General features: G+C 41.7%; 119 protein-coding genes, 1 pseudogene and 4 riboswitches (2 of these 124 cut by a window edge). Of the genes and pseudogenes, 58 read left to right on the top strand and 62 right to left on the bottom strand.

The window, feature by feature from the left end; translation table 11 throughout:
* Positions 1–12, bottom strand: the start of a protein-coding gene (gene hemE / locus J7I90_RS06450; protein WP_214769404.1) for a uroporphyrinogen decarboxylase. Its footprint begins 1,032 nt before the window's first position; the window shows 12 of its 1,044 coding nt (coding positions 1–12); its start codon is at positions 10–12; the stop codon falls past the left edge of the window.
* A 252-nt stretch (positions 13–264) separates the two neighbouring features.
* Here hemE and J7I90_RS06455 point away from each other — a divergent pair, with 252 nt between their 5' ends.
* Positions 265–780: an antibiotic biosynthesis monooxygenase family protein gene (locus J7I90_RS06455; protein ID WP_214769407.1), complete on the top strand. Its 516-nt coding sequence runs from the start codon at positions 265–267 to the stop codon at positions 778–780.
* A 160-nt stretch (positions 781–940) separates the two neighbouring features.
* Here J7I90_RS06455 and J7I90_RS06460 read toward each other — a convergent pair whose 3' ends face one another.
* The gene (locus J7I90_RS06460) at positions 941–1,138 is read right to left on the bottom strand and encodes a phosphatase PAP2 family protein (protein WP_214769424.1); all 198 of its coding nucleotides are present in this window, start codon (positions 1,136–1,138) and stop codon (positions 941–943) included.
* Between the two features lie 512 nt (positions 1,139–1,650).
* On the opposite strand from J7I90_RS06460, the gene J7I90_RS06465 reads away from it, so the two are divergent.
* Positions 1,651–2,862: a M20 family metallopeptidase gene (locus tag J7I90_RS06465; RefSeq protein WP_214769426.1), complete on the top strand. Its 1,212-nt coding sequence runs from the start codon at positions 1,651–1,653 to the stop codon at positions 2,860–2,862.
* Positions 2,863–2,891: 29 nt separating this feature from the next.
* On the opposite strand, the gene J7I90_RS06470 is transcribed toward J7I90_RS06465, so the two are convergent.
* From J7I90_RS06470 to J7I90_RS06480, 3 genes are all read right to left on the bottom strand, one after another.
* Positions 2,892–3,596, bottom strand: a complete 705-nt coding sequence (locus J7I90_RS06470) for an EcsC family protein (RefSeq protein WP_214770143.1) — start codon at positions 3,594–3,596, stop codon at positions 2,892–2,894.
* A gap of 105 nt (positions 3,597–3,701) precedes the next feature.
* On the bottom strand, positions 3,702–4,910 hold the full coding sequence (locus J7I90_RS06475; protein WP_214769428.1) for an ABC transporter permease: 1,209 nt from the start codon (positions 4,908–4,910) through the stop codon (positions 3,702–3,704).
* Positions 4,903–5,646, bottom strand: coding sequence for an ABC transporter ATP-binding protein (locus tag J7I90_RS06480; protein WP_214769430.1), 744 nt, complete (start codon positions 5,644–5,646; stop codon positions 4,903–4,905). The genes J7I90_RS06475 and J7I90_RS06480 overlap by 8 nt, the downstream gene beginning before the upstream one ends.
* A gap of 582 nt (positions 5,647–6,228) precedes the next feature.
* Here J7I90_RS06480 and J7I90_RS06485 point away from each other — a divergent pair.
* The 3 genes from J7I90_RS06485 to J7I90_RS06495 all read left to right on the top strand — a co-directional run bounded on the left by J7I90_RS06485 (position 6,229) and on the right by J7I90_RS06495 (position 8,616).
* Entirely contained in the window at positions 6,229–6,651 is a 423-nt protein-coding gene (locus J7I90_RS06485) for an HIT family protein (RefSeq protein WP_214769432.1), read from the top strand.
* A gap of 216 nt (positions 6,652–6,867) precedes the next feature.
* Entirely contained in the window at positions 6,868–7,971 is a 1,104-nt protein-coding gene (gene serC, locus J7I90_RS06490; RefSeq protein ID WP_214769435.1) for a 3-phosphoserine/phosphohydroxythreonine transaminase, read from the top strand.
* 126 nt (positions 7,972–8,097) lie between these two features.
* On the top strand, positions 8,098–8,616 hold the full coding sequence (locus J7I90_RS06495; RefSeq protein WP_034314684.1) for a tryptophan transporter: 519 nt from the start codon (positions 8,098–8,100) through the stop codon (positions 8,614–8,616).
* A gap of 98 nt (positions 8,617–8,714) precedes the next feature.
* Here the strand turns inward: J7I90_RS06495 and yhzF are convergent, their stop codons facing one another.
* Positions 8,715–8,918 carry a membrane protein YhzF gene (gene yhzF / locus J7I90_RS28245; RefSeq protein ID WP_483861560.1) on the bottom strand — a complete coding sequence of 68 codons (204 nt, stop codon included), beginning with the start codon at positions 8,916–8,918 and terminating at the stop codon, positions 8,715–8,717.
* 286 nt (positions 8,919–9,204) lie between these two features.
* Here yhzF and J7I90_RS06500 point away from each other — a divergent pair, with 286 nt between their 5' ends.
* Positions 9,205–9,567, top strand: a complete 363-nt coding sequence (locus J7I90_RS06500) for a YtxH domain-containing protein (RefSeq protein ID WP_214769438.1) — start codon at positions 9,205–9,207, stop codon at positions 9,565–9,567.
* 191 nt (positions 9,568–9,758) lie between these two features.
* On the top strand, positions 9,759–10,337 hold the full coding sequence (locus tag J7I90_RS06505; RefSeq protein ID WP_034314691.1) for an HTH-type transcriptional regulator Hpr: 579 nt from the start codon (positions 9,759–9,761) through the stop codon (positions 10,335–10,337).
* A 2-nt stretch (positions 10,338–10,339) separates the two neighbouring features.
* Here the strand turns inward: J7I90_RS06505 and J7I90_RS06510 are convergent, their stop codons facing one another.
* Positions 10,340–10,666 (bottom strand): DUF1878 family protein, encoded by a 327-nt coding sequence (locus J7I90_RS06510; RefSeq protein ID WP_214769441.1) that lies wholly within the window; start codon positions 10,664–10,666, stop codon positions 10,340–10,342.
* 384 nt (positions 10,667–11,050) lie between these two features.
* Between J7I90_RS06510 and J7I90_RS28075 the strand changes: the two genes are divergently transcribed.
* Together J7I90_RS28075 and J7I90_RS27250 are read left to right on the top strand one after the other, a co-directional pair.
* Positions 11,051–11,437, top strand: coding sequence for a DUF3267 domain-containing protein (locus J7I90_RS28075; protein ID WP_396020061.1), 387 nt, complete (start codon positions 11,051–11,053; stop codon positions 11,435–11,437).
* A gap of 81 nt (positions 11,438–11,518) precedes the next feature.
* The gene (locus tag J7I90_RS27250; protein WP_311315254.1) at positions 11,519–11,728 is read left to right on the top strand and encodes a hypothetical protein; all 210 of its coding nucleotides are present in this window, start codon (positions 11,519–11,521) and stop codon (positions 11,726–11,728) included.
* 111 nt (positions 11,729–11,839) lie between these two features.
* Here J7I90_RS27250 and J7I90_RS06520 read toward each other — a convergent pair whose 3' ends face one another.
* Positions 11,840–11,923: a YjcZ family sporulation protein gene (locus tag J7I90_RS06520; RefSeq protein ID WP_076367288.1), complete on the bottom strand. Its 84-nt coding sequence runs from the start codon at positions 11,921–11,923 to the stop codon at positions 11,840–11,842.
* Positions 11,924–12,109: 186 nt separating this feature from the next.
* On the bottom strand, positions 12,110–12,193 hold the full coding sequence (locus J7I90_RS06525) for a YjcZ family sporulation protein (protein ID WP_141242671.1): 84 nt from the start codon (positions 12,191–12,193) through the stop codon (positions 12,110–12,112).
* Positions 12,194–12,393: 200 nt separating this feature from the next.
* Between J7I90_RS06525 and J7I90_RS06530 the strand changes: the two genes are divergently transcribed.
* A complete protein-coding gene (locus J7I90_RS06530; RefSeq protein ID WP_214769447.1) occupies positions 12,394–13,260 on the top strand; it encodes a peptidylprolyl isomerase in 867 nt (288 codons plus the stop codon).
* Between the two features lie 53 nt (positions 13,261–13,313).
* Here J7I90_RS06530 and J7I90_RS06535 read toward each other — a convergent pair whose 3' ends face one another.
* From J7I90_RS06535 to cysK, 8 genes are all read right to left on the bottom strand, one after another.
* On the bottom strand, positions 13,314–13,496 hold the full coding sequence (locus tag J7I90_RS06535; protein WP_373567449.1) for a sporulation YhaL family protein: 183 nt from the start codon (positions 13,494–13,496) through the stop codon (positions 13,314–13,316).
* A gap of 99 nt (positions 13,497–13,595) precedes the next feature.
* Positions 13,596–14,534 carry a 3'-5' exoribonuclease YhaM gene (gene yhaM, locus J7I90_RS06540; RefSeq protein ID WP_048677961.1) on the bottom strand — a complete coding sequence of 313 codons (939 nt, stop codon included), beginning with the start codon at positions 14,532–14,534 and terminating at the stop codon, positions 13,596–13,598.
* Positions 14,535–14,712: 178 nt separating this feature from the next.
* Positions 14,713–15,411, bottom strand: a complete 699-nt coding sequence (locus tag J7I90_RS06545; RefSeq protein WP_214769465.1) for a (2Fe-2S)-binding protein — start codon at positions 15,409–15,411, stop codon at positions 14,713–14,715.
* Positions 15,404–16,228: an ABC transporter ATP-binding protein gene (locus J7I90_RS06550; RefSeq protein WP_214769469.1), complete on the bottom strand. Its 825-nt coding sequence runs from the start codon at positions 16,226–16,228 to the stop codon at positions 15,404–15,406. The genes J7I90_RS06545 and J7I90_RS06550 overlap by 8 nt, the downstream gene beginning before the upstream one ends.
* Before the next feature lie 311 nt (positions 16,229–16,539).
* The gene (locus tag J7I90_RS06555; RefSeq protein WP_214769472.1) at positions 16,540–16,953 is read right to left on the bottom strand and encodes a hypothetical protein; all 414 of its coding nucleotides are present in this window, start codon (positions 16,951–16,953) and stop codon (positions 16,540–16,542) included.
* A 35-nt stretch (positions 16,954–16,988) separates the two neighbouring features.
* Positions 16,989–20,009 carry an ATP-binding protein gene (locus tag J7I90_RS06560; protein WP_214769476.1) on the bottom strand — a complete coding sequence of 1,007 codons (3,021 nt, stop codon included), beginning with the start codon at positions 20,007–20,009 and terminating at the stop codon, positions 16,989–16,991.
* Positions 20,010–20,030: 21 nt separating this feature from the next.
* Entirely contained in the window at positions 20,031–21,269 is a 1,239-nt protein-coding gene (locus J7I90_RS06565) for a metallophosphoesterase family protein (RefSeq protein WP_214769478.1), read from the bottom strand.
* A gap of 141 nt (positions 21,270–21,410) precedes the next feature.
* Complete coding sequence (gene cysK / locus J7I90_RS06570; protein WP_214769481.1) at positions 21,411–22,334, bottom strand: cysteine synthase A; 924 nt, start codon at positions 22,332–22,334, stop codon at positions 21,411–21,413.
* 310 nt (positions 22,335–22,644) lie between these two features.
* Between cysK and J7I90_RS06575 the strand changes: the two genes are divergently transcribed.
* The gene (locus J7I90_RS06575; RefSeq protein WP_048677954.1) at positions 22,645–22,833 is read left to right on the top strand and encodes a YhzD family protein; all 189 of its coding nucleotides are present in this window, start codon (positions 22,645–22,647) and stop codon (positions 22,831–22,833) included.
* 351 nt (positions 22,834–23,184) lie between these two features.
* On the opposite strand, the gene J7I90_RS06580 is transcribed toward J7I90_RS06575, so the two are convergent.
* Positions 23,185–23,982, bottom strand: a complete 798-nt coding sequence (locus J7I90_RS06580) for an enoyl-CoA hydratase (protein ID WP_214769485.1) — start codon at positions 23,980–23,982, stop codon at positions 23,185–23,187.
* 94 nt (positions 23,983–24,076) lie between these two features.
* The gene (locus tag J7I90_RS06585) at positions 24,077–25,693 is read right to left on the bottom strand and encodes a long-chain fatty acid--CoA ligase (RefSeq protein WP_214769487.1); all 1,617 of its coding nucleotides are present in this window, start codon (positions 25,691–25,693) and stop codon (positions 24,077–24,079) included.
* A gap of 536 nt (positions 25,694–26,229) precedes the next feature.
* Between J7I90_RS06585 and J7I90_RS06590 the strand changes: the two genes are divergently transcribed.
* Positions 26,230–27,105, top strand: a complete 876-nt coding sequence (locus tag J7I90_RS06590) for a dimethylarginine dimethylaminohydrolase family protein (RefSeq protein WP_214769489.1) — start codon at positions 26,230–26,232, stop codon at positions 27,103–27,105.
* A gap of 297 nt (positions 27,106–27,402) precedes the next feature.
* On the opposite strand, the gene J7I90_RS06595 is transcribed toward J7I90_RS06590, so the two are convergent.
* Entirely contained in the window at positions 27,403–27,798 is a 396-nt protein-coding gene (locus tag J7I90_RS06595) for a hypothetical protein (protein WP_214769491.1), read from the bottom strand.
* Between the two features lie 304 nt (positions 27,799–28,102).
* Here J7I90_RS06595 and J7I90_RS06600 point away from each other — a divergent pair, with 304 nt between their 5' ends.
* The gene (locus J7I90_RS06600) at positions 28,103–28,552 is read left to right on the top strand and encodes a DinB family protein (RefSeq protein ID WP_214769493.1); all 450 of its coding nucleotides are present in this window, start codon (positions 28,103–28,105) and stop codon (positions 28,550–28,552) included.
* A 246-nt stretch (positions 28,553–28,798) separates the two neighbouring features.
* On the opposite strand, the gene J7I90_RS06605 is transcribed toward J7I90_RS06600, so the two are convergent.
* From J7I90_RS06605 to J7I90_RS06630, 6 genes are all read right to left on the bottom strand, one after another.
* A complete protein-coding gene (locus J7I90_RS06605; RefSeq protein WP_048687464.1) occupies positions 28,799–29,047 on the bottom strand; it encodes a transcriptional regulator SplA domain-containing protein in 249 nt (82 codons plus the stop codon).
* 117 nt (positions 29,048–29,164) lie between these two features.
* The gene (locus J7I90_RS06610) at positions 29,165–30,031 is read right to left on the bottom strand and encodes a Cof-type HAD-IIB family hydrolase (RefSeq protein ID WP_214769495.1); all 867 of its coding nucleotides are present in this window, start codon (positions 30,029–30,031) and stop codon (positions 29,165–29,167) included.
* 147 nt (positions 30,032–30,178) lie between these two features.
* On the bottom strand, positions 30,179–30,535 hold the full coding sequence (locus J7I90_RS06615) for a YlbF/YmcA family competence regulator (protein ID WP_034314741.1): 357 nt from the start codon (positions 30,533–30,535) through the stop codon (positions 30,179–30,181).
* A 148-nt stretch (positions 30,536–30,683) separates the two neighbouring features.
* Positions 30,684–31,130 (bottom strand): hypothetical protein, encoded by a 447-nt coding sequence (locus J7I90_RS06620; protein ID WP_214769496.1) that lies wholly within the window; start codon positions 31,128–31,130, stop codon positions 30,684–30,686.
* 287 nt (positions 31,131–31,417) lie between these two features.
* Positions 31,418–31,609, bottom strand: a complete 192-nt coding sequence (locus J7I90_RS06625) for a DUF445 domain-containing protein (protein ID WP_214769499.1) — start codon at positions 31,607–31,609, stop codon at positions 31,418–31,420.
* 373 nt (positions 31,610–31,982) lie between these two features.
* Complete coding sequence (locus tag J7I90_RS06630; RefSeq protein ID WP_214769502.1) at positions 31,983–32,189, bottom strand: hypothetical protein; 207 nt, start codon at positions 32,187–32,189, stop codon at positions 31,983–31,985.
* On the opposite strand from J7I90_RS06630, the gene J7I90_RS06635 reads away from it, so the two are divergent.
* The 6 genes from J7I90_RS06635 (at position 32,188) to J7I90_RS06660 (ending at position 37,427) form a co-directional block, all read left to right on the top strand.
* Positions 32,188–33,240, top strand: coding sequence for a YheC/YheD family endospore coat-associated protein (locus J7I90_RS06635; RefSeq protein WP_214769506.1), 1,053 nt, complete (start codon positions 32,188–32,190; stop codon positions 33,238–33,240). The two genes, J7I90_RS06630 and J7I90_RS06635, sit on opposite strands and share 2 nt — an antisense overlap.
* Before the next feature lie 16 nt (positions 33,241–33,256).
* Positions 33,257–34,324: a YheC/YheD family endospore coat-associated protein gene (locus J7I90_RS06640; protein WP_214769509.1), complete on the top strand. Its 1,068-nt coding sequence runs from the start codon at positions 33,257–33,259 to the stop codon at positions 34,322–34,324.
* A 3-nt stretch (positions 34,325–34,327) separates the two neighbouring features.
* Entirely contained in the window at positions 34,328–35,695 is a 1,368-nt protein-coding gene (locus J7I90_RS27955) for a YheC/YheD family endospore coat-associated protein (protein WP_214769513.1), read from the top strand.
* Positions 35,692–36,888 (top strand): YheC/YheD family endospore coat-associated protein, encoded by a 1,197-nt coding sequence (locus tag J7I90_RS06650; RefSeq protein ID WP_214769516.1) that lies wholly within the window; start codon positions 35,692–35,694, stop codon positions 36,886–36,888. The genes J7I90_RS27955 and J7I90_RS06650 overlap by 4 nt, the downstream gene beginning before the upstream one ends.
* A gap of 62 nt (positions 36,889–36,950) precedes the next feature.
* Positions 36,951–37,154: a YheE family protein gene (locus tag J7I90_RS06655; protein WP_034314751.1), complete on the top strand. Its 204-nt coding sequence runs from the start codon at positions 36,951–36,953 to the stop codon at positions 37,152–37,154.
* An 84-nt stretch (positions 37,155–37,238) separates the two neighbouring features.
* Complete coding sequence (locus J7I90_RS06660) at positions 37,239–37,427, top strand: hypothetical protein (RefSeq protein WP_034314753.1); 189 nt, start codon at positions 37,239–37,241, stop codon at positions 37,425–37,427.
* A 62-nt stretch (positions 37,428–37,489) separates the two neighbouring features.
* Here the strand turns inward: J7I90_RS06660 and J7I90_RS06665 are convergent, their stop codons facing one another.
* Positions 37,490–38,314: an MBL fold metallo-hydrolase gene (locus tag J7I90_RS06665; protein ID WP_214769530.1), complete on the bottom strand. Its 825-nt coding sequence runs from the start codon at positions 38,312–38,314 to the stop codon at positions 37,490–37,492.
* A 282-nt stretch (positions 38,315–38,596) separates the two neighbouring features.
* Positions 38,597–38,701: riboswitch (SAM riboswitch) on the top strand.
* Positions 38,702–38,770: 69 nt separating this feature from the next.
* Between J7I90_RS06665 and J7I90_RS06670 the strand changes: the two genes are divergently transcribed.
* Genes J7I90_RS06670 through J7I90_RS06690 form a run of 5 tightly spaced genes read left to right on the top strand, consistent with a single transcriptional unit; the run spans position 38,771 to position 42,472 of the window.
* Positions 38,771–39,787: a methionine ABC transporter ATP-binding protein gene (locus tag J7I90_RS06670; RefSeq protein ID WP_214769534.1), complete on the top strand. Its 1,017-nt coding sequence runs from the start codon at positions 38,771–38,773 to the stop codon at positions 39,785–39,787.
* The gene (locus J7I90_RS06675; protein ID WP_214769537.1) at positions 39,774–40,442 is read left to right on the top strand and encodes a methionine ABC transporter permease; all 669 of its coding nucleotides are present in this window, start codon (positions 39,774–39,776) and stop codon (positions 40,440–40,442) included. Before J7I90_RS06670 ends, J7I90_RS06675 begins: the two co-directional genes overlap by 14 nt.
* Positions 40,443–40,496: 54 nt before the next feature.
* Complete coding sequence (locus J7I90_RS06680) at positions 40,497–41,315, top strand: MetQ/NlpA family ABC transporter substrate-binding protein (protein ID WP_214769540.1); 819 nt, start codon at positions 40,497–40,499, stop codon at positions 41,313–41,315.
* A 52-nt stretch (positions 41,316–41,367) separates the two neighbouring features.
* Positions 41,368–41,613: a hypothetical protein gene (locus J7I90_RS06685; protein ID WP_214769543.1), complete on the top strand. Its 246-nt coding sequence runs from the start codon at positions 41,368–41,370 to the stop codon at positions 41,611–41,613.
* A 40-nt stretch (positions 41,614–41,653) separates the two neighbouring features.
* Positions 41,654–42,472 (top strand): iron-containing alcohol dehydrogenase family protein, encoded by an 819-nt coding sequence (locus tag J7I90_RS06690; protein ID WP_251025116.1) that lies wholly within the window; start codon positions 41,654–41,656, stop codon positions 42,470–42,472.
* 119 nt (positions 42,473–42,591) lie between these two features.
* On the opposite strand, the gene J7I90_RS06695 is transcribed toward J7I90_RS06690, so the two are convergent.
* Positions 42,592–43,629, bottom strand: coding sequence for an NAD-dependent epimerase/dehydratase family protein (locus tag J7I90_RS06695; protein WP_214769546.1), 1,038 nt, complete (start codon positions 43,627–43,629; stop codon positions 42,592–42,594).
* A gap of 180 nt (positions 43,630–43,809) precedes the next feature.
* Here J7I90_RS06695 and J7I90_RS06700 point away from each other — a divergent pair, with 180 nt between their 5' ends.
* Together J7I90_RS06700 and J7I90_RS06705 are read left to right on the top strand one after the other, a co-directional pair.
* Positions 43,810–44,694: a PucR family transcriptional regulator gene (locus J7I90_RS06700; RefSeq protein WP_214769549.1), complete on the top strand. Its 885-nt coding sequence runs from the start codon at positions 43,810–43,812 to the stop codon at positions 44,692–44,694.
* Positions 44,695–44,807: 113 nt separating this feature from the next.
* Entirely contained in the window at positions 44,808–45,953 is a 1,146-nt protein-coding gene (locus J7I90_RS06705; protein WP_214769552.1) for an ABC transporter ATP-binding protein, read from the top strand.
* A 57-nt stretch (positions 45,954–46,010) separates the two neighbouring features.
* On the opposite strand, the gene J7I90_RS06710 is transcribed toward J7I90_RS06705, so the two are convergent.
* Both J7I90_RS06710 and fumC read right to left on the bottom strand, forming a co-directional pair.
* Positions 46,011–46,253 (bottom strand): hypothetical protein, encoded by a 243-nt coding sequence (locus J7I90_RS06710; protein WP_034314767.1) that lies wholly within the window; start codon positions 46,251–46,253, stop codon positions 46,011–46,013.
* 109 nt (positions 46,254–46,362) lie between these two features.
* Positions 46,363–47,745 (bottom strand): class II fumarate hydratase, encoded by a 1,383-nt coding sequence (gene fumC / locus J7I90_RS06715; protein WP_214769555.1) that lies wholly within the window; start codon positions 47,743–47,745, stop codon positions 46,363–46,365.
* Between the two features lie 327 nt (positions 47,746–48,072).
* Positions 48,073–48,186, top strand: a riboswitch (SAM riboswitch).
* Between the two features lie 86 nt (positions 48,187–48,272).
* On the opposite strand from fumC, the gene J7I90_RS06720 reads away from it, so the two are divergent.
* The gene (locus J7I90_RS06720) at positions 48,273–49,385 is read left to right on the top strand and encodes a methionine biosynthesis PLP-dependent protein (RefSeq protein WP_214769558.1); all 1,113 of its coding nucleotides are present in this window, start codon (positions 48,273–48,275) and stop codon (positions 49,383–49,385) included.
* Positions 49,382–50,563 carry a cystathionine beta-lyase gene (gene metC, locus J7I90_RS06725; protein ID WP_214769573.1) on the top strand — a complete coding sequence of 394 codons (1,182 nt, stop codon included), beginning with the start codon at positions 49,382–49,384 and terminating at the stop codon, positions 50,561–50,563. The genes J7I90_RS06720 and metC overlap by 4 nt, the downstream gene beginning before the upstream one ends.
* Before the next feature lie 97 nt (positions 50,564–50,660).
* Here metC and J7I90_RS06730 read toward each other — a convergent pair whose 3' ends face one another.
* The 3 genes from J7I90_RS06730 to J7I90_RS06740 form a co-directional block, all read right to left on the bottom strand.
* Positions 50,661–50,909: a type B 50S ribosomal protein L31 gene (locus J7I90_RS06730; protein WP_214769586.1), complete on the bottom strand. Its 249-nt coding sequence runs from the start codon at positions 50,907–50,909 to the stop codon at positions 50,661–50,663.
* A 136-nt stretch (positions 50,910–51,045) separates the two neighbouring features.
* Complete coding sequence (locus J7I90_RS06735) at positions 51,046–53,064, bottom strand: ABC transporter ATP-binding protein (protein ID WP_214769588.1); 2,019 nt, start codon at positions 53,062–53,064, stop codon at positions 51,046–51,048.
* Positions 53,061–54,812, bottom strand: a complete 1,752-nt coding sequence (locus J7I90_RS06740) for an ABC transporter ATP-binding protein (RefSeq protein ID WP_214769601.1) — start codon at positions 54,810–54,812, stop codon at positions 53,061–53,063. The genes J7I90_RS06735 and J7I90_RS06740 overlap by 4 nt, the downstream gene beginning before the upstream one ends.
* A gap of 507 nt (positions 54,813–55,319) precedes the next feature.
* Between J7I90_RS06740 and J7I90_RS06745 the strand changes: the two genes are divergently transcribed.
* From J7I90_RS06745 to J7I90_RS06760, 4 genes are all read left to right on the top strand, one after another.
* Positions 55,320–55,487 carry a hypothetical protein gene (locus J7I90_RS06745; RefSeq protein ID WP_214769604.1) on the top strand — a complete coding sequence of 56 codons (168 nt, stop codon included), beginning with the start codon at positions 55,320–55,322 and terminating at the stop codon, positions 55,485–55,487.
* A 21-nt stretch (positions 55,488–55,508) separates the two neighbouring features.
* A complete protein-coding gene (locus J7I90_RS06750; RefSeq protein ID WP_214769607.1) occupies positions 55,509–56,690 on the top strand; it encodes a DUF2515 family protein in 1,182 nt (393 codons plus the stop codon).
* 74 nt (positions 56,691–56,764) lie between these two features.
* The gene (locus J7I90_RS06755; RefSeq protein WP_214769610.1) at positions 56,765–57,118 is read left to right on the top strand and encodes a hypothetical protein; all 354 of its coding nucleotides are present in this window, start codon (positions 56,765–56,767) and stop codon (positions 57,116–57,118) included.
* 372 nt (positions 57,119–57,490) lie between these two features.
* Positions 57,491–59,602, top strand: coding sequence for a peptidoglycan D,D-transpeptidase FtsI family protein (locus J7I90_RS06760; protein ID WP_214770148.1), 2,112 nt, complete (start codon positions 57,491–57,493; stop codon positions 59,600–59,602).
* 53 nt (positions 59,603–59,655) lie between these two features.
* On the opposite strand, the gene J7I90_RS06765 is transcribed toward J7I90_RS06760, so the two are convergent.
* Both J7I90_RS06765 and glpK read right to left on the bottom strand, forming a co-directional pair.
* Positions 59,656–60,123, bottom strand: a complete 468-nt coding sequence (locus tag J7I90_RS06765) for a CBS domain-containing protein (RefSeq protein WP_214769613.1) — start codon at positions 60,121–60,123, stop codon at positions 59,656–59,658.
* A 68-nt stretch (positions 60,124–60,191) separates the two neighbouring features.
* On the bottom strand, positions 60,192–61,682 hold the full coding sequence (glpK, locus tag J7I90_RS06770; RefSeq protein WP_214769626.1) for a glycerol kinase GlpK: 1,491 nt from the start codon (positions 61,680–61,682) through the stop codon (positions 60,192–60,194).
* Between the two features lie 190 nt (positions 61,683–61,872).
* Here glpK and J7I90_RS06775 point away from each other — a divergent pair, with 190 nt between their 5' ends.
* Both J7I90_RS06775 and J7I90_RS06780 read left to right on the top strand, forming a co-directional pair.
* A complete protein-coding gene (locus J7I90_RS06775) occupies positions 61,873–62,664 on the top strand; it encodes a TIGR00266 family protein (RefSeq protein ID WP_214769658.1) in 792 nt (263 codons plus the stop codon).
* Positions 62,665–62,752: 88 nt separating this feature from the next.
* The gene (locus J7I90_RS06780; protein ID WP_222620127.1) at positions 62,753–62,959 is read left to right on the top strand and encodes a hypothetical protein; all 207 of its coding nucleotides are present in this window, start codon (positions 62,753–62,755) and stop codon (positions 62,957–62,959) included.
* Position 62,960: 1 nt separating this feature from the next.
* On the opposite strand, the gene J7I90_RS06785 is transcribed toward J7I90_RS06780, so the two are convergent.
* Positions 62,961–63,710 carry a glucose 1-dehydrogenase gene (locus J7I90_RS06785; protein ID WP_214770151.1) on the bottom strand — a complete coding sequence of 250 codons (750 nt, stop codon included), beginning with the start codon at positions 63,708–63,710 and terminating at the stop codon, positions 62,961–62,963.
* A 243-nt stretch (positions 63,711–63,953) separates the two neighbouring features.
* Between J7I90_RS06785 and J7I90_RS06790 the strand changes: the two genes are divergently transcribed.
* Positions 63,954–64,256 (top strand): phasin family protein, encoded by a 303-nt coding sequence (locus tag J7I90_RS06790; RefSeq protein WP_214769661.1) that lies wholly within the window; start codon positions 63,954–63,956, stop codon positions 64,254–64,256.
* Positions 64,257–64,270: 14 nt separating this feature from the next.
* On the top strand, positions 64,271–65,941 hold the full coding sequence (locus J7I90_RS06795; RefSeq protein WP_214769664.1) for an ABC1 kinase family protein: 1,671 nt from the start codon (positions 64,271–64,273) through the stop codon (positions 65,939–65,941).
* A 54-nt stretch (positions 65,942–65,995) separates the two neighbouring features.
* On the opposite strand, the pseudogene J7I90_RS27260 reads toward J7I90_RS06795, so the two are convergent.
* From J7I90_RS27260 to J7I90_RS06810, 3 genes and pseudogenes are all read right to left on the bottom strand, one after another.
* Positions 65,996–66,085: pseudogene (locus J7I90_RS27260) on the bottom strand (transposase); the annotation flags it as partial.
* 117 nt (positions 66,086–66,202) lie between these two features.
* Positions 66,203–67,135: a catalase family peroxidase gene (locus tag J7I90_RS06805; RefSeq protein WP_214769667.1), complete on the bottom strand. Its 933-nt coding sequence runs from the start codon at positions 67,133–67,135 to the stop codon at positions 66,203–66,205.
* Positions 67,136–67,358: 223 nt separating this feature from the next.
* The gene (locus J7I90_RS06810) at positions 67,359–67,787 is read right to left on the bottom strand and encodes an Lrp/AsnC family transcriptional regulator (RefSeq protein ID WP_214770154.1); all 429 of its coding nucleotides are present in this window, start codon (positions 67,785–67,787) and stop codon (positions 67,359–67,361) included.
* Positions 67,788–67,905: 118 nt separating this feature from the next.
* Here J7I90_RS06810 and J7I90_RS06815 point away from each other — a divergent pair, with 118 nt between their 5' ends.
* Positions 67,906–68,304 carry a carboxymuconolactone decarboxylase family protein gene (locus J7I90_RS06815; protein ID WP_214769670.1) on the top strand — a complete coding sequence of 133 codons (399 nt, stop codon included), beginning with the start codon at positions 67,906–67,908 and terminating at the stop codon, positions 68,302–68,304.
* Positions 68,305–68,419: 115 nt separating this feature from the next.
* Here the strand turns inward: J7I90_RS06815 and J7I90_RS06820 are convergent, their stop codons facing one another.
* On the bottom strand, positions 68,420–68,887 hold the full coding sequence (locus tag J7I90_RS06820) for an Lrp/AsnC family transcriptional regulator (RefSeq protein WP_048687446.1): 468 nt from the start codon (positions 68,885–68,887) through the stop codon (positions 68,420–68,422).
* 173 nt (positions 68,888–69,060) lie between these two features.
* Between J7I90_RS06820 and hisC the strand changes: the two genes are divergently transcribed.
* A complete protein-coding gene (gene hisC / locus J7I90_RS06825; protein ID WP_214769673.1) occupies positions 69,061–70,173 on the top strand; it encodes a histidinol-phosphate transaminase in 1,113 nt (370 codons plus the stop codon).
* A 90-nt stretch (positions 70,174–70,263) separates the two neighbouring features.
* Here the strand turns inward: hisC and J7I90_RS06830 are convergent, their stop codons facing one another.
* From J7I90_RS06830 to iadA, 6 genes are all read right to left on the bottom strand, one after another.
* Positions 70,264–71,643: an amino acid permease gene (locus J7I90_RS06830; RefSeq protein WP_214769676.1), complete on the bottom strand. Its 1,380-nt coding sequence runs from the start codon at positions 71,641–71,643 to the stop codon at positions 70,264–70,266.
* Between the two features lie 350 nt (positions 71,644–71,993).
* On the bottom strand, positions 71,994–73,418 hold the full coding sequence (gene lpdA / locus J7I90_RS06835) for a dihydrolipoyl dehydrogenase (RefSeq protein ID WP_214769679.1): 1,425 nt from the start codon (positions 73,416–73,418) through the stop codon (positions 71,994–71,996).
* Positions 73,419–74,675 (bottom strand): dihydrolipoamide acetyltransferase family protein, encoded by a 1,257-nt coding sequence (locus J7I90_RS06840; RefSeq protein ID WP_214769682.1) that lies wholly within the window; start codon positions 74,673–74,675, stop codon positions 73,419–73,421. It lies immediately after the preceding gene.
* A 26-nt stretch (positions 74,676–74,701) separates the two neighbouring features.
* A complete protein-coding gene (locus tag J7I90_RS06845) occupies positions 74,702–75,685 on the bottom strand; it encodes an alpha-ketoacid dehydrogenase subunit beta (protein WP_214770160.1) in 984 nt (327 codons plus the stop codon).
* Positions 75,685–76,797: a pyruvate dehydrogenase (acetyl-transferring) E1 component subunit alpha gene (gene pdhA, locus J7I90_RS06850; protein ID WP_251025117.1), complete on the bottom strand. Its 1,113-nt coding sequence runs from the start codon at positions 76,795–76,797 to the stop codon at positions 75,685–75,687. Before pdhA ends, J7I90_RS06845 begins: the two co-directional genes overlap by 1 nt.
* A gap of 618 nt (positions 76,798–77,415) precedes the next feature.
* Positions 77,416–78,591: a beta-aspartyl-peptidase gene (gene iadA, locus J7I90_RS06855; RefSeq protein ID WP_063577152.1), complete on the bottom strand. Its 1,176-nt coding sequence runs from the start codon at positions 78,589–78,591 to the stop codon at positions 77,416–77,418.
* A 193-nt stretch (positions 78,592–78,784) separates the two neighbouring features.
* Here iadA and J7I90_RS06860 point away from each other — a divergent pair, with 193 nt between their 5' ends.
* Entirely contained in the window at positions 78,785–79,093 is a 309-nt protein-coding gene (locus tag J7I90_RS06860; protein ID WP_214769685.1) for a hypothetical protein, read from the top strand.
* A gap of 190 nt (positions 79,094–79,283) precedes the next feature.
* Here J7I90_RS06860 and J7I90_RS06865 read toward each other — a convergent pair whose 3' ends face one another.
* Entirely contained in the window at positions 79,284–81,317 is a 2,034-nt protein-coding gene (locus tag J7I90_RS06865) for a transglycosylase domain-containing protein (RefSeq protein ID WP_214769688.1), read from the bottom strand.
* A 283-nt stretch (positions 81,318–81,600) separates the two neighbouring features.
* On the opposite strand from J7I90_RS06865, the gene J7I90_RS06870 reads away from it, so the two are divergent.
* The 4 genes from J7I90_RS06870 (at position 81,601) to J7I90_RS06885 (ending at position 86,462) form a co-directional block, all read left to right on the top strand.
* A complete protein-coding gene (locus J7I90_RS06870; protein WP_214769691.1) occupies positions 81,601–82,125 on the top strand; it encodes a universal stress protein in 525 nt (174 codons plus the stop codon).
* Positions 82,126–82,616: 491 nt separating this feature from the next.
* A complete protein-coding gene (locus J7I90_RS06875) occupies positions 82,617–83,510 on the top strand; it encodes a cation diffusion facilitator family transporter (RefSeq protein WP_396020050.1) in 894 nt (297 codons plus the stop codon).
* 235 nt (positions 83,511–83,745) lie between these two features.
* Positions 83,746–84,855, top strand: coding sequence for a histidine kinase N-terminal domain-containing protein (locus J7I90_RS06880; protein WP_214769697.1), 1,110 nt, complete (start codon positions 83,746–83,748; stop codon positions 84,853–84,855).
* A gap of 275 nt (positions 84,856–85,130) precedes the next feature.
* Complete coding sequence (locus tag J7I90_RS06885) at positions 85,131–86,462, top strand: hemolysin family protein (RefSeq protein ID WP_214769700.1); 1,332 nt, start codon at positions 85,131–85,133, stop codon at positions 86,460–86,462.
* Positions 86,463–86,518: 56 nt separating this feature from the next.
* Here the strand turns inward: J7I90_RS06885 and uptA are convergent, their stop codons facing one another.
* From uptA to J7I90_RS06905, 4 genes are all read right to left on the bottom strand, one after another.
* The gene (uptA, locus tag J7I90_RS06890; RefSeq protein ID WP_214770163.1) at positions 86,519–87,148 is read right to left on the bottom strand and encodes an undecaprenyl phosphate transporter UptA; all 630 of its coding nucleotides are present in this window, start codon (positions 87,146–87,148) and stop codon (positions 86,519–86,521) included.
* Between the two features lie 161 nt (positions 87,149–87,309).
* Positions 87,310–87,474 carry an Lmo0850 family protein gene (locus tag J7I90_RS06895; protein ID WP_214769703.1) on the bottom strand — a complete coding sequence of 55 codons (165 nt, stop codon included), beginning with the start codon at positions 87,472–87,474 and terminating at the stop codon, positions 87,310–87,312.
* Positions 87,475–87,566: 92 nt separating this feature from the next.
* Complete coding sequence (locus J7I90_RS06900; protein WP_214769706.1) at positions 87,567–88,280, bottom strand: FixH family protein; 714 nt, start codon at positions 88,278–88,280, stop codon at positions 87,567–87,569.
* A 94-nt stretch (positions 88,281–88,374) separates the two neighbouring features.
* A complete protein-coding gene (locus tag J7I90_RS06905; protein ID WP_251025119.1) occupies positions 88,375–88,947 on the bottom strand; it encodes a YitT family protein in 573 nt (190 codons plus the stop codon).
* 616 nt (positions 88,948–89,563) lie between these two features.
* Here J7I90_RS06905 and J7I90_RS06910 point away from each other — a divergent pair.
* A complete protein-coding gene (locus J7I90_RS06910) occupies positions 89,564–90,916 on the top strand; it encodes a hemolysin family protein (protein ID WP_214769709.1) in 1,353 nt (450 codons plus the stop codon).
* A gap of 343 nt (positions 90,917–91,259) precedes the next feature.
* Here J7I90_RS06910 and ytvI read toward each other — a convergent pair whose 3' ends face one another.
* Positions 91,260–92,303, bottom strand: coding sequence for a sporulation integral membrane protein YtvI (ytvI, locus tag J7I90_RS06915; RefSeq protein WP_214769712.1), 1,044 nt, complete (start codon positions 92,301–92,303; stop codon positions 91,260–91,262).
* A 127-nt stretch (positions 92,304–92,430) separates the two neighbouring features.
* Here ytvI and J7I90_RS06920 point away from each other — a divergent pair, with 127 nt between their 5' ends.
* Together J7I90_RS06920 and J7I90_RS06925 are read left to right on the top strand one after the other, a co-directional pair.
* A complete protein-coding gene (locus tag J7I90_RS06920; RefSeq protein ID WP_082196735.1) occupies positions 92,431–92,634 on the top strand; it encodes a hypothetical protein in 204 nt (67 codons plus the stop codon).
* A 656-nt stretch (positions 92,635–93,290) separates the two neighbouring features.
* A complete protein-coding gene (locus J7I90_RS06925; RefSeq protein WP_034314851.1) occupies positions 93,291–93,710 on the top strand; it encodes a MarR family winged helix-turn-helix transcriptional regulator in 420 nt (139 codons plus the stop codon).
* A 65-nt stretch (positions 93,711–93,775) separates the two neighbouring features.
* Here J7I90_RS06925 and pdxR read toward each other — a convergent pair whose 3' ends face one another.
* Positions 93,776–95,167 (bottom strand): MocR-like pyridoxine biosynthesis transcription factor PdxR, encoded by a 1,392-nt coding sequence (gene pdxR, locus J7I90_RS06930; protein WP_214769715.1) that lies wholly within the window; start codon positions 95,165–95,167, stop codon positions 93,776–93,778.
* Positions 95,168–95,270: 103 nt separating this feature from the next.
* On the opposite strand from pdxR, the gene J7I90_RS06935 reads away from it, so the two are divergent.
* On the top strand, positions 95,271–95,849 hold the full coding sequence (locus J7I90_RS06935) for a GNAT family N-acetyltransferase (RefSeq protein WP_214769718.1): 579 nt from the start codon (positions 95,271–95,273) through the stop codon (positions 95,847–95,849).
* Positions 95,850–96,105: 256 nt separating this feature from the next.
* Here J7I90_RS06935 and J7I90_RS06940 read toward each other — a convergent pair whose 3' ends face one another.
* Together J7I90_RS06940 and J7I90_RS06945 are read right to left on the bottom strand one after the other, a co-directional pair.
* Positions 96,106–96,561, bottom strand: a complete 456-nt coding sequence (locus J7I90_RS06940) for a GNAT family N-acetyltransferase (RefSeq protein WP_214770172.1) — start codon at positions 96,559–96,561, stop codon at positions 96,106–96,108.
* 17 nt (positions 96,562–96,578) lie between these two features.
* Positions 96,579–97,595 carry a nitronate monooxygenase gene (locus tag J7I90_RS06945; protein ID WP_251025120.1) on the bottom strand — a complete coding sequence of 339 codons (1,017 nt, stop codon included), beginning with the start codon at positions 97,593–97,595 and terminating at the stop codon, positions 96,579–96,581.
* A 141-nt stretch (positions 97,596–97,736) separates the two neighbouring features.
* Here J7I90_RS06945 and trhO point away from each other — a divergent pair, with 141 nt between their 5' ends.
* Entirely contained in the window at positions 97,737–98,702 is a 966-nt protein-coding gene (gene trhO, locus J7I90_RS06950; protein ID WP_048678052.1) for an oxygen-dependent tRNA uridine(34) hydroxylase TrhO, read from the top strand.
* Between the two features lie 303 nt (positions 98,703–99,005).
* On the opposite strand, the gene J7I90_RS06955 is transcribed toward trhO, so the two are convergent.
* Both J7I90_RS06955 and J7I90_RS06960 read right to left on the bottom strand, forming a co-directional pair.
* On the bottom strand, positions 99,006–99,638 hold the full coding sequence (locus J7I90_RS06955) for a superoxide dismutase family protein (protein ID WP_214769722.1): 633 nt from the start codon (positions 99,636–99,638) through the stop codon (positions 99,006–99,008).
* Positions 99,639–99,810: 172 nt separating this feature from the next.
* Positions 99,811–101,118 (bottom strand): CitMHS family transporter, encoded by a 1,308-nt coding sequence (locus J7I90_RS06960; protein ID WP_214769725.1) that lies wholly within the window; start codon positions 101,116–101,118, stop codon positions 99,811–99,813.
* Between the two features lie 200 nt (positions 101,119–101,318).
* On the opposite strand from J7I90_RS06960, the gene J7I90_RS06965 reads away from it, so the two are divergent.
* The 4 genes from J7I90_RS06965 to J7I90_RS06980 all read left to right on the top strand — a co-directional run bounded on the left by J7I90_RS06965 (position 101,319) and on the right by J7I90_RS06980 (position 105,544).
* Entirely contained in the window at positions 101,319–102,530 is a 1,212-nt protein-coding gene (locus J7I90_RS06965) for an MFS transporter (protein WP_214769727.1), read from the top strand.
* 248 nt (positions 102,531–102,778) lie between these two features.
* Positions 102,779–102,869, top strand: a riboswitch (cyclic di-GMP riboswitch).
* A gap of 81 nt (positions 102,870–102,950) precedes the next feature.
* Complete coding sequence (locus tag J7I90_RS06970) at positions 102,951–103,145, top strand: hypothetical protein (RefSeq protein ID WP_053534016.1); 195 nt, start codon at positions 102,951–102,953, stop codon at positions 103,143–103,145.
* A 709-nt stretch (positions 103,146–103,854) separates the two neighbouring features.
* Complete coding sequence (locus J7I90_RS06975; protein WP_214769730.1) at positions 103,855–105,312, top strand: SulP family inorganic anion transporter; 1,458 nt, start codon at positions 103,855–103,857, stop codon at positions 105,310–105,312.
* A gap of 85 nt (positions 105,313–105,397) precedes the next feature.
* A complete protein-coding gene (locus J7I90_RS06980) occupies positions 105,398–105,544 on the top strand; it encodes a hypothetical protein (protein WP_153246080.1) in 147 nt (48 codons plus the stop codon).
* A 99-nt stretch (positions 105,545–105,643) separates the two neighbouring features.
* Here the strand turns inward: J7I90_RS06980 and J7I90_RS06985 are convergent, their stop codons facing one another.
* Positions 105,644–106,573, bottom strand: coding sequence for a manganese-dependent inorganic pyrophosphatase (locus tag J7I90_RS06985; RefSeq protein ID WP_034314865.1), 930 nt, complete (start codon positions 106,571–106,573; stop codon positions 105,644–105,646).
* Positions 106,574–106,865: 292 nt separating this feature from the next.
* Positions 106,866–107,046: riboswitch (cobalamin riboswitch) on the top strand.
* A gap of 138 nt (positions 107,047–107,184) precedes the next feature.
* On the opposite strand from J7I90_RS06985, the gene J7I90_RS06990 reads away from it, so the two are divergent.
* The 4 genes from J7I90_RS06990 to J7I90_RS27700 all read left to right on the top strand — a co-directional run bounded on the left by J7I90_RS06990 (position 107,185) and on the right by J7I90_RS27700 (position 111,279).
* On the top strand, positions 107,185–109,482 hold the full coding sequence (locus J7I90_RS06990) for a ribonucleoside-diphosphate reductase subunit alpha (RefSeq protein ID WP_214769733.1): 2,298 nt from the start codon (positions 107,185–107,187) through the stop codon (positions 109,480–109,482).
* Positions 109,483–109,527: 45 nt separating this feature from the next.
* The gene (locus J7I90_RS06995) at positions 109,528–110,580 is read left to right on the top strand and encodes a ribonucleotide-diphosphate reductase subunit beta (RefSeq protein ID WP_214769737.1); all 1,053 of its coding nucleotides are present in this window, start codon (positions 109,528–109,530) and stop codon (positions 110,578–110,580) included.
* The gene (locus J7I90_RS07000; protein ID WP_251025121.1) at positions 110,552–110,989 is read left to right on the top strand and encodes a flavodoxin domain-containing protein; all 438 of its coding nucleotides are present in this window, start codon (positions 110,552–110,554) and stop codon (positions 110,987–110,989) included. Before J7I90_RS06995 ends, J7I90_RS07000 begins: the two co-directional genes overlap by 29 nt.
* A gap of 161 nt (positions 110,990–111,150) precedes the next feature.
* Positions 111,151–111,279 carry a hypothetical protein gene (locus J7I90_RS27700; protein WP_285289412.1) on the top strand — a complete coding sequence of 43 codons (129 nt, stop codon included), beginning with the start codon at positions 111,151–111,153 and terminating at the stop codon, positions 111,277–111,279.
* Between the two features lie 41 nt (positions 111,280–111,320).
* On the opposite strand, the gene J7I90_RS07005 is transcribed toward J7I90_RS27700, so the two are convergent.
* Positions 111,321–111,518: a cold-shock protein gene (locus J7I90_RS07005; RefSeq protein WP_028393295.1), complete on the bottom strand. Its 198-nt coding sequence runs from the start codon at positions 111,516–111,518 to the stop codon at positions 111,321–111,323.
* Between the two features lie 197 nt (positions 111,519–111,715).
* Entirely contained in the window at positions 111,716–112,207 is a 492-nt protein-coding gene (locus tag J7I90_RS07010) for a hypothetical protein (RefSeq protein WP_214769740.1), read from the bottom strand.
* 116 nt (positions 112,208–112,323) lie between these two features.
* Between J7I90_RS07010 and J7I90_RS07015 the strand changes: the two genes are divergently transcribed.
* On the top strand, positions 112,324–112,803 hold the full coding sequence (locus tag J7I90_RS07015) for a GNAT family N-acetyltransferase (protein WP_214770180.1): 480 nt from the start codon (positions 112,324–112,326) through the stop codon (positions 112,801–112,803).
* Here the strand turns inward: J7I90_RS07015 and modB are convergent.
* Complete coding sequence (gene modB / locus J7I90_RS07020) at positions 112,765–113,418, bottom strand: molybdate ABC transporter permease subunit (protein WP_214769742.1); 654 nt, start codon at positions 113,416–113,418, stop codon at positions 112,765–112,767. The genes J7I90_RS07015 and modB overlap by 39 nt on opposite strands.
* 246 nt (positions 113,419–113,664) lie before the next feature.
* Here modB and spx point away from each other — a divergent pair, with 246 nt between their 5' ends.
* Positions 113,665–114,060, top strand: a complete 396-nt coding sequence (gene spx / locus J7I90_RS07025; protein WP_034314875.1) for a transcriptional regulator Spx — start codon at positions 113,665–113,667, stop codon at positions 114,058–114,060.
* A gap of 54 nt (positions 114,061–114,114) precedes the next feature.
* Here the strand turns inward: spx and J7I90_RS07030 are convergent, their stop codons facing one another.
* Positions 114,115–115,343, bottom strand: partial view of a HAMP domain-containing sensor histidine kinase gene (locus tag J7I90_RS07030; protein WP_251025164.1) — the 3' portion only. 202 nt of this gene lie beyond the right edge of the window; the window shows 1,229 of its 1,431 coding nt (coding positions 203–1,431); the start codon falls outside the window, past its right edge; its stop codon occupies positions 114,115–114,117.

Genomic DNA, 115,343 nt, shown 5'->3' on the forward strand with positions numbered 1-115,343 from the left:
TTCCTTAGACATTAATATCCACCTTTCAAGCAATCACGTTTCTATTTTTATTCATTACCTACATAGAATATCAGAAGGATGTTGAATTTCAAATCGAATCTCCTTAAACTATAGCTTTTTCTATAATATATTTGTCAAAAAATCGACTTTTATATATGTATCTTACCGGTTTACCAGCTTAATGGTTAGTTTGGAAATGGTAAAAGTACTATTCATTGGGTAAAATGGGTATACAGGCACTATATAGAAATTGGAGGGGAATTTATGAATGTATTCATCACATCAGGTACTTATGATTTTTTGAAAATCAAAAAAGATAAACACCCCAATGAAAAAATATTACTTATGCAGAATGCTCAAAACACAGTACTTTTACATGAAACTACAGGTAAAACGCTCTTCAACTCGCCACGAAAATATGAGGTAGTCGATGGGAAGGGAACTCTTCAAGATCATGGATATGTGGTCATGAACAATATCCCTGTCAGTGAGGAAGGACGGCCGGTATTTGAACACCGTTTTAAAAACAGGGCCGGATTCATTGAAAATGAACCAGGCTTCGTTGCCCTTCGTATCCTGCGTCCAATCAACTCTGAAACATATGTAATCTTAACGATTTGGGAAAAACAATCGGACTTTATGAACTGGAAGAAATCCAGTTCATTCCAGCAGGCGCATAACAGTGACTCCAAACCTCCTGTTACGAATTCCAGCCAGAAGATGTTTTCAGGTGAAGCCTTTGTAACGCAGTATACATTGGTGAAAGATTCTGAGGAATAGACTATTTACTGCTTAATAAGGGGCCCATCCTAAAGGATGGGCCCCTTCATAGTAATGCAGAACGTTATTTGGACGCTAAAAGTCATATAAACCTATAACAATCCGACAAATTCCTTCTTTATTTCCGGGGAAATGCAACCGATATTTACATATATTTTATTCAATGTACGCTAGACCCCAGGAATTTATACAATTTAAACAGAGTTAAACTATATGCCGCCCATAATGCAAAACCTCGCAAGATATCAGTTGGAAAGTGAACTTTCATGGCGATCCTGCTGACACCGATCAGCAGGATGAGAAAAACGAAACCGATTCCCACTGCCCATTTCAATGAGTTTCCTTTAATTTCATTCATGATTAAATAAGCAACCATATGAGAAAATAAGGCCCGCCAATTCGTGGGCACTTGGAAAACTGAAGCCGGTGGTCTCCATCAAATGATTTTCAGGGCGCACTCTTTTAACATGATTTTTTATCCACCCGTTTAATACATCCCCCCATCAATCCCGATAGAAGAGACGACCATGGTCTAATAATCCTTCTATATTATTCACAAATATAGAACACATAGTAAGCTACCAAAACCAATAAACATGGATTTTCCAAGATAGGATGGACTTGAAGAAAGTGACGAAAATGTATTTTTACCTACGGAAAAGAATTCCGCAATATATGTATCGAATGCTAAAGATTTCTCACTCTGAATTTCATTCATCAAAAAAAAGAATAGCAACAAGCAAGTGAAACCATAGCAATCCAGGATATTTATTCATTATATATCTCTCTCCTCAAGGTATTTAATTCACTTTGGATCTTCCAGAATATGATATACTATTTACAATTAATCCAATCATTGGGAGGTGCAAAATGATACAGCGATTACACAATCTTCTGGATGGCTCATATGAAGAAATGGTTTCGATCAGGCGTTACCTTCATCAACATCCCGAGCTTTCTTTTCAAGAAGCCCAAACGGCAGCCTTCATCGCTGAATATTATGAAAAACATGGAATCGAACACCGGACGAATGTAGGCGGTAATGGTGTTATTGCCAAGGTCAAAGGCAGTAAGCCTGGTAAAACCGTAGCATTGCGCGCTGACTTCGACGCCTTACCCATTCAAGATGAAAAAGAAGTTCCCTATAAATCTTCCGTACCCGGGGTCATGCATGCGTGTGGACACGATGGCCATACAGCGACACTCCTTGTCCTTGCTAAAAACCTGAATGATCTGAAGGATGAGCTCGAGGGTGAATATATATTTATCCACCAGCATGCTGAAGAATATGCTCCAGGGGGTGCCAAACCAATGATTGAAGCTGGCTGCCTTGATGGGGTGGATGTAATTTTCGGCACCCATTTATGGGCAACTGCCCCAACCGGAACAGTGCAATACACTTATGGACCCCTTATGGCCGCTGCTGACCGTTTTGAAATCACAATTCAAGGGCAGGGCGGACATGGAGCCCAGCCGCATAAAACCCGTGATGCAATCGTAGTCGGCTCTCAGCTCGTCATGGCCCTGCAGCAAATCGTAAGCCGCCGCCTAAACCCAATAGATTCTGCAGTCATTACCGTCGGTTCCTTTGTTGCAGATAATGCCTTTAACGTCATTGCAGATAAGGCTAAAATAATTGGGACCGTCCGTACATTCAAGGAAGATATCCGTTCATTCATTAGCAAAGAAATGGAGCGGATTATTAAAGGCACCTGCCTAGCTGCGAACTGCACCTATGAATATCAATACTTTCAAGGTTATCCAGCTGTTATTCCGCATGTTGAGGAAACTAAGTTCCTCATCGAGAGCACTGAGTCCGTCAAGGAAGTTTTGATTACAGAGGAAATTGACCCGGATATGACAGGTGAAGATTTTTCTTATTATTTACAAAATGTAAAAGGTACATTCTTCTTTACAGGGGCCAAGCCAAAAAATGAACATACATATCCACATCATCATCCTTTGTTTGACATTGATGAAAAAGCGATGCTCATCGCTGCCAAAATATTAGGCACTGCAGCGGTGACCTATCACAATAAGAAACACTCATCCCAAAAGGTGAATGAATCTTTATTGCGGTAATGGTAAAAGGGACGGATTTTCCCCGTCCCTTACTGTTTAAGAAGTCTGATTCGGTAACAATGGACAGCCGTTTCCCCAAGATGTTCCAACAAATGATGGTTGGCATATCCACCGACAGCTGCCCCAATACCTGGAACGAGCTGGAACATTTTAATGACATCGATGTGATCGCGATATTCCTGCTGAAATTCTTGCCAGTCTATTTCCGGCCATTTCCCTGAATCCCATTCCTCTATTACCTGTAATGTTTCCAATTTCTTCTCCTCGCTAGAAAATGCCATCTGGAAGATATGGAGAATGAATAAACGTTCCTCATATTTATTTGGATCGAAACCGTATATACGGGATAGTTCGAATAATAATTTCATCTTGATGCTGAGCAGTAATGGAAAATCAGCCAATCCAATTAAAAGCCCTGCCGCTCCGGTTCCCACACCTTCTATAACGGCCGTTTTCCGATATGCGGTTACAGTTTCCGCAACCCACTCTTCTTTTTGCTGCAAGGATAATAGCACTACATTTTTTTCTTTAGACATATATTTAGAACCTGCTAATACAGCCTCTATCATCCCTTTAATACTATCAGTAATCACTTTGTGCACTCGGTCTGGAATATAACTATTCAATTTGATTTGCGCCTTTTTGGACATCCGCTCAAGCCTGCCGGATTTCTTGGCTACTTTCTTTTTCCATGATATTAGTTCCGATAATGCCTGTTGCTCATATTCATCCATCATTTAACACCTCCGTTAAATATGTATATACCCCCTATGAGGCTTTTAGTTTCAATTTTCATTTCTTAAAAGAAAAAGCTGATTTTATGAAAAATCAGCTTCTGCTTAAAAGTTTTTTATTTTCTTTGTTGCATAAATTTTAAAACCGAATATGAAAACAAGTCCCATTGCCAAGGCGGCTAAAGCGGACATCCATTCCCCTTTCACTAGCAGGACCAAACTGAAGACAAGGTCCTCAAATAATAGGAAATAGGAAATTAGTTTTATGACTGCAGATTCTCTCATTTTTGCTGGCAATGGGTACAATGAGACCCATACTTTCCATTCATGTGCCTTCCAAACCGGCAGCAGTTGCAAAGCTGTCATGAATAAGAACATGAACGCAACAATCAAATGTGCAAATATGTTAGTGAATACACTTAAAATCACCGATCCCATGATCGTTAAACGAAAACAAAGTCCCACATAATCATTGGATCGCAGCAGGGTACGGGCGTAAAGATAGGTATAAGTTGATTTATCACCATAGGGAATGAGTGATAATGGCCAGTCCATCCATTTCCTCCTCGCTACCTTGCCTTTCAAATGAGGTACATCAGTAAACATGTTCGCTATTCGATAGAAAGAATTCATCCGTTTGTTCTCCAGTTCCACCAGCCGTTCCCACTTCAGCACAAAACCTTTAGTTGCGCTTCGGTAATACATGTAAAGTCCTAACAATAATAAGAAGGTTATAAGTGCAAACAGTATATTTGCCCTTGAACAGATGAAATAAAGAATCACTCCATTAAGTAAAAAGCGGATGAGTGAGTCCCAATGGCTCACTGATGTATCCTGATATTTCAATACCAGCCAGCGCATGGTTAAATTCAAAAGCTTCAAAATAAGCAAAACGACCAGGATGATTCCAATGTCCTTACCTCCTGCACCCGTAACCTTCGAATACATCGGTATCGAAGCAATCAGGACAACCAGAAGAATAAAGCCTTGCATGACCCAGCTTAATATCAGTGAATTCTTGAAATAGCTTCTCAACTTCGTTTCAAGGGGAAGCAGGAATACCGTATCTGGTTCTTTCAAGAAAGTGTTTATCGGACTTCTGGTTACAATGATCGATAAAACTAAGGCCATGATCAATTCAGCAGGGAAATCACTGTTTAACGTCTTCACCCAATCACTGTAATAATAAGCCAAACCACCAAGAACCAATACCATGACAAAAACAAGATGGCCATTAAAAATATAACGAAGATATTTTTGCGTTTCATTTATAAAGCCTATATATCTTTCCTTCCAGAGATTTTGACTATTCATGACCGAATTCTTCTTTCGTCAATTGGATATATAAATCGTCCAGAGTTGCCCCTGGCATGGAAAATTGTTCACGAAGCTGCTCAAGATTGCCTTTCGCCCGAATTTCTCCATTATGCAGTATGATGAAAGAATCACAATACCTCTCGGCTGTCGCCAGAATGTGTGTAGACATTAAAATTCCCGCTCCGCTCTCTTTCATCTTCCTCATCAAATCAAGCAGGGATTGAATGCCTAGTGGATCAAGACCTACGAAGGGTTCATCGACGATATATAAAGACGGCTGTACTAAAAAGGCGCACATTATCATGACCTTTTGCTTCATTCCCTTTGAAAAATGGGCCGGGAACCATTTAAGCCTTTTCTCCATATGGAATTCCTTTAACAGAACTTCCATCCTTTCTTTAAATGTGGCTTCGGCCAAACCATGTGCCATGGCTGTAAGCTTTAAATGCTCCTCAAGTGTAAGCTCATCATACAAAATGGGCGTTTCTGGAACATAAGTGAATTGTTTTCGATATGTATCCGGGTCCTGAGCTAGTGTTTTACCATGAATCGACACGCTTCCGCCTTTCGGCTCCATGAGTCCGATGATATGTTTAATCGTCGTACTTTTCCCGGCCCCGTTAAGCCCAATTAACCCAACCAGCTCATTAGGCTGAATGTCAAAACTTATTCCTTTTAAAACGGGCGTTTTCGTGTATCCGCCCACTAACTGCTTTATTTCCAATAAGGACATATAAACGATCCTTTCTATTTAGAGGTTCTTATTTCCATTTTATCAAATTCTCCTGCTTTTATATAGTCGAGTGTTCCGGAGCTCGATTTCCATAAATAACTAATTATATTTTTCCTGCTTGATGGTCATCATAAATAAGGAAGAAGGGGTTAGTCATTACGTGTGATTCACATCATATTGTAAATGAGGTGTCAGTTAAAGACGTATAAACTGAATTAAACCAGAAGCTTCATAACAAAAATCGTTTCGAGCAAGGAGATGGTTCTCTTGCACGTAAAAGCAGAAAAGTCATTCAATAATTATCAATTATGCTTTAAAAGTTGATGAAACTTTAAAGATATAGGAGATGGTTGCTTTGAATGGAAAATCTCTATTTAGATAATAACCATATTTTACTACAATGTAGATGAGGTGTTTGTCGCAGAGAATTTATGCTAATGCGAATTTTGAAGCAAAACCCCCTTTTTCAACAGGCAGGGTGCAACTTAATGTTGCATCCTGTTTTTATATTTTTCCTTTTCTCAAGGATTCAAGCTATGGTACGATTAACCAAATACATTAACTTTTAAAGGAGCGTTATAAATGAGTGATTGCATTTTTTGCAAAATAATCGATGGGGAAATTCCAAGTAGTAAAGTTTTCGAAAATGAACATGTTTTGGCCTTTCTCGATATCAGTCAAGTAACGAAAGGCCATACGCTGGTAATACCTAAAGTACATAAGGAAAATCTTTATGAGTTGACACCTGAGATTGCCAAGAACCTTTTTGAAGTGGTGCCGGAAATTGCCCGCGCCATGAAGCAGGAATTCCAACCTGTAGGCCTGAACCTTTTAAATAATAACGGTGAAGCTGCAGGGCAGTCCGTTTTCCATTTTCATATGCATTTAATTCCTCGGCATGGGGAAGGTGACGGCTTTGGTGCAGTTTGGAAAACAAATACCAGCGACTATACATCGGATGACCTGAAACAAATCGCTGACTCCATTGCACAGCATATACAATGAGACTGCAACCTGAAGAAGGTTTCCTTCTCCTTTCGTCGCTTGAAAAAATGATCCCGAGTTGGTCCTCACTTTAAAGTGCAGGACCTTTTTACTTTGGTCTATCATTAAAAAACGGATTTAAAATTCTAAATTTTCCTCCAATTGAATTTAGTTTTCTGGTAGGATATATGAATAGTCTAAAATACTTTATCACATTGTCGCATAGGAGGAAAAAAATTGAAACGTGCACGTAATTTTAACGCTGGGCCAGCCGCCCTTCCTTTAGAAGTTTTACAAAGAGCCCAAAACGAATGGTTGAATATTGAGGATTCCGGTATGTCTGTCATGGAATTAAGCCATAGAAGTTCCGAATTCGAAAAAATTCATAACCATGCCATTCAATCATTAAAAGATCTTATGGAAATTCCTGAAAATTATGAAGTTCTCCTGCTTCAAGGAGGGGCAAGTCTACAATTTTCCATGATTCCCATGAACATTTTGAAAGATGGAAAAAGGGCAGATTATGTACTCACTGGTTCTTGGTCGGAAAAAGCATTAAAAGAAGCCAAAAAGGTTGGTGAAACGGCCGTAGTCGCTTCATCCAAAGATGAAAAATATACGTTCATCCCTAAAGTGGAAGATATCAAATTGAATGACGATGCTGCCTATCTTCATATCACAAGCAATAATACGATTTACGGAACACAGTGGAAGGATTTCCCGGAAACAGGCAACATTCCTCTAGTAGCCGATATGTCAAGTGATATTCTCAGCAAAAAGATTGATATTAATAAATTCGGCATCATCTATGCTGGTGCACAAAAGAATCTAGGTCCGTCGGGAATCACAGTCGTTATCATCCGTAAAGATTTAATAACGGATAATGACAAGATCCCATCCATGATGAACTATTCGATCCATTCGAAAAATAATTCTTTATACAACACTCCTCCGACATTGGCCATTTACTTATTGTCCCTTGTGTTGGATTGGGCAAAAGATCAGGGCGGAGTGGAAAAGATTGCTGAAATCAACGAAGAAAAAGCAAAAGTCATTTACGATGCCATCGACGGCAGTGATGGTTTTTATAAAGGCCATGCCCTACCGGACAGCCGTTCATTAATGAACGTAACGTTCACGCTTCCGTCTGAAGAAGCTGAAGTGCAATTCCTTAAAGAAGTGAAGGAAGCCGGATTCGTAGGACTGAACGGTCACCGTTCCATCGGCGGCTGCCGGGCATCCATCTATAATGCGGTCCCTCTATCCCATTGCCAGGACCTTGCTGATTTCATGAAGAAGTTCCAGGAATCGTATAACGCGAAGGAAGCTCAAACTCTTTAATTCAAACAAATATAACTTCTAAAAAAATAGGTCTTATGATATACTATTTTAAACTTCTTGCAACAGGCAATAGTGCATTGTTGAAGAAAAGCTGTTAGTTGAGATGAGAATAGGAGAGATGAGTAAATGAAAACGAAAACCCTTGTGTCACTGTCCCTATTAATCGGGATTGGGGCTGCCCTGCATTTTATCGTACCTGGATTCTTCCTTGGAATGAAACCGGATATGATGCTGTTAATGATGTTTTTGGCGATAACCCTTTTTCCCGCTAAGAAGAATGTATTCATTGTCGCCTTGGCAGCAGGAGCCATCTCTGCCATGACAACTACATTTCCTGCAGGACAGATCCCAAATATCATAGACAAATTGGCAACAGCCTTTCTGTTTTACCTTTTATTCATCAGTCTAAAGAAGTTTTCAACATCCGTTGTCACCGTCAGTATCTTGACTGCCGTTGGAACATTGATTTCCGGCGCTGTCTTCCTTGGTTCGGCTTATTATATCGTTTCCCTTCCAGGGCCTTTCGTTGCACTTTTCGGAGCTGTTGTGCTTCCTGCCGTATTGTTAAATACAGTTGCGATGGTCATCATATATCCAATTGTGAACGGCATCGTAAGAAAATCAAATATACCCATTAATGCTTAAGCAGCAGGACCATCATACCTAAAAAAGCACCGGAATGTCCGGTGCTTTTTTTCCAATCATATGAATCTGGAATTCTAGTCAGAATCACCCTCCAATGGTCAATGAATCAACATCCACATAAACCAAATGAAAAGCAGTAAAACCCCGGGGAGACCCATAGCGAAGGCTCTAGCCTGGAGCACCCTCCTAGGCGGATAGATGCCAGGATTTTTTGCTTGCCTTAGAAAATACCCCATCCCGCACAGGCATACCAGGCCTAATAAAAAAATGATTTTCATTATTAACCCACCAGTGCCATCCATGTTCCGACAGCTTGTTTTTATTATCTATATGCCGCTCTTCCCTTTATATGAAGCATTATTATTAAAGCTTCAAGTTATTTTTAAATATTATATATTGACTCTCTAAGTTTAAAAAAATATTTTTGTGATATAAAGATAAAATGGTCGATTCTCTTCCATAAGGATGAAAATTATGGTATTTTGATATCAATAGTATTTCTCTCCCTATTTATCATAATTTCCAATTGATGCAGCAGGGATTCAGACCATGGAAAGCGAAAACATATTATAAAATGAGGTGATCCTAATGAAAGCAAAATCATTACTAATTGGCTTTTTGACCGGAACAGTAGTAGCTGGTGCGGCAACCTTACTTTCGACACCAAGTTCAGGTAAAGACCTACGGACCCGCATCAAGACGAATACCGACGAAATTAAGACTACAATTGATGAATTAAAGGTAAAAATGCAGAATATTAGAGATGATACGATGGAAGCTTCACAAATCAGCAAAGAAACGGTGAAAACATTCATTTCGGATGTTCAGGTCGTCATCGAGAACTGGAAGCGGGAAATCGAACCCAATAAGAATGAATTATTGAAGAACGTTCAGGAAATTGAAAATTCATTGAAAGAATTGGAAGCGGCCGCCCCTACTTCTAAAAATTAATAGCTGACACTAGTCACACAAGCTTGATTCTCCATTTTTCCCAATAAATTACATGGTTTATTGGAGAAGAATGGAGAATTCATTAAAAAAACTAAAATTTTCTAAAAATTTTGCAAATATTTATCTTTATTAATTTTTATTTTATTGTCATAATAAATATATAGAATCTTATAAGTAGGTGAGCCCATAATATGCAGAATAAAAATTATTCTATGAAAGAAGCAATGATTTTTAGTCAACGAATTGCACAATTAAGCAAAGCATTATGGAAATCGATTGAAAAAGATTGGCAGCAATGGATCAAGCCCTATGATTTAAACATCAATGAGCACCATATCCTTTGGATTGCCTACCATCTTAATGGCTCTTCCATTTCGGATGTTGCAAAATTTGGGGTCATGCATGTTTCTACCGCATTTAACTTTTCAAAAAAATTAGAGGAACGCGGATACTTAACATTTTCAAAAAAGGAAAATGACAAAAGGAATACGTATATAGAGATCACAGCGGAAGGTGAAAAAATTCTACTTGATTTAATGGAGACCTACGACCCAAGTAAGAACTCCGCTTTCTCGGGTGCACTTCCATTGCGTGAACTTTATGGCAAGTTTCCGGATATGATTGAAATGATGGCCATCATCCGAAATATATACGGTGAAGACTTCATGCAAATCTTTGAACGATCCTTCGATAACATCGATCAGGAGTTTACGGACGTGGAGGGTAAAATCACAAAAAAAAAGATAGAGAAAGAAACTGAGCCAGTTTAATCTCATACTCTATCCATTTCCTTCATGAATGATACATACAAACCTTGTGAGATGCATGCATCAATGCATTCCTTTGTGGTTATTTTTGGATTAACCTTTCTTTCAAATTGATTAAAAAGCGGTCGAAAGTTCATATACCCTTCCGCTTTTTCTATTTCATAGCGTTTGCTCAAGATATCACATGTTTCTAATAACTCTTCCGCTTCCTTCTTCGTGAAATTTTTTTCCACAAAAAGATAGTCCAACTTGGCCTCCGGATTGCGTATAAGGTTTAATAAAAGCCGTTGATGAAAACGGAGTATTTCTATTTCTTCATTTATATTTTTCATACATCACTAATCCCCATTCAATCATTCAATTTAACATAAAAGACTTATAACCAATTTTTGAATTTCACACTCGGTAATCCGCCTGATCCCCATCTCAAAACCTGCCCATTGCATGCTTACTCACCAAAGTGATTTCATCTTAAACATAATCAAAGAATACCATTGCTTTTTCCACCCATTCATCGTAATGTATGTAAGTATATTCAACAGCTTTGGAGGGCTGATTTCGAAATGAATTCGTGGAAAACAATAGACGTGGCAAAACAATATGGGAATTGCCGTCTGCTCTTTTTTTCAGTTTTTACTATATTGATGTCTTTTGTTCTGATCTATACATTATTAAGTGTCTTTTCAACCCATGTTATTTTGTATGGCGATCAAACAATGGTATTTTTTAGCCTATTGCTCTTATTATATCCTGTTCACAAACTATTACACTATTTACCTTTACGATTATTATGTAAAAAAGTAAAAACTTCATGGTCCTTGAAGTGGAACCTTGTGCTAACATGCAGAGTCAATGTGCATGATCCGATTCGAAAGCATCTTTATCTCTTGACCCTTGCGTTGCCTTTCGTCATAATGTCTGTCATATTGATTGGTTGTGCCCTTAGTTTTCCGCATTACATCCATTATTTCACTATTTTATTATCCATGCACACCGGCTTATGCGTATCGGATTTTATTTATATAAAAAACCTTGTTGGTTCCCCAAGGCATTCTTTTATCGAGGAACATCTCGAAGGATACGATATACTTATTCAAAAGTGATTTCTTATTCATTCATAATGATGGCTGCTAAGATTTTTAGGTATCTTTTTTCATTATAATTTGGTATCGTATTTATACATGATGTTTTGCAAGGAGGGATTTTCGGTTTTGATCTCGTTCTGGTTTATTATTTTTGCTATTTTGATCCTTTATAATATTAATAGAATGACAAACTCTTTATGCATTCAAAAGGAAATTGCTGAAGACCGGCAGCCTAAAGTATTCAGGACCATTAATGTATTAATTACTATTATGTTATTATCCTCCTATATTGAAATTTTGTATACGTAGAGATGAGCAACAAATGATGACCATCATTTGTTACATACATTGGTGATACCCGGAGCATTATCCACATAAAGAAAAAGGGCGAAGCAATAGCTTCGCCTTTTGTTTATGAGCTTAGCACCAAGAAGCTCCAATGATGATTAACAGGATGAAAAGAACGACAATTAGAGCAAAGCCTCCACCTATTCCTCCAGACATTGATCTTCCTCCTTTCCATTCTTAAGTAATTGTAATTTCATGCACACTCTTATATCCGCCTAAAGGAATCCATTCCTTTCATGGCTTGAAAATCACTTAAATCTTTTTTTGTTGAGCGGCTACCCTATCCTATTCAACTCCATGGCAAAAGGAGTGGGCTCTTTCCATTAGTAATTTTGCAGCCGATTAGAAACAGGCTGATCCTACAATTATTAATAAAATGAATAACACCACTAACAAAGCGAAGCCTCCGTTAAATCCATTACCCATTATGCTACCCCCTTTTGTTGTCCTCGATTTATCATATGTAATGGATTAATATCCGGGTAGGCGTACACCCATTTTTAAAAAAAATCTTATTCATGCACCAATATATTATTTTTTGTAAAGTAACCAGAATATGTTATAGTTAATTTTGTGGAAATATGAAAAAGTAGCAAACCAGAAACTTATAACTAGGAGTTGTTTTTATGAAGAAGTGGGCATTATCGATTGCTGTTACTGCAGGGCTGATCGGACTTACAGCATGCAACAGCGACAAGGAAGCAGTCGTGGAAACTAAAGCGGGGGATATAACCAAAGAAGAATTTTACAATGTAATGAAAGACCGTTATGGTGAAACCGTTCTTCAAGAACTTGTTTATGAAAAAGTTCTTTCTGAAAAATATACAGTAACGGATAAAGAAGTTAAAGCTAAAACGGACGAACTTAAAGCGCAAATGGGTGAAAATTTCGAAACGGCCCTGGCTTCTTCCGGATATAAGAGCGAAGCTGATCTTAAACGTGCACTTAGAATCGGCATGCTTCAAGAAAAAGCAGCCGTTGCCGATATAAAAGTTAAAGAAGCTGATGTGAAAAAAGCTTATGAAAACTATAAACCACAAATCAAAGCGAGACATATTCTCGTGAAAGACGAAAAAACGGCAAATGAAGTTAAAGCTAAATTGGACAAAGGTGAAGACTTCGCCAAACTGGCCAAAGAATATTCAACGGACACAGGCACAGCTGAAAAAGGCGGGGAGCTAGGCTGGTTCGGACAAGGTGAAATGGTTCCCGCATTTGAAGAGCAAGCTTACAAAATGAAGAAAGATGAAATCAGCAAGCCGATTAAATCCGATTATGGCTACCACATCATCCAACTTCTTGATACTAAAGAAAAAAAGCCATACAAAGATATGAAAAAAGATCTTGAATATGATTTGAAAGTCGCTCAAATTGACCAAACTAAAGTTCAGGACATTCTGAATTCAGAAGTCAAAAAAGCGGACGTGAAGATTAAAGACAAAGATTTAAAAGATGCCATCACTTCTGGTGACGCAGCCCAAGCTGAAAAATAATTGAAAGTAAAAAGCGACAGGACTTTACCTGTCGCTTTTTTTCATCATTCGGGCTATGCTCCCTGATTTATATCCTTTTTACGCCTCTCACGCTCTTCTTCCATGCGGTCAATGTATTTCTGACCTTCCTTTTCAATCCAAGCATCATCTATGAGGCGTTCCTGCCTGGCTGTCCAAATTGACATGACTGCACTGACAATTATTCCGATAAACACGAACCAGATCCAAATTGGCATGTCCATTCCCTCCCAAAAAATCTACTATTCATTTACTAGAGAATATGCACGAACAAAAAAAATATGCTTCTTTCTCCATCGAGAAAGAAGCATATTTCATTAAAATGTCGGTTTATAGAATGAACGATTATCGAGCGCGAAGACTCTTTCCGTAAATTCACCCGGCTTCACTTTTTCCAAGGCGCGATCCATCATATTTATCTTGGCATCCATATTATCAATATAATGCAGCACTTCCGCTTCCCTAACCATTGGCGGCTTGGGACTGCCCCACTCAGCTTTACCATGGTGGCTTAATATCAAGTGCTTGAGAATCATGATTTCTTCCGCTTCAATGCCCAATTCCTCTGCAGCTTTACCGACTTCATTCACCATGATGGTGATATGTCCCAACAAGTTCCCTTCCACTGTATAAACAGTCGAAACAGGTCCAGATAACTCATGCACCTTTCCAAGGTCATGCAGAATGACCCCTGCATACAAAAGATCCTTATTGAGGGAAGGATATAGGGTTGAAATGGCCTTAGCCAGCCCTAGCATCGATACAACGTGATAGGCCAGTCCCGACATATACTCATGATGGTTCTTGGTGGCAGCCGGGAACGTCAGGAATTCATTCTGATATTTTTTAATGAGATGCCTAGTCACTCTTTGGATATTCGGATTCCTCATTTCAAAAATGTATTGAGTGATGGTTTCCATCATTTCTTCCTGACTTAAAGGCGCCGTTTGAATTAAATCAGCTTTCGTGACCCCGTCAGTATCTGAAGTAATTCTAATATTACGGATTTTCAATTGGCTGCGTCCTCGATAATTCTGGACTTCCCCTTGGACCTTCACTGTTGCTTCCGCACTGTATGTTTTCTCATCAGCCTCGGAAACATCCCATAGCTTTGCCTCTATCTCCCCGGTTTTATCGCACAAAATCAATGTCAAAAACGGCTTTCCATTACTTGCCACCGCTTTTGTACTCGTTTTAATGTACATATATATATCTACTACTTCACCAATTCCGTAGTGTATGATCCCATTTCCCATGCGACTGCCTCCGTTCAATTAAATATCAACATTATAACATACCAATCTCGTTAGTGCGTTTAGTTTTCGTTAATAAGTGATAGACATTGGACATGAAAAGCTAATGCTTTGCATTCTCTTATCACTCCACAAGAAAACCAGGCTTGACCCCAAGCCTGGCTCTCCAATCAAATCTATTTCAACAGTTTATGTTCGGACAATACGCGCACTTCTCCTGGCCATCAATTCGGTAATATAAACAGCATGTCACCCGTTTGTAAGGGTTCATTGACTCCGGAACACTTTTTTCCCCAATGAATCGTTTAAAGGGGGAACGCGTTTCAATATTCAGCCATACTTCATCTTCAAGAAGCATTTCAATGTCCTTTTCAACTCGCGTCTTTATATCAGTTTGCTTCAATAACTCACTATACATCCATACCGTATAGCTCCAAATATTTTCCCAGAGTACTAGTTTCGATATTTTAGCAGTTCCGGAAAAGAAGCGAATGGCATCGGCACCAAAGCTTTTCAATATGGAATGGAGGGCAGAAGGGCTTTCCTTTTCCGTGACATTGCTCCACCTGTTGGTTTTCAGCAAAAAATCCGGGAGCCAATGCTCATCTTCCGGATCATCCAACACACCAAAGTCCTGAAGTGTGCCTTCCCAAATAAGCCGATGTTTGCTTAACATGTACAATTGTGCCGTGACAAAAAAAGCATAGCGTCTGAACCACATTGAAATGGCTATCCTTGACGTTTCCGCCCCAGACCGGGCTTGTGCATACTGAATAAGCTCATCAGCATGATTGAAGGTCTTGGAAACTTTGGCTTCATCTCGAAAGGATATCCGGTATCCCTGAAGTTCTTTTTCAATGGATGGTGTAAGGTTATGCATTGGCCAGCGCTTTTATCTGAGTTTGTGCGTAGCGCCCTTTACCAAACGGGACGCACATGGGACTGCCGAAAATTGGATCAAAGGATATTTGACATTCCATGCTGAATACATGCTGTACCAACTCAGGCGTGATGATATCCTCTGGCCGGCCTTGAGCATGTATCGCCCCATTTTTAAGTGCCACCAGATTATCCGCATAACGGCAAGCTAAATTCAAATCATGAAGCACCATCACGATCGTTCGGTTCTCAAGCTCATTCAAGTCGAACAATAAGTCCAAAATCTCGATTTGATGGGTCATATCAAGATATGTAGTCGGTTCATCCAACAAAATGACATCCGTATCCTGAGCAAGCGTCATGGCTATCCATGCCCGTTGCTTCTGCCCTCCCGATAATTCATCGACTGCCTGATCCTTTAAATCGGTCAGATTCGTTGCTTCAATCGCCTTTTGAACTTTTTCTTCATCCACGGAACTCCACTGTTTCAACCAACTTTGATAAGGATATCTTCCTTGTTTAACAAGTTGATAGACGGTAAGCCCTTCAGGAGCAACCGGGGATTGCGGAAGAATCGCCATCTTTCTCGCTACATCCTTCGATGACATGGTTGAGATCGCTTTGCCTTCGAGCAAGACCGAGCCGGATTGAGGTTTTAACAATCGGGCTACAGACCTTAGAAGTGTTGATTTTCCACATCCATTAGCACCGATGAATACGGTGATCTCCCCTTTGGGTATTTCTATATTCATATCATTTATTATTAATTTATCACCATAACCGAGCGATAAAGACTGAGTGTTAATAGCTGGTCGCATTAAAATACTCCCCTTTTAGTCTAATAATACCATTTTAATGAAAATGATTCTCACTGTCAATCTTAAAAAGGAATATAAACCATAACTCCATGTCCCATTCCTCTTAAATGATTCATTAAAGTGAATGCTCCTTTAAAGATATGAAGCTTCCTTTGGAAACATTAATCTAAAAACACCAGCACATTATACTTTCATTCATCACTGCCTGCAGCTTCCGAACGATAGTCCATTCTCCCATCTCCGAATTACTATCGGAATTACCAAACTCCATTTAGCGGAAAATAAAAAAAGCCCTCCATATGGAGAGCCTTTTAACCCACAAGCAGGCGATTTGTACAATGTTTCAAGGACTCAATCCTAATGAAGGAAAATAAATCGTGATCGATAAAAGGAATTAATCCTTCTGCAATATTCCATGCATTGACCTCTATTTGATAAAGGATTTCTGATTTCCCTGTACGGTGCAGCTCCTCACTAAGCACAGCAAGATCGGGGTCTAATGCGTGCCCCATCTCATGTGTGAGAATCACCCATGTATATTCCTCAAGCCTTGCAAGCGAGCCTAGGGAGCGTTCACACTGAATCTCAATATCTCTCTCATATAAAGTGATGCTATGACCTATGGCAGAATATTTTCCCCCAACACATCGTTTACCAGGAAACTCCTTTTCGATGATTAACTCCAAAGAAGAATCATGGCGGCTTACAAACTCATTCCTATTCAATGACTTCACTCTCTTTATCTATAGTTTAAGACCCATTATATTTCGGGGATGATCAAATCATTCATATTTTGGCGCAATACGGGGCTGGATAGACGAATCACTTGATTTTCACTAAAGTGCTCCACTATATATCGGTGGCATGTGAAAAATAAGATTTGCCGCTTTTCCGAAATCTTTTTCAATAACTCAAGCATCCGTTTTGTCCTTTCCGCATCAAAATTGACAAAACTATCATCAATGATGAGAGGGAATGAATCATTTTCAAAAGTATGATCAGCAAGTGCAAGCCTTAAGGAAACATATATTTGCTCAGCTGTCCCGCGGCTGACCTCTTCAACACTGAAACTCAAACCATCACTTCGCTGTACCAAAATCCCTTCTCCCGACTGATCAAGGATGATTTTACGATAGCCTCCATTCGTTAAAAAGGAAAAATGGCGCTCGGCATCAGCGATCACCTTCGGCAGGCGCTCCCTTTTATATCTGTCCAATGTTTTATTCAATAAGCTTTTGGCTATTGCCAATTTCGCCCATTCCTTCGCCTCTTCGTTAAAAGCAGCTTTTTCTTCATGAAAACGATGAAGAAAATCATCATAAATCCCTGAAACTTCAAGCTGTTTTATTTTATGCTTCGCATCCGCCCGCTTCTCTAATAAAAGGGATTTCACCTTTACAGAATCCTTCCGTTTCTGTTCTAAATTCTCAAATGTATAAGTATTGATCCCCTGTTTTAAATAAGATCGGATTTGATCAGGCAGCATTCTGGATTGCCCAATTTGAATGGTAATCAAATCAAGCTGCTTTTGTAAAGTGATTTTCTTTTCGGACAATGCAGCGACATGCCTGAATTCTTCCTCGTCCTTGACCTTAGCTAACTTAAAAAGCATTTCCATTTCTGCATCAAGATAACCATTTTCCATTGTCAGCTGCTCGATTTCGTTCGTCAAACGGCTTCTTTCCTGCCTCCATTGCGTTAACTGAACGGAGAATTCAACCGCTTTATTCAACTCCCGTTTCAGTTGGCCAATCGCTTCCCGCCATGTGGATGGTTCAAAACCAAGGCTTTGTGCAAAATGAAATAAAACCTTTGATTTACCCTCAAATTCTGCCTGGAGAAAATCATGCCTCTTGATTATTTCATATTTCCTATCAACGGCTTCCTTCCATTTCTCAAGAAGTTCAAATACAGATTCAAGATTGATTTCCATTCCAGGATAAGACAGACCCCAACCGTTTAAGATGTTCCTCAATTCTTTATCCAACCGGTCCCTGCTAGCTTCCCAATCGGCATACTCCTGAATCGTTGATTCAAACGCTTCCTCCCTTTCTTCATATTTGAAACTTTCACTTTCAAAGCGCCTTTGGAGACGTTGGTCCAGTTCAAGCAGCCTCCCCATCGACTCTCCTTCACTCCCTTTATTGGTTTCACTCCCAATTGCAGCCCTTTTCCTTTTCATCTCATCCAATTGCCTGATATACCCGGACGATATATCATCACCTTTAAAGAGATACCTGGAAACCGCAAACAGAACAGCTACGGCTAGAAGTATCACCCCCAACAAAATCTGTTCACTGAAATAACTTCCGATTGCACCTAAACATAGTAGCGCTATTAAACTGCCATTCATGATATGTGAACGTTTGTGATTATCCGCTTCCTTCTTCCTCTGTATTCCCAATTGCTTTTCAAGTTCAAGTATTTGTTCATCAAGAATAAGGGATTGTGCTGCTTCAAATTCGATGTTATTCTGCTTGTTGCATAAGGACTCCAGCTCGATTCTTTTTTCACCTGGCAGTAACTGGGCCTTAATCTCCTTCAAGCGGGCTTCTGTCGTTTCCAGACTTCCCTTTTGCAGCTCATATTTCTCATCGAGCTGTTTTTTATCATTTTGGAGCTGATGCTTTTCCCTTTCGGCCCTTTTCACCTTTTCCTTCATGAATGTACTGATATCCAGTTTTCTTATTTCCTCATCAGAAACATCCAAGAATAATTCCTGCTTCACCTTTTCGATATTCTTTTCTTCCAACAGTCTTTCGTGTTCCGCTTTCCTAATATCCAGCTCGAGCTTCTCCAACAATGTTCCTTGATCGATTGCATGTTCAATTTGCTCTTTATGCTCCTTGATGAATGGATTGATTTCGATTTCCGTGAGTTTCCCCTCAAGTTTGTTCATTTTCTCAGTCAATGCAGCAAGTTGGGCTTTCATGGGGATTCCAACTGCCTGTAGCTGTTCAAGTCTTTTTAAGCCATCAACAGGAAAATTCACATCCGGAATTTTACTTATTTCAGCCTCTAGTTCCCCCTGTTCTTCAACCAAGGGTTTAATCCGCAAAAAGGCACTTACGTTAACAAGATTTTCTTCAATCTCTTGAATATCCACCGTGACTCTGGAGAGCTCCTCCTTAAGTTTTGCTTCTTCCTGAAGTAATGCCGTATATGACTGCTGTTCTTCTTCAGATGCTTTCACCTTTTTCTGCAATTCCATAAGTTCTTTCATTTTCACATTCAGTATGGGTTTTTGGCCTGATGGTTTAAACCTTGAATCGAGCTCTTTTTGCAATTTCGTTTCGGCTTCTAGAAGTTTATCATTCCCGATCAGCCCGGCTGAAAGCAGATATTTACTCATCGTGCCTTCACTTAGTGTATGTAATCCCTGTAGACCTTGAAGGTCGAAAGAAAAAATGGCTTGGTAATAGTTTTTATCAACGCCATGAAGAATCTCATTCAATTCTTCTTCGCCGCCGACCCTTCCATCCTCGAAGGTCAATTTCACATCACCAGTAGCTTTTCCCTTCACACGTTCAATAACGATTTCCCCGTCTTTTTTTGTTATGAGGCTGAGCCTTCCTCCATATTTGGCATGCATTTTGGGCTCGTAACGCGGTTCGATTTGAACCTTTGTCGGAAAACCAAACAGCATACTATGAATGAAAGACATGAGGGTTGACTTACCCGATTCATTTTCCCCAAAGAAAATCTGCAGCTGTCCCAATTCAGGAAAGCGCCGATTTTCCAGTTTGCCGTAACCATAAACATGGAGGTCTTTAATAATCAAATCCGTTGCTCCTCCCTACACTCATTTATTCGCTTCAAAAACGTGCAAAAGCCATCTTTCCGCATCATCCAACAGTTCCCTATGCTCTTCCGGCTCTATTGAATCAAGAAACCTTCTTGCTCCCGGATGAATGTATAGCGGGGCAAGTGCAGCCTCCGTATCATCAAATTCAGAAGCAAGCCTGGATACCTCATCCAGAAATGGCGATATACTTTCATTTGACCTATTCATAGGAATGGACTGGATGAGTTTGATTTTATACACCCAGACAAATGATTCCCCTTGGTCCTCTTCCTGCAAAATCCGGGTCAATTCTTCAAGATATTCCCCGGAAGCTCCTGCTGCATCACCTGCATCCAGCTTCAACTCCAAAAGAAAGCTTCTCCCATCGAAACCCTTCCGTTCAATTACTTCCTTGCATTGCTTGAGCAGGGCATCAAATCCACCTTCTTCGGATCGTTCAATTGTTTCGCTTTCCCATATCACCTCAGAGGTTTCAATAAAAGAATGGCGCTTCATGTCCCCATCGAATTCTATAAGCATGCACCCTTTAACGCCTGACTCTTTTCTGTTCCTGCCTTGAATATTTCCTGGATATATCACAAGCGGGACTTCCGAAACAACCTGATGTTTATGAATATGGCCTAATGCCCAGTAATCGAAATCTTTGGCAGCAAGTTCCTTCAATGAAAAAGGGGCGTACGGGCTATGTTCGGAGTTGCCTTCCAAGTTCCCATGAAGCAAACCTATATGATAATCGGCCCCTTCAGCTTTTATGTAGGTTTCGATCATCCTCTCCCTTACCTGACGGCGCGGATAACTGAATCCATAAAGATGGACAGTCGTCCCATCGATTTTTTCAAACCGTTTCACTTCGGTTTGCCCTGAAAATACGTGGACATTATCCGGCAGCCCCACAGTAATCCATGAGCCGCTTAGGTGATCATGGTTACCATGAATGATATAGGCAGGGATTTGATGCTGCTGGAGCTTTTCCATTTCGGTCCGAAAGCGGACCTGTGTCCGGAGACTCCGATTTTCCCCATCAAATAGATCCCCCGATAACACGATAAAGTCAACCTGACGGGAAATTGCTTCATTAATGATTGTTTGAAAAGCTTTAAACGGACTTTCCCTTAATTCCTTTAATATAGCTGACGGCATGTCCTTCAACCCTGAAAAGGGACTATCCAGATGGAGATCCGCCGCATGAATGAACTTCACACCGCTCAAAAGTGTCACCTCGATTTCTTTCAACATTTCAATTCAATTTTAACATGAACAGAACATACTTTCCCATACATTATTATTTTATTACGTCACCATGCAGTATGGGCAAATTCAACAGGAAAAAGACCGAATGGCGAACATTGTTTCATTCACGGCATTCGGTCTTTTTCATCAATTAAAGATATCCATACTTAAATAGCGTTCACCATTATCCGGTGCAATGCATAATACTCGTTTTCCACTTCCAAGACGCCGGGCTTCCTGCAGGGCAGTCCAGACAGAGGCACCTCCTGAAGGCCCAATCAATATCCCTTCCTTCGAAGCCATATCCTTCATGGTGGAAATCGCATCTTCATCAGCCGCTTGAACGATTTCATCAAATACCTCTGTATTTAAGATGCTAGGGATGAAACCAGGGCTCGTACCCACTAACTTGTGGGGACCAGGCTTTCCGCCGGAAAGGACTGGGGAACCCTTAGGCTCGACAACGACAACCCTTAAATCCGGCAGATGTTCTTTTAAGGCTTCACCTGTACCCGTTATCGTTCCTCCAGTTCCAGCAGTAGCGACAAAAACATCCAGGTCTCCATCCATCTGATCCAGAATCTCGACTGCTGTCGTCACTCTGTGAATATCAGGATTGGCTTGGTTTTCGAATTGCTGCGGAATAAAGCTATTAGGAATCTCTGCTGCGAGCTCCTCGGCTTTACGAATGGCTCCCGGCATCCGCTCTGATGCAGGGGTGAGGACAACTTCCGCTCCGTATGCCTTTAAGATATTGATTCTTTCTTTCGACATATTATCCGGCATGACCATAATCGCCCGATACCCCTTAGCCGCGGCATTCATGGCAAGCCCAATACCTGTATTCCCTGATGTTGGTTCTATGATCGTAGCCCCGGCTTGAATGATACCATCCAATTCTGCCTGCCTAATTAAGTTGAAGGCAGCCCGATCTTTTACACTGCGGCTCGGATTGAAATACTCAAGTTTCACGAATACCTCAGCATCACCCTCCGCTGTTAAATGATTAATCCTAACAACAGGTGTATCTCCTATCAATTCAGTGATATTATTAACGATTTTTACCGTCATTCAAAAAAACCCCCTTCGATCCATACACTTCCAACATGCACTTTTACTCAAGTTTATTATATCATTTATGATTTTTCATTTTAAAGAGAGAATTCCTCTAGTATAAATAGGTTTTGTTTTCATTCTTTCCAATCTTAAAGGAAAAAAACGATGAAGTTAGTTCGATATAGTTACTTTTTCAAGATATTCAGCTATATATCAATATTCCTTGTCTTAATAGATTCACTCACATAACAATAGTCAAAATTGACAGATAATGATAAAATTTTTATAACAGTTGATAACATTTTTGATAAGGGAGTTTTTTAAAATGAGCAGAATATACAAATTAACCGTTTTTGAACCGTCAGGGGAAAAACTATTGGATGAATCATTTACAGCCGAGAACGATGAACAAGCAAAAGAATTGGGACAAAATCTATTGAAGGAAAAAAACTATCAAGATCAAACTCATCGCTGTACATCGCCTTCAGGCGCTTTATTGCTTTTTCATCGCTGATTGAAAATGGAAGCGCAATCACTAAAAAATATGATCAAGTTTCCCGCTTCTAATCTATATAGAAAGGCCGTCACAATGATGTGACGGCCTACAATTTTTAATGTCTTGTACAATTTGGCCGTTGATTTCCGCTACAGGCACTCGCTTTCCGCGGGCGGTCCGGAGAGCCTCCTCGGCTAGCGCCTGCGGGAGTCTCGCACCTTACGCTCCAATCAACTTTGTTATAAACCTTACCTGAGGAATTGAAGGTGTTGCTATGGGTCAGTTGATTCGGGAACGTCATTTGATGACATATACGTTTTCCGAACCCCTACAACTGTGACCGCCACTAAAAAACGATGACCGTTTCATTCATTTTCCAATGAAGTTCGGTTTCCTTTTTTCCACGAACGCTTTTATTCCCTCTTGGTGGTCCGCTGTTTGGCGCATTTTCATCTGAGCAGCTTTTTCAATCTCAAGCATCTTTATTAATAGTGGGCGATTTTTTTCACTAAGGATCTTTTTCGTTTTAATCATGGCCTGCACCGGACTTTGCAGCCAAGATTGCACTTTTTTCTCTACCGCATGTTCCAAGGTTCCGTCTGCCACTTCATGAATGAGGCCCTTTTCTTTTGCTTCCAGCGCTGTAAGCACTTTACCTTCCCAAATCAATTCTTTCGCACCCACTTCACCAAGACGGCGTTCAAGGAAGAAGTGTCCGCCGCCATCAGGGATTAATCCAATCCCGATGAAATTCATCGCAACCTTACTTTCCGAATCGGCAATAAGATGATCCGTTGCAAGAGCTATACTCAACCCTAGCCCTGCAGCTGCACCATGAATGGCACTGATGGTCAATTTTGGCATGAAGTATAGGGTGGTCACCAATTCACTGATTCCATCCATCAGCTCATCGAAAGCGTTTTCTTTTCCAGGCGAGAGCATCATCTTAATGTCACCACCAGCGGAAAACGCTTTCCCATTCCCTTTTAAAATGACGACGTCCACTTCATCCTTCTCGCTTACTTCCTTCAGGGCATTAATGAAATCATGCAGCATTTTCGGATTTAGAGAATTCATTGCCTCTGGACGGTTCATTGCAACAATGGCTGTCCTGTCCGAATATGTGACTAAAACCGTGCCTGCAGGTGATGTCGATTCAATACTCAATTTATTTCCTCCTCTTTCGTTCTATGAATCTATTATATATTCATCAATCGTTTTCAGAATAGGGTGAAAAGTTATAATTAAACAAATAATGCCGTTATTTATTGATATATTTATCCTGAAGCTGATCACGCAATGCCCTTTTCAAAAACTTCCCAACGCCGGTTTTCGGGATTTCATCCAAAAAGACCACTTCATCCGGCAGCCACCATTTTGCAAACTGCGGTTTTAAAAATTCGATGATGTCTTCCTCGGACACTTGCCCCTTGTAAGCCTCCTTCAAGACAACACAAGCGATCGGCCGTTCCTGCCACTTTTCGTGAGGCACCGCAATTACCGCCGCCTCAAAGATTCCTTCATGGGCCATTAAGGCATTCTCTATATCCACGGATGAAATCCATTCACCGCCGCTTTTAATCAAATCTTTTGTCCGGTCGACGATTTTCACGAATCCTTCTTCATCAATCGTGACAACATCCCCCGTATAAAGCCAGCCATCTTTAAACGTATCCCCTGACCGCTCATCCTTAAAATACTCATTGGCAATCCAAGGACCCCTAATCAGCAATTCTCCCATTTCCTTTCCATCAGGCTTCACTTCGCCATCCTTACCGATCACTTTAATTTCTATCATTGGCGAAACAAGGCCCTGCTTGGCCTTCAACTCATAAAGTTCTTCTTCAGGGAGGTCTACCTGATAGCTTTTTGGTTTCGATATAAATACGAGCGGGCTTGTTTCAGTCATTCCATATGCATGCAGGAATGGTATCCCATACTTTTGTTCAAAAGTTTTAATCATGCTTTTCGGAGCAGCCGACCCTCCGCATAAAACAGCACGAATGCTGCTCGTATCATGGCTGCCTTCTTCCAGCTCCTTCAATAAGCCCAGCCATATCGTCGGTACCCCCGCTGCGATAGTAACCTTCTCCGTCTCTATAAGCTCCGCCAAAATCTTTGGGGTGAAATAGGGTCCTGGCAAAACCATCTTCGTTCCAAACCAAACACTGGCAAAAGGCATGCCCCATGCATTCACATGAAACATCGGTACGACAGGAAGGGCCACATCACGTTCGCTTATTGCAGTAGAATCGGCAAGCCCCAGTGCAATCGCATGCAGTAAAATGCCGCGATGCGAATAAACCACACCTTTGGGGTTCCCGGTCGTGGCGGACGTATAACATATGCCGGCAGGTGCATTTTCATCCAAGGTTTGGATGAATGGCTGTTTCGGATTTCCTTCGGCTAATAATTTTTCATAATGATAAATAGGTGAAAGGGTCGTTTCAGGCAGCTCATCTTTATCCGTCATAATGATATACCCTTCCACTGTCGTTAACTCATCTTTAATTGCTTCCAAAAGGGGGATGACATCCGGATCTATCAATAATAATCGATCCTCCGCACTATTGACGATATAAGAAACATGTTGAGGGGACAAACGCATATTGATTGTATGTAAGACAGCACCATGACAAGGAATCGCAAAATAAGCTTCTAAATGCCGGTGATGGTTCCAGGCAAGCGTTCCAATACGGTCACCTGTTTGAATACCGAATTTTTCAAAATTACTGGTCAGCCTTCTTGTACGCTCAGCAATCTCAGCATATGTAAATGTGTGAATGCCACCATCCGTACGCGAAACTACCTCTTTCTTCGGAAAATATTTTTCTGCTCTCTCAATGATTTGAGTCATGATCAATGGAGTATCCATCATTACAAACTCCCCCTTATATTAAAAGCATGCTCATTATATATTCGACCAGAAAAAAAATAATCCTTTTTCCCTAGGTACCTTTTATGATTATTTAGGATCTGACTTTATTTTGATGATATTTTCAAATCAAATTGACTGCAAAAAACGGATTCTGAAAGGGAGCGGATTTCTGAATCAACTGAAATGTAATTCAAGAAAAAACGTAGGCTGGACTCATCACGAAAAAATTTCGGATGAGGTTATTCTCCATGTATTTTCTGTAATCCTTATTGGATGGATTAAATTTTCCACACGCCTGCCGAATAACTAGCTAGCCGAGACCCCACAACGCTTGCCCCGAGGAGGATTGGCAGACAGTCGGCGAAAAGGGAGCGGATTTCTGAAATCAAGCAGAAACATTTATTAAGAGCGGAATCTGAAAAGTTTTTTTAAACCATCTAAATTTAGTGGTGCTGTTCCATGACAATTTTTTATGTTTCTTTCTAGAAAAAAGAGGAAATAGTAAGGATACAATTATATTTAGAGGGAGCTCATTTATGGTAAATAAAATAAACGAAGAACTAGAAGCATATTGTGCGAGTGAATATTCAAAGCTATCACGGGTAATTGTTTGTGAACCTCGTTATATGGAGATCCGGGAGATTATTAACGAAACGCAAAAAGAGTTTCAAGAAGAAAATATCGATCAAGCACTTGCCTTGGAGCAGCACGCACAATTTACAAAGGCTCTAGAACATGAAGGGATTGAAGTCATTAAACTTCCGCCTCAATTTACATATCCGGAACAAGTCTTTACGAGAGATATCGGTTTCACTCTTGGCGAAACCGTTTACGTAGCTGAGTTGGCAACAGGTATCAGGCAGGGTGAAGAACAAATATTGAAATCCTGGCTCGAAACGAATGGTATTTCATATTTCAACCTCCTCAAAAATCATATTGAGGGCGGGGATGTCCTTATTGACGGAAAAACCATCTATATTGGAATCAGTGAAAGAACGGATGAAACATCCGTCAAGCATCTTCAATCCTTATTACCGGAATACGAGGTCATAGCGGTTCCTTTCATTGAAACATTCCTTCATTTAGATTGTGTTTTCAATATCATCTCACCGACAGAGGCGCTTATTTTTCCAGAGTCCTTTACAAAAAAAGAGATGGATTTATTAGCTTCACGTTATGACATGATTGAAGTGACGAAAGAAGAACAATTCACTTTAGGAACCAACGTGCTATCGATTGGGAATAAAAAATTGTTCAGTCTACCATGTAATAAACAGGTAAATAGTCAGCTTCGTGCACGCGGATATGAAGTCATTGAAGTAGATATAAGCGAAATCATCAAGTCCGGTGGCTCTTTCCGTTGTTGCACCATGCCACTATTGAGGACAACGAAGAAGACTGATTCTGCCTGAGCAGAATGAAAGAAACCGGACTTTTATGGAAGCCCGGTTTCTTTCACCTTTTTGTTGTCAATCATCAATTTTTAATGTTACAGTTTTTCATTCGGAATAGTCTCAACAGGAACCACGATTAATACCGGGAAATTCTTCATGTTTTTTTTACCCTTTTATGACTTCTTTCTGGATTTAAGGAATTTGCGACCACCCTTAAAAAGGCTGGCTGCATTATATAACTCTGATAGTCGGGCACATGAGAGTTCAAAAAATGCTTGTATAGATTTTTTTGAAATCAAGGATCTCCTCTATACATCAATTCAGCAATCTTAATATTATTTCAGAATCCTTTCTATTTAGCTGTACATACTGGCTATGTTCATCCTTTGTCAATTCTACAATATTTTCATCAGGATTTACCCAAACATAATATACGGAAATTCCACTTTCGTTTTTCTCATCATTAAAATAAAAGATGAAGTCCGCCTTAGGATGATCCTTCTCCAGCGCGAATTCTTCCCAATCGGCATTCTTTACTATTTCTTTTGTTTTTTCTGTTTTCCCCATTTCTATCTTTTTTTTATATGCTTCGAATTTGTAGTGTTTACCTTCATATTTTTGAACGGAAATATGTTCTTGCTTTGTTGTACAACCTGAAGCCAACGTTATTGATAATAAGCAAAGGCCAACCAGGAGCGGTTTCCTTTTCATTACATGTCATCCCCTTATACCCCAATGGATTAATTATCCAATATTTTTCATTATACTAGTCCACGCAAAAGAGTAATAGGATTGTTTGTCTATTTTTTAACCTTTATCCCTTGGGCATATGTCCTTCAATGCATGTATTCCGATTATTATTCAACAATTACACCCCTTAAAATGAAATAAATTGTAAATTAAAAAGCCTTCCCCTTTTGGAAAGGCTTATCTAAAATTTGATAATATTGAAATATCCTTGCTATAATTTTCATGAGTAGCGATAAGTAATACAAGATTGAAAGGGGAATATAAAATGAATTATGTTAAAAATCAACTGACAGCCATGCGCAGCAATCTTTTGAAAGAAATTGAAGGAATCAATCCAGAGTTCATGGATGTGCAGCCTAAAGGTTTTAATAATACAATCCATTGGCACATTGGACATGTCCTTACTGCAGCGGAAAAGTTTTTATTGAACTCCAATAGTAATTTGCCAGAGAGTTACAGCCAGCTATTCGGATACGGTTCAAAACCAGCCAACTGGACCGGAGATGTACCTTCCGTTGAAGTATTAAAGCAACAGTTGCATGAACAACTTGATCGACTGCTTGAAATTCCGGAAGAACGATTGACAGAAAAAACGGCACAGCCTTTTAACGGAATGGAAACAGTGGGAGAATTCATTAATTTTGTGGTCTTGCACGAAACCAATCATATAGGCCAAATTCACGCAATGAAACTATTCATACAATCCAACAACTGAGATTAAGAAACTGTCACCCTGTTTTTCTTGAAATGGGAGTGGCAGTTTTTTTCATTAGGACGAAAAATTACAGTTTTGGCGTTTGCACGTACGTTTGGAGCAAATACTCGTGAGTTTTAAGCTTTTACTCGTGAGTTTAGTGCAAATACTCGTGAATTTTATGCTTTTACTCGTAAATATAATCAATAAGAGCCCCCGCTCTTTTTAGCGAGGGCCTCCATCAGTTCATTCGAAGTGAACGTCTCTTTACGTCATTTGGTTATCCATATAATCACTGTATGCTTTTTCTGCTGAGGCTTCCGAAGTGAACAAAGCATCATCATCCTCGATCGTATGAAATGTATCGTTCAGGAACAAGGCAACTGCATTGGGATCTTTGGGGTGCGGAACAATTTCCGCTGCCCTGATATTCGAAACGGTAGGGACATGGGGATTATTATAAATCACAAACACCTCGTCACCGACCTGCACTTCTTTTGCATTGATTACACCCATAGAATTCTTCCTTTCCATTACTGATTTTCCTTTAGTTTATGGAAAGAAGCTTATAATTATTTATAAAGAGCGGCATTATCCGAATGGGGCCCCTTCTATATGAAGGAGCCCCGCCATTCACTTAAGCATATTCATTTTTTGTAAAAATTCGATCGGATGCTGTTTCCGGAAAAATTCCCTAAGCATATAGGCAACACCATCTTGATCATTGGAGCGCGTCACCCATTTTGCCACTTTCCGTACTTCCTCATCCGCATTGCCCATGGCAACTCCCAGACCAGAACCGGCAATCATCTCCATATCATCCAATCCATCGCCAATCGAGACGATTTCCGTTCTTTTCACCTCTAAATGGTCAGCTAAATACAATACACCGCTCCATTTAGATACACCCTTCGGAACGATGGTCAGTTTATGTCCTGGGTGTAAGAGTGCATCTACCTCAGGGAACATTTCCTTTATCAATTTCAACATATCATTTCGAGCATTTTTTTCTGGAAATATAATGTCCATCTTTGTCGGGGCCATCGGCTGGTCAATAAGCTCTTCACTGATATCATCCACATAATTTTGAGCATAAATATTTTGGTCATTCAAATACATAACCGATTTACCAAGCAAATTCTCCGGGAGGTTCACCCGATTGCCCAGCGAGTATTTTTCATGAATGAGCAATATTTGGCACGTGGTCTTTTCAAGCATTTGCACAAGCTCTGCAGTCAGTTCTTCTGATATTCTTTTTACCATTATCGGCTTCTCCATGGAAGCTCCGACAAAGGCTCCTTGCTGAGCAACGATCATCGGATTTATTTTTAGGGCTTTGGCCACTTTTTTTGCTGAGTGATAGTTTCTTGACGTCACAAGTGCAACATGGACACCTTTTTGGTGAACATAATCTATTGCTTCTTTAGTCGATTTATTTAAACGGCCATTCGACTGGAGCAATGTCCCGTCGATATTGACCGCAAGTAGTCGATATACCATGCTGATCTCCCCCATCTGTAGTATCCTCTTTCAAAATTTATGACTAAAATTTCGAGAATAGAACAAATAGTGGTTCACACCCCTTGCACTTGTGCTTTCAGGGAACAAAAAAACCCCCAACCATTATAGAAGGGAGTCTCCAACTGCTTATTGCTGTTGTTCAGGCAAGCCATATAAATCTTCAAGCGGCTTCATGATAATTTTATTGAGGTCTGCGATGACCATGCTCATCCGTTGTTCAGCTTCCATCAATTGTGAAATGGTTGGGTTTTGTTGGACAAGCTGTACCGTCTTTTGTGCTTGCTCAACCTCTTCCGGTGCAATCTCCTGTCCCATCATTTGCTTTTGCTGCAATGACATCTGCAGATTACGGAAGTTTTCAAACATTCCTTTTGTTGCTTCATCAGAATTCACAAGATCATATAAGCGTTGCAAATCGGCATATTCATTACTTGCCCTAATCGCCTTTTCCATTTCATACGCTGCATCATATACGTTACTCATTTATTTCCCCTCCCGGTAATCATTGTATTCCTACACCTTTTCCACTATAACAAATCCGATTGAGAATTACACGTCATCCTATTAAAACAGTTACGAAACCTTGAAATAAACCGATGATTCCACCAAGCATGGCCCCAAGGTATGTGATTCATCGACAATTCCTTCTAAGTGATGGAAACGACCATTTCCTCAAGTCAGGACACCGAAAAGGTTGAAACCTGTTCTTCCACGATATCGTCCAAATGCAGTTTTGGAATAGCGGCTGGAAATGATTGTTTACGTACTCGGCACCTTTTTCCACAAAAATCGGAACTCCCTTGTCCACGATGATGTCCGAGAAATTGGCAGTCAATTCTCGAACCGGTTTATTCAGGATCGAAGCGACAGGCAGCATTTCAGCCGTTTTTTCGGTAATCCATTGTTTTATCGTTTCTCTCCCGATCATTCCCTCGATATTCTCTATATCCCATTTCTCGAGACTTCCCCACTCTTTCACCAACATCACTGACAATATATCAATCGTTCTCGATTGTTCAAAAAATTTAATGATTTCCGGCTGAATCTTATCAATTAACTTTTCGTTTCCAATGAACATCTGAATTAAATTGATCAGCTTGCCCCGTTCCTTGAAAAAATCATCCTACATGTCTTAAAGACGAAGTTTTCCTTCCGCTGTCGTAGTATTCTTTTCCCATTTTCACGATGAAACGTGACAAATCAGGAATCGAGTCGAGGGCTTTTTGCTGAAGGTGGCGGAGGGACGATATCTTTCAAGCTCTTGCTCCTGCTCTCTCCCGACCATGTTTCATATTTACCAAGAATGAATGTTTGTAATCGCTGTTCTAGCGTAAATGAAGAATTCTTCATCCCCATTTGATCAAGCTATTGAGCAGTACTTTTTTGTGTGGACAATGCTTTCTTTACTTCTGCCTGGACGAAAATTTTCATATTCTGTATAGAGGCATCATTGATGACTTTACTGTGAATGCTCTCTGGTGTGATATGATCGACCACCAATTTGCCTAATTGTTCGGCTAGCTCATCCTGCCGCTTTGGAATCACCCCTGGTGTCAACGGCAGCTGCTCCCCAAAATATGGATTGGCTTATACGGTCTGAATAGCATTCTGATAGCCAATAAATTAGTGAAGCCGCCTATTACAGCACCAACGACAACCATAAACAGTATTTTTACCAAAACTCACCCATGAAATTTCTCCTTTTATTGCTTGAAATAAAGGCTTGATGACACCTTCTAATTAAAAAATCATAGAATGTGTTATCCACATTTGCCCATCATTTAATTATTAAAGGATATTAAACTTAGTGCAAACGGGGAATTATTATGAACCTTAACCAACAGAAAGTTTACATTACGGTAAATCCCGCAGAGACTAGAAAGAAGGCGCTATTGTTTATCGAAGAAAAGTTATTTGAGGAATGGGACCTTCAATTTGGAGAACCCGTAACGATAATGGCTGGATGCCGTTCCGTCCCGGTACTTGTCCAGCCATTCCCGTCATCCCAGCCTACAATGAAACTTTCATATGATATGAACCAAATTTTATCCTTACCCGCTTTTTCCGATCCAATTTCCGTCTCATACCATGCGGAAGAAAGGTCAATAAAAATAGGCCCATTCTTCGCTTCACTCATGAACCAGACTCCCTTGCAAGACGGGACATTTGGCGAAATGGAAAAATTTTATCAGGAAATGAAATCATATTGTAATCAGCAGGGCATCCCCTTCTATTTAGTAAAACTGCAGTCTCTTCAAAATGGGGTTGTGGAAGGCTACCTGCCAGGGCAAGGTGGCTGGAAAGCCTTGCCTCTCCCCATCCCTGATGTATTTTATAACCGGATACATTCGCGCAAACTTGAGCAATCGCCTTCTTTCAAGGTGTTTAAAACTGAACTGGAGGAACGGTCAATTCCAATGTTCAACGGAAGGTTCCTATCCAAACATGATGTACATGAACTGCTAATCTTAGAAAATGAGCTATTGCCAAATTTGCCAGAGACGATGCTGTTTAACGAAATGGAACCTTTCTTGACATTTATAGAAAAGCATTCGGTAATCTACTTTAAACCCACATCAGGCAGCCAAGGCAGGAATATTTGCAGATTAACGCAAGTAGCTGGAAAATGGAAAATCGAGCAATCCGGACATCTCCAGAATATACAATTTGCTGATACGGATGAAAAATTGTTTGAAACCTTAAAAAGATTTTCCAGAAAACGATCCTTCATTCTTCAAAAAGGGATTTCCCTATTCGAAACCGATCAGAGAAAAGTTGATTTTCGCATACTACTTCACCGGAACGAACAGCTTGAATGGAAAGTTACATCAATGGTTGCCCGGATTGGGGATCCTGGTACTATTGTTTCCAATCTTGCACAAGGCGGATTGATGAAAAATGGGCCGGATTTTCTAAAAGAAGCATTTGAACTTCAGGACGCCAGCCGAATATATCAAAAGCTCGTACGCCTGGCTAAAAACACTGCACAGGCCTTAGTCGAGAACCTTGACGATTCATTCGGTGAGCTAGGGATCGATTTAGCACTGGATACCGATACCCATCCATGGATCATCGAAGTGAATTCAAAACCTTCGAAAAAATTTCAAGGCAACTATGAAACCTTTCGTCCATCAGTAAAATCAATCATAGATTTCATGCTTGCCCTTAACCGCGAAAACCATCCATAAAAGGAGTTGCTAGCACGTGTTAATAGGATTAATGGCCACGTCGGATAATGAAAACAACTACTTCACCGAAATAGCCAAAACCGCTAAATCATTTAATATGAAAGTTTGCAAATTTTCACCGGAAAATATTGATATGGACCTGAAAAAAGTGAGGGGCGAGCGTTTTGATTCCGGGAACGAAACTTGGATCGCCACATCTTTTGATTTACCTGATTTTGTATATGATCGCTGTTTTCACGGTTTAGTTCGTGAGTCAACGGAAACACGACACAAAATCGAGTGGTTAAAAGATAACTCGAATTTCTTAGGACTGGGCCTTCCTGGCAAGTGGGAAGTGTACCAAATCCTAAAAAAACATCCACACCTACAGGCATTTTTTCCAGAAACCGTACAAGTGACGACGCCTGAAGATATTATAGGACATTTGGAACGCCTGGATAAAATCATCATCAAACCTGAATTCGGTGCAGGCGGTACAGGAATCTACCTCCTTTCAAAAACTGAAGACGGGACTTTGGTTTCCATGACGAAAAAGGGCACCAAATATGACCGCCCATTCTCCTCCAAATCTCAGCTTAACAAATGGCTGCAGCATTTATTAAATCGATACCGTTATCTTTGCCAGCCATATTTGGAACTTTGCACCCAAAATAATGAGCCGTTCGATTTACGGATTTTACTTCAAAAAAACGATAAGAATCAATGGATGGAACGGGGCCGCGGAATTCGTACGGGACAAAAAGACGGAATTACTTCAAATCTTGCCACAGGCGGGGAAGCCATTTCATTGGATACCTTCAACAAAAGAAACCCGGAAACGATTTCGATTGCTGTCGAACAAAAGATTCAGCATATCCTTCGCACCTTGCCCGTTGAAACCGAAGCTGTCTTTGAAAGATTATTTGAGTTGGGAATTGATCTAGGCATCGATAAAAAAGGCCAAATATGGATAATGGACATTAACTCGAAGCCAGGTAGGAAAATCATTCAGGCACTACAGCCGGAGACCATGAAAGATATTCATCGTGCACCGTTTAAGTATAGCCAGTATTTAGCAGAACAGCTTCAGAAAGCAGGTGAATAGGAAGTGAGAAAGACTTATCCTGCCGAAATTGCCACTATCCCTGGCAATGTTCTCTACTACCCTTCAGAGCTTGGAGATTTGGCAGAGATTGAATTAATTTATTTCGGACGACATTCATGTCCTGCCATCGTCAAACAAAACCCGGCCGTCAATCAAACAATCGTGCTATCGGAAAGTCTTGCTGAATCTCTATTATTCGATCATGCCGATATCCCCCTTCATTTATTCATATACGGCAAGAACATCCATATCGGACCGCTTGTCGGAATCTTTTCCTCAGGCTTCACGGGTCTTTCAAACAAACCTTTAGGGGAGAGATCTGAATTTTTCGCAAAGCTCCTTTCGCTTAGCAAGACCACAGGCTGTATTCCCTTTGTTTTTGGAGAGAATGTAATCAATTGGGATGAGGAGACAATCAGGGGCTATGTATTTGATAAAGATGACTGGAACATTTATGAATTTCCTTTTCCTAATGTCATCTATGACCGGCTACCAAATCGGTTGACGGAAAACCGTGATGGACCCAAAGAAGTGAAGCAGAAATTCAAAAAAATATATACCATACCATGGTATAACCCCGGATTTTTCAATAAATGGGATGTAAATGAAAGGTTATGCGCAGATGAGCGGGCACTGCCTTATTTGCCGGAAACGTATCCATTTCAATCCATATCCGTTGTGGAAACCCTTCTTTCCCATTACCGGCAAGTTTATATAAAGCCCATTCACGGCAGCCTTGGTCTAGGGATTCACCAAATTCTTTATGATAAGCATGAAAATGTTTACTATTGCCGCTATACAAACGAAGCAAAAGAAAATAAACTGCAACGGTTTTCGACATTGGAATCCATCGTTAAACATATTTTTCACGACCGCCCGCTCGAGAATCTGATCGTGCAGCAGGGCATCCCTTTAATTCGATCTGAAAAACGTCCAGTGGATTTCCGGGTCCATACGAACAAGGACAGTAATGGAAAATGGCAGGTGACCGCGATTGCCGCAAAAATCGCCGGCGCCGGCAGTGTCACGACCCATATTAAAAGCGGGGGTGTCATCAAAACGGTTGCCGAACTGTTTGGAGATGACGATGAGGCGACAGAAGTCGAACGAAAGCTATCGGAAGCCGCACTGATTTTAAGTGACAGTATAGAAAAAAACTTGGACGGCATCATCGCAGAAATAGGATTTGATTTTGGATTGGATAAAAAAGGGCAGGTTTGGATGTTTGAAGCCAATTCCAAGCCTGGACGTTCCATCTTCTCCCATCCAAAACTCAAGGATTTCGAATTGCTGACCCGAAAGCTAAGCCTTGATTATGCCATTTATCTTACGGAACAGACGATCACGAAATCAATCAGAGTGCCGCAATGAACATTTTTTATGATATCCTCACTGAAAATTGGTACCACACTCATGAGAATGCGGAACTTTTCGCCGGCTCTGCCGAAGAAGAAATCAGCTATAAAAAGGACCATTCGAATCAACCTCTAATTCCAATCACAATATTTCCGGGTAACCGGATGCTTACCATCGGAATTTTAACTGTTTCCAATCCCAAAAAGGAATCAGGTTTGGGTGGAAACCTGACCCTTTTTCGGGACTTATCATTATATTTATTGAAACATGGAATATTGGCGTATGTATTCACAGGAAATGCCCTTCATTCCGAGTCGATGAAAGGGTATCTTTTTTCCTCCATTTCAAACAAGTGGATTGAATGTAAAGTGCCCTTCCCTGACATCGTCTATAACCGTATCCCCTGGAGGAGCTATGAGGCGTCAGAGGAATTCCAACATCTTATCAGACATTTTAAAGATTACCGAATGACTCTATTCAACCCCTGTTTTATAGATAAATATGTGATGTTCGAAGCATTAACTGAAGATGGATCCCTCACCAATCACCTTCCGCCCACCATGGTCTTACGAAACAGCGGTTGCCTTGATTCTTTCCTGGAGACATACAGGCATATATACCTTAAGCCATGCAAAGGAAGCCAAGGGAAGGGAATTTATACCATTGCCAAAAATGATGATGATACCCTATTGTTCAATAGCTTAAAGCATAGTGAGTCCTTCCCGGATTTTGCTTCCTTCTGGGAAACCAAAAAAAGGGATTTATTAAAAAGGAGCTATCTTGCTCAACAGGCGATCATACCAAAAAAACTCTTTGGACATCGTTATGATTACCGGATTCTCGTCCATTATGAAAAAGGTTTTTATAAAGTGACCGGCAAAGCGGTAAGGATGTCGCAAACTCAGGAAATCACCACCCACACTCCCCTAGGCGGAAAGCTTTTTCCATATCAGGACCTTAAATCAAAAAAACTGGATCTAAAATTAGCGAATATCGCCCAAAAATGCGGAGAGATACTTTCAAAAAAGATCGGGTTTCTCGGTGAGTTTTCCATTGATATAGGGGAAGACGAATCGGGTTCGCTATTCATATACGAAGTGAACTCAAAGCCGATGCAATTCGATGAAGAAGAAATTGAAAAAAACAGGCTTTTGCATTTAAAAAATCTTTTCATTGAATTAACTTTTCCTAACCTGAAAAGAAAATAACACCTCCAGCTGCCGTTTTCCATTATAATCGAATGAGAAACAGTTATATGGAGGTAATACATATGATCACTCATTTTCAATGGGAACCATTGCATAAGAATCTGCCAGGATGGAAAATTTCCTTTTATTTCAATAAGCAGGCAGTCAAAGCCTTGTATCATAAAGATGGATCCATCGAGTGGACAGCCAATCCGCCTTCCGAAACAGATGAAACCAAACTTAAAAGCATGATACATGATTTAATGATTTTCCATGTATATGAATGACCCCCCTTTCCATTCATGAATCGCTAAACAGAATAAAAAAAACTCCTTTGCCTAAACTAAAGAAAAGGCTAGGAGGGATTTATTTTGGATAAAGAAAAAATGACATTTTTGAAGGATACCGAATATGATGGCAAGGACTCCGTTTACTTGGATATCGACCGTATCATCAATGAAGGAATGGCGGGCGGAAATGTGTACGAAGTCGCAAACCTTCAGAACATCGAAGAAGCACATGATTTTTATGATGAAACAGATCCCAATGTCAATAAATGAATAATGTGGGCTCTCTTATGGAGAGCTCTCTTTTATATTGGTCAGACCGTTAAAACGATAATTCAATCAGTCCCATTCTCCCTCGCACTTAAAATATTTTCGTTTAATATCGATGTAATGATATGTTCTGAATCCCATTCATGCCCAGATATTTCGATAAGGGGATAGCGATTCGGTAAAACGAGCTGCTGAATTTCATGAACGGTCAGTCCTTGAGAATGTAAGCGTAAAACTTCACCTTGGAGGTTTTCCAAATAATCAAGCTTTTTCCGAAACATGTCCTTCCCATCAGGGACATGCCCAGCATGGCAGCAAAACACATCCCCGAAGTCATATTGAAGTAATCTTTTTATGGAATCGATGATGACCGGGACAGACTCTTCCCGTAAAACAAGCTTTGTTTTCGGTGTAACAAAAAGGTCTCCTGAAAAGAGTACGCCATTATTATGGTTCAAATACACCATATGGTCCTTAGCATGGCCGGGGGTGAAAATCGGCTCCCATGTTTGGGTACGAGACTGTATAGCCTTCCCTAGCGGCTCAGCTTTAAAAGCATCTCGCTTTCCCCAGAAAATTTTGCGATATTCAGGATATATAGCATCCTTTGCACAAACCTCCACTGACATCGGGTGGATGAAAAGCGGCACCTTTTTATGTTCCTGTATCCAGGCAGCGCCCCCAGTATGGTCTTCATGATAGTGAGTCAGGGCCACTGAGTCGAAGTCTGCCGATTCATAGAATGGAATAAGCTCTTCCAATAAAATCTGTGCGCCAGTATCTATCAACAGGCCATCCGTTAAAAAGACATACACACTCATCCCCGCCTTGTTTCCGCCAGGAGTCCCATGCACGCAAACCACATCATTTATCGTGTTAATCTCTATCATTCGGTTTCCTCCCATCATTGTACAAAAATAGTTTCATCTTCCTTTTTTTAACTTCACTATAATAAATGTAGTACCACTTTACCTTTTTGACAAGGAAATATAGGAATAAGTTTCCTCGATGAAACGGCTGGATTATTGCATAATAGCCCATTTTCCATGAATCGTTTTAACGGACTGTACCAGATTTAATGACAAAAAAGTCAAAGAAACGATTGACATTGTCGGGTTTTACAAATAATATAGATTATATTATAAAACTTGAAATATTCTAAAATAATAATTTACTTATCAAGAGTGACGGAGGGATCAGGCCCTGCGATGTCCGGCAACCGCCCTTAGGGAACGGTGCTAATTCCTGCAGAATGATTGCATTCTGAAAGATAAGACGAGATATGATTTCGCTGCCTCTTTCTGAATGATGGAGGCAGCTTTTTTAATGTTTAAGGGGGAAAGCTCATGATTGAAATCCGTTCAGTCCGAAAGGAATACGTCTCGAAAAAAAACCGAGTTATCGGAGTGGATAACATATCTATAACCATTCAAACTGGCGAAGTTTATGGAATTGTCGGCTACAGCGGAGCTGGAAAAAGCTCATTACTCCGCTGCTTGAATTTGCTTGAACGTCCGACAGGTGGAAATATCATCATCGACGGCATTGATCTAACCTCTTTATCAAGTAAAGAGCTTCGTAAACAACGCCAAAAAATCGGAATGATATTCCAGCACTTTTCCCTGGTCAGTTCAAAAACCGTTTTTGAAAATGTCGCTTTCGCCTTAAAGGCCGCACATCGATCGAAGGACGCAATCAAGCTACGTGTATTGGAATTGTTGGAAATCGTAGGGCTCAGCGATAAGAAAGATGTCTATCCGGCACAGCTTAGCGGTGGACAGAAGCAACGGGTCGTCATAGCTCGCGCCTTAGCAAATGAACCCACTGTACTATTGTGTGATGAAGCGACTTCAGCCCTTGATCCAACAACTACAAAGGCGATTTTACAGTTATTGAAAAAGATAAGCAGTGAGCTTGGTATCACCATCGTCCTGATTACACATGAAATGGAAGTGGTCAAAGAACTATGCCACCGAGTCGCCGTCATGCAGGATGGCCGGGTAATTGAAGAAGGACCCGTTTATGAAATATTTTCACAGCCTAAACAGGAGTTAACGAAGCAATTCATTAGCAGTGTACTGGATTTCGAACTCCCTTCGCACTTGATTGAAGAAAGTCAAGGTACGATTATTAAGATCCAATTCGAAGGGCAAACCGCCGGTGAGTCGATTCTTTCGGATACTCTCCAATCCCATCCAGTAAAGGGGAATATTTTACACGGTAAAATTGAGTATATCCAGGATGTTCCTTTAGGCATTTTAATCATCGAGTTAATTGGCGATTCCGACCAAATACATTCGGCACTGGAATATATAAAAAATCGTTCCAGTTCTGTGGAGGTGTTAAAACATGTCACTGCTTAATCCCATCGTCAATATTTTACCTGATCTTAATAAAGCCTTTCTTGAAACGATTTATATGGTCGGCGTTTCTCTTGCAGTAGCCCTGCTGATCGGTTTACCGCTTGGAGTATTGCTATTTACAACAACCAGGAATTTATTTTTTGAAAATAGCATCGTGAATCGATCTCTCGGTTTCGCAGTCAATATTGTCCGTTCAATCCCGTTCATCATTCTCTTGGTCGCCCTCCTTCCTTTAACGGACCTACTTACGGGATCGACGATAGGGCCAAGAGCAGCTTCTGTTTCCCTGTCCGTGTCCGCAATACCTTTTTTTGCAAGGATTGTTGAAACGGCATTACGTGAAATAGACAGAGGAGTGATTGAAGCTGCAATTGCCGTAGGTGCCACTCCATGGATGATCATTAAGGATGTACTTCTTCCAGAGGCAAAACCGGGAATCATTCAAGGACTGACATTAACGACCATTTCGCTTATCGGTTACTCAGCAATGGCCGGGACAATCGGCGGTGGCGGAATAGGCGACCTGGCCATCCGGTACGGATATTACCGATATGACAACACAGTCATGATCACGACGATCGTCGTGCTGATCTGCCTTGTGCAACTCATTCAAATGGTTGGTGATAAAGTCTCATACATGGTTAACAAGCGATAGGATCAGTCATTTTTTCATGATTCAATACATTTCATTACTCAGGAGGAATTTCAAATGAAGAAAATAGCTTCGTTATTATCAGTCTGTGCACTTGCACTCGGCTTGGCAGCTTGCGGGAGCGATGCATCCCCAAATACTGAAGACAAAAAAGAATTGAAGATCGGGGCGACTACCGGGCCGTACGCCGATATGGTTAAGGAGGCCATCAAACCAGGTCTGGAAGATCTCGGATACAAAATAGAGATCGTCGAATTCACCGACTATATCCAGCCGAATAAATCACTTGGCAACAACTCGATCGACGCCAACCTGTTCCAGCATAAAGTGTACATGGATAACTTCGCTAAAGAAAATGATTTAAAGCTTTCCGACCTTATCATAGTTCCAACAGCACCAATGGGCATATATTCTAATAAGTATAATTCATTGAAAGAAGTGAAGGACGGTACATCCCTTGCAGTGCCCAATGATCCGGTTAACCTGGCCCGTGCACTAAAAGTGCTGGTGGATGAAGGGTTGATTGAAGTCGATCCAAATGTCGACCCTCTAAAAGTATCTGAAAAGGATGTAACGAAAAATCCAAAAAACATCCAGCTAAAACCATTGGAATCCGCTCAGTTGCCCCGCGCAACAGACAGCGTTGACCTATCGGCGGTCCCTGGCAACTTTGCTCTTGCAGCGAAAATGGACCTCAAGGATGCCCTAGTTTTAGAAAAAATGCCGGATATGTATCGAAACGTGGTTGCAGTGAATACAAAAGATGTAGACGCTCAATTTGCCAAGGATATTAAATCAGTAGTGGAATCCGACCAGTTTGAAAAAGTGATCGATGACAAATTTGCCGGATTCGGAAAACCAGACTGGATGAATTGATCAAATAACCAAGGCCTGCTTCCCTTTACCGGAAACAGGCCTTTCATTTAGGATGAATACCTTACTGGAGGTCCGCAGCGGTCCCGCTTATTACGCTTGTAAAGCAAATGTCCTTGAAAACCTGGAAGGGAAACTGAATAAAGGGAACATCCGTAAAGTGCTCGTTATTCATGGACGAAAATCCTGGGAAGTTACTGAACCCTTTTTTCCTTCCTTAGAAAATATTGAGACGATTTTTTTCACATACGGCGGGGAATGCAGTGACCCGGAAATTGAACGCGTAGAAGGCAGCTCTTGAACATGGTGCAGATGCATTAATTGGCATTGGCGGCGGTAAGTTGCTCGACCTGGCCAAATCGGCCGGAAACTCGCTTCAAAAGGAAATCATCCTCATTCCAACCTTGGCTTCCACCTGCGCTGCCTGGACACCGTTGAGTGTCATTTATGATGATAATGGCTCATATGCCCGTTATGATATTCATGAAAAAAGCACTTGGATGTTATTGATTGAACCAAGAATTCTTCTTAATTCGCCAATTAACTATTTACGTGCTGGAATCGGCGATACATTGGCGAAATGGTACGAGGGCAATGCACTGGCCGAAAAGCTTGCCACCAAGTCCGTTTGTATTGAATTGGCCCATTTGGCTGCGAGGCAATGCCAGGAAGTTTTATTGACATATGCCGAGGAAGCCTTAGCTGATTTAGAAAAAGGGAAATGGACAGATGCGCTGCAGCGTGTAATTGAAACGAACATCATCATCAGTGGTCTTGGCGACGGGTTTGGCGGCCAGTATTTGCGCGTTGCCGGTGCCCACTCCATTCATAATGGCATGACTTCCATCACCCAAGCGAATCATTTACTTCACGGGGAAAAAGTGGCATATGGCATTTTAGTCCAGCTTGTGCTAGAAGGGAAATTCTCGGAAATCAAACAATTGCTGCCCATCTACCAGGTACTTAAATTGCCGATGACATTGCTTGATATTGGCCTAACTGTTGAACATAAAGCGGAACTTCAACAGATTGCTACCCACTCTGTCAAAAAAGGGGAAGACATCCATCTTCTCTTCCCTGATATCAACAAGGAAAAAGTGGCAGCCGCCATGGAAAACCTTGAAATCCTTACAAACCATGCAAATCCATCCATGGACTAAAAAAGCGATTGGGGTTTTTTACCCATCGCTTTTTATTTGATTCCTCATTGTTTAAAATCATCCTTTTCACCAAGCATACATAATGTTCCATTAATACTTCAGTATAATAAAAGAAGATCTCAACCTACTGTCTGTTTCCATAATCCAAGAAGATCACTTTCATGTTGTCTGTGCATGCCTGCTTTTCTCTCGGCAGATTCCGGACGGCCCTTTTCCCAATTCCATATATCTTCGAGAGTTTCTGATAGGGGACGGAATGTTAGTCCATTATTGATGGCTTTATCGTTGTCGACAGCCAAAAACCCATTCAAAGGTTCCTTACCTCCTGGTAAAGGGAATTCTTCCGGTATCCATAAGGGCATTTCTCCCCACGGCTCTACTCTATTGTCATTTAAAAATTTTTCAGAGACCCATGTAAAGGCAGCATTACTTCTTGTAACCTTTTTGCAGCCTTCAAGTATTTGCCCCATAGTCAGTGTGTATTCTGGTCCAACAGCATTAAACGTTCCTGTCACGCCTTTTTCCATCATTCGGATGATCCATTGAGCCAAGTCCCTTGCATCGATAATTTGGATTGGACGTCCAGGACGTCCAGGCGCTAAAACTTCTCCCCCTTCCGCTATTCTTTTAAGCCAGTACGGCAATCGGTCAGTGTAATCAAATGGACCTACTATTTGCCCAGCACGAATTGACAAGACTTTCCCCGGCAGTTCGTTTTCAGCTGCTTTTTCGCTTAATGATTTTAACGGTCCATAATATTCACCGTATATCGGTCCAGCCGTTCCGCGGGTTATTTCTTCTGCTTTATCTTCATTTAGTGCATGAACCTCTCCATTTTCATCAATACCTGGTTCGGTAGGATCACTATAAACCGAGATGCTTGAAATATATGTATAATGTTTAACTTGATTAAGCAATCTGCAAGATTTCGATACAGTTCGAGGGACAAAGCCTGATGTATCAATGACCGCATCCCACTGTCTTCCTTTCAGCTTTTCAAGATCCCCGTCGCGGTCCCCTTTTAACTGTTCTATTTCGGCGAAAACATAAGGATCATTTCCACGATTAAAAAGTGTGACATCATGCCCCTTCTCTATTGCAGCTTTTGCTAAATATCGGCCTAAAAACCGTGTACCACCCAGTATTAAAATGTTCATAAGATCCCCCCTCTTTAACGATATTCCATAAAGCATACGCAATACCCTTTCCTGAAATTAATAATACTTGCAACTTCTCTTTGGTTTTCCCTTCTCGGAAAAACTAAAGATATCCTAATCTTTTGAACTTTATTCTTTTTCGCTATAATGATATGGAAAGGGAGAAAGAAGGTGGAAACGATGCTTGAAAATCTTAAACAAAAATTCCCGAACGCCCTTACCAATAAAAAGGATACTGATGATATTTCTAATTATGTTTGGTTCGAAGACTTCAGAAGTATAATTGGTATTCCCCGTTCAGAAATCACAGCCGAAGAAATCCGTTTATTGGAACTGCTTTTTGTTCCTTCCATAAACCCAAATAACCTCAATGCACATCCAGGCTCATCATGGAAAAACTTTTTATCAGAACCGAATGCACCATTGCCTTTAACGAACTGGGAGAATGTTCGATTCCTTCATTTCAAGTTGACTCATGCTGATTTTTCCAACACCGATTTTGAAGGGGCCTTCCTCGCTTTCGTTCCATCTGACTCTGCTATTATCTGGGAAAATGAAACGGCAGGCGTCTTAATTGAAACGGACAAGGATGAACCATTATCAAATAAAGAATTGATCGCCATTACTTCCACGCTTGAAAGTGACTTTTATGTAAAGACCCGTATGTTCACCGGGCGCTTTCACCCTGTAGATCAAGACCTTCGCCATCACTGGACTCAGGAGAAAAAGTGTTTTGAAGTGGCACAGGTGCATATGCCGGATATAAAGGTGGCTGATCTGGCAGACATCATCCCGTACTCATTAATAAATGATCCATCGTTTAAGAATGCAAATTGGTTTATCAATGAAATTCTTGGCAAGACCAAGCAGGATACTGAGCTTATCAAAACGGTAAAAACGTATATCGAATGTAATTCCAATGCCACATATGCCGCCAAACAGCTTTATATACATCGGAACAGCTTACAGTACCGAATCGATAAATTTTCTGAAAGAACTGGTCTCGATATTAGAAACTTCCGTCATGCCCTTACTGCATACTTGATACTTATACTGAATGATTAATTTCCAATGTAAGCACTTTTTTGTGCAATATGCCCATACTTTTTTCAAAACCCATAGCTTAGACTATAGCTAATTGGTACAAGTAATTTAAGAGTTTAAAAGGGGGATTTTTCATGGCAGAGTTAGTGTTAGATCATATATTCAAGATTTATGATAAAAAGGTGACGGCTGTTAAAGATTTCAACCTTCGTGTTGCCGATAAGGAATTCATCGTTTTTGTGGGACCTTCCGGTTGCGGTAAATCTACGACATTAAGGATGATTGCCGGACTGGAAGACATTTCCCAAGGGGATTTATACATAGACGGCAAACGAGTCAACGACGTCCCCCCTAAAGATCGCGATATTGCGATGGTTTTCCAGAACTATGCCTTATATCCTCATATGTCCGTATTTGACAATATGGCATTCGGATTGAAGCTCAGGAAAACGCCAAAAGCTGAAATCAAGCAAAGAGTCAATGAAGCGGCAAGGATTCTTGGACTTGAAGAGCTGCTAAACAGGAAACCTAAAGCGCTTTCAGGTGGTCAGCGCCAGCGTGTTGCACTTGGCCGTGCAATTGTAAGGGACGCAAAAGTTTTCTTGATGGATGAGCCATTATCCAATCTCGACGCAAAGCTGCGGGTTCAAATGCGTGCGGAAATAGCTAAACTTCATAAACGGCTCGACACCACAACGATATATGTCACACATGACCAAACAGAGGCAATGACCATGGCGACACGTCTTGTTGTAATGAAAGATGGTATCATCCAACAGGTCGGTGCCCCAAAGGATGTTTATGAGAAACCAATAAACGTGTTCGTCGGCGGCTTTATCGGATCGCCTGCCATGAACTTCTTTACCGGAACATTAAAAGAAGGCACAATCAAAATAGGCGAACAAGCGCTTGAAATACCTGAATTTAAGATGAAAATGCTACGTGATCAAGGATATGTCGGAAAAGAAGTAATCCTTGGCATCCGTCCGGAAGATTTCCATAATGAAGGAGCTTATTTCACGGAGTCCCCTAGCACTACATTCACGACCCAAATTGATGTAGCCGAACTCATGGGCGCGGAGATCATGCTCTACTCGACATTAGAGGGGCAGGACTTCGTTGCAAGGGTCGATGCCAATAACATTATCCAGGCAGGCGAAAAGATCGAACTTGCCTTAGACATGAATAAAGCACACTTTTTTGATAAAGGGACCGAACATCGCATTTTAGTTGAAGAAGATGAACAGATGCAGGAAAGCATGAAGTTATCTGCCAATTAAACATGAAAAGACCCATTCATTATGGGTCTTTTTACGTTTATTCAAATAAAGGGAGATTCATTCCTGGACCAATACCACTTCATCATGTCCGCATTCAGGGCATTTCATGAGATGAGGGCATTGCCCTTTTTGAAGGGATTGAGGGTATCCGTCGTTTTCTTTAAGTATGTCGATATCCATATAAGCACTGTAATCATCAGCATAATCCATGAATTTCCCTTTATCCTCAAGTTCACTGCCGCATTCCGGGCAATCCACATGAATTTTTCTTAGGCCGTTGCAAAGCGGGCATATAGACATTGTTTTACCTCCTGTTCCCGATACTTATGATTTCAGTATTTGTCGATTCCATTATTTTAACACATGGAAACACCCTCCCTAATGCTAGAGGGAGGGTGTTTCCATCCAATTATTTATTAACCATGTTAGCAGGATCGACCCATGCTTTAAATTCATCCTCCGTCAGGAACCCCAGTTTCAACGCCGCTTCTTTTAACGTGGAGTTGTCCTTGAAGGCAGTTTTGGCGATCTTGGCTGCCTTTTCATAACCGATATGCGGGTTCAACGCTGTTACCAGCATAAGGGAACGCTCTACATTTTCTTTGATCTTATCTTCATTTGCAGTGATGCCAACCGCACAATTATCGTTGAAGGAATGAATGCCTTCCGTCAATAATTTGACCGTTTGCAGGAAGTTATAGATGATGACTGGTTTGAATACATTCAATTCAAAGTTACCTTGGCTTGCTGCAAAGCCAATTGTAGCATCGTTACCCACGATTTGTGTTGCAATCATGGTAAGCGCTTCACTTTGGGTCGGATTGACTTTACCTGGCATGATGGAGCTGCCGGGCTCGTTTTCCGGAATGGCTATTTCGCCGATTCCGCTTCTAGGTCCACTTGCCAGCCATCTGACATCGTTGGCAATTTTCATTAAATCCGCCGCCAATGCTTTCAAAGCACCGTGTGCGTAGACGATTTCGTTATGGCTAGTCAATGCATGGAACTTATTATCAGATGTGACAAAAGGATATCCTGTATCCGCTGCAATTTGTTTGGCAGAAAGTCCCGGGAATTCTTTCTTTGTATTGATTCCGGTTCCTACAGCCGTTCCGCCTAGGGCAAGGTTCAATAGTTTTTGGCTGCTTTCCTCAATCATCGCCAAATCTTTATCGAGCATCGCTTTCCAACCGGAAATTTCTTGTCCTAATGTTAATGGTGTAGCATCTTGAAGATGGGTCCGGCCGATTTTCACGACATCCCAAAATTCTTTTTCTTTCGTATCGAATGTATCACGAAGTGCTTTGATGGCAGGAACCAATTTTTCAGCGACTTCCATAAAGGCTGCAATATGCATGGCGGTCGGGAAAGTATCATTTGAGCTTTGAGCCTTGTTAACGTCATCATTCGGGTGAAGGGTTTCCGATTCACCATTTTCTTTTAACCATTCATTCCCTTTGTTAGCGACCACTTCATTCACATTCATATTACTTTGCGTACCGCTTCCCGTTTGCCAAACTACAAGCGGGAAATGTTCATCAAGCGTACCTTCAAGGATTTCGCCGCAAATCTTGACGATGGCGTTCTTTTTAACTTCGGAAAGATCACCAAGATCATAGTTCACCTTTGCGGCAGCTTGTTTAACGTATGCAAATGCACGAACTAATTCAATCGGCATTTTTTCGTTACCGATTTTGAAATTGTTACGACTTCTCTCAGTTTGTGCTCCCCAATATTTATCAGCAGGAACTTTCACTTCACCCATCGTATCTCGTTCGATTCTGTATTCCATGTGTTCTCCTCCTATGTTTGTACTATTCATTGAAGAATTTTTGCATATGAAATGAATAATGTCGGATTATTCTTTCTCTCCATACATTGTACAAACTTTATTATTTTAAAGCAAAAATATCCCGCTGACCCTTTCCATATTTCTGAAAACATCCTAGGCCATTCATATTTAGATGAAAATTCGGATATTCTTTTTTGACACATTAAGTGTAGGCACCGCTAGGCTTCAATTGACCTGGCCATGAACACAAACACAACATCACTCCCAAAATGTCCTTGACAGTATTTTGTATATATAGTAAATTCAAAAGAAATTGAATAATCTAAACTCTTATCGAGAGAGGTAGAGGGAATGGCCCGATGACACCTCAGCAACCTTCATTTGTTTCAAACCAATGAAAAGGTGCTAATTCCACAAGTTTATGTACTTGGAAGATAAGAAGAATGACTCGTCCCTACTTAATCAAAGTCTTCTTCTTAAAGAAGACTTTTTTTTATTTTATTTAACTCAAAGGAGCAGTGAAAACCATGTATAAACCTGAAACATATCTTGCTCAATTAGGAAATCGCAGTGAAACGGCGACAGGAACAGTCAATCCGCCGGTATACTTTTCAACAGCTTTTCGACACGAAGGAATCGGTCAATCGACGGGATTCGACTACACAAGGACAGGTAACCCTACCCGCCAGCTATTGGAGCGATCGATCGCCGATCTGGAAAAAGGAGACCAAGGCTATGCCTGCAGTTCAGGAATGGCCGCCATCTCCACTATACTCGCCCTTTTTAAATCCGGGGATGCGTGGATTGTCAGTGAAGATCTTTATGGCGGTACATATCGGCTGTTAGAACAAGGTTTTAAAAAATGGGGATTGCAGTGTGACTATGTAAACACTTGTTGTTTGGAGGATATCGAAAAGGCCATCACTCCTCACACGAAAGCCATCTTCATCGAAACTCCCACTAACCCTCTTATGCAGCAAACGGATATTAGCGCGGTTGCCGCATTGGCTAAACGATATGATTTATTGCTAATCGTTGATAACACTTTTTACACGCCTCTTATTCAACAACCCATCTTGCTTGGAGCGGATATTGTGATTCACAGTGCAACCAAGTATCTCGGTGGTCATAATGATGTGCTCGCCGGACTGATCGTTGCTAGCGGCGCTGAATTATGTGATGCACTTGCCTTCCATCATAATGGCACTGGAGCTGTCTTGAGCCCATTTGATTCTTGGCTGTTGATGCGCGGAATGAAAACCCTGGCATTGCGGATGGAGCGTCATGAAAAGAATGCCAAGATACTTGTAGATTACTTATCGGAGCATGATTGTGTTACGGACGTATTGTATCCAGGCCGAGGCGGCATGATTTCTTTCCGTATCATTGATGAAGCGGCAGTCAACCCATTTTTACAATCGCTCTCATTAATTTCCTTTGCAGAAAGCCTGGGAGGGGTTGAAAGCTTCATCACCTATCCTGCCACACAAACACATGCCGATATACCGCTTGAGGTCAGAACGGCAAACGGGGTTTGTAATCGACTGCTCCGCTTCTCCGTTGGCATCGAGGATAGCGACGATTTGATTGGTGACTTGCAGCAAGCATTCGCACATGTAAAAAGGGAGGCACTACGATGACAGATCATGAATTTAGCTTTGAAACGAAATTGCTTCATAATCAACATAAATTCGATCCGGCAACGGGCGGTGTGAGCGTCCCCATCCAGCATGCATCGACTTTCCATCAATCCGATATCGATCAATTCGGCAAATATGACTACAGCAGAAGCGGGAACCCAACCCGCGAGGCACTTGAAGACATCATTGCCGAACTTGAGGAAGGCACTCACGGTTTTGCCTTTTCATCAGGTATGGCTGCCATTTCAACAGCCTTCCTGCTATTGTCTGCCGGGGATCATATCGTCATTTCCGAAGATGTGTATGGCGGAACGTTCAGGATGGTCACAAGCGTATTGAACCGTTTCAATATTGAGCATACCTTCGTTGACATGACGGACCTTGAAAGTGTCAAAGCGGCCGTTCAGCCAAATACCAGGGCCATATACATCGAAACGCCTTCAAATCCGTTACTTAAAGTGACCGATATTCAAGCTGTATGTGATATTGCAAAAAAAGCCGGCGCCTTAAGTTTTGTTGATAATACATTCTTGACGCCCGCATTGCAAAAACCGCTGAATCTGGGCGCTGATGTAGTCCTTCATAGCGCGACGAAGTTTTTATCCGGACATAGTGATGTGGTAGCTGGGCTTGCGGTCGTGAAAGACCCGGAATTGGCGGCAAGACTCGGTTCGCTCCAAAACTCCTTTGGAGCGGTCCTTGGTGTCCAGGATGCCTGGCTCGTAATGAGAGGCTTGAAAACCTTGTCAGTTAGAATGGAACATTCACAAAAAGGGGCAGAAAAGATTGCAGCCTACTTAAAGGAGCAGCCCTTGGTGAAAAACGTGTATTATCCCGGCCTAGCCGATCATCCACAGCACGCCATCCAGAAAGGCCAGTCACTCGGAGCGGGGGCGGTCCTTTCATTTGAATTGGAAAGTGAGGAAATCTTCCGTTCCTTCGTGAACACTGTTGAGCTCCCTGTTTTTGCCGTAAGCCTGGGAGCGGTAGAATCCATATTATCCTACCCGGCCAAAATGTCCCATGCGGCCATGCCTGCTGATGAAAGGGAAAAGCGAGGCATCACGAATAGCTTGCTCCGCCTCTCTGTCGGACTGGAAAATCCGGACGATTTAATTAAGGACTTCGATGCGGCCCTCGTAAATATTGCCAAAGGGGAAGCAATTGCTGCAAAATGAATAAGGATGGGTGCCTCATATATTATGGGCACCCTTTTCCCTTGCATCATTATTAACTCTCATAAAAAAAGGCCATCGATTTCCGATGGCCTGACTCTCATTTCTTCATATTATATTTATCCAGGAAGCGATCCACCCGTCCGCCTTTTTCAGCAAACTTCTGCTTTCCTGTATAGTAAGGGTGCGTATCCGAGCTGATTTCCACTTTTAATAATGGATATGTTTGACCGTCTTCCCAAACGATCGTTTCATTGGACGTCTTCGTGGAGCCTGTCAAAAATTTATACCCACTATTGGTATCCATGAATACCACTTGTTTATAATCAGGATGAATTTCTTGTTTCACTATTATCACCTCATCGTCAGTATAGGTATATGTTAAACGTAATGATTACTATTATCAATCATTATGCTTGAAGGTACCAAAAGTCGGTACCCTCATTATAGTTTAATCTAGACGATTCACCCTTATTCCATTGTGTTCAGCCAGCCATGCCTTTATGCGGACCAGCCTGCAGTTCATACATTTGGTAGTACTTCCCTTTCAGTTCCATTAATTCCTCATGTGTACCTTGCTCAGCAATCCGCCCTTTTTCCAGTACAAGAATTTGGTCGGCATTTTTTATCGTGGAAAGCCTATGTGCAATGATGAAGGTCGTTCTCCCTTTTTTCAGCACCTCCATACCCTCCTGGATAATTGCCTCGGTTTCGGTGTCGATGCTTGCTGTCGCTTCATCCAAGATCAATATGGCCGGATTGAATGCAAGGGCACGGGCAAAAGAGATTAGCTGCCGCTGTCCGGAAGACAGCGTTCCGCCTTTTTCGATCACGGGTTCGTCAAGCCCTAAAGGAAGATGCTTCAGCACTTTGTCCCCCCCGACATCTCTTAATGCTTTTTCAACCATTTCCCTTGTGATGCCTTTATGATTCAGACTGATATTGGAGGCGATGGTACCAGTAAATAAATAGGGATCCTGAAGGACGATCCCCATATGCTCCCTAAGCGTCTGATGTGGGATATCCAATATATTTCTGCCATCGATTTTGATCTGGCCTTCACTGCTGTCATAAAAGCGGAACAATAAATTCATTATGGAACTTTTTCCTGAACCGGTGTGGCCAACTAAAGCGACCGTTTCCCCTTGTTTAGCGGAAAAGGAAATGTCTCTTAACACATATTCTTTAGCCTTATAACCAAAAGAAACATTTTCGAATTGTACGTTTCCTTTGTATCTGGATATGTTTTCATCACTGACTGCCAATCCCTTCTCATCCAATAAGCTGAACGTCCTCTCCCCTGCAACAAGCGCCTGTTCAAGATTAGCGAACTGATTGACGATTCCATGAAGCGGATGTAGCAGGCGGCTGATTAAATCAACAATGGCATACATCATCCCTAAGGAAATGGCCGAACTCGCTGTAAGGGAAATCCCGCCGAAATACCAGACGAAGGCCATCAGCGCCAAAACCTTAATGACGCCAATCAAGTTTCCACCCGTCAACGAGTTCAAATGGAGCATTTTATTTTGATAGGAAAAATGCTCCCGGTTCAGATTTTCAAAAGATTGCTTCGTCTCCTTTTCACGTCCAAATGCCTGAATGATGTTCATACCAGAAATGGATTCATTGATCATCCCATTAATATCGCTGACCCGTTCCCGAATGATGTGATTATATTTCGAGGCGAATTTACGGTATACCATCGTCCAGATAACGATGATCGGAATGAGTAGGAGGCCAATGGTACCGACTCGTGGATCCAGAATAAACAATGCAATTAGAACGCCGAAAATATTAATGGTACTCGAGAAGAAGTTGGCGAGCACGGTTACATATAATTCCCGGATCGCTTCCGTATCATTAGTGACCCTTGCTACAATTTTACCCGCTGGCATATTATCAAAATAACGTATCGGAAGACGGGAAATATGCCTAAAAATATCATTTCGCATCTTCTGTATGATTCGGTTTGCCGCTTTCTGCAAATAAAAACTCTGGCCATATTGAAAAATGGAGGAAAGAATGACAAGGCTAAAATAAAAAGCCACAAGCTTAATGATCCGCGGGATTTCCGGTTGATAAAATCCCATCACTTCCTGACTCGTCAATTTCACTGCTTGCGCACGTTGCTCTTTCCCGTCTTTCTTGATGATCAATGATTGGTTCTCCAAGGTTCTGCGCCCATCGATAGGGACAGCTTCATCTACGAAGGCAAATTGATTGCCAACCTGCAGAACATGGACTTCCCTGCCTTTCTTCTCACCTTTTGCAAAGTAATCAGCCCGTTTATACCATTTACCATCATATTTAACTGCATCTTTTCCTTTACCTGCTTCATGCCAGGAAGATTCGATGCCAAGTATATGTGAATCGATGATTTTCTTGGCAACGAAAGGACCCGTTAAATCAGCCGCTACCGAAAGTGCAAGCATGATCAGGGCGCCAATGATCAATTTTTTATAAAGGGCAGCATAATTAAAAAGTTTCTTTACGACCTTCATGCCTTCACCTCCGTTCCTTCGTCAACCTGCTGTCGTTCATATTGCTCGCTATACCAGCCATCATTCAGCAGTAAATCCGCATGAGTCCCCTCTTCGATGATCTTTCCGCTGTCCAATACGATAATCCTGTCCGCGTGCTGAACGGCTGATAAGCGGTGGGTTGTTATGATGGTCGTTTTCCCTGCCCGTTCATTTTGGATATTTTCGATGATCGTCGTTTCCGTTTTTGCATCGACAGCGGATAAGGAATCATCCAATATAAGGATTTCCGGATTTTTGATCAATGCCCTGGCAATCGAGATCCTCTGCTTTTGCCCACCGGATAGAGCGACACCCTTCTCACCGACGAGTGTCTCCAGACGGTTTGGCAGCATCATTAAATCCTTCTCAAAATCCGCAAGCCGGATAGCTTCAGCCAGTTCATCTTCCGTTGCATCCATTTTACCGAATAAGATATTTTCCCTAACAGTCTTCGAGAATAAAAAATGGTCCTGTGGAACATATCCGATCCATTTACGGATATCTTCAAGGTGCAGTTGCTCCAGCGGCTTGCCTGCAAAAGCGATTTCACCCGTTCCTAAAGGATATTCCCGCAGCAATTGCTTTACGAATGTCGTTTTTCCACTACCTGTTTTCCCCACTATCCCCAATGTTTGACCGCGCTCAAGCTGAACGGAAATATCGGATAGATTCACAACCGTTGAGGAAGGGTATGTAAAATGCACTGAATTGAATTGGATATTCCCCGGGTTCGTAATACTCTCCAGCCCCATTGAATTCTTCACATCCGCTTCATACGAAAGGGTATCCTGAACACGGTCTAGCGAAGCATTTCCCCTTTGCATGACATTGATCAGTTCACCCACCGCGATCATCGGCCAGATTAACATGCCTAGGTATACATTGAACGAAACAAGTCCGCCAAGCGTTATGGCTTGTTGAAACACAAGATAAGCCCCATAGCCCAACCCGATTAAATAACTGATGCCTATGATAATGCTGATTGTCGGATCAAAGAGGGCGTCGATCCTTGCCACGGCTAGGTTTTTGCGATATACATCCTCGGTCATTTCCTCAAATCGCTTTTCGTCTTCCCGTTCCTGGACATAGGCCCGGATAACACGGACACCAGAAATGGATTCCAGGACCTTGTCATTTAAAGTGCCAAAAGCTGCTTGTGCCTCCGTAAAACGCTTGTAAATTTTCTTCACGTAAATTTGCATCAGCACTGCCATGATCGGAAGCGGCAGTACCGCCGCAATCGTTAACTGCCAGCTGATCGTGGCTCCCATCATGACCACTACCGTGATGGTGAACAGCACCGCGTCTACGAGGGTCAATATCCCGAAACCAGCTGTGAGGGATATTGCCTTTAAATCATTCGTTGCCCTTGCCATTAAGTCTCCTGTACGGTTTTTTTCATAAAAACTCGGCGTCATTTTCAGCAAATGGCCCATAAACCCTGACCTTAGTTTCCGTTCGACCAAGTTTCCGCCGCCGAATAACAGATAGCTCCATAAGTAACCAAATAGGTAACTGCCGATCAGTAACATGAGCAAATAAATAACGTATTTCATGACCCCTTCCTGCGTCATGCTGCCATTGTTCATATCATCGATGGCATTCCCGACAAGTTTTGGCGGGATAACCTCCAAGATATTCACTAGACATAGAAATAAAATCGCCCAGGTGTAACGCTGCCACTGTTCTTTAAAGAACCAGGACAGTTTTTTAAAGATTGCAAACATGAATTCCCCTCCCTTTTGGTCAAACCTTTCACTCGCTAACCGCTTTCTGGATCTCCCGGCTGCAATAAAATTTCCAATGTCTTTTGTCTCATTTATAGTTCCTCCTATCCTTTATATGGAAAGGGTGCTAATGCACCTGGATCCAAAATGCCAAAAAGCCCCCGCCAATTAGCGGAAGCTTTTTTAGATGCGTAATAACACATATAAAAGCGCAGGCCGCGAAAAATCCACAACCTGCGCTTTAAAATCGAATGGAAACGAGGAATCCTATGTCTGGAAAGACAAGGTCTCAGGGCAGGCGGACGTATGATATTCAATTGTGACATCACTGTGCTTAGCTGATTTAGTCATGACGTTCGCCTCCTTTCCCATTGATTAATGGTAATTTTTAACTTATTTTTAAAGATTACTACGTTTGCATATTTTTGTCAATTGTGACTTTTCTAGATTATTGATGGATAATCCTTTATTCTAATAAGAATGACGCAACCTAAGGAGGTTCAGCATATGCAATGGAGAAAATATATACTCCTGGCGGTTCCCTTTTTATTATCAGCGATTTTCATCTTATTTGCCGTACCGCTCCAATATAGATTTTTATCCTTCATTCCTGTGTTTCTTTTCTGGATAGTTTATTATATTTTATTGTACCGGGAAAAGAAGAAAAAAAGATGACATCACCTGGGGGCGTTGCAAATGCAACGCCCCTTTCTTGACGGTTCTGCATATAATGATCGAAAAACATCCGTGGTGAAATGTATGCTTCCCCAATATTTGCAAAAGCTGTTGGGTAAACACCCCGCCAAAACAAAACCGATCATCGATGCTGAAAGATTTGACGCGCTAAAATCCCGTTTACAAAAAGAGCTCTTTCAGCCTGTTGATGAGTCAAAAGCTTTTTTCCCCGAGGAAGCCGCTCTGATAAAAAGCATTCGAACCGAAACGGCTGCCTTGAACCGGAACAATATCACAAGAACACAAGCCTATCTTGCCTTTTACAATCGCAACCCAGAAGTCCACTGGTCCTTTTTAGCACATATGGTTTCGCGGAATGGAGGATACCATATGACTGACTTGAAAAGTTCAAACATGACCCACCTCCTTGACAGAGAGGAACGGCAGAAATTTTTCCTTTTCCTTGAGCGTGCCAATTCAGCCATATTTGCAGATGCCTTCCCCCAGCTTCTTTTATATGAACATTCTAAACGAAAAGAAATTCCGCTAAGAAGGTATTTACCAGTATTCCGCATTTCAAGATTCATGGCCCCGATTTGGGAATCTTTCATCGAAGAGCCCCATTCCCCCCTTTTGACAACGGCCCTTATCATTAATGAACAAAGAACGCTTCAGGAAAGGATATTAAAACGCACCCGTCATGGTGAAATCCTCCGCAGGCTTGATTTTCAACTTCAGGAATACTTAGGCTTCATGAAAGTGATCTTTCCTTATGCAAACAAGCAAAAAGGACTTCATTCCTTGACAGGACTAACCGTCGAACGATTTGCCGACCCGAAAAAGCGTATTGAAACGGGGAAATTATTATATGGGCTTCTTTTTCAGCATCCGGTGGTTTTTCGCGGTGTTGGCCAGTTTACAAAGGAGATTCCCCACACGGGTTCCAGAGAGGATTACTGGGCAAGCATATATACATCTGATGGATCCACGTCAAAAGATGATAAAATCTACAGCCCCACTCTTCATGATGCATGGAAAGATCAACTATTCTTTCCTCCCCATTCCTTTGATTGGTTCACGAATGAAAGCTTCATGGAAGATTTACGAAGTTTACCGAACATTAAAAAGGAGGACCTCACCAACGAGGTGCTCGAAAATGCCAAACAGCTCAAAACCCTTAACGAAATAAAAGCCATTTTCTAGCTTGATGCCTCTTACTTTGAATATCCCATCCCCCATTTGGCAAGAATGGTTAGCAAAAAGAATGGGTGAATCAAATGAGAGGCATTGTACTATTGAATCCGAATTACAAAATCGGGGATTTACATACGGATGAAAGCTTTGCAATCCAAAAGATCGTGACGGACAAGTATATGGAAGAGAATAATATTTCCCCGGTCATACTCAATCCGTATCAAATCCACCCTTATTACACCATCCCGCATGAGCTTCTATCCAATTTACAAAGTAAAAAAACGGGGCAAATCGATTGCCTTGTGCTTCACTCCCTGGAAACCATTGAACGTTTCAACTATATTTACCCTGAAAAATGGCTTGAGTTATGCGGATATTTCAAAGGAATCATCAATGTCACGACTCAAACTCCCGTTAGGAAATATGAAGCAAAATAAAATCATGGTACTTAAGTCGCTGTAGTGAATTAGGGTTATAGCCATTAATATTTCATGTACAAGACCTCTTTCCAAGTACCTTGGTTTATGTTCCCCTTTTTTGATGGAGCGCCCCAACACTCATCCCTCTTATGATTGCCGTTGTGCCGCTTCGCCCCCCTTATCTATTACCCCCCCTTCGGATTCATCGGCCTTTATATTTATATCAACTTTCCCAATTATAAGATTACTAGGAATTATATAACTACAGAACATTCTTTTGGAAATATAGATAAATTTACGGATAAAGCATAGAAAAATAAGTTAATTTTATATATCATTGGAGATAGGAATTTTCTTATTTTTTACTTTTACTAGAAAGGAATGTTAATGATGGCCAAAGAAAAAAAGAAAAAAACCCCAATTCCTTTCCGACTGAACTTTATGTTCTTTTTAATATTCATTTTATTTTCAAGCTTAATAATCCGGCTTGGCATCGTCCAAATCGTATATGGGGATGATTACCTCCGCGAAGTCGACCGAACGGAAAACGATGTGGCCAATACCCCCGTTCCCCGTGGCAAGATGTATGACCGCAACTTGAATCCGGTCGTTGATAATGAGCCGCGTAATGCCATCACCTATACGAAATACCCGAATACGAAAACGGCCGATATGGTGAAGACGGCAGAGGTCCTTGCCACCTTGATAGAAAAGGATACCAAAAAGGTAACCCTGCCGGATAAAAAGGATTTTTGGATTTTAAAGCATCCGAAAGAAGCCGAAGCCTTGATCACCAAGGCCGAGAAGAAGAAAGTAATCGAAAAGAAACTGGAGCAAAAAGATTTATACAAACTTCAAATGGAACGGGTAACCGATGAGGATATCAACGAATTCACCAAGGATGAATTGGAAGTGATCGCCATATTCCGGGAATTCAATAGCGGCTATGCCCTTGCACCGTCGATCGTGAAAAATAAAGATGTCACCACTAAGGAATTCGCCAGGGTCAGTGAACATTTGGATGAAATGCCAGGCGTGGATGTAACGACGGATTGGGAAAGGACTTATAAGTATGACGAGACCCTCCGCTCGGTTCTTGGCAAGGTCTCTTCTTCCGAAGAAGGCATTCCCAGTGAAAATATCGACTATTATCTGGCACGCGACTATACCAGGAATGACCGGGTCGGAAAAAGTTATATCGAAAAGCAATATGAAGATGTCCTCCGCGGTCAAAAGACGCGGATTGAAAATGTGCTGAGCAAAGGGGAAGTCATCAAAACGAATACCCTCACTGAAGGGCAAAGCGGAAAAGACTTGGTCCTTACAATTGATATGGAGCTGCAGCAGCAGGTTGAAAAAATCATCGAGAACGAATTGCGCAAAACCAAGGCTAAGGGAAATACCTACCTTTTGGATCGTGCCTTCGTCGTTTTAATGGACCCGAATACAGGCGAGGTGCTTACGATGGCCGGCAGGCAATACGGCCGTAACAGTAAAACCGGATTGACCGAAATGAACGATTTTGCCCTTGGAAACATTACGACCTCCTATACGATGGGATCATCTGTCAAAGGGGCCACTGTCTATACGGGCTTTCAGACAGGAGCCATCGCACCAGGGTCAGCTTTTTTTGACAGGAAACTCCATTTAGCAGGGGCTAAGAAAGGATCTTATAGTGATTTGGGTTATGTAACCGATGTCTCTGCGTTAAAGAAATCGTCGAATGTCTATATGTTCATGACGGCGATCAGAATTGCCGGCGGGCATTATATCCCTAACCGGCCGTTAGGAATCAATCGGGAAGCTTATGCCATCATGCGGAATCATTATGCCCAATTTGGATTGGGTGTCCGTACAGGAATCGACCTGCCAAATGAATCCGTAGGGTTTAAAGGCGTCGATATGTCAACAGACGGATTGCTGCTGGATTTATCGATTGGCCAATATGATACATATACACCTATGCAATTGGCACAGTATGTTTCGACGATTGCAAATGGCGGAAAAAGGCTTGAGCCACATATGGTCAGGGAAATCAGGAATCCATCCAACGAACACAATGAATTGGGCAGCGTCTTTAAAACAATGAGTCCCAAAGTATTAAACGACTTAGGCGGGAAAGACGTTTGGATGCAGCGTGTCCAGGAAGGATTCAGACAGGTCGCCCAGGAGCCAGGCGGGACGGCATATAAATATTTCGGCGGGAAATCCTACCGCGCGGCAGCAAAAACGGGTACTGCCGAGGCCTTTTACGACGGACCGCGGAGAAATCAATATAGCGCGCCAGTCCCTACTATCAATCTGACGCTTGTAGGTTATGCACCTCACAATAATCCGGAAGTGGCATTTTCTGTCGTCGTGCCATGGGTTTATCAAGGCAAACCCTCTGATGATATTAACAAACGGATTGGGCGGGACGTAATGGACGCCTACTTTAAATTGAAGGAAAAAAGAGCAAAAGGTGAATCTGATGCAGATAAAGCAGTAGAAAGCACTCAATGATGAATACAAAAAAGGCCTGCTAGATTACGAGCAGGCCTTTTTTAATGTTACATTTATTCCAGCTTTTGAACGAATTCCTTATAAAGGGCCCTAAGGGCATCTCCCCTGCTGATGATGCCCACGACTTTATCATTTTTGTCCACGACGGGGATTTTCTTGAAATGATGCTTGGAAAGGACCTTTATCAATTCATCTAGCGGATCTTCGGGAGATAGCTTTGTAATCCTTTTATTTTTAATGATTTGTGAGACTTTATCATTCATTTTGGATGTAACCTTTTCATCCAATTCTTCACCGGGAAGAACCGTAATGTAGGTGAAATACCCCATGATGGCTTCCTCTGCAGGTGTCAAGTAACGAAGGATATCCCCGTCCGTCACCATTCCCAATAGCTTATCATGTTCATCCACGACGGGGACCCCGCCCACTTTATTTTCGATCAAGATCCGCAGAATTTCCTTTAATGTAAAATCAGGACGGGCTACAAAGACTTCCCTTATCATGAAATCCTTAACTAACATATTACCACCCCTTTTTTAAGTTTGTACGTTCTGTATCCATCTCTCCTCTATTAATACCCTTACTTACTCTATTTAAAAACCCTTGCCGCCTGAACTGCCTTTTTCCAGCCATTATATAAATCCTTCCGTTCCTGTTCTTCCATCTCGGGTTCGAATTTCTTATCGACTGCCCATAGCTTTGAAATCTCTTCCTGACTTTCCCAATATCCGACAGCGAGCCCAGCTAAATACGCCGCTCCTAACGCTGTCGTTTCACTAATAACGGGTCTTTCGACTGGCACATTCAGGAGGCCGCTTTGAAATTCCATCAAGAAGTTGTTTTTGACAACCCCGCCATCGACCCTCAATGCCTTTAGGTTAATCCCTGAATCGACTTCCATGGCGCTAAGGACATCTTTTGTCTGGTAGGCCAATGCTTCCAATGTTGCGCGGACGAAATGCTCCTTCGATGTCCCCCTTGTCAGTCCGAATACAGCTCCCCTGACATCACTATCCCAATAAGGGGTGCCTAATCCAACAAATGCGGGAACTACATAGACACCATCGGCTGAAGTGACCCGCAAAGCATACTTTTCACTGTCTTTCGGATCATGCAAGAGTTTCAGTCCATCCCTTAACCATTGTATGGCCGAACCTGCGACAAAAACACTTCCTTCCAAGGCATATTCGACTTTTCCATTCAGGCCCCATGCAATCGTGGTCAACAGGCCATGCTCTGATTTCACTGCCTTTTCTCCTGTGTTCATCAGCATGAAGCATCCGGTGCCATACGTATTCTTAGCCATTCCTTTTTCAAAGCATTCTTGGCCGAACAATGCTGCCTGTTGATCTCCCGCCGCTCCGGCAATCGGGATTTCATGCCCAAAGAAATGATGTGGCGCTGTTTTCCCGAATATCTCCGATGAAGAACGAACATCCGGAAGCATCGATCGCGGCACTTGCAGGATTTCCAGCAGCTCTTCGTCCCACTTCAGGTCATGAATGTTATACATCAGCGTCCTTGAAGCATTCGAATAGTCTGTTACATGTGATTTACCACCCGAAAGTTTCCATATCAGCCATGTATCGATCGTACCAAACAATAAGTCTCCGTTTTCAGCCTTTTCCCGTGCCCCATCTACATAGTCGAGAATCCATTTCACCTTTGTACCGGAAAAATATGCATCAATCAATAATCCGGTTTTCTGCAAGAATAAGCCATCGAGGCCTTCATTCTTCAATTGCGTACAAATTTCGCTTGTTTGCCGGGATTGCCAGACGATGGCATGATGAATCGGCTGACCTGTTTCCTTGTCCCATACCACGGTCGTCTCCCGTTGATTCGCTATGCCAATTCCAGCGATCTGTTCAGGCCTTACATTCATTTCCGATAGACAGGAAGCGATTACCGATAAGATGGAGCCCCAAATTTCATTGGCGTTATGCTCCACCCATCCTGGATTTCTGAAGTATTGGGTGAATTCCTTTTGGGCAATATGCAAAACTTCCCCGCTTTTATTAAATAAAATGGCCCTGGAACTTGTCGTTCCCTGGTCCAATGATAGAATGTAAGTCTCCATGGCTGTCTCCTCCTGCACTTAAGAAAAGGTTCATTTCAGCTTAAGTGTCATGCTGTTTTTTCTTTCTACATTTTACTAGATATACCCGTGAAAACAAAAAATATATAAACTACAGCAGAAAACTGAATAATATTGGCAGGTTAAGAGTTTATCTTTTACAATGAAAATAAGTGGATAGGAGGAATGGAAATTGAATAATCATGAAATAGATTTTAAGGTATATGGAGATGACATGCAGTTTGTTGAAGTGGAATTGGACCCTCAGGAAACGGTGATTGCCGAGGCTGGAAGCTTAATGATGATGGAAGATCAAATCAAGATGGAAACCATCTTTGGTGATGGGTCTTCAAATGGTGACAGCGGAATGATGGGTAAGCTATTCGGGGCCGGGAAACGGCTACTTACTGGTGAGAGTCTTTTCATGACGGCTTTTACGAATGAAGGACGAGATAAAAAACACGTTTCATTCGCATCGCCATATCCAGGTAAAATCATCCCGATGGATTTAAGCGAGCTGGGCGGGAAAATCATATGTCAAAAAGACGCGTTCCTGGCGGCCGCAAAAGGCGTTTCGGTCGGAATTGAGTTTCAGAGAAAAATAGGGGCAGGCTTCTTTGGCGGCGAAGGCTTCATCATGCAAAAACTAGAAGGAGATGGAATGACCTTCGTTCATGCCGGCGGCACCATCCATAAAAAGGAATTGGCAGCAGGGGAGATTTTACGCGTCGATACAGGATGTTTAGTGGCAATGACTAGCGGGGTAGATTATAATATTGAATCTGTAAAGGGCGTGAAAACCGCTTTGTTCGGCGGCGAAGGTTTATTCTTTGCAACATTAAAAGGACCCGGAACAGTCTGGGTGCAATCTTTGCCATTCAGCCGGCTTGCCAGCCGTGTATTTGCTGCAGCGCCGCAAAATGGAGGATCATCCGAAGAAGGCAGCGTAGCTAGAGGCTTATTCAATTTATTCAACGATAAATAAGAACCGGACCAATGGCTGCCATCCTGGCAGTCATTGATCTCTTTTGAAAAGGATGGGTAGCTACATGCAGCTTGTTAAGTGGTCCTACATGAGACGCTATAATATCAGGGCAATTTTTGATCAATTCCCGAATTCGCCTGTTATTTTCCGGAAAATAAGAGATTACTATTTTGTTTATACCGTTCACTGGACAGCCGCCGATGCCCCTATCGGCATAAAAGAGCTTGAAGAAATGGAACAGCTGCTCAACCGTGAGCTCGGGACTGAACTGCAATATCTCTACCGAAAAAAATGAGTTACTCCTCGTACATCATTTTTCTTGTCATGCCTCCATCGACGATAAGATCCTCACCCGTAACGAAATTATTTTCCGTTGCCGTCAAATAAAGACAGGCCCTTGCAATATCGTCCGGTTTGCCAACCCGATTGGAAAAATGCTGCTGGTGATCTTTATCCCTCAGCGATTCATAATCTCCCGTTTCAATCCACCCCGGAGAAATCGAATTGACCGTAATTTTCTCTTTGCCCAAAGAAGATGCAAGCGCATGTGTCAATGCTTTGATCCCTCCTTTGGTTGCTGCATAGGATTCTGAATCTGGCTCAGACATCATCGCTCTGGTTGATGCTATATTGATGATCGCACCTCCCATTTCATTTTTCCGCATCGATTCTGCCGCGGCCCGGGAACAAAGGAAAACACTGCGCAAATTCGTATTCATCATATCGTCCCATTCCTCTATCGTCAGATCATAAAGCGATTTGAATAATGCCTTTCCTGCATTATTGATTAATATATCAATGGTCTTGTATGTTTTTAGAGTTACATCCATCAATTGTTGAATGTCACCTTCCCTGCGTACATCCGTTTTAACGAACATGGCTTCATGACCGTTACTATTGAGTTCTTCCACACACAGAAGTCCTTCCCGCTCGTCCAAATCTGCGAGAACGACTGAAGCGCCGCTTTCTGCATATCCCTTTGCCACGCCTCTCCCTATCCCATTCGAAGCACCTGTTACAATAACCGTTTTATTTTTGAAACCCATTATTCCAACCTCACTTTCACAGCCGCTTTTCCCTATCATAATATCCAATCCGCTCCACTTCAAACAATTTTGACCTAACTAAAAATCCTTTTCTTTATCATCAATAATCAAAGGACCCTTATATTTTTGTAGCTGCCCTAAAGTGATGTATGATAGATGGTAACAACAAGTATGAGCCAGAGTGAAAGGCATCCGCTATTATCTTTCTTACAGTGTAAAAATCTATATTGGAGGAATGTAAAAATGGACTTATTAAAAAATGTGTTTTCTTTAGGATTAGGTGCTGCCGCTTCTACAAAAGAGCAAATTGAAAAAACGGTGGACTCTCTTGTCAAAAAAGGCGATATCAGCAAAGAAGACTCCAAGGTCCTTATTAAGCAATGGGTCGAAAAAGGGGAGCAAGCCCAAAAGCAGCTGGATGATTCCGTTAAGGCCAAAGTCAATCAAGCGCTCAATGGCCTAAACTTGGCAACTAAAGAAGAAGTCGAGGAATTGGAGCGCCGTATAGTAATTTTGGAGAAACAGAACCAAAACTTACAACCTTGACAGGAGGTACTTGAATGTTTCGCAAGCGACTGAAACACGCACATCGTTACCAAGAAATCATTAATGCCTTCTTGAAAAATGGGTTTGGTTACTTCATCTATCGCCTTGGATTATCCGAGAATAAAGCGGGATCGAAACTCCAACCCGATGAAAACCTGAACCTCCGCTCAATCGGAGAGCGGCTGCATACGATATTACAAAGCTTGGGACCTACATTCATTAAACTTGGTCAGATTGCAAGTACGAGGCGTGATTTCGTTCCTGACGAAATCGTCCGCGAGCTTGAAAAGTTACAGGACCAGGTCACCCCCTTTCCATTTGATAGGGTCCGCAAAATTGTCGAGGCCGAATTGGGTGATTCTTTGGAAAACATTTTCCTTGAATTTAATGAAACCCCACTGGCAACCGCTTCAATTGGACAGGTTCATACGGCTCGGCTTCCATCACTGGAAGTCGTAGCAATCAAAGTGCAGCGGCCAGATATTCTGCCGACTGTGGAAACGGATTTGGAAATTCTCGATGATTTGGCAAGACTTATGGAAGCACGCATATCTTGGGCAAGACGCTACCAAATCAGAAAAATGATTGATGAATTTGCTAAATCACTCCGCGCAGAACTTGATTATAACTCCGAGGGTCGAAACGGGGAAAGAATAGCCAAGCAATTCATCAATGATCAAGGGTTTAAAGTACCAAGGATTCATTGGGAGTATTCCACAAAAAGGGTCCTGACAATGGATTTCATTCAGGGAATTAAGATCAATCATTATAAACAGCTTGATGATGAAGGTTATGATCGCCGGCAAATCGCGGAAAGATTAGCGAACTCCATGCTTCATCAAATATTGATCGATGGCTTTTACCACGGTGATCCCCACCCAGGCAATATCATCATATTGCCTGGGAATGTCGTCGCACTCATGGATTTTGGAATGGTGGGACGTCTGGAGGAAGAAACGAAATATCAGTTCGCCTCGCTTGTCATCAATCTGAAACGCGGAAGCACCAATGGATTGATCAAGACGCTTTCAGATATGGGTCTCTTGACGGACGAAATAGATATGGCCCCCTTAAGGGGGGATATTGATGAACTGCGAAATAAATATTATGATATCCCATTAAGCCAAATCAGCTTAGGCGGAGCAGTCAATGACCTGTTCACGGTTGCCAATCGTCACCAAGTCCAAATCCCACCCGAATTCACGATGCTCGGCAAGGCTCTGCTTACAATGGAGGCCATTGTCGAAGGATTAGATCCGAATTTCAGCATCATGAAGGCAGCTGAACCTTTTGGGGAAAAGCTTTTTAAAGAACGCTACAACCCCAAAAACATTGCGAAGAACGTCTGGAATCAATTCATCGAGTCTGCTGAAGCCATTGCCGAACTGCCCAAGGATATCAGGGAAGTGACAGGCATCATTAAAAAAGGGAAATTGCGGCTCGATATCAACATTCCCGAACTTCAAGTTTTTTTACATAAGCTTGATCAAATCTCGAACCGGCTGTCTTTCAGTATCATCCTGCTTGCATTCAGCATAATCATGGTCGGTCTCATTATCGGCTCGGCAATAGGCGGGGAAACCTTGATCCTTTGGAAGATACCGGTTATCGAAATTGGTTTTGTCGTTGCAACCCTGATGTTCTTACTCATGCTCTACACTATTTTCAGATCCGGAAAAATGTAAAACTCACTTAAAACGGGATTCAGATTGGTCTCATCCCGAACGTGGAGTAGGAAGCAATTTATCATGGAAACCATAGCCCAAAAACCAGCGGTAAGCCATATTTGTTTCAACATCTTCAATTGTTTTACTCATTGATCGAATTCCGATTGAAAGTCAGTGAGTGTACAAGCAAAAAAAATGTAGACAAACTCGATTTTCATCGAGTTTGTCTACAATCAAGGGAACCCCTTTGGTAAAGGGGTTCCCTTTTCTTGATTTGATTCATTGGTTATTTATCCGACGTTCATATGAAACGGCATACGCACTGTGGCGAAAATGTAAAATCCGGTCTTCCGTGCATTCGATTCCTTCAGGAATATTGGTTGGATCAAACAATAAAGTATCTTTACACACTTCCGATTTTTTCGAGATCATTAAATGCCCTATCGTGATTACTTGTTTATCTTCCGACCAAGCTTTAGTCGGATCGTCAGTCGGGTCATTTTCCCCTCCTATTTGGATGTTCAATTTAAAGCCCACCGGTCCTTCTTTAAGCCTTTTTTCCATTTCTTCATCCAGATACTCCGGCGACTGCTCGGCAACCTCCCCTTTTTCTAACATACTAAGGCCGGCATCTGGCACCCACTCATACTTGATTGCCTGCCGCCTTCCTTCCTTGTTAATGAAATAGAATGCGTGAATGGAGTAATATTGGCACGTTGAAAAGCTGGCTGGAGAACGCATTTCTTTAAGCATTTGTAGGCTTGCCTTGCTTTCAGGGTATTTCCACAGGATTTTTGCAAGCTCTTTCAGATTGGGGAAACCTTCCATTGCGGATTGGAAAAAGCCAGCAATATCAACAAACGCTTGCGGTGTTTTCGCAAAGAATAACGGAATGGTCACAGTAATAAGATCTGACACCTTTCCATTCGGCAAATGAAACTTGACTGCCATGCCCTTTACAGGGGAAATGGCATCAGGATGGCTTGGAATCGGTGAGCTATTTGAAAACCGAATGATTGCCGGCACGGCTTCATCCTGTAGATGCGAAGCGACCGTTAAGGGGGACGCTTTTCCGTTTGGGGTAAAAACCCCCTCATAAACATATCCCCTTGCATGCACACGCCGATAACCAGGATGTGTTCCTGCTACATTTTCAATCACATTTATTGCTTCCCTGGCCAGTTCAGGTTTGTAGTCGTCGGTTCCTTCCATGATACTCACCCCACCTTTTCAGATTATTATCCATTATTACATGTACCCCTTATTCCATTAGCTTATTCTTTCTTGAATCACCGAAAGCATTGATTGCAAAAAAACACCTGGCGCTGCAAACATATGTCATATCTTTATGGACACGTGATTTTATCCTTTAATTCTAGAACCGTTCAAAATGATTGGCATATACAGATCTCTTTTTCTTCCACTATAAAAATACTCATTCCTGTTCCGGCTCTACCTGTGAAAGGATCACATGGGTAACGGTTGCTGCAAAAGGAATGGTCCGATTGATGAATTCCTCCACTTCTTCAAGGCTCTGAGTGTGGATTTTCAGCATAAAGCAAGCCTGCCCGGCAATGCGATAACAAAAGTCAACATTCGGTACCTTGGAGATATACTTTTTGAATTTCTCATATTCCCCATTTTTTATCGTAGCTTCCACGATACACTCAATTGGAAAACCGATCTTTTTATGATCAATCTCGGCAACATACCCTTTAATGATCCCGAACGACTCCATTTGCCGTACCCGATCGGCAACGGTTGGGGCCGAGAGGTTTACTTTCTTTGCCAATTCCCTCATGGAGATTCGGCTATTCAACGTCAATTCGGCAAGGATGCTCTGGTCTTTCTCATCTATTTTCATTTTTAAATTATTTCCCTTCTTCTCTTTACATTCATTCATTATTAAACCACATTACTTTACAAACGGAATTAAAATTCCTGGATTTTTATAATAGGATTATCTCAAAGGAGAGATGTTCATGACAAGAATAAAAAAATCATCACAGGGCTCCAGTCCATTTCAAAGATTATTTCATTCTGAAGAGATTTCGGATAAATGGTCGGATCTCGCAGATTGCATATCTGCAGATGGGAAACTTTCGGGAAAATTGAAGGAAAACGTCAGAAGGGTGCTGGCATACGGTAATGGCTGCTCATACTGTCAGGCAAAAGGGACTCCGCTAAAGCCGGAAGATATGAAAGAAAGCTATGCAATTGCCTTTGCGGAAGTATTTCTCTTGCAACGTGAAAAAACGGAGGAAAAGTTTTTCCAAGTATTGAAGGAAGTGTTCAGTGATGAAGAGATTTCTGAACTATTGGCATTCATTTGTTTTACAACCGCCCAGCAATATTTCGGCGCTTTGATGGATTTAAAATAACACAAAAAAAGGAACAGGCCTTCCGCCTCGTTCCTTTCTGTAAAAAACCTACATTCTACCCTTCATTAGTTTGAACGATATCCAAATCCTTTATCATCATCAATTGAATGACCGCCTAGGATTTCGCACCATGATCCTCCATTTCATTGATTCTTGGAAGAATGGAGCGTGAAGGTACCGGGGATGTCAAAACCACAGATGTATTCAGATGTCCATAAGGTATTAATCGATCTATCAGTAATCTCATGCTGTCCATATCAGCTAAAGCCGCTTTCAAAAAATATCCAACTGTTCCTGTTACACGGTGGCACTCTATAATGTCTAAATCATTTTTCACTAATTGCTCAAAATCGGTAACAGGGACCTTAAGTTCACTCACCTGAATGAACACAAGTACACCCCTTCCAATTGCCAAAGGTGAAACCCTTGCGCTGAACCCCTCAATGATCCCCTTTTCTTGCAGGCGGTACATTCGTTCAGAGATGCTAGGTCGACTGAGAGCCAATTTCTTCGATAGTTCACTAATCGTAATGCGTCCATCTTTTTGTAAAAGTTCCAGTAAACTGACATCTATTTCATCCATGAAGCAACCGCCTTTCATAATGAAGGAATATAAGCATATATTTCTTTAAAATGTTGTATGGATAGCGAAAAATACATTCTTTTTTGTATGTAATTTTAACAGTTAATATTCTATCATTAAAATAATCAAATAGAAAAAGAAAATTCAGAATTTACCAAAGGGAGGAACCTGCATTGACTTTTACGAAAATCCCGGTTCGACAAAACATCGAAAGCATTAGCCCATATGTTTCCGGCAAGCCCATTGAAGAAGTGCAACGTGAACTTGGCCTTGAAACGATCGTTAAATTGGCATCCAACGAGAACCCATTCGGTTACTCACCTCTAGCAAAAGAAGCCATGCTTACCGAAATGGAGCAAACTTCCTTTTATCCTGAAGGTATGGCGCCTGCATTAGCTGAAAAGCTGGCAAGGAAATTGAAGATCAATAAAGACCATATCATTTTAGGTAATGGATCTGATGAAGTGATACGTTTGTTGACACGAACCTATATCCAACAAAATGATGAAGTCATCATGGCTGATGTGACTTTTCCACGGTATGAAACGAATGTATTGATTGACGGCGGCACACCTGTAAAGATTCCTCTTATCAATGGTGTACATGACCTCCAGGGTATGTATGAAGCCATAACAGAGAAAACGAGAATGATATTCGTCTGTAATCCCAATAATCCGACAGGAACGATCGTTCAAAAAGAAAAGTTGCGCTCTTTTATCGAGAAGGTGCCGAAACATATTTTACTGATCGTTGATGAAGCATACTATGAATATGTCGATGATGCAGAATATTTAGAAACCTTGCCATTTCTCAATATGCATTCAAATCTGGTTATCTTACGAACTTTTTCAAAGATTTATGGACTTGCTGCATTAAGGATTGGATACGGTTTAATGGATGCCTCCATCATACAAGAGCTAGTTAAAGTGAAGGAACCCTTCAATACCAATCGTTTAGCACAGGCTGCGGCATTCGCTTCCCTCGACGACCATCCATTTGTTAAGAATTGTGTTCGTAAGAATGAGGAAGGAAGAAGATATTTAGAGAATGAACTAAGCAAGATGGGTTTAACCTTCTTCCCTTCACATGCCAACTTCTTGATGGTCAAATTGAACCAGCCTGGCAGGGAGATTTTTGAGAAGTTATTAATCCAGGGTGTCATCATCCGTTCAGGTCATTTGCTAGGCTATGAAAATACCATCCGTGTGACCATCGGCACTCCGCTTGAAAACGAGAGATTCATAGCATCCTTACAACATATAATCAATAAAACATCTGGAGCATGACCACTCGAAATGAAGTTGCACAATATCAGTGATCAGTAATGAAAGATACGACATGGACGCCTATGCCCCTGTCGTATCTTTTACGTGGATTTATTTAGCGATATTCTTTTCTATAATAGGTGTTTCCTGTTTGTCCACACTTTTAAATTTAAAAATCGAAATCGAGATTAAGGCAGCCAACACAATCAGGCAAGCAATGATACTGATTCGATTCTGATCGCTGAACACGAACGTGACACAAATGATGCTTAACGTGATTACGGTAAACAAGGTTACATATGGAAATCCCCACAATTTAAAACTCGGAGCTTTGGGATATGAATTGCGAAGTTTAAGCTGCGCTAAGCAGATGCTGATCCATACAAGTGATACTACAAAACCCGGAAACGCCATTAATAGAGTAAATGCCTTGTCCTGTGCAACGAAAGTAATCATGGAGCCGACGACCAATACACCTGCACTTAATAGCAAACTGTACAAGGGAACGCCATTTTTTGATACATAAGAGAACGACTTGGGAGCTTCCCCTTCTGCAGCTAAAGAATGCAGCATTCGGGTACACCCATATATCCCAGAGTTAGCGGCTGATAAGACGGCCGTAATCAAAATGAAATTCATGATATGTGCAGATCCCTGAAAACCTGACATTGACAACACCTGTACAAACGGACTTGCCTGGTCGCCAATTTCATTCCACGGAATCAAACCGCAGATTACAAGTATCGGTAAGGTGAAGAATAATACAACTCTCCAAATATAGTTTTTAATGACCTTAGGTAAAATGCGTTCTGCATCCTTCGCTTCCGTTACCGTCACCCCTATTAACTCGGAACCGCCATAGGAGAACATGACGATCAGTAATGCCGAAAAGATGGACATCCACCCATTCGGGAAAAATCCTCCATGCCCTGTGAAGTTTTGCAGATAATTAGATCCGCCGCTTGGGATCACACCAAATAAAATACAGGCTCCCAATATGATGAATAAGATGATCATTGTAATTTTAATGCCGGCAAACCAAAATTCGAATTCACCATAATTTTTGACATTCATCATGTTAATCCCAATGATGAAGGCCGCACACCCTAAACTTAATATCCATAGCGGGATTACCGGGAGCCAATACTGCAAAAAGCTTCCTGCCACCACTACCTCGATGACACAAACGGACAGCCACATAAAACAATACATCCAGCCTACGATGAAGGAAAAGCGCTTACCGAATGCTTTCTGAACGAAGCCTTTCATATTCGTATTTGGATAGACAATTGCCATTTCCGCTATGGCACCCATGACTACTAGCAATAACAATCCTGCAAAAATATAAGTGAATATGACTCCTGGCCCTGCTAACGATATGGTTTCGGCACTTCCTTTAAAAATCCCAGTACCTATTGCCCCTCCCATTGCCATCATGCTAATATGCCTCGGCAATAATTTCTTTTGCAATGACCCACCATTTGACTCCATTTACATTTGCCTCCTTCATTCCATAATTTTCTCGTATAAATTAAACCCATTTCAATCGTTGAATGGCGAATAGATTTGTTATCTCATCAACCGTTATGGTTTAGGAGTGGAAGGATCCAAAGCCTTATTGAAAACTCTATACTTCCCCAAAGTAAAAATGATATCAATATGCCGATGGTTTTACAAGAGGGAATCATTGCAGGCCAAGGTCAAACCGGGACAGAATTCCAAATGGAGTGAGTTTACCGATAGCCTTGCCTTTCGGGGACAATTACCAGGTTTTTGACTCCATTAAGATAAATCATTCTAATCGGGGATTACATTGGTAATCCCCATGACTTTACCTTTTCCTATTTATTTACGATGTGAATGGCATGTCCCAAAACTGCCTCAGCCGCTTCCAGCCACCCCTCGGTCAAGGTTGGATGGGGATGCATGCTGAGTGCTATATCTTCGACCCGAGCCGCCAGCTCAAGGGCAAGGACCCCTTCACCTATAAGGTTGGAAGCATCAGCACCTACCATATGCATTCCGAGCAATATATGGCTATTGGCATCCACGATCACTTCTGCAAATCCGTCCGTTTCATCCGTTGCAAGCGCCCTTCCGTTGGCACTGAACGGGAATTTGCCAACCTTGACGCTGTATCCCTGTTGTTCAGCTTCTTCACGGCTTAAACCAACACCAGCTATTTGTGGTTCCGAGAAGATTACATAGGGAACATAAGGCGAGTCAACGGCACTCGGCATCCCCGCTATCACTTCAGCTGCCACGATTCCCTGTTTGGACGCTCGATGGGCAAGAGCCGGACCAGGCGTGGTATCACCGATGGCAAAGATGTGCGGGACATTTGTACGGCATTCCATATCCACTGCTATATGGCCTTTCTCTCCAACCGTCACTCCAGCCCGATCCAGGCCAATTTCTTCAGTGTTAGGGACCCTGCCAATTGTAACCAGGGTCTTTTCGCTCACGATCGCTTCCGTCCCCTGTTCTTCCGAGGAAACAAGAAGATGCACTTGACCATCCACTACACTCGCTTTCTCTACCCTAGAGGATGTTTTGATATTGATCCCAAGCTTCTTGGCATTCCGGGTGACTTCCTTTACCAGGTTTTCAGCAACGTGGGGGAGTATGCGATTGTCCATCTCAATGATGGTCACTTTAGTACCCAGCTTTGCAAATGCCATACCCAGCTCGATTCCGATATATCCTCCGCCAATGATCGACAAGCTTGCTGGAACTTCCTTCAGTTGCAAAGATGAAGTCGAATCCAATATATATTCTCCATCGACTTTAATGAAGGATGGAATGAAAGGCCTGGACCCCGTCGCAATAATTGCCTGTTCAAACTTGTAGGTTTCAAAATCGCCATCGGTTTCAACTCCAATGCGGTCATCGGATAAAAAAGTTGCTTGGCCTTTAACCACCGTCACTCCGTTTTCCTTACACAAATGGGCAATACCTTGCCCCAACTGGGTTGTGATGCCCGCTTTCCAATCCTGCCAAACTCCCAAGTCCATAGTGGTTCTTTCCTGAGGCAGCTGGATTCCCATTTTCCCTAAATCATTAAGCCCATGATATCGATCAGCTGCGTGAATCAATGCTTTTGAAGGTATACAGCCCCGATTAAGGCAAACCCCGCCCAGTTTATCCTTTTCAACCAGTACGACCGATTTTCCTAACTGGCCGAGACGGATAGCCGCAGCATATCCTCCCGGACCTCCTCCCATGATGACAATATCCGTCTCAACAGCAACTTCCCCTACTACCATTTATCTCATCTCCACAATTAAACGAATTGGATTTTCCAGCAATTCCTTGATTTTATTGGTAAATTGTACCGCTGTTACCCCATCAATCAAACGATGATCGAAAGAAAGAGACATATTCATCATTAACCGGATAACACCTTCCAAATCGCGAACGACCATGCGATGTTCCATTTTATGCAAAGCTAAGATGGCCGCTTCCGGATAGTTAATGATCGGGGTAGCGTGCATCCCTCCGATCGGTCCTACATTGCTGATGGTAAATGTACTGCCTGTGATTTGATCAATACTCAACTTTCCTTCACGGGCTTGAGTTGCCAGTTGCCTGATTTCATCAGCCAGTTGGAAAATGGTTTTTTGATCGGCATGTTTGATCACTGGAACAATGAGACCCTCATTTGTATTCGTCGCAATTCCAATATGATAATAATTTTTCAGGATGATTTCATTGGTTCTTTCATCAATTGAAGCGTTTAATGTTTTGAACTCCTTTAAGGCGATGACAATGGCTTTAACGAAAAACGGCAAAAAAGTCAATTTTATATCCTTATCATCTGAATACTCCTTTAATTGATTTTTAAATTCCTTCAATCGGTCCATTTCCAATTCATCTACATGGGTTACATGAGGAATGGTCGAAACGGACTTCACCATATGTTCAGCGATTTTTTTACGAATCCCTTTAAGCGGAATCCGCTCTTCCCGCTCATTTCCCATTATCGGGGCCAACTCTTGACCTGTCTTTTCATCATGCTGTTTAGCCTTTTCCCGTGTATATGAATCATTTTCTTTAAACTGCTTTAAGTCACTTTCGGTAATTCGCCCAGCCGGACCGGAGCCTTTAACCTTCTCGATATCAATCTTCATTTCCCTGGCCATTTGACGCACGAATGGTGTTGCCAGCGCACGCACTGCCTGATGATGGTGTTTAGTCGTAATATGCTCCGCATTGACATTTACATCACCGGATTGCCCGACTTGGTTTTCTTCTTCATTAATGTCTGTAATCGGAACTGACACATCGTTCTCTTCCTGAATTGTGAATATAGTGGTCCCCACTTCCACGATATCCCCTACGGAAAAAAATATTTTCTTAACCACTCCCGCTGCCGGAGCTGTCAATTCCGCATTGACTTTATCCGTTTGCACCTCAACAATGGGTTGGTCCTGTTTTACCGCATCCCCTTCCTTGATGAGCCATTGGATAATTTCCCCTTCATGCATCCCTTCCCCTACATCAGGAAGTTTAAATTCCATCATGCGTCATCCTCCTTCTCCTTAATCCATTAAAATGTTATCGTTTCGACAATTCCTTTTTTTACACGGTCAACAGTCGGTAAATAATGATCTTCAATTGTAAACGGCGGAACCGGTACATCAAATCCTGTTACACGCTTAATCGGCGCTTTCAGGTAAATAAGAGCTTCATCATTAATGATGGAGATAATCTCCGCACCTAATCCGGCAGTCTTGTGGGCTTCATGGACGATTAATGCACGACCTGTCTTTTTAATGGATTGCACGATCGAATCCCTATCTAAAGGGTATAAAGTTCTAAGATCGACCACTTCACACTTCCATCCTTTTTCTGCTTCAATCTTTTTCGCGGCATTCAATGCCTCCCTTAACATGGCCCCCCATGCAAAAATGGTCAGGTCGCTACCCTCCTGGACCACTTTTGCTTGACCGATTGGTATTCGGTACTTTTCGTCGGGAACTTCTTCCTTAAAAGCCCGATACAATTTAGTCGGTTCCAAAAAAATCACAGGATCTGGATCTTCCAGCGCTGAAATGAGCAGCCCTTTTGCGTCATATGGATTACTGGGTGCAACCACCTTTAAACCAGGAGTATGGGCAAAGAAGGTTTCGACACTTTCGGAATGAAGTTCAGGACCCCTGATTCCAGCACCATATGGCGTACGGATTACGAGGGGCACCCCAAATTGCCCACGAGTACGATACCTCATACGGGCAGCATGGGAAACGAGCTGCTCGAACCCCGGATAAATAAAGGCGAGAAACTGGATTTCCACTATGGGCAGCATCCCGTTAAGAGCCAAACCAATGGCAGAGCCGATGATTCCGGATTCAGCTAATGGCGTATCCACAACTCGATCTTTTCCATACTTCTCATAAAGTCCTTCCGTCGCTCGAAAAACCCCGCCATTCACTCCAATATCCTCACCCAAGATCATCACGCGATCATCATGACCCAGCATTTGGTCCAGCGCTTCCGTAACAGCCTGGAGCATCGTTAAATTTTTGCCCATCATTTCTTCCCGCCTTTCCTTAAGATTTGGTTCAATTCCTGCTTCTGTTCCTTTAGATGCCATGACTCCTCGGCATATACATGGTTAAACATTTCAAGCGGGTCGGATTTCGGATATGCTTCGGCCCTTTTAAGGTGAGCATCGATCAGTTCGTTGAATTGCTTTAACACCAATTCTTCCTGCTCTTCATTCCAATGACCCTCTTTATTCAAATACTTTCTAAGGCGTGTAATGGGATCGCGGTTTTCCCTCCAGAACGTTGAAATTTCGTCCTGATCGCGATATATGTTCGGATTATCTGCAGTAGTATGGGCGCCATAGCGAAATGTAATGGCTTCGATTAATGTAGGTCCTTCCCCTTTAACCGCTCTTTCGACAGCCTCCTTTACAGTCATCCATACGGCAAAAATATCATTTCCATCCACCCGCACCCCATGGATGTCATAAGCGGCAGCCCGCTGGCATATTGTTTTTGATGCCGATTGCTTTTCAAAAGGGACACTGATTGCGTAGCCATTATTTTGGCAGAAAAAGATTGTCGGGGTTTTATAAACGCCGGCAAAATTCAGTGCTTCATGAAAGTCCCCTTCAGAAGTCGCTCCATCGCCAAAATAGGCAATGCTAACATTCTTTTCGCCTTTAAGGTTACTTGCCCAAGCCGTTCCGACTGCATGAACCATTTGAGTGGCAATTGGAACACTTGGAGGCAATATCCTTTTTCCTTCTGGACAAATCGAACCATCAAAATGCGCCATCCAGTATAGGAAAACACGGTATAATTCCTGTCCATGAATGATTGCGGCTCCATGATCACGGTATGTGGGAAACATCCAATCCCCTGCCGACAATGCTAAAGCGCTTCCTGCTTGGGACGCTTCCTGCCCTTCGAAAGGTGCATAAGTCCCTATCCTGCCTTGGCGCTGGAGATTAATTGATTTTCGGTCAAATGTTCTGAGCAGGAGCATGCTCTCATACATCTTTAACATAAGTGATTTATCGATTTTTCCATCAATCGCTTCAATGATTTCCCCATCAGGAGTCAATACACGAAACATTTCCGGCTCAACTCCACTTGAATGCGCTTTCATTATTGGGTTTCCCGTCTTTTCCATTTCATTTCTCCCCTTAAGATAGATTTGTTTCGCAAACTTTCCTAGGTTTTGAACAGTCATGAAATAACAGCCCAAAATGTTTTTATTGGTCTTTCTGTCTGTGATTAAATGCTGTTTCATAAACTACATTTCCTTATATAAAAGGATAATACATCCATGTTTTTAATAATATGTTAAATAGAATGAATTTTTTACATATTACCTTTATTTAGAAGATGTTTTCTGATACTTCACCTTCATTTTGAAAATGAGAACCTTTAATGGGGAGTTTCATATTGATTACCTTCAAAATGTGATATGCCACTTGATCGATTCATACCTTTTCCAAAAAGTATTCAGCACAAAAAAGACCCATTATATAATACATGGGTCTTAGACTGTATAAAAACTCGAAGAAATCAGCTGCCTACGTTTTTTTCAACAGACAGTTGTTTTCAGAAATCCGCTCCCTTTCCGCCGACTGCCTGCCAAGCCTCATCAAAGCAAGCGTCTGCGGGGTCTCGGCTAGCCAGTTTTTTGGCTGGTTCAGAAATCCGAAATTAGAGCAATGTTACCCTTTTTGCATTTCAGGATGGGGTAGGACTTGCATCGGCAATTGCACCCAAAGGTAGAAAAGATCTATTTTTCAAATGTTCCTTTCACGACAGCATGGCCATCTTTGACCATCATCTGCCCCATCGCGATAACACTATTTATTTCTAGAGTTCGTTGATTCATCATGATGATGTCCGCGTCCTTACCTACCGAAAGCTTTCCCTTTGCAGAAAGCTTTAAAATGTTTGCCGGGTTTTCCGTCACAACTCGTAGGGCATCGGCAATTGCCACTCCATCCTCGAGGACCGCATCGACAACACAATCATATAACGACATGCAGGTACCAATGTTCAAACCGCGCAGGTTACCGCTTCCATCGAAGTCAGGCAGGCTGGCTTGCCCATCTGAAGTTATGGTGATCTGCCCGATTTCAACGCCTTCTTCTAGTGCCATTTTAATTGCTGTACTTGCTTTGACCTCGCCTTCTTCAAGGAATTTCTGGATTGTACTTGTCGTAAAATCTATATACCCCCCTTTTTTTGCATATTCCACCCCAGCATTGAATAAATGCGGATTTCGGTTTATATGCGTAGGGTAGAACTGAGTGATCGGAATTTCCGTTGTCTCGACAACTTCTTCAATTACGTGCAAATGATCTAGACTGTCGCCGACATGAATATTGACGATACCGCTTTTCCCGGATAACAGACCTCCATTACGTGCCTGCGAGGCCAGTTTAGCGAGTTCGGCTGCAGTCGGCTGCGAAGAACGATGATCGGCAATGGCTATTTCGCCAACACCGATAATTTTATCCACAAGAATCAAATCATCCTCGATCTTACCGGTTAACGTCTTGACTGGAACTTGATACGAACCAGTCTGAACGAAGCAGCTAATTCCTTCTTCTTCAAGCGCTCTCGCTTTGGCGAGCAGTGCAGGCATCGTCCTTGTCGTTCCATCTGTGCCGATGACCCCTACCAATGTCGTTATACCGGCTAAAGTGGCATCTGTTAATTGGATTTCAGGTGTGCGCGTTTTAAAGCCCCCTTCCCCGCCTCCGCCGATAATATGTACGTGAGCATCTATAAAACCCGGAGCCACAATTTGACCACTCGCATCAATCACTTTCATTTCAACGAAATTGGCAGGAACATCAATCTGGTCCTCAATGAAGCCAATTTGCTTTCCAACCAAGAGGATATCTTTTTGGCCCATATATTCCGGACCATAAAGCTCCCCATTTTTAATAAGCGTGAGCATCGTTCGTTCCCCCTCAAAAAATTGAAATTTTCAAATAGGTTTCAAAATCTTTCACGCGGGTAAATATACAACATGACCCGCTAACAATTACATAAAAAAATCCAAACATACTTGTTCATTTTTAAACGTTGTAGCTGAATTGACATCTTGATTATGCTTTTACAAAAGTATAAAAACAAAAGGAGTAAACGACATGAATAAAGTGATTTCTTCTGACATTCAAACAAATAAAAGATTATCCATGCGACAAATCATGAACCTATATCAAGTTACAAAAGAATTTAAAGGGAATATATATTTTATCTGCAACCATAAATTGGTCGATGCCAAGAAACTGTCGACTTTTGTATCCTTTGTGCTCATTCTTCAAGAGTGTGCAACCATGAAAGTCATACTTGAAGGCGAGAATGTACACACCATGCTTGAAAAAGTACAGGCTATTTGTAAAGAAAATGATGAAAGTGCATTTCGTTTCCAATCGAACCAAACCGTAAATATTTAAAAGAATCCAACTACGTTTTGAAGAGGGTGTATCTATATGAGAACCATTTTAATGGTGATAGGCGCAATCGTCGTAATCGGCATAATAGCAAATCTCATTTTTTAAGAATGATGAAAGACTGTCAATGATTGACAGTCTTTTTTTGTTGATTTGATTTAGAAGGGCTTGATCATGCTCCCGGACCTGGGAATCACCACGGAACCTCCCAGTCCCTCCATTTATTCAAGCCTTCCCTTATTTCATTTCCTTTATCAATCCAATATTGTCTCTTCTTCTCCTCTTCTTCCTTCTCCTGTTGCTCAGCTATAAGTGCCTGTTGTTCTGCTATAAGCGGACCGATATCTTGAGCTTTAAAAGATTGAGCAGCTTGATTCTGTAAGGCTTTCGACATTATTTTTTGAAAGATGAGCGCACTTCCCTGACTGCTGTGTGTCGTTAGATAATGTTTTGCGTCCGTCTTATCATATCCCGCCCAAACAGCACAGACCAGCGAAGGTGAATAACCGATGAACCATTGATCTTTAACCCCTGATACTCCTTCGATGGGAACTTGTGTAGATCCTGTTTTACCTGCTATTTCATAACCGGAAACAGCCGCGTTTTTCGCTGTGCCATATTCCACTGTTCCAAGCAGCATGGCGTTCATTTTGTCGACGGCGCCTACAGAGGTCACTTTGGTGCTTTTCTCTTTCCAGGCGGCAACCTCTTTTCCATCGGCATTTTCTATCCTTACGATGGCGTGGGTTTCCATCCGTTCCCCTTCGTTGGCGAAAGCAGAAAAGGCTCCTGCCATCTGCAGCGGGGACACACCTTTTTTCATCCCTCCTAAAGCGATAGACAGGTTTCGATCATCCTTGTCATATGGAATCCCAAACCGCTTAAGTGAATCAAGCCCCCTATCGATTCCAATCTCATTCAATAGCCAAACCGTCGGTACATTCAAGGAATTCATCACCGCTTCATACATGGGGACTTCTCCTTTATATTGACCACTCAGGTTTGTTGGCTCATATTCACCGAAGCTCATTTTTTCATCCTTTAAAGGGTCAGTGATATCATATCCCTCTTCAACAGCCGGCGTGTAAACGACAAGCGGTTTAATGGATGAACCAGGAGACCTTGTCAGTTGGGTTGCCCGGTTGTATCCCATGAATTGGTGTTCACCCCTCCCGCCGACAAGTGCTTTTATGCCGCCTGTTTCAGGATCAAGAAGGACAGACCCGCTTTGAACCAGTTCATCTGTACTCGTTCCAACCGGAAAATTGGCTGAATTCTCATACACGCTTTCTGTAGCCTGCTGCATGGACTGGTCCAGGGTCGTGTAAATTTTATACCCCTTTGAAAGCAGCTCCTCAAGCTTAATTCCATATTTACTCGATGCTTCCGATAAAACATGATCGACATAATAAGGATACTTACCTCTCAATGGATCGGTTTCCTTCTCCCCCATAAGAAGTGTCACCGTATCTTTTTTTGCCGCCGCTTCTTCATCTTTCGTCAAATAACCATGTTCCGCCATTCGCGAAAGAACCAAATCACGCCGCTTCACTGCACCGTCCAAATTCTTGTATGGATCAAGTTTGGATGGCAAGTTAATGACTCCCGCCAGCAAAGCTCCCTCGGCAACGGTCAACTCAGAGACCTCTTTTGAAAAATAAATATTTGCAGCCTTTTTGATTCCCCATGCCCCATGGCCAAAATAAACTTGATTCAAATACATTTCCAGGATTTCATCTTTTGTATATTTATTTTCAACTTCCTGGGCTAGAAAAAACTCTTCTATCTTCCTCTTCAGTGTTCGATCTGATTCCAGCATCGTGATTTTCACAAGCTGCTGGGTGAGCGTGCTCCCGCCTTCAACAACACTTCCAGCCTTCGCATTTTTAACCAAAGCCCGCATGATCCCTTGATAATCTATGCCATGATGTTCATAAAAACGGTGATCCTCAATAGAAACCACTGCTTGTTTCATATGTTCCGGGATTTCATCTATCGCAACGCCCTCGGATTTATTTGCCGTGATCGTACTGGCTAGATTCCCATCCAGATCATAGATACCTGTCGGTTGCTGAAGACTATTTTCAAGATGACTTATATCAGCACCCTGCCTGAAATAAAATAGTGAACCGGCGCCTAAAACCGCAATCGCCAATATTATAATTAGACCTAATTTCACTAACCCTCTCATTTGTACCCCCATTTTCCCATCTGCGACATGTTTCATTAAAAATATTTTACCCTTTTTGTTAAAGAAAACTCGTCGATTGAATAAAAGGCGCTCTTTTCTTGTAGCTCTTTACACGCGAATCGGCATCCTTACCGATAATATCCCTTCACCGTCTGTGCCTGCCAATTAACTGAAGGACCAGGTTTCATCCTACCATTTTAACTATGCTCGTATCTATCCTTTACCCGTAAAAGGCAATCTATATACCGATTTTAGGCGTGAAGCCATTTAAAAGCGGGTATAACACTATAAGGTCTTATAACGGGGAGAGATGATAGTAATGAAAGATTTGAAACATATTGTCGTCGCTTTTGATGGAAATGAAGAAAGTAAACGGGCCGTCGAATATGGAGCAACATTGAAAAAGGCCTTTCCAAAAGCTGAGTTGACCGTAGTTCATGTCCTAAATGATAAGGTTGAACAGCGTATCATGGGTAACGCCTCCGCGCCGGGGTTCGTACCCTCTGCCGGATTTTATGTGGATCCAGTCCAGACACATCCTGTTGTTGAAGTTGACCAGCCAGGAAATCAAAAGGTAAATGACACCCCTTCCGCCCTCGAGAATAGTATTCAGAACGCAGAAAGTAATACGTTGAGATTGTTAAGTGAATGTCAAGTGACGGGGAAATTCGAACTATTGGAAGGGCATGCGCCAGATAGCGTATGTGACTTTGCAGCGAGAACTTCTGCTGATCTTATCGTTGTGGGCAATAGCGATAAAAGCGGTTTGGAAAAATTCTTCCTTGGCAGTACAAGTAGTTCCATTGCGAAAAACGCACCATGTTCGGTATTCATTGCAAAATGAAGAATGAGCGGTTTTTTCCCTAATGGTTCGAGTAATACATTCTCCGAATAAGGCCGGGTTCATATAGAATCCGGCCTTTTTGCTAATAGGATTTTTTCAGTATTACATTCGGAGCACCCGAAAGACAACGGGTTGCTAATTGCTGTCAAAAAACTACATCCTGCATCAGTGCAGACTACCAGGTTCAAAATGCCTGAACCAGAACCATTCACTCTTATCCTTAGGCTCCCCTTGTGGAAGTATTTAATTTTCGATCATCGGTTAGAATATACTATTAGTTTCCTTAAATGAGAATTAAAGAAACTGTACATGTCTTCGAATTCACTTTTCACCATTTAGTGTAAATATATTTTCATTTATCCAACTTCTTTACAGACTTTCAATACACCTGCTGATAACCAAGTTAGATGGCTAAATACGACAATTTTTCTATAGACTCACTAAAGTTTGATTTGGTATCTTTATTAAGCCTAATTTACATTGGGGAGGGAATGGACATGGATAAACATTCGATATCAGCTGAAAAAGGCGCCTACATAAGCATTGCCGCTTACATATTCTTGTCTGCTCTTAAATTGTCATTTGGTTATTTCGGTGATTCTAAAGGGCTTTGGGCTGATGGTTTAAATAATACGACCGACATCATCGCTTCCATAGCCGTTTTGATTGGTTTGAAAATTTCAAAGAGACCTCCTGATGATAATCATTCATATGGTCATTTACGGGCGGAAACCGTAGCGTCATTGGTAGCTGCCTTCATCATGATCACAGTGGGCCTTCAGGTTGTATTCAGTGCCATTGAATCCTTCTTTCACCAAGATTCAACAACCGTTCCCAGTATGCTGACCGGATATGTCGCTCTATTCTCTGCAATCTTCATGTACGGAATCTACCGTTATAACCTTACATTAAGTAAAAAAATCAACAGCTCTTCCATCTATGCCGTTGCTCAGGATAATCGTTCCGATGCCCTTGTCAGTGTTGGTGCTTTCATTGGAATCATCGGCACTAAGATGGGAATCCCTTGGCTGGATGCGATAGCTGCAGCAGTCGTGGGGGCCATCATATGCAAAACTGCCTGGGATATCTTTCGTGATGCTTCCATCTCTTTAACCGATGGTTTCGACGAGCAGCTCCTGCAAAAGATCGGACAAACCATAATACTGACAGAGGGTGTTAAAGACATGAGTGAAATTAAAGCCCGGATGCATGGAAGTGAAATCCTGCTCGAAACTACCGTTCATGTCAACCCTCTTTTGACCGTCATTCAAGGTCATGATATTACCGTTAGAATCGAAGAAAATCTTTTGAAGGAATATAATATCCAGCATGTGATCGTTCACATCGAACCATATGCATTTCATAAAAAAGGTAACCGTCATTAACTTTACGGGTACCTTTTTTCGTTATTAATTCCTGTAATTACTGTAATAAAACTGTGTCAAAAAAAGGTATTTATTGATTGATTGCCGAATATTTATCCAATTGACACATGTTAAAAGAACAGTAATCTGTTATCATGAAAGCAAGTTGTAATTATTTTGATATTTTGTAATTTTATTCAAATAAAGCACTTTCTGGGTCAAAGTAAATTCATTTTCCTACAGTATGGAGGGCAAAATGGTATCTAATCGAGAAATGACCATTCACTTTTTATCTTCTCAAAAAAACAGTATCATTTCCAAATGGAAAGATGAGTTGCTGCATTTACCGGACGGATACTTGGGGTATTTTAAAGGAGAAGTGGAAAACATTTTTAATTTGCTAATGGATCAGGTTGGAAAATCGGATACTGACATAGACGATGTACTGAAGGTCGTAGGAGAAAAAATTGCGGCTGATCGCGTTACTAAGCAATTGGATATGGAAAATTTCTTTTCCACTGCAACCATCGGGAGATCCGTCATCATAGAGCACATTTTGAATTCCGAAGCACCTAGAGAAGAAATATCGGCTCTAATAAAACGGGTAAACGTTTACTTCGATAAACTCATTCATTTTGCATTATCCCATTATACCGAATTGAAAACGATGGAACTTGAAGAACGCTATCAATTCATAAGCCCAAACCATAAAGACCGTTTGACGCTCCTTGGCCAAATGACCTCGAGCTTTGTCCATGAATTCAGAAATCCACTGACTTCCATCATGGGATTCATACAATTATTACAGGCAGAACAACCTGAGATAAAGTACCTTGATATCATTTCAAAGGAATTGGATCAGCTAAATTACCGGATCACTCAATTTCTTAATATTTCCAAAAAGGAGACTTCAACAACACAACCTGATCTATTTTCCATTGCTCAGCTTGTGAATGAGGTGATCGAATTTTTATATCCCAGCATTTTGGAAGTTAATGCTTCCATTACATGCAATATTGCCGAGGATGCCGTAATTTCCGGTTCTAAAGAAGAATTTCGTCAAGTTTTACTAAATATTATATTAAATGCTCTTGATGTGGTTGCAGGAATGCCTTCCCCGTCCATTTACATTTCAGGATCTGAATCGCCACCCGGCATTCTTACTTTAAATATATCGAATAATGGGCCGAAAATACCTGACGACGTCCTGCCGAATATTTTTGAGCCATTCATCACCACAAAAAAAAGGGGAACCGGATTGGGATTATTCGTCTGTAAAGAAATCGTTTTGAAGCATCAAGGAACCTTATCCTGTCACTCTACCGATTTCCTAACGACCTTTTCCATACAATTAAAAACTAAATAATGGATAAATATCCTTTTTTCCTTAGGATTTTAGTGTGAAATTTTTGACTGATTGACGTCCAGTTACTTATACTAATAGGAAGGTTCCACTACTGATCGAGGTGAATGATCCTATAGATTGAAAATAAAAACCAGATTTCATACAAGATAGACGAATTATTTTTCCATCTAACATTTTATATACTAATATCATTTCATTCATTATTGGTTTTGGGAGGTGACTGGGATAATTAAATCGTTCGGCACATCTGGCGATTCAATAAAGTCCCACACTAATTGGACATATTAAGTTTTTTATTTGTCATTATTTTAATTGCTTTAACAGCCTTTTTTGTAGCCTCGGAATTTTCGATCATAAGGGTTCGCAGCTCCAGGATCGATCAATTGATTGAAGAGGGAAACAAAAAAGCCATTGCGGTAAAGAAGGTTACATCCGATCTTGATGAATACCTATCCGCGACACAGCTTGGAATTACCGTTACTGCCCTTGGACTGGGGTGGCTAGGGCAACCGACCGTCCTCAAATTGGTCGGGCCCTTATTCAATGCCTTGAATATCCCTCAAGAAGTCACAAGCATTCTGACATTCGTCATTTCATTTTCCCTGATTACGTTCCTGAATGTGGTTGTAGGTGAATTGGCTCCTAAGACGGTTGCCATCCAAAAGGCTGAGCAAGTGACCTTGGCAATTGCCGGGCCGCTGATTTTTTTCCATAAGATAGCCTTTCCCTTCATCTGGGCCTTGAATCATTCTTCCCGATTCGTTGTCGGATTATTTGGCTTTAAGCCAGCATCCGAAAGCGAAATAGCCCATACGGAAGAGGAATTGCGTTTCATCCTGTCAGATAGCTATAAAAGCGGGGAGATTAACCAGTCGGAATTTAAATATGTAAACAACATCTTTGAATTCGATGATCGTGTTGCCAAAGAAATCATGGTTCCAAGGACAGAAATCATGACCATATCCAAGGATGAAACGGTACAGGAATTCGTCGATGTGGCCAAATTGGAAAAATACACCCGATATCCTGTTGTCGAAGGTGATAAAGACCATGTCATCGGCCTAGTGAACTTAAAGGAAGTTTTCTCGGATCTTATTAAGAACCGGGAAATCCATATCAAAGCGATTGAAAATTACGCTCGTCCGATCATTCGGGTAATGGAAAATATACCAATTCACGATTTGCTGTTAAAAATGCAAAAAGAACGCATTCATATGGCTATTTTGATGGATGAATACGGCGGAACTTCCGGACTTGTCACAGTCGAGGATATCCTCGAGGAAATCGTTGGGGAAATTCGTGATGAATTCGATATCGATGAAGTTGCCTCAATCAGGAAAATTAAAGATGGACACTATATTTTAGACTCTAAACTTCTTGTAAAGGAAGTGAATGATCTACTTGGCATTCACTTGGAAGAAGATGATGTCGATACTATAGGCGGATGGGTCCTTACGGAAAACTATGATGTGAAGGTAGGGGACATCATGGAAAAAGACGGATTCTGCTTTAAAGTGATTGAAATGGAAGATCACGCCATCCGTTCCATTGAGGTCACAAAAAAGGTCGTACATCTTTCTCTTGAAGAGGACCTTACCCAAGGTTAATGATCAAAAACAGCCACGTAAAAGTTTATTTTACGTGGCTGTTTTTTCGATTTTTTTCATTTATCGGGAAACCGTCCCATTTTTTTGACCGTTACGATTGGAGGTGTGTTCTTTTTTTTCCATAAGATATACAGCATGATGAGGATAAAGGAAAAACCAGCAGCCGGTATTAGATAAGGTTCAGTTATTTCCCGGATTTGCTGCCAATTCTCGCCGAGGATCCTTCCTAAGGTCAGGAACAATATGGTCCAAGGTATGACAGCCGCAACCGTATAAAATATAAACTTCCATACGGACATCCTCGCAATTCCGGCAGGGATGGAAATGGCATGGCGAACAACCGGAATGAATCGAGCCGTAAAAACCACGCCCACGCCATACCTCTTAAACCACTCTTCAGCATGTACAATATGATTTTCTTTAATCAGAATATATTTTCCATATTTCAAGAGAAAGGGCCTTCCTCCATAATACCCCGCCCAATAGAGAAATAATTGTGCCATCGTCCCGCCTGCCACACCTGCAAGAACAGCTCCCCAAAAATTCATTTTCCCCTGGCCGACCAAATAGCCACCGTATCCAAGTACAAGCTCACTCGGGATGATTTCAACCATCAGCCCCAATAAAATCCCCAAATAGCCCATTTCCGCAAACCAATTCAATATCGTCATAATAAGCTGTGATATCATGCTATCGGACTCCCCTTACCGCTAATTTCAAATTGTTTGTCCTTCTATCCTATTCAGCTCACAACGTTCTATTCGATTTTTCATATCCAGTTTCACAATGCACCACATTCAGGATTGCACAAAAAAAGACCAGTGTTATGTACTCCGGTCCCTTTACATCAATATTCTTTTAGTTCCCCTTTTGGGGAAATTCGAGAAAAAACAGCGGTAGTGAGTAAGGATGAATCATTTTGTGAAACACTAGTGAAAATCTCCTGCCGTGATTTCGTTTTTTCAATATGAATCCCGAGATCTTTATACTTGTTGATTATTTGATTATTCATGCTTACCCTCCCTTTCTGCTTTACCGTTATCCTTTAACTTCCCATTTAACGAAGTGATAAAACCTGTTTAAACAATTCGATCATAAAAACAATCAATTGACATGAATGGTTTGCAGTTGGTGTTCATGCACTTCGTCTTTTTCAACATGTACCTGGACCTTATAGGTTCCCGCTTCTTCGAAAGATACCTTATTTAGATATGTTCCATTCCCACCTTCTTCAGCTTTAGTGAAATGACTCTCTTCGCTGCCTTCCTTCCACACCTCGAAATTCACATCTGCATTTGTCAATGGCTTCCCATTCAATTCAACTTTCGCTTCAAAGTTCGAACTGTTTCCTGCCTTTACAGGGTTACTTTGAAACCCGATAGATACATCCGTACTAGGATGAACCGATGCACCTTCACTTTCATGTTCAGGAACGACAACTTCTTTTTCAGGCATTACATGAAGGCCTTTAGCCGTTACATGGGACACTACAATATATTTGCCTTGTTCCTCAAAAGTATGCATCACTTGATACATGCCACTTCCAGTATTCTTTGCTTCAAGCATTTCCCGTTTATCCTGTCCTGACTTTCTCACTTCAAACAGCACCTCATCAGCTTCATTCACCAATTGGCTTCCCTGTTTCACTGTCGTTTCAAGAATGACTTCTTTTCCAGGCTCCACTTTCCCTTTTATGACAATTGATGCATCCATCGATTCTGGAACAGCACTGTTAACTTCCTTATCCTCTGGCATTTCAGACTCTTGACACCCTGCAAGCATAACTAACAACGCAGTACACATATAAAGTTTTTTCATATGAACTTCCCTTTACTATTTATTAGACTAAAAATCTGTCCTCTTCATATTGCCCATCCTTTCCTTTTTTAAGATTTTTATACATAGTTTAACTTCAAATGATTCGCATTACGGTGACTGAAGTCAGCATGGCTACCGCGATGATCGTTAAAAACGAATATAAAAAGATTGAAGTCCCCACAACGCTCAATCCGCAAAGCAGTACACACCCATCAATGAAAAAAATCAGCAGACCAACATTGAGTCCACTTTTCCTGGAAAGGATCTGTGCCAACATATCGGTTCCGCCTGTAGAGGTCCCATACCGAAGCATTAAACCGATTCCAAGTCCAATCAACCCTCCCCCGAATATCGCACTTACATAAATGGGAAGGTCCCATCCTGTGACAGCGTCGGAAAAAATATCGATGCATAAAGAGGAAAAAAGCAAGCCATGCAGGCTGTTCAGGAATAATTTTTTTTCAAAGTACCAAGCATATATATATAATGGAATGCTGCTCAAAATCACACCCAGCCCTGTCGGAAGTCCTATATAGTAATGAAAAATCAGCCCAATCCCTATCATGCCGCCATCCAATAAATGATAAGGTATCAGAAAAAAATTGATTCCCACACCTACAAGCATGCTGCCGGCAATGATCGCTGCCATCCGTTCCATGATCTTCATGGCTGCCACCCCCTTTAATTCTTGCATTTAAACTTGTCTTGGTTTCTATAGAATATGTTTGTACCATCAAAAAAATAATGAAACTGATCAATTTTTATGAAACGGCCCTTAGTTCTCTGAATATTCTATAATATGTTGCAATAAAGTAGAGAAAACAGTCAAAAACAGCTAATTATTAGCTCAAACTGATCCTTTACAAGCAATTTACCGGATTTAAGGTGCCGTAAGCTGTTTGACTGAATGACTAACTCTTTCTATAATGAAAGTATTTAAATTAATTAGATTGAGGTGATTTGATGGGGCATTAAAGAATGTTCGTTTTGACGGACGGGCGCTGCATTGCGTAACGGATATGTGCATCCTTTTGGAAAATGGCTGCATTCCTTCAGACAGAAATTCTTCTATTTCCCGTCTACGCATCGCTAATCGGCATATACTATTATTCTCTTCATCACTAAAAGAAATGGGAGTTCAAGCGGCTGCACTTTTACTGCCACAGGCCTTTTTGAAGCAATCCCGAAAATATTCAGCACGGCAAAAAAAATATACTTGTATATTTTAAAAATGTAGGAGGTGTACTCCTTATTCGTCTCGAAGGCGAGTTAAGGGAGACTATTTGGACATAATAAACTTGGTTCTTATTGCCATTTTAATTGCTTTAACAGCATTTTTTGTAGCTACGGAGTTTGCGATTGTTAAAGTGAGAAGCACGAGGGTCGATCAATTAATTGAAGAAGGAACGCCGAATGCTCTTTCAGCAAAGAAAGTCATATCCAACCTGGATGAATACCTCTCAACATGCCAGCTCGGAATTACCGTCACCGCTCTAGGGCTTGGGGTGCTTGGGGAACCGACAGTTGAAAAGATTTTGCATCCACTCTTGAATCAATTGAATCTTCCAAATTCAGCTTCACATGCACTCTCGGTTGCAATTGCCTTTTCTTTCATTACCTTCATGCACGTGGTTGTTGGGGAATTGGCACCAAAAACATTGGCGATTCAAAAAGCGGAGCAAGTAACTTTATTGGTTTCCAAACCTTTAATTGGTTTTAACAAAATCATGTATCCATTCATCTGGGTACTGAATGGCTCTGCAAGGACGCTTACAAGAATGCTAGGATTAAAAGCGGTTTCCGAACATGATTTGGCTCATACAGAAGAAGAGCTTCGAATCATTGTTTCCGAAAGCTACAAAAGTGGCGAAATTAACCAATCAGAGTTTAAATATGTGAATAAGATTTTTGAATTCGATGATCGGATCGCAAAAGAAATCATGGTTCCACGTACAGAAATCGCAACGGTATCCAAAGATGATACGATCCAGCAGTTTTTCACCGTAATGGCGGAAGAGAATTTCACACGATATCCTGTCATTGACGGTGATAAAGATCATGTTATCGGAATGGTCAATATCAAAGAGCTATTCACTGAAATGATTGACAAGAACAATCAGGCTGCGTCAACGATCGACCGATATGTTCGTCCGATCATCCGTGTCATTGACAGTATCCCGATTCACGATTTACTTTTAAAAATGCAAAAGGAACGGATCCACATGGCCATCCTCATGGATGAATACGGCGGTACGTCAGGTTTGGTTACCGTTGAAGATATCCTTGAAGAAATCGTTGGCGATATCCGCGATGAATTCGACTTGGATGAAGTTCCCGATGTCCGCAAATTAAAAGAAGATCACTACATCATCGATGCCAAGGTATTAGTCAGTGAAGTGAATGATTTACTTGGATTGGATATCAATGATGAAGATATTGATACTATGGGCGGATGGATCCTTACCGAGGATTATGAGGCCAAACAAGGTGATATCCTGACTTATGGTCCCTATAACTTCAGGATAAAGGAAATGGAAGATCACCATATCCGTTATATTGAAATATATAAACAAGCAAAAGTCGTAAGCGAAGTGAAAGAATTCCCGATCATATCACAAACCGAAATCGTTTCATGATTATAACCCCCGTTCCCAAAACAATAGGAGCGGGGGTTTTTTTTTTCATCTGGCACATGAAATAAAATAAATACATATTATATAAAACCTGCTTCATTTAACATTGGATGATCACATGAAGTATAGTTCTACCTTTATTGTTTCATACTGTTAAAAAAGCGATACTTTTTGAAGGAGTGAAGAATCATGAAACTCATAACCATTTGCCAGCACTGCAAAGGGAAAGGGAAAACCCGTTATCTTCAATTCTTTTCCCGGGACTGCAATCATTGCAATGGTCAAGGTAAAGCGGTAAAAGATATGTCAAATTTAAGAAATCAGGCCAAAAACATCTAATAAACTTTCATATTTTGAAGTTGGTTTTAATGACACCTGCCCTCTTTAACGTATCATAAACAATCAGTATCGAAGGCCCAAGGAAAAGCCCAAGGAAACCAAGCATCTTAAACCCTAAATAAAGACTGACCAACGATGCCAAGGGGCTTAATCCCATATTTGCTGAATAGATTTTTGGTTCAATGGTCCTTCTTATGATGGTAATGACCAGGAATAGGATGATGAGGCCAATACCAAGATTATGATTTCCTTGAGCCCAAACGATCGCTGCCCATGGAACCAGCACAGATCCCGTCCCCAAGATAGGAAGAATGTCCACAACCACTATTAACAGTGCCAATGGAATCATATACTTTACATTTAACAACCATAGTCCTCCATAAGCCATGACGAACGTTATTAAGCTCAACAGGATTTGTGCCTTAATGAAGCCTACGGCTGCCATACTTAAATCTTGATAAACTAGCGAAATCTTTTGATAGGTGGATGTCTTTAAATAAAAGACTGCCTTTTTTCTTAATTTAGGCAATTCAAGACTGATTAAGAATAAAGCGATTAAGTAAATTAAAAAGTCAATGAAAAATCCCGGAATGAGTGTAACGAACTGAACCATATCCTGAACAAATCCCTCTGTGAACCCCTCCAGAGCCATGACTCCCTTTTCCATCGTCTGTTCCACCGATTGAATGAGATTTGGCGGCAAAGTTTGCGAATACCGTTCCCATTGCCTAATGACTGGCAATATAGCCGTCAAATACACTTCACGTATGAAACCGGGAAATTCTTCCGAATAGACAATGACCTTCTTGATTAATACCGAAAAAGAAAAATAAGTGATGCTCATAAACCCGCCTACATATAAAACAAATGAAATCAATACTGCCCAAAAACGATGCAGCTTTGCCGTTTCACCAATCATTCTGACCAATCCATCCAAAAGAATGGCGGTGAGCAACGCTAAAATCAACGCCCATGAATAGGGAATGACGATTAATATGACTAAAAGGAGTATCCCCCTCCAAAACCAGCGAAAAAAGACGGCGACATTCACTGAACAAACCTCCTTGCACTTTCCTGTTCTCCTTATATTTATGAAACGGGGTCACATATATTTCGCTTATACGTTTTATTTTCTCAATAAGGGGAAAAAGAGATACAAAGAGATGGAGGGATTGAAATTGGATAATAAAGACAAAGAAAAGTATATTGAGGAGCGTAATGATAAATCCAAGGCCTTCAAGAAAAATCAGGAAAAGCAGCTGGAACGTGATCAAGTGGTCATGCCCATTGATGATTTACCAATTGATGAAATTAAATATGAACAGCAAGAAGAACGAAATAAAAAAGAAACAAAGCACCGCTCCACCAGCGAGAAGTTCTAAACAAAAACCGGCCACTTTTTAGAGGCTGGTTTTTGTTTGCAGGATATACTGCATTCAGCGCGTTTTTTACTTTTCCCAATTTCGTCGGCACTTATGGACCATTTCAATGAAAAATATATTTTTTCCATCATATATTACAAGTAGTAGACTAAAAGGGTCCGGAAAGCGTATCTTTCTTTATTGGTGTACGGCACCACCTTACCCAAAGCTGAACCTTCAAGTCCTCAGGTATGGTTTCTAACTAAATGTTATAACAAAGTTGAATGGAGCGGGTGTCGAGACCCCTGCCGGAAAAGCGCTCCAAGGGAGACCCCGCAGGCGCAAGCCGAGGAGGCTCTCCGTACCAGTGCCTGGAGCGAAATCTACGTCCAAATGGACAACTGTAGGCAAACTCGAATTCTTGAATTTGTCTCTAGGCTGAAATATATTCCATCATAATTAAGGTTCTTCTTGTGATTGTGCCGATGCCCCCCCTTTGTTGTTTTAGATTTTTGGAAGACTGAGCTTTTCCTCAATTCATTCATATTGCCAGAATTTTGCCCTTCCCCGCTTTACTTCCAAAAATAAACATTGACTGAAATAAATGATTCTTTACAATAGACTTTTAAGAATTAAAGAATATAATGGACTGGTCGACCATTATAAAGGAGAATCATATGACGAACCCTACTCAATTATTTCATCAATATTTACAAGTATCGAGATCATTAGTCAGCAAAATGAATGAACAAATTACAGCCCTTGAAATTTACCATAATCAGTGGACAATCCTGAATTACTTAAAGAACTGTGGCTATTCCACAATCCCAGATATTTGCAGTTACCTAGATGTAGACAGTGTGATTATCACACGTTCGGTCAACAGCATGGAACAGAATAATATGATTAAACAAGTTCCGGGTAAAGATGAACAGGAAAAACGAATCGAACTGACCCCCCGGGGCAAAGAGGTACATACAAAATGTCTTAAGATTGCAGAAAAAATCGAAGGAAAAGCACTGGAAGGCATTACTGAAGAAGAACAGGAAGTATTTTTCCAGACGGTCCTTAAAATCCTCAATAATATAAGAAACTAAAATGGGTAGCTTATATCATTGTTGAATAAGTGTGAAGCAAGGAATTTCCTTACTTTCACACCAAGCTATAGCCATGCCTTTTTTAAAAGCCGGATTCCAGCTTCGATTTCCCTTTCGGTTAAACCACCGTACCCAATCAAAATAGTCGGATCTTTCACATTCTTTGAATGATAAACCGATGTTGGGTGGACCTTAACCCCAACACTGGCAGCCCTTTGGATGAGCTCTGCCTCACTGCTGCCGTTTTTTACGTTTAAAAGAACGTGCAATCCTGACTTTTCACCGATTATGTTTACACGATCATGGAAGCTCTCTTCCATTGCGTTCAGCAGCACCTTATTCTTTTTACGATAAATCGTCCGCATTTTATTCAGATGGCGTTCCCAATGTCCATTTTTCATAAAAAGACAGAGCGTTTCCTGAATCAGTCTGGAAACGGTCTGTTTATATCCGATTAACTTCTCCTGAAATCGGCAAGACAACTCCATGGGCAGCACCATAAATCCCACCCTGATCGATGGGATGAGCGACTTTGAAAACGTGCCTAAGTAGATGACCCTTCCTTTTGTGTCCAACCCCTGCAACGACGGAATCGGTTTGCCTGCATGTCGGAATTCCCCGTCATAATCATCCTCAATAATATAACCCTTTTTTTCCACCGCCCAATTCAGTAATTCCACCCGTCTAGTTATCGGCATGATCATACCGGAAGGAAATTGATGGGAAGGTGTGACATAGGCTACATCCGCTGCACTCTCTTTCAAGGATTCCACACTCATTCCACTTTCATCCAAAGGTATGAATGCCATATCCGCTCCCTCCAGACTCAGTACCTCCCTAACCCGATGAAAGCCAGGATCTTCCAACCCAAATACCCGCTCATTTCCAAGCAGTAATCGCAAAAGATGGATGAAATACTGGGTACCTGCCCCAATGAAGATTTGATCAGCACCGCTACGCACTCCTCTCGATTGGAATAGATAGGATGAAATCTCAGCCCTAAGCCCCCATTCCCCTTGTGGATCACCGCTCATGAACATTTCCCTTTCCTGTAGATACAACGTATTGTTCAAGCATTTTTTCCATACGGCATGCGGGAAAGAATCCACGTCCACCCGGCCATGATTGTAATCTATCTCATTTCTTTCGTACAGAGGGCCCATCATCCCTTCTGTTACAGGCAACGGCTCATTCAAAGCTGAAATCGGTTCTAAATCGGCTACGTAATAACCTTTCCTTAATTGACTTTCCACATATCCTTCTGCCATCAACTGCTGATAAGCCGTATCAACTGTATTCAGGCCTATCCCTAAATGCAAGGCCAGTTTTCGTTTAGAAGGCAGTTTCATTCCGGCCTTTATTTGTCCATTCTGGATTTCCTTTATAAAGTATTTATACAATTGTACATATAAAGCTTCTTTGTTCGTTTTATCTAAGGTTAGAGTGATTTCAAACATTTGGGCCTCCTTAAAACTGGTTCCATAAATTATATCAGCATTGGTCCTTAATGCAGAACCAGAATATTTTTATAATGAAGATATCAATCAAGAGGAGGAAACTATGGAGCATATCGAATTATACGGGAAACACGTGATACTCACCCCGATGATGGAACATCATGCCGAACCGCTTTACGCCGCTTCGCTGCCATCAGAAATATGGGAATGGAGTGCAACAAAGATTTTGTCATATGAAGAGGCGATCTCCTATGTAAAGGAAGGCATTCAAGCAAGGGACCAGGAACTTCATCATCCATTTGTCGTACTCGATCGGACAGATGATTCGGTAGTTGGCAGTACGAGCTTAAGGAATATTCACTTTCATAATCAATCGCTGGAAATCGGCGCGACTTGGTATCATCCCGACAAATGGCGAACAGCCATTAACACTGAATGTAAGTACTTGCTATTGCAGCATGCTTTTGAAAGGTGGAAAATGAAACGGGTTGAATTCAGGACGGACGAATGCAACAAAAGATCACGTGCAGCAATAACCAGGCTCGGCGCCCTTGAAGAAGGCATTTTGAGGATGGAGAAAAAACTGCAAGATGGGAGGAATAGGAACACGGTGGTCTATAGTATTCTCGACCATGAATGGCCCAGTGTGAAAGGGAATTTGGAAGCTTTTTTAGAAAGGTGAAAATGAGAAAAAGAGTGCCGTTGTTTTGCACTCTTTTCTCTTGCTGCTATTTTTCATGAGAGTCTTTATGAATTTTCGATAAAGAATCTTTTTGCCTTTTCGTTGATCGAATGAATATGAAAACACCAATCGCAAATAAAAACGGCATTAGTAAAGCAAAAAGAAGATAAATCATATCACCAAAGAACAAGTATATTACCCCCTGACGCACACTTTTGTCTGTTAAGCTTTTCCGTCAGACTTGGATGATCCTTGCTTAGTCTAAGCTTAGTGACAAGCGAATCATATCCTGGCACTGAATCCCATTTTCATAAATGGCCTCGGAATAGTTCCTATTAAAAAAATCCCGATCGACCCCAGTTATTCTAAAACCGCATTTTTGGTAAAGGGCAAGCTGGCCTATCCCCGAATTCCCCGTTCCGATTTCAATCATTTTATATCCCTGTTCCCTTGCATGTCCTATCGCATGTTCAATCAATTGCCTGCCAATTCCTCTCCCATGGTACTGTTCATCGACCGCGATGTTCATTATCTCTATCAGTTCCGGGCCTTTTTGCAGTAAAACAAAAACGCCGATCACCCGGTTTTCACCCACGGCAACAAAGCACGTTCCGCTCCCCAAATATTCCTCGACCAATTTCCTTGAAGGATCTGCCAAAAGTAATAAATGCATCGGGGGTGGCTCATCCAAGAATAATTCCCTTATCTCCATCAGCACCCAAACCCTCCTCAGTTTAATTCATCTACAAGCAGTTCAACCAATTCCGATGCAGGAAGTTCCCTGCTCAACTTATAACCCTGTCCTGCCCACAAGGCCATCAATTCAGGATTGTTCTTTTGTCCGGCTGCTTTTCGCATTTGTTTTGTCATGTGATGGACATAAGGATAGGCGACCGGTGCAACACTATCATATTCCGTTAAAAAGTGATTCACCAACCCGCGAGCCCTCCGCCCGCTGAAGGCTCGGGTAACAGCAGTCTTAGTGAATCGGGGATTTCCCAGCGCCGCCTTATGGACCGGACTTGCCCCGCTTTCGGGACAGCGAAGGAAAGCGGTACCCAATTGTGCCGCTGTTGCTCCTGCTTCGAGCACGGCCGCGATATCCTTTCCTTGCATCAGTCCGCCTGCGGCAATGATCGGTAAGTCCAGCTCAGCCTCTATCATCCGAATCAATACTAAAAGGCCGTAATCATCTTCTGTGCCGTTATCAAAGCTGGCCCGGTGCCCCCCTGCTTCAAACCCCTGTACACATAGAACGTCCGCGCCTGCTCCCGCCGCCTTTTTTGCTTCATGAAGGTTGGTTACTGTCACGGCTATAAGGGAACCGACATCTTGGAGCTCCCTTATCACATCTTCCGTTGGACATCCAAACGTAAAACTGACGATCGCGACCCCAGTCTCCTTCAATACATCTAGTTTATTTCCCCAATCATCGTCATCACTATCGGCTTTTCCAATCTCAGCCCCAACGCTCTCGGCCTCTTTTTCGATCTTTTCACGATAGCCAGATAATATATTTTCATCCACCGGCTCGTTGCCTGGCACAAATACATTCACACCAAAAGGGCGTTCAGTCAACTGACGGGTCTGCCCTATCTCGTCCTTCATCTCTTCCGCAGTCTTATAGCCAGCTGCGAGAAAGCCCAATCCTCCTGCATTGGATACTGAAGCCGCAAGCTTCGGAGTGGAAGCTCCTCCTGCCATCGGTGCCTGAATGATTGGATATCTCATTAACTCTTTCAACATTCGATACAACTCCTCTTGATTTTTCTTCATGCCCTTATCATTTTTACGTTTTCTTGGTATAATGATTATCTGTAAGAGAAAAGTGTCTAAATGATCACCCTTTATATCTTGCAAATATAAAATATAGGTGGTAAATAAAAAATGGAAACAAAACCATATAGAGTATTACTTTATTATTTGTATGTACCTATCGAGAATCACGAAGAATTCGCAGCCGAGCATCTTGCGGCATGTAAAGCCCTTGAATTGAAAGGCCGTATCTTGGTGGCTTCAGAAGGTATCAACGGAACGGTTTCAGGTACGATCGAACAAACCGACAAATATATGGACATGATGAAAAGCGATCCCCGCTTTGCCGATATCGTGTTTAAAATAGATGAAGCTGAAGGCCATGCTTTCAAAAAAATGCATGTACGTCCACGCAATGAACTTGTAACGCTTCGCTTGGAAGACGACATCAACCCGAACCAGACGACAGGCAAATACTTGAGCCCGAAGGAGTTCTTCGAGCAAATGCAAGATGAAAACACCATCGTCCTTGATGCCAGAAATGACTATGAATTTGATTTAGGACATTTCAGGGGTGCAATCAAGCCAGAAATCACGAATTTCCGTGAACTTCCGGAATGGGTACGGGAAAATAAAGAAATGTTCGAAGGCAAAAAGATCCTAACGTATTGCACGGGCGGTATCCGCTGTGAGAAATTCTCCGGCTGGCTTGTCGAAGAAGGCTTTGAAGATGTAAGCCAGCTGCATGGCGGCATCGCAACATACGGGAAGGATCCCGAAGTCCAAGGTGAGCTATGGGATGGCCAAATGTATGTTTTCGATGAAAGGATTGCCGTACCTATCAATCAAAAGGAACATGTCATTGTCGGACGCGATATTTATTCCGGCGAACCTTGTGAACGCTATGTCAATTGCGCTAATCCTGAATGCAACAAGAAAATCCTTTGCAGCGAAGAGAACGAACACAAACATATGCGCAGCTGTACCCATGAATGCCGAGTGCATCCGCGTAATCGCTATGTTGTCGAGCATAACCTTTCTGAAGAAGAAGTGGCTGAAAGATTACAGCTAATCGAAGATTCCATTACGGCAAAATGATTTTAGCAAACCCGAATCAGTGGACATGATCCCTGTTCGGGTTTTTTTATCGATTCAAACCAAATCTTATTTCCCTATATTAAACCTATGCCTTGGACTTCATTCCACTGCAAGGATTAACTATGATTTTTTAATGCCACCTGCTTTTACTGCAATATTACCTCCATTCTTACTTCCATATCACAATAGAAAAAACCTTCTTAAAACGTAAAAAGAATGGTTTCCGCTTTAAGATTTTAGCGGTCATCAGTCTTACCTACATGAAAAGAGCGATTCCTCTAAAGAGGAATCGCTCTTTTCATGTTATTTTGCCTCTGCACTTACAACAATCCCGCAAGCTTGTCTATCGCCTGCATCACCAGTTTTCAAAGTATCTGCATCCGGTCCTTTTTCTCCATTGGCTTCATATCGGTCAGGAATATTGGCAAAGTTGTCTGGATTAGCATGAACGATTACAGCCAGCTCTTCTTTCTTCAGTTGGTCTATTGTCATGTTATCCAATGTTGCCGTATATTTTGCTGTTCCATCTTCTTTTACATATAAAGGGGGCATATCACCTGCATGTTTAGAATGCGTTTCATCAGTTGGGTTGAAGTGTCCTCCCGCTGTAGTGAAAGGGCCATCCTTGGCATCCGCCTCACATGCTGCATTCTCGTGAACATGGAATCCATGATAGCCTGGCTCAAGACCTTCCAAAGCGGTCTCGATCACTACAGAATTCTCTTCAGCGGTAAAGTTCACCGTCCCAAGTGTTTTACCTTCTACATCTTTAACTTCCGCTTTCACCTGCGGATCAACCTCTGTATCTGTTCCTTGTCCCACTGTAGTCATGTCCTCGGCCTTATTATCGGCCTCATTTGAATCATCCGCTGAATTGCATCCATACAGTAAAAAGGCAGCACACATCGGCAGTATAAGCTTTTGTTTATAGTTCATGATAACTTCCCTCCACTCTCTTATATGTATCTTCCTCTTATTACTTTCCACTATTATGGAAGAATAAACAGATAGCGGCATAAATAGGAAAATAGATTACACCAATGAGAGTGAACACCTTACTAAATTCACAGACAAGGATTTTACAATATAGCTTAAAGGGCTCACATTTTTACAAAGTGATGACCCCGAAAGTAATGGCTGCGATCGTCATGATGATGGTTGTCCCAAACGCCCATTTAAACAGGAATTTTTGGTGATCCCCAAAATCCACGCCTACAAGGCCAATCAATATGAATGTTGCAGGCACCAATGGCGATAAGGGGAACCCTGCGGTCGAATGACCTAATAATGCCGCCCTTCCGATTTCTACAGGGGCAATGCCGAAGTTCGATGCCGTTTCACTTATGATTGGCAGAATGCCAAAATAATAGGCATCAGGTGAAAAAATGAACCCCATCGGTATGCTCGTCAGCGCTACCACCAGTGGCAAATGTGCCCCGAGCCACTCCGGAATGACGGTTACGATTGAAGCAGCCATCGAGTCCATCATCTTTGTTTCCGTGAATACACCCGTAAAAATCCCTGCTGCGAAAATGAGTGTACAAATCATCACGAAACTATTGGCATGACTTAAAATCCTTTCCTGCTGTTCTTTTGGATTAGGAAAGTTAACGAATAGTGCAATCGCAAAAGCGGAGGCAAATAAGATTTGGATCGGCAGCACTTCCATCACCAGCAAAACCATCAGTAAAATCGTCAAGAACCAATTAAACCAAAAAAGCCTGGATGTTCCTTGAGGTGCGGTTTCAACAGCTGCAGCCTGTTCGCCCATACCAGTTTGCATGTTCGTCTCCAGGGAGCCGACTCCCAATCTCTCCCTTTCCTTTTTGCCAAGTACATATGCCGAAAAAAGCGTCCATAAAAGACCGCAAATCATGACCGGAATAAGAGGTATGAATAACTCCGATACTTCCACCTGAAGGCTCGCGGCCGCCCTGACCAAAGGACCTCCCCAAGGGATCATGTTCATGACGCCAGCGGCCAAACCAACGACACAGGCCAATACGAGCCTGTTCATCCCTAATTTGATATAAAGCGGCAGCATGGCCGAAACAGTGATCATGAATGTAGAAGAACCATCTCCGTCCAAACCTACCAATATGGTTATAATGGCGGTTGCCATGACAACCTTTAGCGGATCTCCTTTTACAAAACTCAGTATTTTAGCGATCATGGGCTCGAATAAACCAACGTCAATCATTAAACCAAAATATAGAATAGCAAAAACGATCATGACTGCTGTCGGTGTCACCTTTAAAATACCCGCAACCATCATATCTCCCATTTCCGAAGCAAACCCGCCAATCAGACCAAAAGCTATCGCCGTAAAGATAAAAGCGACAACCACTGATAAACGCTTAGTGATGACCAAGACCAGAAACGTTAAAATCATACAAAACCCTAAAATCGTCAACATGTTTAAAACTCCTTTAATTGGAAAAATGAATACCTTTTGCACATTAATTTTTCTGAAAAATCAGTATTTTCACATTATACCATTTGCCCATTCATTAAAAAACCAGTTAAACAAATTCGTTTAATAAATTAGTTAATTTCTGTATACTATTATTTAGGAACCCGAAGTTTTTTTCGGAGGAAAGAAGTGTTGTATGTAAAATGAACGCTCATAAAATAGCTAAACGGAATCTTTTCATCATGTGGTTCGCCAATTTCTTCATAGGCGGGAGCATGACGATGGTTCTCCCATTCATATCCTTATACATTGGTACATTCGGAGATTATTCGACTCAATATATCCAGCATTGGTCCGGATGGACTTTTGGAATCACTTTCGTGACTGCCTTTTTATTCTCCCCCATTTGGGGACGGATTGGTGACCGGTATGGCAGAAAGAAAATCTTGATTGCCTGCGCCTTTGGGATGGGCCTGTCCATCTTCCTGATGGGATTCGTCGAAAATGTTTGGCAGCTATTCGTCCTAAGGATGTTCACAGGAATATTCACTGGCTTCATTTCCATGTCCCAGGCCTTCATATCAACGCAGACACCAAAAGAAATTGCCGGACGCGTACTGGGAACCTTACAAACGGGAAATATAACCGGTTCCCTTTTCGGACCATTGCTTGGCGGCGTGCTTGCAGACACACTCGGTTATTCAACCGCCTTTAAATTCACCTCCATCACCATTTTCATCTCTGGTCTTCTTGTTTTTGCAACCAAGGAGTACCGAATGGAGCGGCAGAAGGGAACGAAGTCGAGCTATACAAGCAGGGAAGTTGTCTCACATATCTTAAGGAATCCCATCCTGGTGAATGTCATGCTCATCTCCACGCTTGTCCAAGTTGCCCACTTCAGCATCCAGCCCATTCTTTCTTTATACGTTGGTGAGCTGCATGGAACTTCCAATCTTGGCTTTTATTCAGGAATCGCCTTTTCTGCAGCAGGTCTGGGGAATTTATTGATGGCGCGTCACTGGGGCAAGATAGGTGATCGGCATGGACATGTGAAGATTCTTGTGCTGCTTCTTTTTCTGACAGCTCTTGTCTACTTGCCAGGTGCTTTCATCAATCATTTTTGGCAGCTTGTCTTTGTACGCTTCATACTAGGCATGGCAATAGGCGGCATCATCCCTGTAAGGATTGCCTACATTCGCCAAGAAGCGCCTGTCGCAATGCAGGGGGAAGTGCTAGGGTACAATACGAGCCTGCGTTTTTTAGGCAATATCATCGGACCCGCAATGGGCGGAATGGTTGCTGGTTTCTACGGATTCTCTGCCGTCTTCATCACGACCAGCACGTTACTCCTCATAGCCGGACTTGTCCTCTATTTCGCGATGCATCGCAATCCGGAGTTGGCCAGATCACATTAATCACATTTTTGGCAAGAAAGCCTGCTTCCATCTTTAAGCAGGCTTTCTCCTGTTTAATGCTCATACAGCAGTAGTGTGCTGGATACTTCTGGAACTTTTTGTATATAGGGAGTTATCGAAGAGAAATCAAGGAAAAAGATTTGAAGGGGTCACGTTCATGCTTATCCGTAAAGTCCTCCAACCCTTATGACATACCCAGAAACTGATAAGTATTTTTCCTGCACTCATCACATCAAATTTTATGTTAAGATTATTTTAGGCAAATTTTATGAAAGTAAAAGACGCAAAGCCACGGGCCTAAACCAACAACTTAGTTGTCAAGGCAGCCGGGTTGCCAAGATTTTTCTTGAATGGATCACTTTATATTAATTTTCTTGCCCCTTTTTAATTTGCCTAAAATTAAAACAAGGAGGGTTATATATGTTCTTTCCAACCATTTATTCAGCTACTACGGATGAGAGACACATAGTTAAAGATAAAAATACTTGTGCATGCGGCACAAGATATAATGCATTCGCAATGTTATCCAGAAGCGACCTTCGAAAGATCAGGTTCAAGCATTATAAAGAAGTAACATGTCCTTTATGTAAATCCAGCATCATTGATGAGGAATAGCCTCTTAACACAATGACGAATCCCACTCAAACTTTGATAGAGCTGGCCTTTTCATCCTCACCATTCCCCATATATGGTAAAAGGGGAAAATATCATTCCGATAAAAAAACTCTCTTACCTCCTGCCCACATATTGACACAGTTAGAGCACTATCTTTTTTTCATTATATGAATGGTAAATGTACGGTCACCCTATATTGGGCTCGATAAGATATAAATCATGAAGTAATCATTTGATTGTATCGCGTTTCGAGTTCTAAAACCCATTTCCCGAATGTCATGAATAGGTCCAATCGGTGGCGTAAAGCTAGCAGGAAAGGGAAATCCATGTTTTTTTGACTTTTTAATTATGAAATAGATCTCTACCGTTTACTCCACTCACCCTTAGCGGGAATTTAACAAAAGCCTATAGGAGCGTCAAAAATGGCCAAGCCATTAACGGAAATCCGATTCGACTGACTTTATTGCAAGCATGACCTGTATGCATTCGCCTATCTCCATAAAATTGACTTCCCTCACATGATAGCTCAATCACCTTTTGCAGCCAATTCTTCTCTCTTAAAGCATTTTTCCTTCCTACGATAAGAAATGAATAGCCCCCGATTTGTCGTTTATATTATCCATATAGATAGAATAAAGGACTCATGCTATAATTTAGTGCGTTAAAAAGGAAATGAACACACATTATATATGAAAGAAGGAGTGTTTCTTTGAATACATCTGCATACAAAAAGGAATGGTTCGGCAACGTTAGAGGAGATGTTCTATCTGGAATTGTCGTTGCCTTGGCATTGATTCCGGAGGCGATTGCCTTTTCGATCATTGCTGGCGTTGACCCGATGGTTGGTTTATATGCCTCATTCTGCATTGCCATCGTCATCTCCTTTGTCGGCGGAAGGCCGGGAATGATATCGGCTGCCACTGGCGCAATGGCACTCGTCATGGTCGACCTTGTTAAAGATCATGGCTTGAACTATTTACTTGCTGCAACAATATTGACTGGTTTGCTGCAAATTTTACTAGGAGTTTTAAAAATCGGGAAATTAATGAAGTTCATTCCGAAGCCGGTCATGACTGGTTTTGTGAATTCTTTAGCCATCCTGATTTTCACGGCACAGCTTACCCATTTTGTGGGCGAAACATGGATCATGTATGTCATGACAGCCGTTTCATTAGCTATTATTTATCTTTTTCCGCTGATCACGAAAGTCATACCTTCACCACTTGTCGCCATCATATTCATGACGATCGTTGCAGTTACCACGGGGGCTACGGTGCGGACGGTTGGGGATATGGGGCAATTGACCGAAGCGCTTCCGATGTTCATGCTTCCAGACATCCCTTTGACCTTCGAAACTTTGGCGATCATTTTCCCTTATTCCATTGCCCTTGCGTTTGTTGGACTGCTTGAATCGTTATTGACGGCTCAAATTGTCGATGAGATGACTGACACGGACAGTAATAAAAATAAGGAAGCCAAAGGCCAGGGGATTTCGAATATCATCGCCGGATGCTTTGGCGGCATGGCAGGATGTGCGATGATCGGCCAATCCGGTATCAACATTAAATCGGGTGGAAGGGGCCGGCTCTCCACATTTGTAGCGGGCGCATTCCTTATGGTATTAATCGTGGTATTGAACGATGTCCTTATCAAAATACCGATGGCTGCACTTGTAGCAGTCATGATCATGGTTTCAATCGGGACATTTGACTGGTCTTCCCTAAAGAGGCTCACTAAAGCTCCTAAGTCGGATGCAGCCGTGATGATCGTGACGGTCCTCATTGTCATTTATACACATGACTTATCAAAAGGGGTATTTGCCGGAGTGCTTTTGAGCATGATTTTCTTCTCGGCTAAAATTTCTAATGTGGCAGTAGAAAAAACGGAAGACATCCAGGCCAAGAAAATCACTTATCGTATCAGCGGACAAATATTTTTCGCTTCTGTCCAGGACTTTGTTTCAAAGTTCGACTTCAAGGAAAAAGCCGATGCAATCGTCATCGACTTCTCCCATTCCAAGATCTGGGATGCTTCAGCAGTCGGTGCTGTCGATACGGTTATTCTTAAATATCAGCTCTTGGGAATACCTGTCCTAGTTCAAGGACTCGATGAAGAAAGTTCGACATTGCTTGAAAAACTCGCCACCTCAGAAAGTAAAATATCTTAAAGAAGTAAAATTCTGCTGAATAGAAACTTTTCAAACCGACAAAATAGATAACATGAATCATTTCCTTTTGAAAGGAGCGAAAAGCATGACACCCGAGCAGGATTATACGGCAGCAAATCTGTCACCGGATTTATTGAATGAACTGAAAAGCTTTGAAAGCAAACTTGGCGAGGAAGCCAATAAAGAATTGATTGTCATCGCCTATGAAAAAGAAAAGGAATCTTTAAATTAAGAAAAAAGACTCAAACACCCTTAATGGGATGGTTGAGTCTTTTTTTGAATGTACAGAAAAAGGGTGCCCATGTTTTTAATGAGCAACCCTTTTCCTATATTATTTGCTGAATACGTCGGTTAAGACCGGCACGATTTGTTTTTTACGCGATACAACGCCTTCCAACACGGCGATGTTATTGTTTAATGAAACGTCATATGCTTTTTCAACCGCATATGCCGCTTTACCAAGGGCCAGGGCAACGGAATCATTAGTCAGGATATCCGTTACGACGAATAGGAACAAGTCCAATTCCTTCACTGCGATGACCGCTTCAATCGCTGCTTCCAATTCAGCTTGCTTAGCAAGGACTTCGTTCGGATCAACAGCATTGACCTGTGCTATTTCCACTTTAGCCATTCCCATGGAGAATTCCTTTGCATCAAGAGTGATGAGCTGGGCAATCGTTTTGTCGCTCAAGTCAGCTCCCGCTTTCAACATTTCCAAACCATATTTTTCAGCGTCGACTCCCGCAATGGCAGCCAGTTCCATTGCTGCTGCAACGTCTTGCTCCGTGCAAGTCGGGGATTTGAACAATAAAGAATCGGAAATGATGGCAGACAGCATAAGACCTGCGATTGCTTTAGGGACTTCAATGCCGTTTTCTTTATAAATTTTATTTAAAATGGTTGCCGTACAGCCAACTGGTTCCGCACGGTAATATAATGGATCGCTCGTTTCAAAGTTAGCGATACGGTGATGGTCGATAACTTCCAATACACGGACTTGGTCAATATCTTCAGCACTTTGCTGGCGTTCGTTATGATCGACCAGGATTACGCCATCAGCTTCCCCTGCAACTTTTTCCACAAGACGGGGAGCATCGAATTTGAATTGGTCCAATGCATATTGAGTTTCACCATTCACTTCACCCAGACGAACTGGTTCAGCGTTGATACCTAACTGCTTTTTCAGATCTGCATAAGCGATTGCTGAACAGATTGTGTCTGTATCCGGGTTTTTATGTCCAAAAACTAATACTTTTTCCAAGATTTTATCCCCTTTTTCATAAATATTTTTCCGCGAATCCCCTCACCGCAATAAGGGAGAGCCACCTTTACTAGACACTTTATTTTAACACAAAATGCCGTAAAATCAGCGCTTGATTTATCCATTCCCCCATAAAATCTTTCACTCCCCCACCCTCTTCCATCACTTTGTCAATAGATAAGGGGTGGTTTTTTTCAAATATATTAGTTGAATTATCATCGCATATGGCTTACGATAATATAAGCAGAAATACTAGATATTGATTACATAAACAATTCCAATAACTATATATAGAATTTTTATAATCCAAGGTGCCAGTGATGGCTGAAAAGGGAATCCGGTGTAAACCCGGAACTGTCCTCGCAACTGTAAATGTGACGAAATGAGAAAACCACTGTATAGCTCTCTATACGGGAAGGACTCAAAGTAGGATGATCATGAGTCAGGAGACCTGCCTTGAATTTTTCACGTTTCTTATTCTTCGGGGATTGAGATGATGAAACGATAGTATAACGGCTATTTTTTCATGGCTCTTTTATTCTATCGTTTGATCCGCTCAATTCTTTGGGCGGTTTTTTTATTTTAGCGGAAGTTAACAAGGAGGATTATTAATGACTCAAACATATAACTCTACCATAAGTGAAAATGACACAGAAGCGAAATCCATCCAGCTTGAGACGTTATCGAAGGAATTCGAAGGCCGTCTCGATATGGAAAAGTTCAAAAGGCGTTTTACAAAATGGCTTGATCGCAAAAGTGACTCAACCGAAGAACAGGCATCAAAAAAATTGATTCAGCTCGCTCTTGAAGGTGTGGATATCGATGCTCCGGATTGGACTTTCGTTGCTGCAGCAGAACTGTTGAATACAATGTATAGGGATGCACAAGCCAATCGAGGTTATGAAGGCAAGAGTTATGGCCCATTCTATGAGCTGATCACAGAACTCTCCCAGCTATCGGAAGGTCAGCGTTATCCCATTTATAAACCAGAACTGCTATCTTCATATACAAAAGCGGAAATTGAGGAATTGGGATCGGTGATCGACCCGGAAAAAGATAAATTATTCTCTTACATAGGCATCTACTTATTGAATGACCGCTATCTGGCCCGCCCAAAAAAGGACAAGGTCTTCGAACTGCCGCAAGAACGTTTCATGATCATCGCGATGGAAATCATGCGAATGGAAAAAACGGAGCACCGCCTGCAACTGATAAAAGAAGCATACTGGGCCATGTCCAACCTTTATATGACCGTTGCGACTCCTACACTCTCCAATGCAGGTAAAACACATGGACAGTTAAGCTCCTGCTTTATCGACGCAATTGAAGATTCCATTGACGGAATTTACCTATCAAACTACGATGCCGCAAAAGTATCTAAATTCGGCGGCGGTGTCGGTCTTTACGTCGGTAAGGTTCGCTCGCTTGGTTCCGATATCCGCGGTTTCTCTGGAAACAGTTCCGGCACGACTCCCTGGATTCGACTATTCAACCAGACAGCAGTAAGTGTCGATCAATTGGGGCAACGTAAAGGTGCCATCGCGATTTACTTGGATGCCTGGCATAAAGATATCATGAGCTTCCTAGATTTGAAGACTCAAAACGGGGATGACAGATTAAAAGCACATGATATTTTTACAGGTGTATGCATACCGGATTTATTCATGGAGGCTGTACGCGACAGAAAAGAATGGTATCTTTTCGATCCGCATACCGTTAAGCAAACCCTTGGATTTTCACTTGAAGATCTTTATGACGAAAAGAAAGGCGAAGGAAGCTTCAGGAATCATTATGCACTTGCTGTCGAGGCCGCGGAAAATGGCACGCTTCCAAACTATAGCTTTGAAAAAATCAATGCGATGGACATCATGAAAAGCATCATGATTTCTCAATTAGAAGAAGGCGTACCGTATATGTTCTACCGCGATGAAGTGAATCGGAAGAATCCGAATAAACATAAAGGTATGATATATTGTTCTAACCTTTGCACGGAGATTGCCCAAAACCTAAGCCCTTCGACGATCACGGATGAATATGAAACAGAAGATGGAGATGTTGTTGTGGTTCGTAAAAGCGGGGATTTCGTTGTCTGCAACCTTTCATCCATTAACTTGCCACGGGCGGTGGGCAGCGATGTTCTGGAAAGATTGATTCCCATTCAGATCCGTATGCTGGACAATGTCATTGATGTGAATAATCTTCCTGTCAAACAAGCATCCATCTCGAACAAACGGTACCGGGCAATTGGTTTAGGAACGTTTGGATGGCATCATTTACTTGCCATACAGAATATTTATTGGGAATCCGATGAGGCTGTTCACTATGCAGATGCTTTATACGAAAAAATCGCTTACTTAACTATCAAGGCATCCAACGAATTGGCCAAGGAAAAAGGGTCTTACCCATATTTTGAAGGTTCTGATTGGCATACAGGGGACTATTTCGAACTGCGTGAGTATACAGATCAAAAATGGCTGGATTTAAAAGCAGACGTGCAGGAGCACGGTACCCGTAATGGCTATTTAATGGCGATTGCCCCCAATTCATCGACAGCCAAAATCGGTAATTCCACGGATGGAATCGATCCTTTGTATGAAATTGAATTTTACGAAGAAAAGAAAAACTTCAAATTCAAGGTGACCGCACCAGGCTTGACGCCAAATACGTATGAATATTATAAAAAGACGCGATTCAATTTGGATCAACTGGAAAGCATCAGGCAAAATGCAGCCCGCCAACGCCATATTGACCAAGCAATCAGCTTTAATCTGTATGTACACAATACAATCAAAGCGAAGGTCCTATTGGATATCCATTTAACGGCATGGGAAAGCGGGTTGAAATCAACGTATTATGTTCGTTCGACGTCTTCCGAATATGACAATGCCTGCGAAAGCTGTTCAAGTTAACGTCAATCATGACCCAGTAATCTATTCTTAAAGGAGTTTTCACTAATGACCAATCATATAAAAAAAATTCGGATGCTCGAACCGACGCATCCAACCAAGGCAACCGGTGTTTTCAAAGGAGAAGCTTCAGGCTTCCTCCTTTGGAACGATATACAGTATGAAAAATTCTATGATACCTATACACAGCTCCTCAATAACTTTTGGAAGCCTTCGAGCGTGAACATGATTCAGGATAAAAAGCAGTGGGGCGAATTGGATGAAGATATCCAGGACGCTTTTCTCGATATCCTTACGATGATTGCCGGAATGGACAGTCTTCAAACGCCCACTTTAGTAGAGATCCTTCGGTACATCAAAGATCCGGCGGCAAAAGCTATCCTGGCCAACATGGCCCAGCAGGAATCGATACATAATGAGTCTTATTCCTATATCCTTGCTTCCTTGATTCCGGTAGGCAAGCAAAAACAGCTTTTCGACCGCATCAAAGAACATCCTGAAGTGATTAAGCGTAACCAGCCGATCGTTGATGCTTATCAAACGTTCGTGGACGATCCCAGCCCTCAGCATTTATTCGAGGCACTGATTCATTCAACGAACCTTGAAGGGATTTATTTCTATCTGGCTTTCGCCTTTTATTATAATCTGGGACGCCAAAATCTTATGACCGGTTCCGCTACGATGATATCCTATATTCATCGCGATGAAATGGTCCATTTCGATTTCATTGGCATGCTCATTCAAATCTTGATGTATGAATATCCTGAGTTAAATAATGAAGATAACACGAAGTTCATCTATACAACGATTGAAAAAGCAGTCGAACTCGAAAAGGAATGGTCTGAATACATGCTCGAAGATATCCAAACGAAAGCCGATCTCGATTTGGAAGAATTCGATGAGTACATTGAATATATCGCCAACAAAAGGTTACGTATGCTAGGCCTTGAAAATTTGTATAAAGAGTATGGCGAGAACCCGATGCCTTGGATCAAAACGTTCGATGATGAATCCATCGGCCTTACTAAAACCGATTTCTTCGAACAGAAGTCAAGGACTTACAGTCAAGTAAATGCCAGCAATGGGTTCGATGAGCTGTAAAATCGCCATTGTCTATCATTCTGCCGGCGGCAATACAAAAGCGCTTGCTGAAGCCCTCGCTGCCCTTTTGCCTGAGGCCTTCCTATATCGAATGAATGAATTCGATTTACGTACATTGCCGGATTACGATGCATTGATCGTCGGCACCTATACATGGGGCAATGGGGAGCTTCCCGCTAAATCAGCTGCCTTTTATAATGAACTGGAACAGTTGCCTATTGTTCGCCTGAAAACGGGAGTCTTCGGCACTGGCGAAACCAACTATAATCATTTTTGCGGGGCGGTCGATCATTTCCGGGACATGTTATTTGCCAAGAGCCAGTTATTGGTGACATTGAAGATAGAACAGATGTATCAAGAATCAGACCTGCATAGACTTCAAAAGTTTGCCTCGCTATTCCAGAACTGACTGAAAGGGGATATGCGTTTTCGCATATCCCCTTTCAGTGTTTTTTTTTAAACTCGGCTCCCTCAATCATAGCAACTGGTAAGCATGAAGTATAATGGAAGAAAAAAGGAGATGATATCCAATGAATAAAAAATATAACCCAGTTCCTTCCTATCCTTTTTATGCTAGTGCTTGTAGTATTCATTATATTCATCGTGTTTTTCCTGTCAGGACATTTTAATCGCTCTAAACGGATCGAAGAAAAATTGGACAAAGCATTAAAGGAAATCGCCGAAATAAAAGCAAAATAAAAAGACTCCAAAATCGGAGTCTTTTTTTTATATGCGTTCAATTATTTTTGAACGTTAGCAGCTTGTGGTCCACGAGCGCCTTGCTCGATTTCGAAAGAAACTTCTTGGCCTTCTTCAAGCGTTTTGAAGCCTTCTCCTTGGATAGCTGAGAAATGTACGAATACATCGTCTTGGCCTTCAACTTCGATGAAACCGAAACCTTTTTCTGCGTTAAACCATTTTACTTTACCTTGTACCATGATAGTTCCTCCTGTGTTTGGAAAAATCCATTTTATTACTATTTTTGGTTCTGGATAATGTTTCAAGAGGAATCCTATTACAGTAAATCCTTCTATCAAACTTTTCCGAACAAAAATAATTACTCATATTATATCATGGAAAATCCTAAAAAAACAAGATTATCGCCGTAAATCAACCGACAAATTATCCTAAAATTCTACATATTCCTCTTCTTGCTTTGTCGGAAGCCTTCGTCCAATAAGTAGCGCTCCGCCTCAACCGGACTTTCGAAACATTCCTCAAGATTCGACCCTGAATAAACATTCCAAAGCAGGTCTTCCTTTTGAAGTGTAAGCTCTTGCTTTTCAGGGCCAATCCATGCCCCCTCCAACCTAGCGAACTCGTTTTCCTCTTCTTCGATTTCAGCCGGAGGTTCAGATAGGTAGTCCACGCTTCTTTGGATCAATTTTTTTAATTCCGCTTCATTATAGTCACGTATATTGATAAACCCTTTACGGTCAGTGTCTTTTTTTCTCATATGCCCTGCGTAAACGAACCCATTTCCATTGGGATGCAAGTGCTGAACGACGATCTTTTTCTCCTGGACGCTATCTGGATAATGGAAGTTCACACGTCCCAATGAAACGTCTTTTCTCTGTAATTCCGGAAAAGTTTCAATGATGCTCAATTTTTCTTCAAATGTTAACAAATTTCTTCCTCATTTCATTAGTTCATATTGTTTGTCGATTATAACACAGACTCATTAGAAACAATAATATCCCTTTTCCATTATAATGTAATGAAAAGGAGTGATGGGATTTGATCATGAAAATTCGGGACCTGGAATCAGTCTATGGCAAGCAGCTATTTAAACTGCAGAAAGAAGCCTATAAGGTGGAAGCGGAAATGATCGGTTTTGCCGATATACCTCCTCTATTGGAAACATATGAACAATTCATTCATTGCCATGAAACGTTTTTATGCTATTTAAAGGGTGATGCCTTAGCTGGTGCCATATCTTATACAAAAGAGAATGGCCAAATGCTGATTTGCCGAATGGTCGTCCATCCTGATTATTTTCGGCAGGGTATTGCGGACGCATTGTTGCATGCTCTTCAATTACACGTCGACTGGGAAAAGATATCCGTCTCGACCGGTAAAATGAACCTGCCTGCACGAAACCTTTACGAAAAAAACGGATTCACCCATAAAGAGGACGTAGAATCCGCACCTCGCCTATCCATAAGCATATACGAAAAACAGCATTCATTTTATGTATGTCACGATAAAAAGCATAATGAATGAAATGACAATGATTACGGCAACCCATAGCCAGGCCAATGTCATATTCCCGGAGTCCATGGCGATATAAATTGCGGTCGGTATGGTTTGTGTCTGTCCGGGAATGTTTCCGGCAAACATGAGTGTGGCCCCGAATTCCCCCAACGCACGGGCAGAACTTAAGATGGCACCTGTGACGATCGATTTGACCGCCAATGGGAGGGTTACAAACAGGAATAACCTCCACTCGCCGGCCCCGTCAACCCTAGCTGCATTTTCAATTTCTTCATCTATACCTTCAAAGCCCGTTTTAGCGGATTGGTACATTAGCGGAAAAGCTACCACGGTAGATGCAATGACCGCAGCCCACCACGTGAACATCAGGGGCTGGTCAAAAACCCTTTCAATGAATTGTCCCGGCATTCCATTCTTGCCAAAAATCACGATCAATAAAAACCCAACAACGGACGGCGGCAAAACAAGCGGCAATAAAAACGCTGTTTCCAGTAAGACTCTACCTCTGAGTTGCTTTTTAGCCATCATTCGCGCCAGGAAAATTCCTAAAATGAAAACAAGGATACCCGCTAGTCCCGCTACTTGTATCGATAGCCTGACTGGTGACCAAAAATCCCCTGTCATGATACTTCTCTCACACCACTATTAAATATCGGCATATGCAGGTCCTTATTCGGTATCATTACCCAAACCGTATCTTCTTCATTAAAGGCAGATTTCATTTCATTTTCTCCCTTTCCTTTTAAATAACATTTAAGTTTATTTTTCTTGACATCTTGCTGACACAAAGAAACGTTAAAGTAAGAGTATCACAAATATAAAAATAATTTCATTCCAATAAACTTGAAAACTTTGAAGGAGTCGATTTTAATGGTAACAATTTATACTACTCCAAGCAGCTTAGCCTGTCGTAAAGCAAAAGCTTGGCTTAAAAAGAACGAAATTTCCTTTAATGAACGTAACCTATATTCCCAACCTCTTTCTATAGAAGAAATAAAAGAGATTTTACGTAAAACGGAAGGCGGGACAGATGAAATCATCTCAACCCGTTCCAAAAAATTCAAAAGCCTGAATATCGATATAAATAATACACCTCTTAATGATCTTTGCAAGCTTATTCAAGATAACCCGGATTTACTTCGCCGGCCAATCATTTTCGACCATAAGAACTTGCATGCAGGATATAACGAAGAGGAAATGGGACGCTTCCTTCCAAGGAAGGTCCGTCATGTACAATTATGGCGGGCAATCAGCCAATTAGCTTGATTAGTTAGCATTCTGCATAATAAGAGGGTTGTCCATTAACAGGACAACCCTCTTTTATATTTGATCCGCTTTTTCTATGACTATCGTGAAGATGGTGCCTTGTTCATTGCTATCCTTAAGCACAAGATCTCCCTTTTGCGCTTTTGCGAGCATCTTACTGAATGGCAGTCCCAAACCTAAACCGCGTACCTTCAACTTTTTGTTTTCGCCTCGATAAAATGGTTCGAACACATATTGCTGTTCATGCTTGGGAATCCCCCGCCCGCTGTCCAGAACATCAATGCAGATTCGTTCTTCATCCTTTTCATAAAGATTAATCGCTATTTTCCCTTTGCCGTCAAGTGCATGTCTGGCATTATTCAAAAGGTTAATGACGATTTGCTGCATCCGCAAAGAATCAATTTGACCAAAGACCGGTTCATCAGGAACTTTTATCTCAAATGCGAACGCTTGATCATCATCTTGGGTCACCTGCCAGCGATAGGCGATTTCCTTGATGAATATATTGATATTCTCTTTTTGCACCCGGATTTTAAAAGCGCCTGCCGAAATGGCATTATAGTTGAGTAAATCCTCTATCATACCTTGTAAACGCTTGGTTTCCTTTAAGGAAATATCGAGGAATTCCTTACTTTGCTCTCCCTTGACGACATCATCTTTCACCGCTTGTATAAGTCCGCTAATGGAAGTGACTGGCGTTTTCAAATCATGGGTTACGCCCGCGAGCAATTCCGCCCGCAACTTCTCCATGACCTTCAATCGATTTGTCATTTCCTTAAATGATTCTATCAGTTCATAGATTTCTTCTTCCTTGATTTCCTCTTCCTCTTTAAAATGGATATCATAGTTGCCTTCACGAACCTGGACCGCGGCGTTAGCTACGTCTTGGATGGGGCGCGAAATCTGCCTGGAAAGAAAATAAATGACGCCCGTTCCGAGAATCAGAAGTCCCCCAATCATGATAGCCAACAAGCCATGATCTTGGTTGATTTCCTTCAATGCCCCTTCTTCCTGGGCAATGACCACCCAGCCTCTCGTCTCATCATTGAACGTAATGGGGGATTTGACTACATATACTTTATTGTCGGAAATCTTGACCTTTTGGACCAACTCCGTATTTTTCATGATGACGTCCGGGAGTTTATTTTCATCCGGATCGATATACAACTGTGGCATCGTATATATGATGGTGGCATCGGGATCGACGATATAGATGATTGGCTGTTGATTCAGATGGAGGATTTTCTCCCGTTCCTCGACAATTTCCGAAAGGATCGGGCCAA

The sequence above is a fragment of the Bacillus sp. ISL-57 genome (genome assembly GCF_018613135.1).
GTDB lineage: Bacteria > Bacillota > Bacilli > Bacillales > DSM-1321 > Peribacillus > Peribacillus frigoritolerans.

What these genes read in the sequence shown, in the direction of transcription:
- J7I90_RS06455 (WP_214769407.1), top strand. Translation starts at nt 265, where the DNA reads ATGAATGTATTCATCACATCAGGTACTTATGATTTTTTGAAAATCAAA.
- J7I90_RS06460 (WP_214769424.1), bottom strand. Translation starts at nt 1,138, where the DNA reads ATGAATGAAATTAAAGGAAACTCATTGAAATGGGCAGTGGGAATCGGT.
- J7I90_RS06465 (WP_214769426.1), top strand. Translation starts at nt 1,651, where the DNA reads ATGATACAGCGATTACACAATCTTCTGGATGGCTCATATGAAGAAATG.
- J7I90_RS06470 (WP_214770143.1), bottom strand. Translation starts at nt 3,596, where the DNA reads ATGGATGAATATGAGCAACAGGCATTATCGGAACTAATATCATGGAAA.
- J7I90_RS06475 (WP_214769428.1), bottom strand. Translation starts at nt 4,910, where the DNA reads ATGAATAGTCAAAATCTCTGGAAGGAAAGATATATAGGCTTTATAAAT.
- J7I90_RS06480 (WP_214769430.1), bottom strand. Translation starts at nt 5,646, where the DNA reads ATGTCCTTATTGGAAATAAAGCAGTTAGTGGGCGGATACACGAAAACG.
- J7I90_RS06485 (WP_214769432.1), top strand. Translation starts at nt 6,229, where the DNA reads ATGAGTGATTGCATTTTTTGCAAAATAATCGATGGGGAAATTCCAAGT.
- J7I90_RS06495 (WP_034314684.1), top strand. Translation starts at nt 8,098, where the DNA reads ATGAAAACGAAAACCCTTGTGTCACTGTCCCTATTAATCGGGATTGGG.
- yhzF (WP_483861560.1), bottom strand. Translation starts at nt 8,918, where the DNA reads ATGGATGGCACTGGTGGGTTAATAATGAAAATCATTTTTTTATTAGGC.
- J7I90_RS06500 (WP_214769438.1), top strand. Translation starts at nt 9,205, where the DNA reads ATGAAAGCAAAATCATTACTAATTGGCTTTTTGACCGGAACAGTAGTA.
- J7I90_RS06505 (WP_034314691.1), top strand. Translation starts at nt 9,759, where the DNA reads ATGCAGAATAAAAATTATTCTATGAAAGAAGCAATGATTTTTAGTCAA.
- J7I90_RS06510 (WP_214769441.1), bottom strand. Translation starts at nt 10,666, where the DNA reads ATGAAAAATATAAATGAAGAAATAGAAATACTCCGTTTTCATCAACGG.
- J7I90_RS28075 (WP_396020061.1), top strand. Translation starts at nt 11,051, where the DNA reads ATGGTATTTTTTAGCCTATTGCTCTTATTATATCCTGTTCACAAACTA.
- J7I90_RS27250 (WP_311315254.1), top strand. Translation starts at nt 11,519, where the DNA reads ATGTTTTGCAAGGAGGGATTTTCGGTTTTGATCTCGTTCTGGTTTATT.
- J7I90_RS06520 (WP_076367288.1), bottom strand. Translation starts at nt 11,923, where the DNA reads ATGTCTGGAGGAATAGGTGGAGGCTTTGCTCTAATTGTCGTTCTTTTC.
- J7I90_RS06525 (WP_141242671.1), bottom strand. Translation starts at nt 12,193, where the DNA reads ATGGGTAATGGATTTAACGGAGGCTTCGCTTTGTTAGTGGTGTTATTC.
- J7I90_RS06530 (WP_214769447.1), top strand. Translation starts at nt 12,394, where the DNA reads ATGAAGAAGTGGGCATTATCGATTGCTGTTACTGCAGGGCTGATCGGA.
- J7I90_RS06535 (WP_373567449.1), bottom strand. Translation starts at nt 13,496, where the DNA reads ATGCCAATTTGGATCTGGTTCGTGTTTATCGGAATAATTGTCAGTGCA.
- yhaM (WP_048677961.1), bottom strand. Translation starts at nt 14,534, where the DNA reads ATGGGAAATGGGATCATACACTACGGAATTGGTGAAGTAGTAGATATA.
- J7I90_RS06545 (WP_214769465.1), bottom strand. Translation starts at nt 15,411, where the DNA reads ATGCATAACCTTACACCATCCATTGAAAAAGAACTTCAGGGATACCGG.
- J7I90_RS06550 (WP_214769469.1), bottom strand. Translation starts at nt 16,228, where the DNA reads ATGCGACCAGCTATTAACACTCAGTCTTTATCGCTCGGTTATGGTGAT.
- J7I90_RS06565 (WP_214769478.1), bottom strand. Translation starts at nt 21,269, where the DNA reads ATGTTGAAAGAAATCGAGGTGACACTTTTGAGCGGTGTGAAGTTCATT.
- cysK (WP_214769481.1), bottom strand. Translation starts at nt 22,334, where the DNA reads ATGACGGTAAAAATCGTTAATAATATCACTGAATTGATAGGAGATACA.
- J7I90_RS06575 (WP_048677954.1), top strand. Translation starts at nt 22,645, where the DNA reads ATGAGCAGAATATACAAATTAACCGTTTTTGAACCGTCAGGGGAAAAA.
- J7I90_RS06585 (WP_214769487.1), bottom strand. Translation starts at nt 25,693, where the DNA reads ATGATGGATACTCCATTGATCATGACTCAAATCATTGAGAGAGCAGAA.
- J7I90_RS06590 (WP_214769489.1), top strand. Translation starts at nt 26,230, where the DNA reads ATGGTAAATAAAATAAACGAAGAACTAGAAGCATATTGTGCGAGTGAA.
- J7I90_RS06595 (WP_214769491.1), bottom strand. Translation starts at nt 27,798, where the DNA reads ATGAAAAGGAAACCGCTCCTGGTTGGCCTTTGCTTATTATCAATAACG.
- J7I90_RS06600 (WP_214769493.1), top strand. Translation starts at nt 28,103, where the DNA reads ATGAATTATGTTAAAAATCAACTGACAGCCATGCGCAGCAATCTTTTG.
- J7I90_RS06605 (WP_048687464.1), bottom strand. Translation starts at nt 29,047, where the DNA reads ATGGGTGTAATCAATGCAAAAGAAGTGCAGGTCGGTGACGAGGTGTTT.
- J7I90_RS06610 (WP_214769495.1), bottom strand. Translation starts at nt 30,031, where the DNA reads ATGGTATATCGACTACTTGCGGTCAATATCGACGGGACATTGCTCCAG.
- J7I90_RS06615 (WP_034314741.1), bottom strand. Translation starts at nt 30,535, where the DNA reads ATGAGTAACGTATATGATGCAGCGTATGAAATGGAAAAGGCGATTAGG.
- J7I90_RS06620 (WP_214769496.1), bottom strand. Translation starts at nt 31,130, where the DNA reads ATGTTCATTGGAAACGAAAAGTTAATTGATAAGATTCAGCCGGAAATC.
- J7I90_RS06635 (WP_214769506.1), top strand. Translation starts at nt 32,188, where the DNA reads ATGAACCAGACTCCCTTGCAAGACGGGACATTTGGCGAAATGGAAAAA.
- J7I90_RS06630 (WP_214769502.1), bottom strand. Translation starts at nt 32,189, where the DNA reads ATGAGTGAAGCGAAGAATGGGCCTATTTTTATTGACCTTTCTTCCGCA.
- J7I90_RS06650 (WP_214769516.1), top strand. Translation starts at nt 35,692, where the DNA reads ATGAACATTTTTTATGATATCCTCACTGAAAATTGGTACCACACTCAT.
- J7I90_RS06655 (WP_034314751.1), top strand. Translation starts at nt 36,951, where the DNA reads ATGATCACTCATTTTCAATGGGAACCATTGCATAAGAATCTGCCAGGA.
- J7I90_RS06665 (WP_214769530.1), bottom strand. Translation starts at nt 38,314, where the DNA reads ATGATAGAGATTAACACGATAAATGATGTGGTTTGCGTGCATGGGACT.
- J7I90_RS06670 (WP_214769534.1), top strand. Translation starts at nt 38,771, where the DNA reads ATGATTGAAATCCGTTCAGTCCGAAAGGAATACGTCTCGAAAAAAAAC.
- J7I90_RS06675 (WP_214769537.1), top strand. Translation starts at nt 39,774, where the DNA reads ATGTCACTGCTTAATCCCATCGTCAATATTTTACCTGATCTTAATAAA.
- J7I90_RS06680 (WP_214769540.1), top strand. Translation starts at nt 40,497, where the DNA reads ATGAAGAAAATAGCTTCGTTATTATCAGTCTGTGCACTTGCACTCGGC.
- J7I90_RS06685 (WP_214769543.1), top strand. Translation starts at nt 41,368, where the DNA reads ATGAATACCTTACTGGAGGTCCGCAGCGGTCCCGCTTATTACGCTTGT.
- J7I90_RS06695 (WP_214769546.1), bottom strand. Translation starts at nt 43,629, where the DNA reads ATGAACATTTTAATACTGGGTGGTACACGGTTTTTAGGCCGATATTTA.
- J7I90_RS06700 (WP_214769549.1), top strand. Translation starts at nt 43,810, where the DNA reads ATGCTTGAAAATCTTAAACAAAAATTCCCGAACGCCCTTACCAATAAA.
- J7I90_RS06705 (WP_214769552.1), top strand. Translation starts at nt 44,808, where the DNA reads ATGGCAGAGTTAGTGTTAGATCATATATTCAAGATTTATGATAAAAAG.
- J7I90_RS06710 (WP_034314767.1), bottom strand. Translation starts at nt 46,253, where the DNA reads ATGTCTATATGCCCGCTTTGCAACGGCCTAAGAAAAATTCATGTGGAT.
- fumC (WP_214769555.1), bottom strand. Translation starts at nt 47,745, where the DNA reads ATGGAATACAGAATCGAACGAGATACGATGGGTGAAGTGAAAGTTCCT.
- J7I90_RS06720 (WP_214769558.1), top strand. Translation starts at nt 48,273, where the DNA reads ATGTATAAACCTGAAACATATCTTGCTCAATTAGGAAATCGCAGTGAA.
- metC (WP_214769573.1), top strand. Translation starts at nt 49,382, where the DNA reads ATGACAGATCATGAATTTAGCTTTGAAACGAAATTGCTTCATAATCAA.
- J7I90_RS06735 (WP_214769588.1), bottom strand. Translation starts at nt 53,064, where the DNA reads ATGAAGGTCGTAAAGAAACTTTTTAATTATGCTGCCCTTTATAAAAAA.
- J7I90_RS06740 (WP_214769601.1), bottom strand. Translation starts at nt 54,812, where the DNA reads ATGTTTGCAATCTTTAAAAAACTGTCCTGGTTCTTTAAAGAACAGTGG.
- J7I90_RS06745 (WP_214769604.1), top strand. Translation starts at nt 55,320, where the DNA reads ATGCAATGGAGAAAATATATACTCCTGGCGGTTCCCTTTTTATTATCA.
- J7I90_RS06750 (WP_214769607.1), top strand. Translation starts at nt 55,509, where the DNA reads ATGCAACGCCCCTTTCTTGACGGTTCTGCATATAATGATCGAAAAACA.
- J7I90_RS06755 (WP_214769610.1), top strand. Translation starts at nt 56,765, where the DNA reads ATGAGAGGCATTGTACTATTGAATCCGAATTACAAAATCGGGGATTTA.
- J7I90_RS06760 (WP_214770148.1), top strand. Translation starts at nt 57,491, where the DNA reads ATGGCCAAAGAAAAAAAGAAAAAAACCCCAATTCCTTTCCGACTGAAC.
- J7I90_RS06765 (WP_214769613.1), bottom strand. Translation starts at nt 60,123, where the DNA reads ATGTTAGTTAAGGATTTCATGATAAGGGAAGTCTTTGTAGCCCGTCCT.
- glpK (WP_214769626.1), bottom strand. Translation starts at nt 61,682, where the DNA reads ATGGAGACTTACATTCTATCATTGGACCAGGGAACGACAAGTTCCAGG.
- J7I90_RS06780 (WP_222620127.1), top strand. Translation starts at nt 62,753, where the DNA reads ATGAGACGCTATAATATCAGGGCAATTTTTGATCAATTCCCGAATTCG.
- J7I90_RS06785 (WP_214770151.1), bottom strand. Translation starts at nt 63,710, where the DNA reads ATGGGTTTCAAAAATAAAACGGTTATTGTAACAGGTGCTTCGAATGGG.
- J7I90_RS06790 (WP_214769661.1), top strand. Translation starts at nt 63,954, where the DNA reads ATGGACTTATTAAAAAATGTGTTTTCTTTAGGATTAGGTGCTGCCGCT.
- J7I90_RS06795 (WP_214769664.1), top strand. Translation starts at nt 64,271, where the DNA reads ATGTTTCGCAAGCGACTGAAACACGCACATCGTTACCAAGAAATCATT.
- J7I90_RS06805 (WP_214769667.1), bottom strand. Translation starts at nt 67,135, where the DNA reads ATGGAAGGAACCGACGACTACAAACCTGAACTGGCCAGGGAAGCAATA.
- J7I90_RS06810 (WP_214770154.1), bottom strand. Translation starts at nt 67,787, where the DNA reads ATGAAAATAGATGAGAAAGACCAGAGCATCCTTGCCGAATTGACGTTG.
- J7I90_RS06815 (WP_214769670.1), top strand. Translation starts at nt 67,906, where the DNA reads ATGACAAGAATAAAAAAATCATCACAGGGCTCCAGTCCATTTCAAAGA.
- J7I90_RS06820 (WP_048687446.1), bottom strand. Translation starts at nt 68,887, where the DNA reads ATGGATGAAATAGATGTCAGTTTACTGGAACTTTTACAAAAAGATGGA.
- J7I90_RS06830 (WP_214769676.1), bottom strand. Translation starts at nt 71,643, where the DNA reads ATGGAGTCAAATGGTGGGTCATTGCAAAAGAAATTATTGCCGAGGCAT.
- lpdA (WP_214769679.1), bottom strand. Translation starts at nt 73,418, where the DNA reads ATGGTAGTAGGGGAAGTTGCTGTTGAGACGGATATTGTCATCATGGGA.
- J7I90_RS06840 (WP_214769682.1), bottom strand. Translation starts at nt 74,675, where the DNA reads ATGATGGAATTTAAACTTCCTGATGTAGGGGAAGGGATGCATGAAGGG.
- J7I90_RS06845 (WP_214770160.1), bottom strand. Translation starts at nt 75,685, where the DNA reads ATGGGCAAAAATTTAACGATGCTCCAGGCTGTTACGGAAGCGCTGGAC.
- pdhA (WP_251025117.1), bottom strand. Translation starts at nt 76,797, where the DNA reads ATGGAAAAGACGGGAAACCCAATAATGAAAGCGCATTCAAGTGGAGTT.
- iadA (WP_063577152.1), bottom strand. Translation starts at nt 78,591, where the DNA reads ATGCTCACGCTTATTAAAAATGGGGAGCTTTATGGTCCGGAATATATG.
- J7I90_RS06860 (WP_214769685.1), top strand. Translation starts at nt 78,785, where the DNA reads ATGAATAAAGTGATTTCTTCTGACATTCAAACAAATAAAAGATTATCC.
- J7I90_RS06865 (WP_214769688.1), bottom strand. Translation starts at nt 81,317, where the DNA reads ATGAAACATGTCGCAGATGGGAAAATGGGGGTACAAATGAGAGGGTTA.
- J7I90_RS06870 (WP_214769691.1), top strand. Translation starts at nt 81,601, where the DNA reads ATGAAAGATTTGAAACATATTGTCGTCGCTTTTGATGGAAATGAAGAA.
- J7I90_RS06875 (WP_396020050.1), top strand. Translation starts at nt 82,617, where the DNA reads ATGGACATGGATAAACATTCGATATCAGCTGAAAAAGGCGCCTACATA.
- J7I90_RS06880 (WP_214769697.1), top strand. Translation starts at nt 83,746, where the DNA reads ATGGTATCTAATCGAGAAATGACCATTCACTTTTTATCTTCTCAAAAA.
- J7I90_RS06895 (WP_214769703.1), bottom strand. Translation starts at nt 87,474, where the DNA reads ATGAATAATCAAATAATCAACAAGTATAAAGATCTCGGGATTCATATT.
- J7I90_RS06900 (WP_214769706.1), bottom strand. Translation starts at nt 88,280, where the DNA reads ATGAAAAAACTTTATATGTGTACTGCGTTGTTAGTTATGCTTGCAGGG.
- J7I90_RS06905 (WP_251025119.1), bottom strand. Translation starts at nt 88,947, where the DNA reads ATGAAGATCATGGAACGGATGGCAGCGATCATTGCCGGCAGCATGCTT.
- J7I90_RS06925 (WP_034314851.1), top strand. Translation starts at nt 93,291, where the DNA reads ATGACGAACCCTACTCAATTATTTCATCAATATTTACAAGTATCGAGA.
- pdxR (WP_214769715.1), bottom strand. Translation starts at nt 95,167, where the DNA reads ATGTTTGAAATCACTCTAACCTTAGATAAAACGAACAAAGAAGCTTTA.
- J7I90_RS06935 (WP_214769718.1), top strand. Translation starts at nt 95,271, where the DNA reads ATGGAGCATATCGAATTATACGGGAAACACGTGATACTCACCCCGATG.
- J7I90_RS06940 (WP_214770172.1), bottom strand. Translation starts at nt 96,561, where the DNA reads ATGGAGATAAGGGAATTATTCTTGGATGAGCCACCCCCGATGCATTTA.
- J7I90_RS06945 (WP_251025120.1), bottom strand. Translation starts at nt 97,595, where the DNA reads ATGTTGAAAGAGTTAATGAGATATCCAATCATTCAGGCACCGATGGCA.
- trhO (WP_048678052.1), top strand. Translation starts at nt 97,737, where the DNA reads ATGGAAACAAAACCATATAGAGTATTACTTTATTATTTGTATGTACCT.
- J7I90_RS06955 (WP_214769722.1), bottom strand. Translation starts at nt 99,638, where the DNA reads ATGAACTATAAACAAAAGCTTATACTGCCGATGTGTGCTGCCTTTTTA.
- J7I90_RS06960 (WP_214769725.1), bottom strand. Translation starts at nt 101,118, where the DNA reads ATGTTGACGATTTTAGGGTTTTGTATGATTTTAACGTTTCTGGTCTTG.
- J7I90_RS06965 (WP_214769727.1), top strand. Translation starts at nt 101,319, where the DNA reads ATGAACGCTCATAAAATAGCTAAACGGAATCTTTTCATCATGTGGTTC.
- J7I90_RS06970 (WP_053534016.1), top strand. Translation starts at nt 102,951, where the DNA reads ATGTTCTTTCCAACCATTTATTCAGCTACTACGGATGAGAGACACATA.
- J7I90_RS06980 (WP_153246080.1), top strand. Translation starts at nt 105,398, where the DNA reads ATGACACCCGAGCAGGATTATACGGCAGCAAATCTGTCACCGGATTTA.
- J7I90_RS06990 (WP_214769733.1), top strand. Translation starts at nt 107,185, where the DNA reads ATGACTCAAACATATAACTCTACCATAAGTGAAAATGACACAGAAGCG.
- J7I90_RS06995 (WP_214769737.1), top strand. Translation starts at nt 109,528, where the DNA reads ATGACCAATCATATAAAAAAAATTCGGATGCTCGAACCGACGCATCCA.
- J7I90_RS07000 (WP_251025121.1), top strand. Translation starts at nt 110,552, where the DNA reads ATGCCAGCAATGGGTTCGATGAGCTGTAAAATCGCCATTGTCTATCAT.
- J7I90_RS27700 (WP_285289412.1), top strand. Translation starts at nt 111,151, where the DNA reads ATGCTAGTGCTTGTAGTATTCATTATATTCATCGTGTTTTTCCTGTCA.
- J7I90_RS07005 (WP_028393295.1), bottom strand. Translation starts at nt 111,518, where the DNA reads ATGGTACAAGGTAAAGTAAAATGGTTTAACGCAGAAAAAGGTTTCGGT.
- J7I90_RS07015 (WP_214770180.1), top strand. Translation starts at nt 112,324, where the DNA reads ATGAAAATTCGGGACCTGGAATCAGTCTATGGCAAGCAGCTATTTAAA.
- modB (WP_214769742.1), bottom strand. Translation starts at nt 113,418, where the DNA reads ATGACAGGGGATTTTTGGTCACCAGTCAGGCTATCGATACAAGTAGCG.
- spx (WP_034314875.1), top strand. Translation starts at nt 113,665, where the DNA reads ATGGTAACAATTTATACTACTCCAAGCAGCTTAGCCTGTCGTAAAGCA.